The 114,529-nt window shown below is 62.3% G+C and carries 106 protein-coding genes, 1 tRNA gene and 1 other RNA gene (2 of these 108 cut by a window edge); 50 read left to right on the top strand and 58 right to left on the bottom strand.

Annotated elements, in window-relative coordinates:
• The 6 genes from F6V25_RS10185 to F6V25_RS10160 form a co-directional block, all read right to left on the bottom strand.
• Positions 1–143, bottom strand: the start of a protein-coding gene (locus F6V25_RS10185; protein WP_151128468.1) for a YtxH domain-containing protein. Its footprint begins 172 nt before the window's first position; the window shows 143 of its 315 coding nt (coding positions 1–143); the start codon lies at positions 141–143; the stop codon falls past the left edge of the window.
• A gap of 2 nt (positions 144–145) precedes the next feature.
• Positions 146–541: a DUF948 domain-containing protein gene (locus tag F6V25_RS10180; protein ID WP_151128467.1), complete on the bottom strand. Its 396-nt coding sequence runs from the start codon at positions 539–541 to the stop codon at positions 146–148.
• Between the two features lie 78 nt (positions 542–619).
• The gene (locus tag F6V25_RS10175) at positions 620–1,579 is read right to left on the bottom strand and encodes a GSU2086 family protein (protein WP_151128466.1); all 960 of its coding nucleotides are present in this window, start codon (positions 1,577–1,579) and stop codon (positions 620–622) included.
• A gap of 233 nt (positions 1,580–1,812) precedes the next feature.
• Positions 1,813–2,382: a D-sedoheptulose 7-phosphate isomerase gene (gmhA, locus tag F6V25_RS10170; protein WP_151128465.1), complete on the bottom strand. Its 570-nt coding sequence runs from the start codon at positions 2,380–2,382 to the stop codon at positions 1,813–1,815.
• Positions 2,383–2,438: 56 nt separating this feature from the next.
• Positions 2,439–3,473 carry a glycosyltransferase family 2 protein gene (locus tag F6V25_RS10165; RefSeq protein ID WP_151128464.1) on the bottom strand — a complete coding sequence of 345 codons (1,035 nt, stop codon included), beginning with the start codon at positions 3,471–3,473 and terminating at the stop codon, positions 2,439–2,441.
• A 127-nt stretch (positions 3,474–3,600) separates the two neighbouring features.
• The gene (locus tag F6V25_RS10160; protein WP_151128463.1) at positions 3,601–4,644 is read right to left on the bottom strand and encodes a rod shape-determining protein; all 1,044 of its coding nucleotides are present in this window, start codon (positions 4,642–4,644) and stop codon (positions 3,601–3,603) included.
• A gap of 336 nt (positions 4,645–4,980) precedes the next feature.
• Between F6V25_RS10160 and ileS the strand changes: the two genes are divergently transcribed.
• The 3 genes from ileS (at position 4,981) to F6V25_RS10145 (ending at position 9,264) form a co-directional block, all read left to right on the top strand.
• Positions 4,981–7,755, top strand: a complete 2,775-nt coding sequence (gene ileS, locus F6V25_RS10155; RefSeq protein ID WP_151128462.1) for an isoleucine--tRNA ligase — start codon at positions 4,981–4,983, stop codon at positions 7,753–7,755.
• A 2-nt stretch (positions 7,756–7,757) separates the two neighbouring features.
• A complete protein-coding gene (gene lspA / locus F6V25_RS10150; protein ID WP_151128461.1) occupies positions 7,758–8,246 on the top strand; it encodes a signal peptidase II in 489 nt (162 codons plus the stop codon).
• Between the two features lie 220 nt (positions 8,247–8,466).
• Positions 8,467–9,264: a sulfite exporter TauE/SafE family protein gene (locus F6V25_RS10145; RefSeq protein ID WP_151128460.1), complete on the top strand. Its 798-nt coding sequence runs from the start codon at positions 8,467–8,469 to the stop codon at positions 9,262–9,264.
• Between the two features lie 139 nt (positions 9,265–9,403).
• Here F6V25_RS10145 and F6V25_RS10140 read toward each other — a convergent pair whose 3' ends face one another.
• The 9 genes from F6V25_RS10140 to F6V25_RS10100 all read right to left on the bottom strand — a co-directional run bounded on the left by F6V25_RS10140 (position 9,404) and on the right by F6V25_RS10100 (position 18,954).
• Positions 9,404–9,808, bottom strand: coding sequence for a hypothetical protein (locus F6V25_RS10140; RefSeq protein WP_151128459.1), 405 nt, complete (start codon positions 9,806–9,808; stop codon positions 9,404–9,406).
• A 167-nt stretch (positions 9,809–9,975) separates the two neighbouring features.
• Positions 9,976–11,154, bottom strand: coding sequence for a vWA domain-containing protein (locus F6V25_RS10135; protein ID WP_151128458.1), 1,179 nt, complete (start codon positions 11,152–11,154; stop codon positions 9,976–9,978).
• 70 nt (positions 11,155–11,224) lie between these two features.
• Positions 11,225–12,484, bottom strand: coding sequence for an amidohydrolase family protein (locus F6V25_RS10130; protein WP_151128457.1), 1,260 nt, complete (start codon positions 12,482–12,484; stop codon positions 11,225–11,227).
• Between the two features lie 321 nt (positions 12,485–12,805).
• Positions 12,806–13,201 (bottom strand): aspartate 1-decarboxylase, encoded by a 396-nt coding sequence (gene panD / locus F6V25_RS10125; RefSeq protein WP_149307116.1) that lies wholly within the window; start codon positions 13,199–13,201, stop codon positions 12,806–12,808.
• A gap of 2 nt (positions 13,202–13,203) precedes the next feature.
• Positions 13,204–14,055 carry a pantoate--beta-alanine ligase gene (gene panC / locus F6V25_RS10120; RefSeq protein ID WP_151128456.1) on the bottom strand — a complete coding sequence of 284 codons (852 nt, stop codon included), beginning with the start codon at positions 14,053–14,055 and terminating at the stop codon, positions 13,204–13,206.
• A 50-nt stretch (positions 14,056–14,105) separates the two neighbouring features.
• Positions 14,106–14,906, bottom strand: a complete 801-nt coding sequence (gene panB / locus F6V25_RS10115; protein ID WP_151128455.1) for a 3-methyl-2-oxobutanoate hydroxymethyltransferase — start codon at positions 14,904–14,906, stop codon at positions 14,106–14,108.
• Positions 14,907–15,202: 296 nt separating this feature from the next.
• The gene (locus tag F6V25_RS10110; RefSeq protein ID WP_246167018.1) at positions 15,203–17,191 is read right to left on the bottom strand and encodes a methyl-accepting chemotaxis protein; all 1,989 of its coding nucleotides are present in this window, start codon (positions 17,189–17,191) and stop codon (positions 15,203–15,205) included.
• A 12-nt stretch (positions 17,192–17,203) separates the two neighbouring features.
• On the bottom strand, positions 17,204–17,581 hold the full coding sequence (locus F6V25_RS10105) for a PilZ domain-containing protein (RefSeq protein ID WP_149307120.1): 378 nt from the start codon (positions 17,579–17,581) through the stop codon (positions 17,204–17,206).
• A gap of 92 nt (positions 17,582–17,673) precedes the next feature.
• Positions 17,674–18,954 carry a class II fructose-bisphosphate aldolase gene (locus tag F6V25_RS10100; RefSeq protein WP_151128454.1) on the bottom strand — a complete coding sequence of 427 codons (1,281 nt, stop codon included), beginning with the start codon at positions 18,952–18,954 and terminating at the stop codon, positions 17,674–17,676.
• 202 nt (positions 18,955–19,156) lie between these two features.
• Between F6V25_RS10100 and mnmH the strand changes: the two genes are divergently transcribed.
• Positions 19,157–20,188, top strand: coding sequence for a tRNA 2-selenouridine(34) synthase MnmH (mnmH, locus tag F6V25_RS10095; RefSeq protein WP_151128453.1), 1,032 nt, complete (start codon positions 19,157–19,159; stop codon positions 20,186–20,188).
• A 175-nt stretch (positions 20,189–20,363) separates the two neighbouring features.
• On the opposite strand, the gene gluQRS is transcribed toward mnmH, so the two are convergent.
• On the bottom strand, positions 20,364–21,305 hold the full coding sequence (gene gluQRS / locus F6V25_RS10090; RefSeq protein WP_151128452.1) for a tRNA glutamyl-Q(34) synthetase GluQRS: 942 nt from the start codon (positions 21,303–21,305) through the stop codon (positions 20,364–20,366).
• Between the two features lie 300 nt (positions 21,306–21,605).
• Between gluQRS and F6V25_RS10085 the strand changes: the two genes are divergently transcribed.
• Positions 21,606–22,616, top strand: coding sequence for a GlxA family transcriptional regulator (locus tag F6V25_RS10085; protein WP_151128451.1), 1,011 nt, complete (start codon positions 21,606–21,608; stop codon positions 22,614–22,616).
• An 18-nt stretch (positions 22,617–22,634) separates the two neighbouring features.
• Positions 22,635–23,435, top strand: a complete 801-nt coding sequence (locus F6V25_RS10080; RefSeq protein ID WP_191966156.1) for a DJ-1/PfpI family protein — start codon at positions 22,635–22,637, stop codon at positions 23,433–23,435.
• A 127-nt stretch (positions 23,436–23,562) separates the two neighbouring features.
• On the opposite strand, the gene F6V25_RS10075 is transcribed toward F6V25_RS10080, so the two are convergent.
• The 14 genes from F6V25_RS10075 to F6V25_RS10005 all read right to left on the bottom strand — a co-directional run bounded on the left by F6V25_RS10075 (position 23,563) and on the right by F6V25_RS10005 (position 37,519).
• Entirely contained in the window at positions 23,563–24,321 is a 759-nt protein-coding gene (locus F6V25_RS10075) for a substrate-binding domain-containing protein (RefSeq protein ID WP_191966155.1), read from the bottom strand.
• Positions 24,322–24,368: 47 nt separating this feature from the next.
• A complete protein-coding gene (locus F6V25_RS10070; RefSeq protein WP_151128448.1) occupies positions 24,369–24,668 on the bottom strand; it encodes a c(7)-type cytochrome triheme domain-containing protein in 300 nt (99 codons plus the stop codon).
• Between the two features lie 88 nt (positions 24,669–24,756).
• A complete protein-coding gene (locus F6V25_RS10065; protein ID WP_151128447.1) occupies positions 24,757–25,977 on the bottom strand; it encodes an alpha-hydroxy-acid oxidizing protein in 1,221 nt (406 codons plus the stop codon).
• 221 nt (positions 25,978–26,198) lie between these two features.
• The gene (locus tag F6V25_RS10060) at positions 26,199–26,969 is read right to left on the bottom strand and encodes a LytR/AlgR family response regulator transcription factor (RefSeq protein ID WP_151128446.1); all 771 of its coding nucleotides are present in this window, start codon (positions 26,967–26,969) and stop codon (positions 26,199–26,201) included.
• Positions 26,966–28,681 carry a sensor histidine kinase gene (locus F6V25_RS10055; protein WP_246167017.1) on the bottom strand — a complete coding sequence of 572 codons (1,716 nt, stop codon included), beginning with the start codon at positions 28,679–28,681 and terminating at the stop codon, positions 26,966–26,968. The genes F6V25_RS10060 and F6V25_RS10055 overlap by 4 nt, the downstream gene beginning before the upstream one ends.
• A gap of 228 nt (positions 28,682–28,909) precedes the next feature.
• A complete protein-coding gene (mobA, locus tag F6V25_RS10050; protein WP_151128445.1) occupies positions 28,910–29,539 on the bottom strand; it encodes a molybdenum cofactor guanylyltransferase in 630 nt (209 codons plus the stop codon).
• Between the two features lie 499 nt (positions 29,540–30,038).
• Positions 30,039–30,536 carry a MogA/MoaB family molybdenum cofactor biosynthesis protein gene (locus tag F6V25_RS10040; protein WP_151128444.1) on the bottom strand — a complete coding sequence of 166 codons (498 nt, stop codon included), beginning with the start codon at positions 30,534–30,536 and terminating at the stop codon, positions 30,039–30,041.
• A complete protein-coding gene (gene moaC, locus F6V25_RS10035; RefSeq protein WP_151128443.1) occupies positions 30,533–31,015 on the bottom strand; it encodes a cyclic pyranopterin monophosphate synthase MoaC in 483 nt (160 codons plus the stop codon). Before moaC ends, F6V25_RS10040 begins: the two co-directional genes overlap by 4 nt.
• Before the next feature lie 31 nt (positions 31,016–31,046).
• Positions 31,047–31,676, bottom strand: a complete 630-nt coding sequence (locus tag F6V25_RS10030; protein ID WP_151128442.1) for a LysE family translocator — start codon at positions 31,674–31,676, stop codon at positions 31,047–31,049.
• A gap of 183 nt (positions 31,677–31,859) precedes the next feature.
• Positions 31,860–33,116 (bottom strand): uracil-xanthine permease family protein, encoded by a 1,257-nt coding sequence (locus tag F6V25_RS10025; protein ID WP_151128441.1) that lies wholly within the window; start codon positions 33,114–33,116, stop codon positions 31,860–31,862.
• Between the two features lie 47 nt (positions 33,117–33,163).
• The gene (gene upp / locus F6V25_RS10020) at positions 33,164–33,793 is read right to left on the bottom strand and encodes a uracil phosphoribosyltransferase (RefSeq protein WP_151128440.1); all 630 of its coding nucleotides are present in this window, start codon (positions 33,791–33,793) and stop codon (positions 33,164–33,166) included.
• Positions 33,794–33,846: 53 nt separating this feature from the next.
• Positions 33,847–34,161, bottom strand: coding sequence for a pyrimidine/purine nucleoside phosphorylase (gene ppnP, locus F6V25_RS10015; RefSeq protein ID WP_151128439.1), 315 nt, complete (start codon positions 34,159–34,161; stop codon positions 33,847–33,849).
• Between the two features lie 134 nt (positions 34,162–34,295).
• Positions 34,296–34,685: a hypothetical protein gene (locus tag F6V25_RS10010; RefSeq protein ID WP_151128438.1), complete on the bottom strand. Its 390-nt coding sequence runs from the start codon at positions 34,683–34,685 to the stop codon at positions 34,296–34,298.
• 161 nt (positions 34,686–34,846) lie between these two features.
• On the bottom strand, positions 34,847–37,519 hold the full coding sequence (locus F6V25_RS10005; RefSeq protein ID WP_151128437.1) for a CBS domain-containing protein: 2,673 nt from the start codon (positions 37,517–37,519) through the stop codon (positions 34,847–34,849).
• Positions 37,520–37,786: 267 nt separating this feature from the next.
• Here F6V25_RS10005 and queF point away from each other — a divergent pair, with 267 nt between their 5' ends.
• Together queF and F6V25_RS09995 are read left to right on the top strand one after the other, a co-directional pair.
• Entirely contained in the window at positions 37,787–38,215 is a 429-nt protein-coding gene (gene queF / locus F6V25_RS10000; RefSeq protein ID WP_149307141.1) for a preQ(1) synthase, read from the top strand.
• A gap of 192 nt (positions 38,216–38,407) precedes the next feature.
• Complete coding sequence (locus tag F6V25_RS09995) at positions 38,408–38,971, top strand: elongation factor P (protein ID WP_151128436.1); 564 nt, start codon at positions 38,408–38,410, stop codon at positions 38,969–38,971.
• 21 nt (positions 38,972–38,992) lie between these two features.
• Here the strand turns inward: F6V25_RS09995 and F6V25_RS09990 are convergent, their stop codons facing one another.
• Positions 38,993–39,889 (bottom strand): triphosphoribosyl-dephospho-CoA synthase, encoded by an 897-nt coding sequence (locus F6V25_RS09990; protein ID WP_151128435.1) that lies wholly within the window; start codon positions 39,887–39,889, stop codon positions 38,993–38,995.
• 62 nt (positions 39,890–39,951) lie between these two features.
• Between F6V25_RS09990 and F6V25_RS09985 the strand changes: the two genes are divergently transcribed.
• The 24 genes from F6V25_RS09985 (at position 39,952) to F6V25_RS09875 (ending at position 62,802) form a co-directional block, all read left to right on the top strand.
• A complete protein-coding gene (locus F6V25_RS09985; RefSeq protein WP_151128434.1) occupies positions 39,952–40,200 on the top strand; it encodes a hypothetical protein in 249 nt (82 codons plus the stop codon).
• Positions 40,201–40,274: 74 nt separating this feature from the next.
• Positions 40,275–40,351 (top strand) — tRNA-Ile (locus F6V25_RS09980).
• A gap of 115 nt (positions 40,352–40,466) precedes the next feature.
• Entirely contained in the window at positions 40,467–41,585 is a 1,119-nt protein-coding gene (locus F6V25_RS09975) for a Nif3-like dinuclear metal center hexameric protein (protein WP_151128433.1), read from the top strand.
• A 42-nt stretch (positions 41,586–41,627) separates the two neighbouring features.
• Positions 41,628–42,347: a zinc ribbon domain-containing protein gene (locus F6V25_RS09970; RefSeq protein WP_151128432.1), complete on the top strand. Its 720-nt coding sequence runs from the start codon at positions 41,628–41,630 to the stop codon at positions 42,345–42,347.
• Between the two features lie 76 nt (positions 42,348–42,423).
• Positions 42,424–42,788, top strand: an RNA gene (rnpB, locus tag F6V25_RS09965) — RNase P RNA component class A.
• Between the two features lie 22 nt (positions 42,789–42,810).
• Complete coding sequence (locus F6V25_RS09960) at positions 42,811–43,356, top strand: hypothetical protein (RefSeq protein ID WP_151128431.1); 546 nt, start codon at positions 42,811–42,813, stop codon at positions 43,354–43,356.
• A gap of 27 nt (positions 43,357–43,383) precedes the next feature.
• Positions 43,384–43,728, top strand: a complete 345-nt coding sequence (locus tag F6V25_RS09955; protein WP_151128430.1) for a hypothetical protein — start codon at positions 43,384–43,386, stop codon at positions 43,726–43,728.
• A gap of 174 nt (positions 43,729–43,902) precedes the next feature.
• The gene (gene mraZ, locus F6V25_RS09950) at positions 43,903–44,382 is read left to right on the top strand and encodes a division/cell wall cluster transcriptional repressor MraZ (RefSeq protein ID WP_420849973.1); all 480 of its coding nucleotides are present in this window, start codon (positions 43,903–43,905) and stop codon (positions 44,380–44,382) included.
• Between the two features lies 1 nt (position 44,383).
• Positions 44,384–45,337: a 16S rRNA (cytosine(1402)-N(4))-methyltransferase RsmH gene (gene rsmH, locus F6V25_RS09945; RefSeq protein ID WP_151128428.1), complete on the top strand. Its 954-nt coding sequence runs from the start codon at positions 44,384–44,386 to the stop codon at positions 45,335–45,337.
• Between the two features lie 96 nt (positions 45,338–45,433).
• Positions 45,434–45,775 (top strand): cell division protein FtsL, encoded by a 342-nt coding sequence (ftsL, locus tag F6V25_RS09940; RefSeq protein WP_149307150.1) that lies wholly within the window; start codon positions 45,434–45,436, stop codon positions 45,773–45,775.
• Positions 45,772–47,745: a penicillin-binding protein gene (locus F6V25_RS09935; protein ID WP_151128427.1), complete on the top strand. Its 1,974-nt coding sequence runs from the start codon at positions 45,772–45,774 to the stop codon at positions 47,743–47,745. The genes ftsL and F6V25_RS09935 overlap by 4 nt, the downstream gene beginning before the upstream one ends.
• A gap of 52 nt (positions 47,746–47,797) precedes the next feature.
• Positions 47,798–49,327 (top strand): UDP-N-acetylmuramoyl-L-alanyl-D-glutamate--2,6-diaminopimelate ligase, encoded by a 1,530-nt coding sequence (locus F6V25_RS09930; protein ID WP_151128426.1) that lies wholly within the window; start codon positions 47,798–47,800, stop codon positions 49,325–49,327.
• Complete coding sequence (locus F6V25_RS09925) at positions 49,328–50,722, top strand: UDP-N-acetylmuramoyl-tripeptide--D-alanyl-D-alanine ligase (RefSeq protein WP_151128425.1); 1,395 nt, start codon at positions 49,328–49,330, stop codon at positions 50,720–50,722.
• Between the two features lie 3 nt (positions 50,723–50,725).
• Positions 50,726–51,802 carry a phospho-N-acetylmuramoyl-pentapeptide-transferase gene (gene mraY, locus F6V25_RS09920; RefSeq protein ID WP_149307154.1) on the top strand — a complete coding sequence of 359 codons (1,077 nt, stop codon included), beginning with the start codon at positions 50,726–50,728 and terminating at the stop codon, positions 51,800–51,802.
• A gap of 76 nt (positions 51,803–51,878) precedes the next feature.
• Positions 51,879–53,219 carry a UDP-N-acetylmuramoyl-L-alanine--D-glutamate ligase gene (gene murD, locus F6V25_RS09915; RefSeq protein WP_151128424.1) on the top strand — a complete coding sequence of 447 codons (1,341 nt, stop codon included), beginning with the start codon at positions 51,879–51,881 and terminating at the stop codon, positions 53,217–53,219.
• 3 nt (positions 53,220–53,222) lie between these two features.
• A complete protein-coding gene (gene ftsW, locus F6V25_RS09910; RefSeq protein WP_151128423.1) occupies positions 53,223–54,347 on the top strand; it encodes a putative lipid II flippase FtsW in 1,125 nt (374 codons plus the stop codon).
• Positions 54,344–55,459 carry an undecaprenyldiphospho-muramoylpentapeptide beta-N-acetylglucosaminyltransferase gene (gene murG / locus F6V25_RS09905; protein ID WP_151128422.1) on the top strand — a complete coding sequence of 372 codons (1,116 nt, stop codon included), beginning with the start codon at positions 54,344–54,346 and terminating at the stop codon, positions 55,457–55,459. Before ftsW ends, murG begins: the two co-directional genes overlap by 4 nt.
• A 114-nt stretch (positions 55,460–55,573) precedes the next feature.
• Entirely contained in the window at positions 55,574–56,950 is a 1,377-nt protein-coding gene (gene murC / locus F6V25_RS09900; RefSeq protein WP_151128421.1) for a UDP-N-acetylmuramate--L-alanine ligase, read from the top strand.
• Position 56,951: 1 nt separating this feature from the next.
• Complete coding sequence (gene murB / locus F6V25_RS09895) at positions 56,952–57,842, top strand: UDP-N-acetylmuramate dehydrogenase (protein WP_151128420.1); 891 nt, start codon at positions 56,952–56,954, stop codon at positions 57,840–57,842.
• Positions 57,839–58,762, top strand: coding sequence for a D-alanine--D-alanine ligase (locus F6V25_RS17005; RefSeq protein WP_191966154.1), 924 nt, complete (start codon positions 57,839–57,841; stop codon positions 58,760–58,762). The genes murB and F6V25_RS17005 overlap by 4 nt, the downstream gene beginning before the upstream one ends.
• 2 nt (positions 58,763–58,764) lie before the next feature.
• Positions 58,765–59,589 (top strand): cell division protein FtsQ/DivIB, encoded by an 825-nt coding sequence (locus F6V25_RS17000; RefSeq protein ID WP_191966153.1) that lies wholly within the window; start codon positions 58,765–58,767, stop codon positions 59,587–59,589.
• Positions 59,590–59,622: 33 nt separating this feature from the next.
• Complete coding sequence (gene ftsA, locus F6V25_RS09885) at positions 59,623–60,861, top strand: cell division protein FtsA (RefSeq protein ID WP_149307162.1); 1,239 nt, start codon at positions 59,623–59,625, stop codon at positions 60,859–60,861.
• Between the two features lie 309 nt (positions 60,862–61,170).
• Complete coding sequence (gene ftsZ, locus F6V25_RS09880; RefSeq protein ID WP_149307163.1) at positions 61,171–62,340, top strand: cell division protein FtsZ; 1,170 nt, start codon at positions 61,171–61,173, stop codon at positions 62,338–62,340.
• A gap of 132 nt (positions 62,341–62,472) precedes the next feature.
• On the top strand, positions 62,473–62,802 hold the full coding sequence (locus tag F6V25_RS09875; RefSeq protein WP_420849972.1) for a cytochrome c3 family protein: 330 nt from the start codon (positions 62,473–62,475) through the stop codon (positions 62,800–62,802).
• A gap of 6 nt (positions 62,803–62,808) precedes the next feature.
• Here F6V25_RS09875 and F6V25_RS09870 read toward each other — a convergent pair whose 3' ends face one another.
• The 4 genes from F6V25_RS09870 to F6V25_RS09855 all read right to left on the bottom strand — a co-directional run bounded on the left by F6V25_RS09870 (position 62,809) and on the right by F6V25_RS09855 (position 69,711).
• On the bottom strand, positions 62,809–62,988 hold the full coding sequence (locus F6V25_RS09870; RefSeq protein ID WP_151128419.1) for a hypothetical protein: 180 nt from the start codon (positions 62,986–62,988) through the stop codon (positions 62,809–62,811).
• Complete coding sequence (locus F6V25_RS09865; protein WP_151128418.1) at positions 62,985–64,679, bottom strand: radical SAM protein; 1,695 nt, start codon at positions 64,677–64,679, stop codon at positions 62,985–62,987. Before F6V25_RS09865 ends, F6V25_RS09870 begins: the two co-directional genes overlap by 4 nt.
• Before the next feature lie 233 nt (positions 64,680–64,912).
• Entirely contained in the window at positions 64,913–67,510 is a 2,598-nt protein-coding gene (locus tag F6V25_RS09860; protein WP_151128417.1) for a molybdopterin-dependent oxidoreductase, read from the bottom strand.
• A gap of 179 nt (positions 67,511–67,689) precedes the next feature.
• Complete coding sequence (locus F6V25_RS09855) at positions 67,690–69,711, bottom strand: FAD-dependent oxidoreductase (protein ID WP_151128416.1); 2,022 nt, start codon at positions 69,709–69,711, stop codon at positions 67,690–67,692.
• Between the two features lie 231 nt (positions 69,712–69,942).
• Here F6V25_RS09855 and F6V25_RS09850 point away from each other — a divergent pair, with 231 nt between their 5' ends.
• The 3 genes from F6V25_RS09850 (at position 69,943) to F6V25_RS09840 (ending at position 72,804) form a co-directional block, all read left to right on the top strand.
• On the top strand, positions 69,943–71,073 hold the full coding sequence (locus F6V25_RS09850) for an aminopeptidase (protein ID WP_151128415.1): 1,131 nt from the start codon (positions 69,943–69,945) through the stop codon (positions 71,071–71,073).
• 145 nt (positions 71,074–71,218) lie between these two features.
• Entirely contained in the window at positions 71,219–72,052 is an 834-nt protein-coding gene (locus tag F6V25_RS09845) for a menaquinone biosynthesis family protein (RefSeq protein ID WP_151128414.1), read from the top strand.
• Positions 72,053–72,270: 218 nt separating this feature from the next.
• On the top strand, positions 72,271–72,804 hold the full coding sequence (locus tag F6V25_RS09840; protein WP_151128413.1) for a DUF4337 domain-containing protein: 534 nt from the start codon (positions 72,271–72,273) through the stop codon (positions 72,802–72,804).
• Positions 72,805–72,875: 71 nt separating this feature from the next.
• Here F6V25_RS09840 and F6V25_RS09835 read toward each other — a convergent pair whose 3' ends face one another.
• From F6V25_RS09835 to nuoH, 8 genes are all read right to left on the bottom strand, one after another.
• Positions 72,876–74,273, bottom strand: a complete 1,398-nt coding sequence (locus F6V25_RS09835) for an NADH-quinone oxidoreductase subunit N (RefSeq protein ID WP_151128412.1) — start codon at positions 74,271–74,273, stop codon at positions 72,876–72,878.
• Positions 74,270–75,760, bottom strand: a complete 1,491-nt coding sequence (locus tag F6V25_RS09830) for a complex I subunit 4 family protein (RefSeq protein ID WP_151128487.1) — start codon at positions 75,758–75,760, stop codon at positions 74,270–74,272. The genes F6V25_RS09835 and F6V25_RS09830 overlap by 4 nt, the downstream gene beginning before the upstream one ends.
• On the bottom strand, positions 75,760–77,646 hold the full coding sequence (gene nuoL / locus F6V25_RS09825) for an NADH-quinone oxidoreductase subunit L (protein ID WP_151128411.1): 1,887 nt from the start codon (positions 77,644–77,646) through the stop codon (positions 75,760–75,762). Before nuoL ends, F6V25_RS09830 begins: the two co-directional genes overlap by 1 nt.
• Positions 77,647–77,680: 34 nt before the next feature.
• Positions 77,681–77,989: an NADH-quinone oxidoreductase subunit NuoK gene (nuoK, locus tag F6V25_RS09820; protein ID WP_151128410.1), complete on the bottom strand. Its 309-nt coding sequence runs from the start codon at positions 77,987–77,989 to the stop codon at positions 77,681–77,683.
• Positions 77,986–78,510 (bottom strand): NADH-quinone oxidoreductase subunit J family protein, encoded by a 525-nt coding sequence (locus F6V25_RS09815; RefSeq protein ID WP_151128409.1) that lies wholly within the window; start codon positions 78,508–78,510, stop codon positions 77,986–77,988. Before F6V25_RS09815 ends, nuoK begins: the two co-directional genes overlap by 4 nt.
• Before the next feature lie 138 nt (positions 78,511–78,648).
• The gene (gene nuoI, locus F6V25_RS09810; protein WP_151128408.1) at positions 78,649–79,179 is read right to left on the bottom strand and encodes an NADH-quinone oxidoreductase subunit NuoI; all 531 of its coding nucleotides are present in this window, start codon (positions 79,177–79,179) and stop codon (positions 78,649–78,651) included.
• 213 nt (positions 79,180–79,392) lie between these two features.
• Complete coding sequence (locus tag F6V25_RS09805) at positions 79,393–79,815, bottom strand: ankyrin repeat domain-containing protein (protein WP_151128407.1); 423 nt, start codon at positions 79,813–79,815, stop codon at positions 79,393–79,395.
• A 52-nt stretch (positions 79,816–79,867) separates the two neighbouring features.
• Entirely contained in the window at positions 79,868–80,881 is a 1,014-nt protein-coding gene (gene nuoH, locus F6V25_RS09800) for an NADH-quinone oxidoreductase subunit NuoH (protein ID WP_151128406.1), read from the bottom strand.
• 303 nt (positions 80,882–81,184) lie between these two features.
• Between nuoH and yihA the strand changes: the two genes are divergently transcribed.
• Entirely contained in the window at positions 81,185–81,784 is a 600-nt protein-coding gene (yihA, locus tag F6V25_RS09795; RefSeq protein ID WP_151128405.1) for a ribosome biogenesis GTP-binding protein YihA/YsxC, read from the top strand.
• On the opposite strand, the gene F6V25_RS09790 is transcribed toward yihA, so the two are convergent.
• A complete protein-coding gene (locus F6V25_RS09790; protein WP_151128404.1) occupies positions 81,774–82,049 on the bottom strand; it encodes an acylphosphatase in 276 nt (91 codons plus the stop codon). The two genes, yihA and F6V25_RS09790, sit on opposite strands and share 11 nt — an antisense overlap.
• A gap of 96 nt (positions 82,050–82,145) precedes the next feature.
• Between F6V25_RS09790 and folE2 the strand changes: the two genes are divergently transcribed.
• The 4 genes from folE2 to mqnB all read left to right on the top strand — a co-directional run bounded on the left by folE2 (position 82,146) and on the right by mqnB (position 87,061).
• The gene (gene folE2, locus F6V25_RS09785) at positions 82,146–82,919 is read left to right on the top strand and encodes a GTP cyclohydrolase FolE2 (RefSeq protein ID WP_149307267.1); all 774 of its coding nucleotides are present in this window, start codon (positions 82,146–82,148) and stop codon (positions 82,917–82,919) included.
• Positions 82,916–83,584 carry a TIGR04282 family arsenosugar biosynthesis glycosyltransferase gene (locus F6V25_RS09780; protein ID WP_151128403.1) on the top strand — a complete coding sequence of 223 codons (669 nt, stop codon included), beginning with the start codon at positions 82,916–82,918 and terminating at the stop codon, positions 83,582–83,584. Before folE2 ends, F6V25_RS09780 begins: the two co-directional genes overlap by 4 nt.
• A complete protein-coding gene (locus tag F6V25_RS09775) occupies positions 83,584–86,250 on the top strand; it encodes a PAS domain-containing hybrid sensor histidine kinase/response regulator (RefSeq protein WP_151128402.1) in 2,667 nt (888 codons plus the stop codon). Before F6V25_RS09780 ends, F6V25_RS09775 begins: the two co-directional genes overlap by 1 nt.
• A gap of 64 nt (positions 86,251–86,314) precedes the next feature.
• The gene (gene mqnB / locus F6V25_RS09770; protein ID WP_338045593.1) at positions 86,315–87,061 is read left to right on the top strand and encodes a futalosine hydrolase; all 747 of its coding nucleotides are present in this window, start codon (positions 86,315–86,317) and stop codon (positions 87,059–87,061) included.
• 86 nt (positions 87,062–87,147) lie between these two features.
• Here the strand turns inward: mqnB and F6V25_RS09765 are convergent, their stop codons facing one another.
• The 7 genes from F6V25_RS09765 to F6V25_RS09735 form a co-directional block, all read right to left on the bottom strand.
• Positions 87,148–88,023: a M48 family metalloprotease gene (locus F6V25_RS09765; RefSeq protein WP_151128400.1), complete on the bottom strand. Its 876-nt coding sequence runs from the start codon at positions 88,021–88,023 to the stop codon at positions 87,148–87,150.
• Positions 88,020–88,481 (bottom strand): SH3 domain-containing protein, encoded by a 462-nt coding sequence (locus F6V25_RS09760; RefSeq protein WP_151128399.1) that lies wholly within the window; start codon positions 88,479–88,481, stop codon positions 88,020–88,022. The genes F6V25_RS09765 and F6V25_RS09760 overlap by 4 nt, the downstream gene beginning before the upstream one ends.
• Positions 88,478–90,577 (bottom strand): adenylate/guanylate cyclase domain-containing protein, encoded by a 2,100-nt coding sequence (locus F6V25_RS09755; protein ID WP_151128398.1) that lies wholly within the window; start codon positions 90,575–90,577, stop codon positions 88,478–88,480. Before F6V25_RS09755 ends, F6V25_RS09760 begins: the two co-directional genes overlap by 4 nt.
• On the bottom strand, positions 90,577–91,260 hold the full coding sequence (locus F6V25_RS09750; RefSeq protein ID WP_151128397.1) for a YggS family pyridoxal phosphate-dependent enzyme: 684 nt from the start codon (positions 91,258–91,260) through the stop codon (positions 90,577–90,579). The genes F6V25_RS09755 and F6V25_RS09750 overlap by 1 nt, the downstream gene beginning before the upstream one ends.
• 205 nt (positions 91,261–91,465) lie before the next feature.
• Positions 91,466–92,044 carry a Maf family nucleotide pyrophosphatase gene (locus F6V25_RS09745; protein WP_151128396.1) on the bottom strand — a complete coding sequence of 193 codons (579 nt, stop codon included), beginning with the start codon at positions 92,042–92,044 and terminating at the stop codon, positions 91,466–91,468.
• A gap of 5 nt (positions 92,045–92,049) precedes the next feature.
• A complete protein-coding gene (locus tag F6V25_RS09740) occupies positions 92,050–92,334 on the bottom strand; it encodes a hypothetical protein (RefSeq protein ID WP_151128395.1) in 285 nt (94 codons plus the stop codon).
• Entirely contained in the window at positions 92,321–93,724 is a 1,404-nt protein-coding gene (locus F6V25_RS09735; RefSeq protein ID WP_151128394.1) for an FAD-binding oxidoreductase, read from the bottom strand. The genes F6V25_RS09740 and F6V25_RS09735 overlap by 14 nt, the downstream gene beginning before the upstream one ends.
• 161 nt (positions 93,725–93,885) lie before the next feature.
• Here F6V25_RS09735 and F6V25_RS16995 point away from each other — a divergent pair, with 161 nt between their 5' ends.
• Positions 93,886–95,337, top strand: a complete 1,452-nt coding sequence (locus F6V25_RS16995; RefSeq protein ID WP_191966151.1) for a hypothetical protein — start codon at positions 93,886–93,888, stop codon at positions 95,335–95,337.
• A gap of 96 nt (positions 95,338–95,433) precedes the next feature.
• Here F6V25_RS16995 and F6V25_RS09715 read toward each other — a convergent pair whose 3' ends face one another.
• From F6V25_RS09715 to F6V25_RS09705, 3 genes are all read right to left on the bottom strand, one after another.
• The gene (locus F6V25_RS09715) at positions 95,434–96,255 is read right to left on the bottom strand and encodes a LysM peptidoglycan-binding domain-containing protein (protein WP_191966150.1); all 822 of its coding nucleotides are present in this window, start codon (positions 96,253–96,255) and stop codon (positions 95,434–95,436) included.
• Position 96,256: 1 nt separating this feature from the next.
• Complete coding sequence (locus F6V25_RS09710; protein ID WP_246167015.1) at positions 96,257–99,226, bottom strand: tetratricopeptide repeat protein; 2,970 nt, start codon at positions 99,224–99,226, stop codon at positions 96,257–96,259.
• 223 nt (positions 99,227–99,449) lie between these two features.
• The gene (locus tag F6V25_RS09705) at positions 99,450–100,670 is read right to left on the bottom strand and encodes an ammonium transporter (RefSeq protein ID WP_149307193.1); all 1,221 of its coding nucleotides are present in this window, start codon (positions 100,668–100,670) and stop codon (positions 99,450–99,452) included.
• Positions 100,671–100,905: 235 nt separating this feature from the next.
• Between F6V25_RS09705 and uvrC the strand changes: the two genes are divergently transcribed.
• Together uvrC and miaA are read left to right on the top strand one after the other, a co-directional pair.
• Entirely contained in the window at positions 100,906–102,756 is a 1,851-nt protein-coding gene (gene uvrC / locus F6V25_RS09700) for an excinuclease ABC subunit UvrC (protein ID WP_151128388.1), read from the top strand.
• Positions 102,757–102,889: 133 nt separating this feature from the next.
• Entirely contained in the window at positions 102,890–103,816 is a 927-nt protein-coding gene (miaA, locus tag F6V25_RS09695; protein WP_151128387.1) for a tRNA (adenosine(37)-N6)-dimethylallyltransferase MiaA, read from the top strand.
• A 110-nt stretch (positions 103,817–103,926) separates the two neighbouring features.
• On the opposite strand, the gene ndk is transcribed toward miaA, so the two are convergent.
• Complete coding sequence (gene ndk, locus F6V25_RS09690; protein ID WP_149307196.1) at positions 103,927–104,340, bottom strand: nucleoside-diphosphate kinase; 414 nt, start codon at positions 104,338–104,340, stop codon at positions 103,927–103,929.
• Positions 104,341–104,522: 182 nt separating this feature from the next.
• On the opposite strand from ndk, the gene htpX reads away from it, so the two are divergent.
• The 7 genes from htpX to F6V25_RS09655 all read left to right on the top strand — a co-directional run bounded on the left by htpX (position 104,523) and on the right by F6V25_RS09655 (position 111,359).
• Entirely contained in the window at positions 104,523–105,377 is an 855-nt protein-coding gene (htpX, locus tag F6V25_RS09685; protein WP_151128386.1) for a zinc metalloprotease HtpX, read from the top strand.
• A complete protein-coding gene (gene rsmB / locus F6V25_RS09680; protein WP_338045592.1) occupies positions 105,374–106,732 on the top strand; it encodes a 16S rRNA (cytosine(967)-C(5))-methyltransferase RsmB in 1,359 nt (452 codons plus the stop codon). The genes htpX and rsmB overlap by 4 nt, the downstream gene beginning before the upstream one ends.
• Positions 106,733–106,941: 209 nt before the next feature.
• Positions 106,942–107,607, top strand: a complete 666-nt coding sequence (gene rpe, locus F6V25_RS09675) for a ribulose-phosphate 3-epimerase (RefSeq protein WP_151128385.1) — start codon at positions 106,942–106,944, stop codon at positions 107,605–107,607.
• Positions 107,608–107,812: 205 nt separating this feature from the next.
• A complete protein-coding gene (locus F6V25_RS09670) occupies positions 107,813–108,421 on the top strand; it encodes an NUDIX hydrolase (RefSeq protein WP_246167014.1) in 609 nt (202 codons plus the stop codon).
• Between the two features lie 10 nt (positions 108,422–108,431).
• Positions 108,432–109,358: a diguanylate cyclase gene (locus F6V25_RS09665; RefSeq protein WP_149307200.1), complete on the top strand. Its 927-nt coding sequence runs from the start codon at positions 108,432–108,434 to the stop codon at positions 109,356–109,358.
• Positions 109,359–109,462: 104 nt separating this feature from the next.
• A complete protein-coding gene (locus tag F6V25_RS09660) occupies positions 109,463–109,675 on the top strand; it encodes a hypothetical protein (protein WP_151128384.1) in 213 nt (70 codons plus the stop codon).
• A 235-nt stretch (positions 109,676–109,910) separates the two neighbouring features.
• Positions 109,911–111,359, top strand: a complete 1,449-nt coding sequence (locus F6V25_RS09655; protein ID WP_151128383.1) for a transglutaminase-like domain-containing protein — start codon at positions 109,911–109,913, stop codon at positions 111,357–111,359.
• Between the two features lie 140 nt (positions 111,360–111,499).
• Here F6V25_RS09655 and F6V25_RS09650 read toward each other — a convergent pair whose 3' ends face one another.
• The 3 genes in view from F6V25_RS09650 to F6V25_RS09640 are tightly spaced (at most 11 nt apart) and all read right to left on the bottom strand, a layout consistent with a single transcriptional unit that may run on beyond the window.
• Positions 111,500–113,005 (bottom strand): hydrogenase large subunit, encoded by a 1,506-nt coding sequence (locus F6V25_RS09650; protein WP_151128484.1) that lies wholly within the window; start codon positions 113,003–113,005, stop codon positions 111,500–111,502.
• Positions 113,006–113,016: 11 nt separating this feature from the next.
• On the bottom strand, positions 113,017–114,450 hold the full coding sequence (locus tag F6V25_RS09645; protein WP_151128483.1) for a proton-conducting transporter transmembrane domain-containing protein: 1,434 nt from the start codon (positions 114,448–114,450) through the stop codon (positions 113,017–113,019).
• A 5-nt stretch (positions 114,451–114,455) separates the two neighbouring features.
• A protein-coding gene (locus tag F6V25_RS09640; protein ID WP_151128382.1) for a hydrogenase crosses the window boundary here: on the bottom strand, positions 114,456–114,529 show its end. 571 nt of this gene lie beyond the right edge of the window; 74 of the gene's 645 nt are visible here — the last part of the coding sequence; the start codon falls outside the window, past its right edge; the stop codon is at positions 114,456–114,458.

Here is a 114,529-nt window from a genome sequence, read left to right as displayed (position 1 = left end):
TCGGTCAGATCGGCGATGGTCTCACGCATCTCCTTACCGCTCTTGGGCGCGTACAGCAACGCCAGTCCGGCGCCGAGAGCCGCTCCGGCCAGAAATGACACCATCACCGTTCCTGCGGAAATTCCTTTTTCGTCGTCAGACATGGTCATTTTCCTCCCCGTTTTTTGAGATAGCGTTCAAGCAGATATTTCCCCGCCACCTTGGCGCCGATCGCCCAGGTCGAGGTGGCGCTGAGCACCCCGGCAACCATTCCCACCGACCGGTTTATGGTGTTAAGGTTATCGCCGGTCTCGCCCAGCGCCGTCATGAATCGCTTGACATCGTCCGCATGCTCGGCCACGTCGCCGCCAACGGCCCTCAACTCGGTCAAAGCCGCGGTCAGTTCCTGGAGGGCCGGTTTCAACTCCGTATGCACCATTTCCGACAGCGCCCCCAGCGAGATCGCCGCCCGCTTCACGGCCAGCAGCGTCGGAATAAAAGCGAGCACCATGATGCAGAGCGCCGCCGAGATGATGATCAGCACAATTCCGGTCAGGGTCATTTTTTTCTCCGGCTAACGTTTTCAAGCCTTCTAAGCTACATCACAGTATAAAACAAAATCGGAATAATTCAATCTGTTTCAGTCCCGGCGTGAGGCGATTTTATCCAGAATCCCCGCCGCCAGGAGCGGAATCATGATTTCGTGGTGGCCGGTAATCGCCAGACCGCGGCTGTCACCGGCGGTCGGCCGCTTGACCACGTTCTGCAACGGGCGGTAATGTTGCTGCATATCGAAGTTGGCGGTGGTGAAATGGTCCACGTGAAAGCCCATGTTCTGCGCGATGGAGAGCGCCTTGAGAAACACCTCCGGCATGATCACGGCGCTGCCGATGTTGATGAAGACCCCGCCGTCCCCCAGGGTCGCCACCACGGAGGCGAAGAGCCGGAAATCGGTGAACGTCGCCTGCCCCAGCACGGCGCCGTCGGCCTCCGGGTGTTGGTGGATGATGTCGGTGCCCATGGCCACATGCACCGTGGCAGGAATACCCTTGGCATGGCAGGCCGCCAGCAGACTGGCCCCGGCATGGGGGTTGCGGTTTTCGACAATGAACCGCCCGAGGGCCTCGCCGTAACCCAATCCCGCGGCTACCCCGGCTTTGAGCGCCCGGTTGATGTCGCGCCCGGTCTCCTCGGCCATACCGAAGGTGCCGCAGTGCAGCACAGCGCCTACATCCTCGCTGGTCTCGCCGATCAGGGAGATCTCGTAATCGTGGATCGAGGCGGAACCATTCATGGCCACCGCCGTCACGACATCGGCGTCGATGAGCGCCTTCAACACCGGTTGCAGACCGCATTTGATCACGTGGCCGCCGATGGCGATCACCACCGGTTTCCCCTTGCGGCGGGCCGTAACGACTGCATTGATGGCCGCATTGAGGTTCTCGGCGCCCAACTGATTGGGCATGGCCGCCAAAAGGTCGGCAACGGTCATTCCGGGGGTCACGGCAGCGGCAAAATCACGTTCGAGCGAGACTTTGTTCCTGCGCTCGGCGATGGGGTAGGTCTTGACGGCGGCGAGATCGATGGGCTGGAGCTTCATGGCGTAACCTTTCTTACTGAAAACAATCTGCCGCGGAGCCTCAGAGGCACGGAGAAAACCTTATTTACGGGATAAAAGGGATGAACAGAGATAAAGGCTTTAAGATTTTGCTGGTAACAGAATTTCAGGTGTTATCCCCTTCATCATATTCATCCTTGTAAAAATGGTTCTGCTTTTGACGTTCTCCGTGTCTCCGTGTCTCTGTGGCGGAATGTTTTTGAATATTTCCCGAGTTACCCGAACAGCGACCGTTCCACCAGGTCGCAGACGATGTGGATGATGGTGATGTGCCCCTCCTGGATGCGGGGGGTGTCGTCGGAGGGAACCACCAGTGCCACGTCGGAGGCGGCCTTGATGCTCCCGCCGTCGCGCCCCAAGAGGCCGACGGTGCGGCAGCCGCGTTCCCGCGCCACCTGAAAGGCCTTGAGCACATTAGGGGAGTTGCCGCTGGTGGAGATACCGACCACCACGTCGTCCGCCGCCGCAAGGGCCTCGACCTGGCGGCTGAAGATCGCTTCGAAACCGTAGTCGTTGCCGACGGCGGTCAGGATGGAGGTGTCGGTGGAGAGCGCCACGGCAGGCAGAGCGCGACGCTCCAGCTTGAAGCGCCCGACGATCTCGGCCGCGAAATGCTGGGCATCGGCGGCTGATCCTCCGTTGCCCATCACCAGCAGCTTTCCTCCGCTCTTGAGGGTATGGGCAAGCAGGGCCGCCGTCTCGGCGATCAACGGGGCCATATCCCGCTCCATTGCTTCAAACAAAGCGCGATGGGCCTGCAACTGAGCCTTCACATCTCCTACCATGAGTCACCTCCGCACCGTGCCCAGCGGCCCGGCACTGCGCCTTTCTCGTTATTTCGTCATGCGTTCCTGAGTGCGGCGGCCACCTCGGCGAATGGAATGGCCATTTCCATGCCGGCGGCAGACGCATCGTCATTCCAGCGTACCATGATCATCTCAGGGGCGCTCTCCCGGAGCGCTCCGATCTTGCGCACCAGGTCCCGGTGCGGCATGAGCATGGACAACCGAATCTGGTCTATGCCGGTATGCAGGCAATTCCAGCCGCAACGGCGAAACTCCCGGGCCTGGCGGCGGTGCAGCAACAGGGTGAAACGATGACCCCGGCGGGAACCCTCCCGAATAGTTTCCATGGCGTCGGCAAGGGCGGCCACATCCGTATCGGCACCGAAATAAACGCCGTAATGGCGGCTGATGCCCCACTGTTCCCGATAGTGTTCCCAGCTGACACGAGCCTGGCTCTTCCGCCGCGCGTCCGAGCCGAAAACCGGCTCCTGGCCGCAAACCAGGCGAGAGCGCGATGTAACACCGGTACGATACCCCTTGCTCCAGGCGCGGCGAATATAATCGATCAGGCACCATTCGCCGCTATCCAGCCCCTCGTCGAAGCAACCGGTCTGCATACGCATCTCGCTCTTCAGCAACAGGGCCGAAAACGACACCGAGAAGGTCTCGATGAACGGGCAATCGTACCTGCTGTTGATGGCAAGGCGTTGCGAGGCCCCGCTGCCGCTGAAAACCGGCGAGACAATACCGACCGAGGCGTCCTGGGCGGCCGTCCTGAGGGCGTCGAGCCACCCAGGGGTGACAAGGACGTGCGGCCGGACGATGACGGCAAGATCGCCATCGGAACGCGCCAGTCCCCTATTGATGGCCGGCACCAGCCCGATGTTGCGCTCGGACTTCATGAACAGGCCCTGCTCCCCCAGCGGCTCGGAGAACTCCTCCAGCATCAGCTCGGTTTCCCGGCTGCTGCCGTTGTCGACGATGATCATGCGCGCCCCCGGGGAGTGTCTGAGGATCGCGGCCAGACAGGCACGGGTTTCGAAGGGACTGTTCCAGACCGGAACGATTATGTCGATGGAGGGATTTGTCATGTCAGCACAGTAAGACGAAAACAGGGATAAACAGGATGAACAGGAACGACGATTCGCGGCGCATCCTGACTGTCCTGTTCATCCCCGCTCATGGAGAGTTTCTTCACGCCCCTTGGGACCGGCACGGTTACGATGTGACTGCGACCCGGCGGAGAAGGTTCAATTCATCAAGGACCTTGCCGGAGCCAAGCACGACGCAGTCCAGAGGATTCTCGGCAATGAGCACCGGGACCTTGGTAACCTCGCGCAGCAACATGTCCAGATTGCGCAACTGGGCACCGCCGCCGGCGAGAAAGATACCCTTGTCAACGATGTCGGCCGCCAGTTCGGGGGGTGTTTTTTCCAGACAGATGCGCACCGTGTCCACAATGGCGTTGACCGCTTCCTTGAGGGCTTCGCGGATCTCGTCCGAATTCACCTCGATAGTCTTGGGGATGCCGGACACCAGGTCGCGCCCCTTGACGTTCATGGACAGGACATCGGGACCGGGATAGGCTTCGCCGATCTCGATCTTGATGCTCTCGGCCATGCGCTCGCCGATCTGCAAGTTGTACTTCTTACGGATGTACTGGACGATGGCTTCATCCATCTTGTCGCCCCCCATGCGGGTGGACTGGGCATAGACGATGCCGGCCAGGGAGATGACCGCCACCTCGGTGGTGCCGCCGCCGATATCGACGATCATGTTGCCCGAGGCCTCGGTGATGGGCAGGCCGGCTCCGATGGAAGCGGCCATCGGCTCCTCGATCAGGTAGACTTCGCGGGCACCGGCCGATTCGGCCGATTCTTTGACGGCGCGCTTCTCGACCTGGGTGATGCCGGAAGGAACGCAGATCACGATACGGGGGCGCACGAGGGTCTTGCGGTTATGCACCTTGTGGATGAAGTAGCGCAGCATCTCCTCGGTGATGTCGAAGTCGGCGATGACCCCGTCCTTCATGGGGCGGATGGCGGTGATGGAGCCGGGGGTGCGCCCCAGCATCTGCTTTGCCTCCATACCGACCTTGAGCACCCTCTGCTGGCCATTAGGCATCTTCTGGACCGCAACCACCGAAGGTTCGCGAACCACGATACCCTTGCCCTTCAGGTAGACCAGGGTATTGGCGGTCCCCAGGTCAATGGCTAAATCATTGGAAAACATACCAAACAGGTAATCGAATATTTTCAACATTATTCTTTCAATCCTTTCGTACATAGGGTCCAGTTTTAGTTCAGGAAAAGGCTAAATATGCTAGCAGAGGGCGGTGGCAAATGCAAGGGGGAATCTGGTTCCTCAGACTTCAACCTTGAATTCGGCGCCCCCCTCCACATTGCGGGCCAGAAGGCCACCGCCCAAGTTTTGCTCGATGATGAGCTTGGATTTTAACACCGATATCTTCACTGACAATCGACGCACGGTATTTGCCATCTGTCCGGCAACCACAGGGCATTCCTTGACATTTCTCTGCTATCACGATACTTTTGTAAAATTTGCACAACCAGCAGAAGTCTGTGAGGAGACAGCACCATGGATTATAAAGACACACTCAATCTGCCCCAAACCGACTTTCCCATGAAGGCCAACCTGAACCAGCGGGAGCCGGAAATCCTTAACAAGTGGGAAACCGAGGGATTGTATGCCCGCATGGAGGAAGACGGCAAGGACAAGCCGCTCTACATCCTGCACGACGGCCCTCCCTATGCCAACGGCCATATTCATATCGGCCACGCCCTGAACAAGATTCTCAAGGACGTGATCCTGAAAAGCAAACGCATGGAGGGCTTCCGCGCCCCGTACGTTCCGGGCTGGGACTGCCACGGCCTGCCGATCGAACTACAGGTGGAAAAGAACCTGGGTTCGAAAAAGCACGAGATCTCCAAGCTGGAGATGCGCCGCGAGTGCCGGAAATACGCTGAGAAATTCATCGCCATCCAGCGGGACGAGTTCAAGCGCCTCGGCGTGTTGGGTGACTGGGACACCCCCTACCTGACCATGAACTACGCATACGAAGGGCAGACCGCGCGGGAGTTGGCCAAGTTCGCCAAGAGCGGCGGGCTGTATCGCGGCAAGAAACCGGTCCACTGGTGTTCCTCCTGCGTCACGGCCCTGGCCGAAGCGGAGGTGGAGTATGCCGACCACACCTCGCCGTCGATCTACGTCCGCTTCGCCCTGCAAGACGATGTTTCCGCCGCCATCCCGGCCCTGGCCGGCAAGCAGGCCTACGTGGTGATCTGGACCACGACCCCCTGGACCATCCCGGCCAACTTGGCCGTGGCTCTGCACCCCGAATTCGACTACGTGGCCCTGGAGACGGAAAAAGGGGTTCTGATCGTGGCGGAAGGGCTCAAAGACAGCTTCCTGAAAGCCGTCGGCCTGACGGGGGAGGTCATCGCCACCTTCAAGGCGGCCGTCCTGGAGCGCAAGCGCTGCAAGCACCCCTTCTATGATCGGGATTCCATCGTCCTTTTGGGCGAGCATGTGACCCTGGAGGCCGGCACCGGCTGCGTCCACACCGCCCCCGGCCACGGCCAGGAGGACTACGAACTGGGCCTGAAGGAAGGGCTTGATATCTACAACCCGGTGGACAACCACGGCAAGTATATCCAGAACGTGGAGTTCTTCGGCGGCCAGTTCGTCTTTGCCGCCAACCCGGCCGTGATCGAAAAGCTGACCGAGGTCGGGGCGCTGCTCGGGCAGGCCGACATCGTCCATTCCTATCCCCACTGCTGGCGCTGCAAAAAGCCGATCATCTTCCGGGCCACCGAGCAGTGGTTCATCTCCATGGAGACCAACGACCTGCGCAAGAAGTCACTGGAGGCCGTCGATCAGGTGCAGTGGATTCCCAAATGGGGCAAGGAGCGCATCCACGGCATGATCGAAAACCGCCCGGACTGGTGCATCTCCCGCCAGCGCACTTGGGGCGTGCCGATCACCGCCTTTTCCTGCAAGGCCTGCGGCGAATACCTGGCCGACGGCGCGGTCATGGACCATGTGGCCGATCATTTCACACAGCACAGCGCCGATATCTGGTTCGACTGGGAGGCCGCCCAACTCCTCCCCGAAGGGACGAAATGCCCCAAATGCGGGGCAACGGAATTCGAGAAGGAGATGGACATCCTGGACGTGTGGTTCGATTCGGGCGTCTCCCATGCCGCTGTACTGGAACCCAACCCCAGGCTGGCCTCGCCGGCCGACATGTACCTGGAGGGGAGCGACCAGCACCGCGGCTGGTTCCACTCCTCGCTGCTGGAGAGCGTCGGCACCCGCGGCCGCGCCCCCTATAAAAACGTCCTGACCCACGGTTTCGTGGTGGACGGTTCCGGCCGCAAGATGAGCAAGTCGGTGGGCAACGTGGTGGCCCCGGAAGAGATCATCAAGAAGTACGGCGCCGAAATCCTGCGCCTGTGGGTGGCTGCCCAGGACTACCGCGACGACATCCGCATCTCCCAGGAGATCCTGAGCCGCCTGTCAGAGTCCTACCGCCGTATCCGCAACACCAGTAAGTACATCCTGGGGAACATCAACGACTTCGACCCGGCCCGGGACAGCGTGGCATACGCGAACATGCCGGAGATCGACCGTTGGGCCCTGCACCAGTTGGAACTGCTCAAGGAAAAGGTGCTGACCGCCTACGACGAGTATGAGTTTCACGTCCTCTACCATGCCGTGAACGGCTTCTGCACCGTGGAGATGAGTTCGTTCTACCTGGATATCCTCAAGGACCGGGTCTACACCAGCAAGAAGGATTCTCTGGAACGGCGCAGCGCCCAGACCGTCATGTACCGGATTTTGGACACCCTGCTGCGCCTGATCGCGCCGGTGCTTTCCTTCACCGCCGACGAGGCTTGGCAGTACCTGCCGGGCGAGCGCGAGGCCAGCGTCCATTTGGCCGCATTCCCCACACTCCAGCCCGAGGTGAAGGACGACAAGCTGGTGGAACGCTGGGAGCGGATCATGAAGGTGCGGGCCGAGGTATCCAAGGCTCTGGAGCAGGCCCGAGTGGCCAAGACCATCGGCCACTCCCTGGATGCCGGGGTGACCATCAACGCCGATCCGGAACTGTTGGCCTTCCTCCGGGAATACGCCACAGAGTTGGCCGCGATCTTCATCGTTTCCAAGGTCACCCTGGTTGACGCCATGGCAGGCGACAGCTATGCGGCTGAAACCCTCCCGGGCCTGCGGGTGCAGGTATCGGCCGCGCCTGGCGAGAAGTGCGATCGCTGCTGGTGTTACAGCGAGGAGCTGGGACTAGATACGTCACATCCCACCATATGCCCAAAATGCACAACGGCGGTGGCCTAACCATGCGGCGCTGGGCTATCTTCGGCAGTATCGCTATCGTCGGCCTGATCGTCGATCAGATCACCAAGCAGTATATCGACCGGAGCATGCAGATGTTCCAGTCGATCCCGGTGATCGACGGGCTGTTCAACATCACCTATGTGCGCAACAAAGGGGCCGCCTTCAGCTTCCTCTCCCACGCCTCCTGGAGGCTCCCCTTCTTCATCGCCATCTCGGCCATCGCCGCGGTGGTGATCGTGATCGCCTTCAACCGTCTGCGCAAGGACCAGCTATTGGCCCAGGTATCCCTGGCCCTGATCTTCTCGGGCGCCGTGGGCAACCTCATCGACCGGGTCCGCCTGGGCGAGGTGATCGACTTCCTCGATGTGTACTGGAAAGCGCACCACTGGCCGGCCTTCAACGTCGCCGACTCGCTGATCTGCGTCGGCGTGGCCCTGCTGGCGCTGGACATGCTGCGGGAGGAACAACGGCAGAAACAGGCAAAGAACTAGTCCTGAATCCGTAATGCCGGAATACCGCAGTGTCAGGAAGAGCCGGGGCCAGCCCGCCGCCCGGCCGCATCACACAACTCACTTCGTCGGTCCTCCGTCGCCCTGGTGTTTCTCTCCTCAAAGGCAAGGGCAGTGGCCTTTCGGATCAACGAAGGCATGGAGGCGTTACGGATTCAGGTTACTGTTATGGGACGTGGCGTCCCCGGTGGCGGGAGAAACAATGATAACATTTTGGCTTTCGTACGTGGCGCTGGGCGGCTTTGCCGGTATCCTGGCGGGGCTCCTGGGCGTGGGGGGCGGTCTGGTCATCGTACCGATGCTCACCTTCCTGTTCACGGCCCAGCAGTTGCCGGCCGCCTATATCCTGCACCTGGCGCTGGGCACGTCGCTGGCCACCATCATGTTCACCTCGGTCTCCAGCATGCGGGCCCACCACGGCCGCAAAGCGGTTGACTGGGGGGTCGTCCGGCGCATAACCCCCGGTATCCTGGCCGGGACCTTCCTCGGTTCCTGGCTGGCGTCACACCTCTCCACCGGCTTTCTCAAAGGTTTCTTCGTGGCGTTCCTGTACTACGTGGCGCTCCAAATGCTGTTGGACATCAAACCCAAGGCCCAGCGGCAACTCCCCGGCGTGGTCGGCACCTCCGGCGTCGGCAGCCTGATCGGCGGCGTTTCCAGCCTGGTCGGCATCGGCGGCGGCACCATGACCGTGCCGTTTTTGTTATGGTGCAACGTCCCCATGCGCAACGCCATCGGGACCTCCGCCGCAGTCGGTTTTCCCATCGCCTTGGCCGGGGCGGTCGGCTATGCGGTCAACGGCCTATCGGCCGCAGCACTGCCGAGCTACAGCATCGGCTTTGTCTACCTCCCGGCGCTGGCCGCGGTGGCATGCGCCAGCTTTGCCACGGCGCCCCTGGGCGCCAAGCTGGCCCACAGCCTGCCGATCCCAAAATTGAAGAAATTCTTCGCCCTGCTGCTGGTCGCCATGGCCACCAAGATGCTATGGAGCCTGTTATAGCAGATTGTCGAAAAGCTCAGGTTGTTCAAAAATAGCCGGATCGTCGCACCCGCAGAATGCCCCGAGGAGGCGTAGCAGCGCTACGCCGCACGAAAGGGCTTTCGAGGATGGCGGCCTGATGGCTGTTTTTCAACAACCTTCAGAGGTCCCCGGTCATCTCCTGCAACACGTAAAGTTTGGGGTTCAGGCCGCTGACGCAGGCGATCACCTCTTTCAGCCGTTCCTCATCCAACCCGCACTCCTCATCGATCCCCTGGAAATAGTCGAAGCCTTTCGGCAGACTGGTATAGCTGCCGGCGCGGAGCAGCGACACATCAACCATGTCGTTGATCCTCCCCTGGGCCTCCCAAGGGTCGCGGTAGTTAAACTGGCGCGCCACCACATGCAGCCCCATGCCGTTGGGAAACGTGGCCTTGACCTCGAAGGAAAACTCCCGCGGGGCACCGTAGCTCTCGCTTCTCCCGGAGCGCACCAGCACCTCGGCCCCCGCCTCTTCCAGCAGGCTCCCGACCGATTCCGCGGTCATCGGTTTGAATTCGTCCATATGCAACCTTTCTAAAATAAACATCTGCCACAGAGACACAGAGACACGGAGAAAACCAGGAATAATACTCAATACAACCTAATGATTGCGATTCTGGTTTACCTCAAAAGGTTTTGCTTTTCTCTGTGAACCTCTGTGTCTCCGTGTCTCTGTGGCAGATTTGTTAATTATACATCCAACCGCAATTCTACCCCCCACGGTACCGGCCGTTCCCCTTCGCGGGTCAGCACCCACAGGGTGGGGAACGGCATCGTTTCCGGGGCCGGGCCGATGCCGTCGGTCAGGTAGATGATCGCAGCCGGCAACGGATGCATCCCCCTGGCATACTCGAAGACCGGCCGCAGGTCGGTGAAGCCGCCGCCGTCGTACCGCTGGGCCACGAACGACGAGCCGTTGAACGCCTCTACGCGCTGGATGCGGCTGTTGGCGTACAACACGGTGATGTGGGCGTCCCGGCCCCGGGCGATGTGCACCAACTCGCGGGCAAAGGCCTCGCGCAGCGCCACAATATTGGTGGAGTCGCTGACATCGATGCCCACCAGCAGGTTGAGCCGCCGCCGCTTGCGAATACCGGGGTTCCCCGTGCCGAAACGGCGATGCTCCCGCATCCAGGTGCTCTTCCGCCCCACCCGCCCGGCCGTGGCGACAAACTGCCGTAACAGTTGGCGCCAGGGGATGGGCGATGGCCGCAACAGCCCCTCCACCACAGCCCGGATATCTCCCGGCGCCTCGCCGTCGCTCCCCCGCAGGCTATCCCGCGTGATGCTCCGCACCATCTCCTCGCCCAGGGGCAGGGGGGTGCTGTCGGCGTCGCTCCAGATCTCGTGGTCGTCCAGGGTTGCCCCGTCCTGCACAGCGGCCCGCCCCTGCCCGGCCGCCCCCCGGTCATCCTGCTCACCATCGCCGTAGCCGCTGCCGTCCAGGTTCCCGGTGTCGAAGGGGGGGACCAGCAGGGCATAATACTCCTCTGCCGCCAACCCCGCTTCCAGGCCGTACTGCTCCGGCACGAGCGCATCGTCCGGCAGCCCCTCGATGCCGGGGTTGATGGCCAGGTCGCAGGCCATATCCCAGTCATGGTTGTTGCGCTGTTTGCGCCGCAGGGGATGGAGATGAAGGAGGTGCTTGACCAGATGTTCCAGCAGGGCCTGCTGTCCCTCTCGGGACAGGGCGGCAAACAGCGGGGGATTCAGGGAGAGGGTCGGCACCCCGTCCCGGATGGTCACGCCGGCGGCGTGGTTGGACGTTGGCTGTTCCGCACGGCGCAGGTTGAGGAGGAAATGGCCGTAGAACGGTTTATCCCGCAGCAGGCGGACGATGGCGGTTTCAAGGGTGTTCATGGTTGGCATGATCGGTAGTGTGCCACAGGGGCTTGGAAAATTCAAAGTATTGCCTCAAAGACAGCGGCAAGAGGCACCCTCAGCCGGCAGAGCCCGCATACCGTTCCCCGCCCGCATAGACCTCCTGAACCGCACCCTCGCCCACAAGCCGTTCCAGCACTTTCTCCGCCTCTGCCCCACCGTTCCCCACCACCTGAAAATCGGCGCGCTTTCCCGGTTCCAGCGAACCGCAGGATGAGGCCATACCGAGGGCAGTAGCCCCCCCGACCGTAACCATGCGGAAGGCTTCGGCCGGGGACAGGTCGTGGCGGAACAGATCAAGGGCGAAGCGCATCTCCTCCCACAGGGAGAGAGAGTCGTTGCTGGCCAGGGAATCGGTGCCCAGGGCCAGCGGAATGCCGAGTTTTTTGAACAGATGCAGCGGAGCCTTTCCCACATCGAGGCGTTCGTTGCTGCGTGGGCAGAGCACGACGGCGCAGCCGCGCTCTTTAAGGGTTTCCCCGTCCGATGGGGTGACGTGGACGCAGTGGATGGCCAGGGTGGTGGGGGTCAGCAGGCCAAAGCGGTCCAGGAGTTCGGTGGAGCTGCAATGGCGGGGCGCCATCAGCAGTCCCTCCCACCCCACGAAGGGATAGAACTGCTCCGCCAGGGGGCCGGCGGTATCGAAGATAAAATCGGCCTCCTCCCGGGATTCGGAGATGTGGATCGCCAGGGGGAGGGATCGGGATGTGGCAGCCTCGTGGATCTGCGCCAGGTTCTCTTCGCCGATGGTGTAGGGGCTGTGGGGCGACAGGCCGGCAGTGAGCCGGTCGTTGCTCTCTGCACAGGCGGCAAGCGCCTTGTCCAGCATGCCGCGGAACCGGTCCGGGTCGTGGCCGAGCAGCTCGAAGAAGAGACGCCCCCCAAGGGGCGCAGTCTGGTAGCGCGGCGCCAGGGCGGGGTTGGTGACGATCTCCCCCACGGCCGTGGTGCCGGACTCCAGGCACATGCGCACCCCCTCCCGCAGCGAGGCGAGGATATCCTCGTCCTTGAGGCCGCGCCTGATCTTGATCAACTGGATGATCCAGTCCACGAAGCGGCGCGGGTTGTACTCCACGTGGGTACGCAGCCGCCAGGAGGCGAAATGGGTCAACTCCAGGTGGGTGTGGGCATTGACGAAACCGGGGATGATGGCGCTGCCGGGGAATTCCACCACCGGGGCGGCATGGGCGCTCCGCAACTCGGCCAGCGTGCCGACGGCGGCCACCGTACCATGGCGCACCAGGAGCGCCCCGCCGGCAACGGGGGGGGCGTCGGGATTGATCAGCCATGAGGCGGCGTAGATGGTGGATTCGGACATGTTCAACCCCCAGCGCGGTGTCCGCCGTGAAAACACATGATGCTTTCGGGCGGGAATCCGTCATGAAACGGGACGGCGGTGGTTAATTATACCCACTACCTTTTAAAAAAGAAACAGGCAGAAAACCGAAGTTTCCTGCCTGAATCCCGCTAATCCTATCCGATTACGTTTAACAGGCTATTGAAAAACTCAGGTTGTTCAAAAATAGCCAGATCGTCGCACCCGCTAGACAAGCCCTGAGGAGGCGTAGCAGCGCTACGCCGCACGAAAGGGCTTTTGAGGACGAAGGCCTGATGGCTGTTTTTCAACAACCTCTTAACGTTAGTGCACGCACTTCAGTTTGGACTGCCCCGCATCTTCCTTACGGGTCGGCAGCATGCGGTTCTGCTCGTCCACGAAAACCAGTTTCGGCTCGTGGGTGATGGCCGCCTCGTTGTCCATGTTGACGAAGCTGGCGATGATGACCAGATCCTTGGGGGCCACCAGACGTGCGGCGGCGCCGTTGAGGCAGATAACGCCGGAGCCGCGTTCACCCTCGATGGCATAGGTCTCCAGGCGGCTGCCGTTGGTCACGTCCCACACCGCGACCTTTTCATAGGAAACGATATCGGCTGCATCCATCAGGTCGCGGTCAATGGTGACGCTCCCCTCGTAATGGAGGTCGGCTCCGGTGACAGTGGCACGGTGGATCTTGCTCTTCAACATGATTCTCTGCATGGTTACAGCTCCTCTCCCACTATGGTGTTATCGATCAATCGCGTCTGCCCCAGTTTGACCGCCAACGCCACCAGCGTGCCGCTGTCCACGGTCTGCGACGGTTCCAGCGTGGCGCCGTCGCGCACTTCCAGATAGTCTATTGCGGCCAAGGGCTCTTGGGCGATAACCGCCAGGGCCTCGTTTTTCAGGGTCGCCGCGGAGCGTTCCCCGGCGGCGTACCGATCCCGGACCCGCACCAGAGCGCGGGAGAGGCAGAGGGCCGCCTGCCGCTCCACAGGCGACAGGTAGCTGTTCCGCGAGCTCAGGGCCAGTCCGTCCGCCTCCCTGACGATCGGCATGCCGATCACTTGCACCGGCAGGTTCAAGTCGGCCGCCATGCGCCGGATAATGGTCAGTTGCTGGTAATCCTTGCGCCCGAACAGGGCCACGTCAGGCTGGACGATGTTGAACAGCTTGGTCACCACCGTGGCCACGCCGTCGAAATGTCCCGGACGGCTGGCACCGCACAGGGGTTGGGAAAGTTCCCGCACCGCCACCCCGGTCTGAAACCCGGACGGGTACATGCCGGCGCTGTCGGGGGTGAAGACGATGTCCACGCCGCATCCCTCCGCGGTGCGAAAGTCCCGCTCCCGGTCCTGGGGATAGCTGTCCAGGTCCTCGTTTTGGCCGAACTGGATCGGGTTGACGAAGATGGAGAGCACCAGGATATCGCCCCGTGTGCGCCCCTCTCTGAGCAGCGAGGCATGCCCCTCGTGCAGGTATCCCATGGTGGGGACGAAGGCGATGGTCTTGCCCTGGCGCTTGAGCCCCAGGGCGGTCTGCTGCATTTCCTCTATGGCAGAAATGATCTTCATGGATTTCCTGATTTCCTCGATTTTACTTCCCCTTTTTAAAGGGGATAGTTTCAATTGAACGAATGCTCGGCTGTCGGGAACTCCCCGGCCCGGACCTCATCCACGTAGGTCTTAACCGCCTCGGTGATGATCGGCGTCAGTTCGGCGTAGTGCTTGACGAATTTGGGCGAATACTTTTCGCACAGCCCCAGGATGTCGTGGATCACCAGCACCTGGCCGTCGCAATCCGGTCCCGCGCCGATGCCGATGGTCGGGATGGAGAGTTCGGCCGTGATGCGGGCCGCCAACTGTGCCGGTATCCCTTCCAGGACCACTGAGAAGGCGCCGGCCTCCTGAACCGCCCGGGCATCATCCATGATCCGCTCGGCCTGGTCCTTGCGCCCCTGCACCTTGTAGCCCCCCATGCGGTGGATCGACTGGGGGGTCAGCCCGATGTGGGCCATGACCGGGATATCGATGGCGGACACCGCACGGATGACGGAGGCCATATTCACGCCCCCCTCGATCTTTACCGCCTCGGCGCCACCCTCCTTGATCATCCGGCCGCAGTTGCGGCAGGCATCCTCGATGCCGGCCTGATACGACATGAACGGCATATCGGCCACCAACAGTGCCTTGGGGTCGGCACGCCGGACCGACTTCGTATGGTACAGCATCTCATCCATGGTAACCGGGAGGGTCGTGTCGTGACCGGCCACCACGACGCCGGCCGAATCCCCCACCAGGATCATATCCACGCCTCCCTGGTCCACGAGGCGGGCAAAGGGAAAATCGTAGGCGGTCAACATGGTGATGCGCCGCCCTTCCTGCTTCATCTGGAAGATGTCCGGTATGGTCGTTTTCTTTTGCATAGCATCTCTCCGTCCCCCAGAAACAAAAAACGCGCCGGAAAGGCGCGATATCGTTCAGTGCACAAGCCATGCTCTGCACTGTCGGGTATTCCCTTCCGTCCCGGTTCGTTGCCGAATCCTGGCGGTATATGATCCTGCTCTCCGGTCCCGTGGCTGATCGACCCCCTGCTTGGGTAGCCGTCATAAGAACCGAACATCTATTTATACCAAAAGGCCTATAAAAGGGCTACAAAAAAATACCCTGTTTGTCTGGTGCCGCTGGAAATCCCCAAGGGAGACCGCATCTCACCAGGCTTTCAGGCGTTCTGGCTCCTCAGGGACTCCAACTCCTTGATCACCTCCGCGCTCTGGTCGCGGCGGGTTTCCATGTTGTCGAACATCTCCTTCACCATGCCGCCGACCGCCTCGACGATCCGACTGATGCGGAGGCCGTCTTCCACCTGATGGGAGGTGGAATCCACCATCTCGTGGGCCATCTCCTTGATGGTTTCGATGGAGCGGGCGATACTCCTGGTGGCCTTGGACTGGTCGGTGGAAGCGGCAAAGATCTGGGTGGTCATGGCACTGATGTCTTCCATGGACTTTGCCACCAGATGAACGCTCATGGCCTGCTCTTCCGTGGCCTGCTTGATCTGCTGGGTCATGTCCATGGAGCAGACCGAGCGATCGAAAATGGCCTTGAGGGTTTCACCGGTGGAATTGCCCAGTTCGACGCCGCGCTGCACCAAGCCCTTGGTGGCGGTGATATTGCTGGCGGCGGTCTTGGACTCGGTCATGATCTGTTCGATGATGGAAGTGATCTCGCTGGTGGAATGGCCGGTCTGGAGCGAAAGGGTGCGAATCTCCTCGGCCACCACACCGAAGCTCTTGCCGTATTCGCCCGCCTGGGCGGCAATGATCGAGGCGTTCAGGGCCAGCAGGTTGGTGCGCTTGGTGATATCGTTAATCACATTAACGATATTCTCGATCCGGTTGCTATTCTCGGACAGCCGGGTGATGGCCTCGTAGGAGAGCACGACCGAGGTCTGAATCTCGGCCAGGGAATCGATCGTCTCGGCAACCACGGCGCGGCTCTCGTCCGCATTGGACTTTACCTGGCTGGAGACCTCGTGGGAGATGGCGGCGCTTTGCTCCACGCTGCTGATGGTGTTGCTGATCTGTTCCATGGCCGATGCGGATTGCAGCACGATTCCGGTCAGGTGATCCAGGTTGCGGGTAACCTGTTCGATGGTTACGGAGATTTCGCTGACGGCGGTGCTGGTTTCATCCACCGAGGCCATGACCCCTTCGGCGGCCGAGGCGATGACGGCAGATCCGTCGGCAACCGACTCGACGCTTTCCTCCAGGTTTTTGACGTTTTTGAAATGCTGCTCCCGGCTGCTCAGCAGAAAGGCAAAGGAGTTGTCCATCTCCGATGTCAGGGTGTCGATGGAAGCCAGGAGGTTGATACGGGTGATGGCCGACGCCACCTGATCGGCGAAGAGCATGATCGTATCCACGTCGGAATCGTTCAAGGAACGGCGGCTGGATTTGTTGTCGATGCCGAAGACGCCGACGGCCTCGCCCTTGACCACGATGGGGCAGAGGATGAAGCTCCGGGAGCGGAGCGGCTCCAGGCTGTTGTAAGGGGCTTGCAGGTGGTACTCTTCGGGATAGCGGGAGATGTCGTCCACCAGAAAGACCTTTCTCTCGGCCAGACACTTGTGGACCACGCCGATCCTCCCGTCGAGGGGCAGCGTCACGCCGGCGGCGTCGAAATCATCCGTGCCGGCGGTCGTGACGAAACGGAGCTCAGTACCATTCTGGACCATGAGGATGTTGACCCGCTCATAGCCCAGCACCTCGTGAAGCCCCGCGGCGCACAGCCGCAGGATTTCATCCAAGTCGAGGGACATCTGCAGCTTGCTGCTGATCTGGTGGAAGTTTTTGATGTTGTTGTCGAGAACCTTGTAACGGTTCTCGAATATCTCCTTCTGGGAGGCGACCTCCCTGTGGAGGGCATCCAACTCCGTGGCCCGCTCGCGCAGTTCGTCGTCGTTCTGGCCGATCAGATAGCCCAGGCCGGCCAGGACGATGGCGGTCCCGAGTCCCATGTAGTTGTACATGACAAGGTGTTCGGGCGAAGCGAAGATATCGGCGGAAATCTGCCCCAACAGCGGCTTTCCGCTATCGTAAAAGAAGAGCATGCGGATGATGATCCAGCCGATAGGGGCGCTGCTGCCGAGCAGGAAACCGGACAGCGCCAATCCCTTGGAGCGTTTTTTCGCGATGAGTTCTTTACGCACGATGGTTGTCTCTCACTTTTCCGTGGCAAACTTTTCGTCGATGGAGTGGTAAATCTCCTCCATTGCCTTTTCGGCATCGTCGCTGTTATAGGCAATGATATTCTTCAGGTGTGTATAGGAATCCAGATCTATCTTCTCGAAGGAGAATGCGATGCCGTTCTCCGCCTCCCGGCTTACCTTGCCGCTGAAGCCGACAAATAGTTCGGGGGACGTTCCCGTCAGGACGATGGTGATCTCCACCGGCTCGCCTTCCGGCAAACGTTCCTCGGTGATGAGCAGCATGCCGCTCATGCTGAGGTTCTCCACATTGCCGTAAAACTGACGATCCGCCGTCTTGACGGTTGCATTAACCCGGAAGGGGACGCGGGAAAACTTTCTCGTACTACTCATGGGAGTGTCTCCTGAATTCGTGCCGGCGCGGCCGGTGCATCCACAGCCGCCGACCGCACCCGACATGTCCTTGCGCCGAACAATTCTTTCGATCAGTCCTCGAAGTTGCCTTCGGGGCCCTTGTCGCCGGCAATGGATTTCGCCCGTTCCACGATCTGCTCCCTGGTCCAGTGGGCCGGGTCCTCGATCTGGCTCCCCTTGGGGCCCAGGTCATACGAACCGGCCTTGAGGATCGCCTCCACGGCCAGTGGCGCCGTATCCCGACTATTGAACACCTCGGTCATCATCTTGTAGGCAAAATCCTCGACCCGTTTGGCCATGCGCTCCCTGATTGCCTTGGGCTGTGCCAGGAACTTGTTCTCAAAGGTAAGGTTCAGGTTCTTGTAGTCACCCTTCTTCCACCCTTTGGAGTCGGCATAGGCAACCATCTCGGCCCACAACTCCTCGGTCATCCCCTCGCCCGGCACCTTGATGAAGTTGCCGTTCCCGTCCAGTTGGGCGTTGCCGTAGTCGTTCACCTCCAACCCCCAGGAGATCATCTGCAGGGCGGTGGCCACATTGGCCTTGGTGGTGGCGGTCTTCTGGGCGATCTCCCGCAGACGCTCGGAGCTGTTGCCCGAGGTGCCGTGCTGGGCGCCACTGAGCTTGTAGGGGACCAGGGCGTGGTGGATATCGGCGGTCAGGCCGACCTGGATGCCGGCGTCGCTCGCCTCCAGGCCGTGGGTGGTCCCGTTGTTCAGGGCGATCCAGTCGGGGAAGATCTCATGGGCGTTCAGCCCCTGGATCAGGAACTTGGCCTCGGGGACGGTGGAGAGCCCTTCTTTCCCCTTGATCTCGCCCACCTCGGTCTCAAGCCCTGCCCACTTTGGGATGAAGGGGTTGATCTCCAGGTTGGCCAGCAGATTTTGATCGTCGGGGAGGTGGGAGGCGTCGATGGCGATGGAGGTGATCCCCGCCTCGAACATGGTCGGCACCTCCACCTTGGCTGCCGCCAGGTCCTTGTCGTTCTTGATCCCGTAGTGGTCGGCGTGGATGGCGACCGGCACCGTGATCCCCAGTTCGTTGCAGAGGGCATCGACGATACGGGCTATGTTCCAGTAATTGACGGCGCAGTAGGCTTTCTGCCCCCCCTCGGACTTGGCGATCTCGATGATAAGCGGTGCATTGGCGCGCTGGGCGGCGGCAAGTGCTCCGCGGATGACGAAGTAGTTGCGGCCGTTGGCGGCCAGCGCCACCGCCTTGCCCTTGGCGAGCATGGCCCGGTCAATGACCTTGCCGCTGACGATCAGTGCCTTGGAGTTGGGAAAGAGACCACAGATAGTGGGGGGACGCCCCACCTGAAGTGCTTTTTCGAAATCTGCCGCGTAAGCCATACCACCCTCCTTCTATCGATAGTGTCAGTACCTCTGCATTGCATGCCAGTGCTGTATTAATTTGAAATAACGGTGTTTTTCAGCCAGTATACAGCGCTTTATAAATATCATGTAACCGCCCCGGAATCAAGGAGTAAACAGTGCACTTCCCTGTTGCCAGACCGGGATACATCACCTATAATCGGCCATTCGGAGTAAAACCATGCCCCACGTCATATCGTTCACCCCTTCGTTGTTGGACACGCACTGCATCATCGACGTCCGCACCCCCTTGGAATTCGCCGAGGACCATCTGCCCGGCGCCGTCAACGTCCCGATCCTGACCAATGAGGAGCGTGTGGAGATCGGTACGCTCCACAAGCAGGCAGGCCCCCGAAAGGCACGCATGCGCGGCCTGGAGCTGACCTGCGGCCGCTTTGCCGCCATGGTGCATGAGGTGGTTGACTACGCGGCAGGCAGACAGGTCCTGGTCTACTGCTGGCGCGGCGGCCTGCGCAGCCTTTCCATGGCCATACTGCTGGAGATGAGCGGCTACCCGGTGGTACAGCTCAAGGGGGGGTACCGGGCTTTCCGTAATCAGGTCGTTTCCTTCTTTGAGGATTTCACCCCTCCGGGACCGTTGGTCGTCATCCACGGCATGACCGGCACCGGCAAAACCACGTTCATCAACGGCCTGGACCGGGAAGCGTGGACCCTGATCGATCTGGAAGGGTTGGCCTGCCATCGCGGCTCCGCCTTCGGCGAGGTCGGGCTCGTCCAGGCGATCAGCCAGAAGCGCTTCGACACCCTCCTGTGGGACGCTTTCCGCACAGCCCCCGACGGCCGCCCGGTTATTGTGGAGGGTGAAAGCCAGCGCATCGGCAAGATATCGCTCCCCGGAAGGGTCTATGAGGCCATGGGCGACGGGTGCAAGGTCTGGTGCCACGCCTCCCTGGAAACCAGGGTACACCGGTTGTCCGCGGAGTATGCGTGCGAGGAGTACCGGGAAGCCATGGCTGTGGCCTTGGAGCGGATCAAAAAGAAACTGGGGGGCGTGCGCTACACCGAGATCAAAACGCTCCTGGAATGTTGGGACGTGGAAGGGGTCGCCCGTGGGCTGATAGAACACTACTACGACCGGCTCTACTACAAAAACCGCCCCTGGACCCCGGACGTGGAGATCGACCTGGAGGATTTCGGCCGGGCCGGACAACGCTTGGCCGAGTTCTGGAACGAGCGGCAGGGCCGCCTGTAGCAGGTTGTTGAAAAACAGCCATCAGGCCTTCGTCCTCGAAAGCCCTCTTGTGCGGCGTAGCGTTGCTACGCCTCCGCGGGGCTTGCCTCGCGGGTGCGACGATCTGACTATTTTTGAACAACCTGAGTTTTTCAATAACCTCCGCGTCTCTGCGGCTCCGTAGCTATTTCCGGGTTCAACTTCCCGGTGAAACAACCAACTCCCCTCCGGCGTCCGGCAGGCGGGTGAGGTCAAAACAGCCGACAGCCCAACGGAGGATCTCGTCACAGGGTGCGCCGACCAGGTCATGGGGCGGGTCCTGCCCCAGAAAACGCAGCACAGCCAGCAGCAACCCCCACTCCTTGCCCCGCCAACTCCCCAGATGATGGGAAACCAGATTATCGCGTTTGCTGAGCTTTGCTCCGCCCGATCCGGTCACCAGGGGGATGTGGCAGTAGGCGGGCCGCGCAAAACCGAGCAGCCCCAGGATGTAGACCTGCCGCGGTGTCGAGGGAAGCAGATCCTCACCCCGCACCACCTGGGTCACCCCCGTAAGATGGTCGTCCACCACCACCGCCAACTGGTAGGCGATCTCCCCATCCCCGCGCCGTACGGCAAAATCCCCGCACCGCTCACCCAGATGCTGACAGATCATTCCCTTGTGCAGATCGTGGAAACAGACCTGCTCCGGCGGCACCCGCAGACGCCAGGAACGCACCGCCGCCCCCTCCCGCATCCCGTCCCGGCAAGTGCCGGGGTACGGGAGACAATCGTCGTCGGGATGGGGCGCCGAGGCGGCCTGGGCTATCTCCCGGCGTGAACAGCCGCAGGGGTAGACCAGGCCGGTGGCGAGCAGTTCGTCGAAACAGTGCCGGTATGCCTCCCGGTTGCAACTCTGGCGGGTGACCTCGCCATCCCACCACAGGCCGAAGAGTTCCAGAGTCCGCATGATGTCGTCGGCCATGCCCGGCACCTGGCGCGGGGCGTCCAGGTCGTCGATGCGCAGCAGCCAGCGTCCTCCCGCACTCCGGGCCATGAGCCAACTGGCCACGGCCGTGGCCAGGGAACCGGTATGCAGAGCGCCGGTGGGTGACGGGGCGAACCGGCCCACGGGCGGTTTGGGGGTTTCATCAGGCATGGGGGTATTCCGTTTTTGAGGTTGTGCCGGTCAGAGCAGGGAAGCGCCCGTTGCCACCCACCCCTGCCGGTCAGGCACTATCTTTGTATCATATTTCCCCGTACATGGCGAGATTCGCTGGCTCACCACGACCTTTGTTTTCCCGATCAGCACCGATCCCGCCCCGATGAAGAATGTACTGCCGGAAAGCGGCCTTATGGCGTTTCGGTCACTACGGGCACAAGAAACGTTTCCCCATATGGCCGAAATTCCTTGTTTATTGTCATTGTGCCAGACAGGTTCCTGGGCTAAGGTAGGGGCATGAAACATCAGCCCCGCACATCCACCGACAGGGACACGCCGTTGCTCGTGACGATGGCCGCTTACGACGGTGCCGAGATCCTGGACATAACCGGCCCCCTGGATGTTTTTGCCCTTGCCAACGCCGTACACCGGGAAAATGGCGGCAAGGGACCACTCTATCGGGTCGAAATTGCCGCCGGGGCAAAAGACGCCGTGGTGGCGACCTCGTCCGGAATCAGGCTGTTGGCCGACACGGCCTGGTCAGACTGTTCAGGAACGGATACGCTGCTGGTGGCCGGCGGTCCCGCAGCAGAACAGGCGCCGGAAGAGCTGGTGAACTGCCTGCGCCGGACGGCGCCCCTGGCGCGGCGGCTCGGGTCGATATGCACCGGCAGCTTCATTCTTGCGCGGGCAGGGCTGCTGGAAGGGCGACGGGCGGCCACCCATTGGGCCAGCGTCGAACGGCTTCGTCGCCTCTATCCGCACGTCGATGTTCATGAGGATGCCATCCATATCAAAGACGGCTCCGTCTACACCTCGGCCGGGGTAACGGCGGGAATCGATCTGGCGCTGGCGCTGCTGGAGGAGGATTTCGGCCGCGCGCTGGCGCTGGATGTCGCCCGGTTGATGGTGTTGTATTTCAAACGCCCCGGGGGGCAGTCCCAATTCAGCACCGGCCTTTTGGCCCAATTTCACGAAGAAGGCTCCCTTGCTCCGACCATTCAGTGGATACGCGACAATTATCGGAGCCACCTGAGCAATGAAACGCTGGCCGACCACGCGTCCATGAGCCTGCGCAATTTCGCCCGCATCTTCAAGCGGGAGACCGGCACCACGCCGGCCCATTTTATCGAACGGGTTCGCCTTGAAGCAGCGGTCAAGAGCCTTGAAGAAACGAGCCAGGCACTGGAAACCATCGCCCGGGAGTGCGGTTTTCAGTCTGGTGAACACTTCAGGGTGGCTTTTGTGCGCTTCTTCAGGATCACCCCCGGCCAGTACCGGGAACGGTTCCGGTCAGGAACCGAATAATCAGCAATGGAGGATACGATGAAACAGATGCGCCTTCGGGGTATCGTTATACGCTTATTGATCATGTCGGCGTTCATTGCCACGGCTTTGCCCGCCGCGGCCCGGACAGACAAACCGCCGACAGCGCAGGAGACGCTGTATGAACGGCAACCTGAACCCGCCGCCCGGCAGATAACCGTCGGGGTACTCATTTTCCCCGGCTTCGAGATGCTGGATGCCTATGGCCCCATGGAAATGTGGGGTACCTTGAAGCATGCGCCGGCCAAGGTATGGGGCGGCGAGGAGAAAAGGGTCGGTGTGCGGTTGGTCACCATCGCCGCCAAACGGGGCGAAATTCCCTCGAACCAAGGGCCGAAAACCATGGCCGATTTCAGCTACGACAATGCCCCGCCGCTGGATTTCCTGGTGGTGCCGGGCGGTTTGGGGGTATTACCCCTGCTGAAGGACCCGGCAACCATGAACTGGCTGCGGGCGCAGGCGGGGAAGGCCGGAATCGTCATGTCGGTCTGCAACGGCGCCTCTCTGCTGGCTGCTGCCGGCATTCTCGATGACCGGCCGGCAACGACCAACAAGATGGCCTTTCACCCTTCGACCGCGCCGGGACCCAAGGTAAAATGGGTCAAAAAAGCACGCTGGGTGGACGACGGCACGGTGGTCACTTCTTCCGGTGTCTCGGCAGGGATGGATATGAGCCTGGCGGTCATCTCGCGTCTGTACGGCAAGGATATTGGCGCTTGGCTTGAACGCGTCACCGAGTACGATGCCCACCGCGACCCGTCGTGGGACCCTTTTGCGGCAAAGGCCGGCCTGGTGGAGTAGCCGCCTGCCACGATACGGCTGCGGGGCCTGCCCACCCATACGGCGGCGGCAGACCAGTGGCCCAGAAACAACGAGGCCGTTCCCGGAAGGAACGGCCTCGCTTGCTGCCGTCGATGAATGATACGCCCTAGTTGCCGCTTGCCGCCTTGAAGGCGGCCATAACCTTCTGCATCGGGGCGGACGGCGCGCCGACGGTGATGAAGCCCAGCGGCCGTTCGATCTTCTTGGTGGCGACGATGGTCACCTGGGCCGGATCGACGAACCCCAGACCGAGGCCGCCGATGCCGCTGGCATCCACAGCCACCTTGTCGTTCACCTCTTTCACGAAACCTACCGCCTTGGCGCTGGCCGCATATTCGCCGTTAGCCATGACGACCTGCTTGATCAGCCCGCGGGTGGCGCTGGCCTTGGCATCGGTATAAACGGTAATCGGCAGGTCCTTGCCCCCCACGTCCTTCCAGTTGACGATCTTGCCGGTGTGGATGTCCTTGATCTGCTCCCAGGTGAGGCTCTTCACCGGATTGGAGGGATGCACGACAAAGACCACCTCGGATTTTGCGATGACATGCATCTTCAGGTCCGGCACCGCCTTGGTGAGGCCGGCCGACTTGGCAGCCTTCACGGTGGCGTCCAGGGAGGCCGAGGCCATGGCGGCGTCGCATTTCCCGTCGATGAGATCGATCAGCCCCTTGCCGGCATTGCTCTTGTCCACAACCAACGTGTAGCCGGTGGCCTTTTCCACGGCGGCCCGGTGCGGTGCGACCAGGTCGGTGACAACGCTGGCGGCCCCATTCAGTTTGATATCCTGGGCCAGGGCCGCCTGAGCCAGGCAAAAGGTCATGGCCGCGGCCAGGATGATGCTCTGCAACCGGAAAATATATTTCATGGATAGTTCTCCTTTTTGAGTTGGATAGCAGTGCGCGGGGCCCGGCATCAGAATTTCCGGTGGCACTTCTCGCAATCGTTGAACACCTTCGTGCCGTCATGGCAGGTAAAACATGCCACGGACTTGAAATGGTCATCCATGGTCATCAGGGCCTTCTTTTTCGTATCGAAGATCGCGCTGTGGCAATCCTTGCACACCAGCCCCTTGGAGGCATGGAGCCTCCCATCGAATATAACCCTCCCCTGTCCCGCTCCCCCGTACAGCAGCGCCTTGTCGCTGGTGGCGAACACGACGCTGCCCAGGGTGCAGAGGGTCAGGGCGATTACACCTACTAACACGTTTCGCATGGTTGTCTCCGGACAACGGGCCTGGCGGGGGGCAGCCACAGGGTGCCTCCCGATGTCCCCCCGCCACGTCCATCTGTGTAATGAGTGATTATGCCAGAATATTCCTGCTCACCTTTTTCACGTCCGCGGTGCCGGTGAGGGTCATGGCCACAACCAACTCATCCTGCAGCTTCTTGAGCATGAGCGACACCCCTTCGGCGCCGCCTCCCACCGAGCCGCGGACCAGAGGCCGGCCGACCAGCACCGCATTGGCGCCCAGGGCCAGCATCTTCAAGACATCGGCGCCGTAACGCACCCCGCCGTCGGCCAGAATGACCATCCGCCCCTTGACCTTGTCCGCAATGGCGGGCAGCACCTGGGCGGTTCCCGGCGTGTGGTCCAGGACCCGGCCGCCGTGGTTCGACACCACGATGCCGGCGGCCCCGGCCTCAAGGGCCATGAGCGCTTCCTCGGGGGTCATGACCCCCTTGATCAGAAACGGCAGCTTGGTGGATTTGGCGATCTCCCGGAGCTGTTTCAGGGTCTTGGGCTCCACGGTCTTGCCCGGCAGGGCGCGCCCCGCACGGCCGGCGGAATCGATATCGATGGCAAAGAACGGCGCGCCGGTCTGTTCGATCAGGCGGATGCGCTCGATGATCTCGGCCTGGGTGCGCGGCTTGATCTGGGCCACGGCCTTCCCCCGGTACTTGGCGACGGTCTTCAGCCTGGTCTCGTAGACGGAGAGCGGGTCGCCGATGCCGTCCGCCGCAAAGCCCAGAGTGCCGGCCAGAACGCAACCGCCGATGATCCCTTCGGCGTACTCCTCTTCGCCGACCTTGCCCCCCAGCCCCATGTTGTAGGTCACACCGCCGGTTACGCCGGAGAGGATCGGCATGGACAGCTTGGCGCCGAACAGGGTCAAGGTGGTGTCCGGCTTTTTCACATCGTGGAAGGTGCGCATCTTCAGATCGTATTTGGCAAGGGCCTGGAGATTGTTCCTGAAAGCCTTGCCCGAATCGATGCCGCCCATGCCCGGCACCTCACCGGAACAGGCAACCCCGTCGCACTCGGGACAGACCCGGCAGCGGGGGTACATCTTCTCGCGGGCGACCTTGAGCACGTCGGAAAATTTCTTGGCGCCACCGCCGGCAGCGGCTGCCGAGGCCGCCTTGGCTTCTTTCTTTGCATCTTCGGCCGCGTGGGCCTCCGTGCGGCCGACTGCCTGCACCGCCAGCACGCTGGCCCCGACCACTGCCGCTGTTTTGATGAAATTGCGGCGGCTCACCCCTGCGCCTTCCTGTTCTGCGGATTCGATCAACTCTTCAGACATACCAGCCTCCTTCAATGTGTGGTGACGGAGTACCGGCCGGCGGCCGTTCCTCCAACAAAACCCCTCGTTGCTTGAGACAATAGCCGACTGTAGCGCTGCGGATAAGGTAATTGTAGCGAATGGCACAAATTGATGGCTGAATGGCAAAAATTAAGGTTGAATGGTTCTCCCCCCAGAATGAAGGAGTAGGCATCACGTGAGCGTCCGAAGAGGATGAGGTGCTATTTGCTTAAAATAAGCCGTTGTTTCAGGTCCTTGGCGTTGTATCGACTGACCAGCACCTCGCTGCCGCCATTATCGTTCATTACCAGTTTACAGCTACCGTTGAACCAGGGGATGATCTCGATGATGCAGTTCAGATTGACCAGGGAGTTGCGGTGGACCCTGACGAAGGAGTACGGTTCCAAGACGTTTTCCAGGGTATTGAGGGTACTCTTCGAGGTAAAGACGCCGTCCGTCGTATGGACCAGGGCCTCCCCCTCCGTGGCCCGTATGAAGACGATGCTCTCGGGCGGCACGGGAATCATCTTGCCCCCCTTATGCACGATGATCCGCTTGATATCGGGTTTCTCGGGACTGTGGGCTATCTCCTGGGGAGCGAGGGGTTTCCGTGCCTTCACCTGGGTGTCGAGGGCCTTGCCGGCCTTGTGGATGGACTTGGCCACCCGCTCCAGGGTGAACGGCTTGAGGATATAATCGAAGGCATCCACGTTAAAGGCTTGAACGGCAAACTGCTCGAAGGCGGTGGCGAAGACGACCAGCGGCTTGTCGGGCAACTCCCTGATGACCTGGGCCAATTCGATCCCGCTCAGGCCGGGCAGTTGAATGTCCAGGAATACCAGTTGGGGCTTGGTCTCCCGAATCCCCTGCAACCCCTGGGAAGGGTTGGACGCCTCACCGAGCACGTCCACATCGCCCACCTGCTCGAGCAGGTAGCGCAACTCCCTGCGGGCCGGCGCCTCATCGTCGATGATAAAGACAGTAATCGTCATGCGTTCACCGGCACCCGGAAGTAAACCGTGGTACCCTCACCCGGCTCGCTCTCGATCTTCAAACCATTCTCCTTGCCGTACAGGGTTGCCAGGCGGCTGTTGACGTTTCTGAGCGCCAGCCCCAGCCCGCCGCCCTCATGGGGCACAACCGCCTCCGACAGCAGGCTGCGGATACGCTCCCGGGACATGCCCACGCCGTTGTCCCTGATAGAGATGAGCAGACCGCCCGTCCCCCTTCTGGCTCCGATATGGATCACGCCGCCTCCCTCCTTCGGCAGGATGCCGTGGCGCACGCCGTTTTCCACCAAGGGCTGCAGGATCAGCGAGGGGACGTTGCACGACAGGGCCTCGTCGTCGATCTCGTAGACGATGGAGAGCCGCTCCTCGAACCGAGCCTTTTCGATGGCGATATAGGCCTCGCAATGTTCCAGCTCGACCGACAGCGGCACCTTGTTGGCCGTGGGGCTGATATTTTTGCGGAAAAACTCGGCCAGCTTCACCAGCAGGCAGGAGGCGGTCTGGGGATCGGTCCGGGTATAACTGATGATCGTGGAGATGGCGTTGAACAGGAAGTGGGGATTGATCTGGGCTTGCAGGGCCTTGATCTCGGCCTCGGCCACCAGCTTGCGCTGGAGTTCGATCTCGCCCAGTTCGAGCTGGTTGGAGAACAGGTGGGCAAGGCCGTTGGCCAACTCAACGTCCAGCCGGCTGATGGCGTGCTCCTTCTGGCGGTACAACTCCATGACCCCCACGGTCTTGTCCCATTTTTTGAGCGGCACCACGATGGCCGAACCGAGCCGGCCTACCAGACTGGCGCAGCCGATGGCGTCTTTCGTGGGCGCGATCACGACCGTGCCCGTTTCAAAGGCGCGGCGCGCGGCAGGCGGCAGGGAATGCCCGCCCGGCGTGTGCTGGTCGCCATCCATCCCTTCATGGGCCAGTATTTCATTCTCGCTGGAGATGGATACCGCATCCAGGCCGGTCATCTCCCGGATAATGTGCGACGCCTCCATGGCCGAGTCGCGGTTCAGCCCGTGGCGCAGATGGGGCAGGGTCCTGAAGGCGATATTGAGCGTGGTCTGCGCCTGTTGCGCCATGGCCCGCTCCTGCTCGCGGGCGACGGATGCGAGCACCTCCACGAGCACCGCGATGCCGAAGGCGTTGGAGAGTATGCTGGGGAGGCCTATGGCATGCACCACGCTCAGGGCAGCCTCCTGGGGATGGGCCAGGAGCAGGATCAGCCCCATCTTGATCGACTCGGCCACGATACCGATAAAAAAGGCCATCAACGAGTCGAAGGCCCTCCGGTGCAGCCTGCGGTAGAGAAGACCGGCCACAACCCCCGCCAAGGGCGTCGCAACGGCGCAGGATACGGAGGTCACCCCGCCGATGTCGTAGAAGTAGCGGTGCGCTCCTGCTATAATGCCGGCGGACAGACCTACCAGGGGCCCCCCCAGGATGCCGCCGATGGCGACCGGAACCGTGCGCAGATTGGCGATCGCCCCATGCACCGGAAAGCCGTAGTAGGTTGCAAAAATACCGGCTGCCCCGAAATAAACGGCATGGAATAGTTTCTCGCGGCTGCCCGCCGTGGCGACCTTGCCGGTCAAGAGCCGTCGGAACAGTTCGAACCTCATCATGAGGAAGAAGAGAACCGCTAGAATCCCCAATCGTTCGAAGAGATCAAGGGACAGGCCGACCATTTCATCCATAGAACCACCGAAGAGCCCAATGCTGGTATTCCGTACAAAACCGATTGACTTATAGCACAAATCCTGGTGCCGCAGCGAGTAAAAAGCCTGCCGGGGCAGACCGGCTGCCCCCCTGACACCCCGCGCATCCTGCGTTTCGCGCCTCCGGGGTACCACCATGGGGGCTCCAGGTTCGCGTACCAGCCTTGTCCGACAATTGACCAGGGAACCGTCAACATAGCCGATGGTTCAGGGCCTTCGCATGCCCACCATTGCGGCATACTCGTCCGGCGTATTCACGTTACAAAACGAGAGTTCTGCGCCGGGGATGGAGGCGAGTTCCTCTGGTGTGACATATCGCGTCTTTACACGATCCAGCAGGATCAGGAGCTGCCGGTCGCCCTGGCGGATGACCTGCTCAACCTCCGCCAGGCAGCGCCGCCCGTACAGGGCGTGCAATGGCTCCTTGCCCCCCTCGCTGATCGGCACCACCGCATCATACCCTGCGGAAACGGCGGACAACAGGCGTATCACATCCGGGTTGATGAAGGGTGCGTCGCAAGCCGTGACGAAAATCCATTCCTCGGAACTGGCCGCAAGGCCGGCATGCAGGCCGGCAATGGAGCCAAAGCCGGGATAAATATCCGCCACCGTGCGGCACGGCAGAAAGGCATACGCCTCCGGCGTATTGGTAACCAGCACCACATCCCGGAAGAGCTGGGTCATGGTGCGATGAATCTTCTCGATCAGCGGCATGCCGTCCACCATCAGCAGGGCCTTGTTTCTGCCCATGCGGCTGGATGCTCCGCCAGCAAGGATCACACCGGTTATGCCGTCGAGCGGCCCTCGGGTTTCCTGCATGGGGGGGGATCTATCCATTATGTCTCCTGACGGCCCGGGCACCACAACCGAGGGTTTGGCGCGGCACGGGAAATCTGCCTATTTGTTCACCCAAGCCGGTGCATAATAGCCTATTTGGTTCTTCGTTTCTCTCTAAAAATAGGGTGCGTGATCAACGTCGTTTCGGAAAACAAGGATGTGCCTTTTAAAACGAAAGAACCCGGCAAACTGAGCCGGGTTCTTTCGTGCAATGTATATCTGCCGTCAAGGCAGTTTGTAGATGTGCAGTGCCGCCCTACGGCCTTCACCTCCGATTTTGCGTACATCCTGACGCGGGAAAGCAGGCTGAAGCCGCTATTGACCGGGATCACGATCTCCCCATTTTCATTCACCACGATACGGGCCGGGATGTAGGCAGGGAGGCTCTCCCCACCACTCTGGACCTCCTCGGTCACCTCCAGGTAGGATTCGCTTCCCCCATCTTATCCACGCGGCTTCCGTTCGCCACCCTATCCCGGCCAGAGTTGCAAAACCGGCATCAATGCGAAAATTTCCCGCCGCAATCACTCTCGTCACCGCGGATCTTTTCCACGGCGTGGCCGACAACCGGCCAGACCGCCTCCAGATTTTCCCGAGCTCCCTTGGGGCTGCCCGGCAGATTGATGATCAGCGTCTGGCCGCGGATTCCTGCCATCGCCCGGGACAGCGATGCCATAGGCGTCTTCTCCAGGCTCCTCAGGCGCATCAATTCGCCGATGCCCGGAATCTGGCGTTCAACGACCTTCATGGTGGCTTCCGGGGTTACATCCCGCGGCGAGACCCCGGTGCCTCCCGTGGTCAGGATCAGATCGGCCGTGTCGGCATCGGCCCATGCACTCAGCACGGCCACGATCCGGTCAAAATCGTCGGGGATGACCTCGGTCTGCACCGTCGCTACCCCCCGCTCCTCCAGCCACGCGGCCAGCGCCGGGCCGCTCTCGTCAATGCGCTCGCCCCGCGATCCCTTGTCGCTCAAGGTCAGAATGGCCGCTCTCATTGTCCTGCCTCCCGGCGGTACACGCCACTCTTGCCGCCTTCCTTGTACAGGAGCCGGATGTCGCCGATGCTGATGGATTTGTCGCTTCCCTTGCACATATCGTAGATGGTCAAGGCGGCCACGGCCGCGCCGGTCATGGCCTCCATCTCGACGCCGGTGCGCTCGAAGGCGCGGACGGTGCACTGCACCACGATCTTGCCTGCAGCACTGTCCTGCTCAAATTCCACCGCCACGGAATGGAGGGAGAGCGGGTGGGAAAGCGGGATCAGGTCCGGTGTCCGCTTTGCCGCCATAATTCCGGCCAGCCGTGCAACGCCCAGCACATCGCCCTTGGCTATCGCACTGTTTTGGATGGCGGCCAGCACCTTGCCGGACATATGCACCTCCGCCGCGGCCGTGGCCGTTCGCAACGTTTCCTGCTTGCCGCTCACATCCACCATGATGGCATTGCCGCGATCATCGAAATGGTTGAAATTCATGGTCCTCACCTGTGTGCTTGAATTTTAGACATCAAAAACGTCGAGCCGTGGCCAGCTTGATTGCAAGGCCCGCAAAGATGGTGCCTGCAACGCGGTTTAGAAGCAGTTGCGCCCGGGCGGACTGTCTGAGTTTGTCTCCCAGCGCCCCGGCCAGGAGGCTGACCGCCCCGAACACCAGAATGGTGGCAACGATGAACAAGCAGCCCAGCAGCAGGAACTGCATAGTCAGAGGTCCCCTGCGCGGGTCGACGAACTGGGGGAGAAACGCCAGAAAGAAGATGGATACCTTGGGGTTGGTGACATTCATGATGATGCCGCGCCGGAAGAGCTTGCCCGGGCTCAACCGATCCACCCGGTTTGCCGGCCCGGCCAGGGCGTTGGCCCGGAACGACTGCCAGGCCAGGAAGAGCAGGTATCCGGCGCCGGCAAATTTCAGAAGAGTGAAGGCGGTGGCGGATGCCGCAAAAACCGCCGCCAGTCCGAAGGTGACCGCGGTGGTATGAACCACCAGCCCGCCGCAGAGCCCGAGCGTAACCAGAAACCCGGCCTTTGCCCCTTGCTGTGCCGCCTGCGCCAGGACAAACAGGTTATCCGGTCCGGGCGACAGTGACAGGAGAAGCGATGTTGTGAAAAAGAGCAACAGCATATTTGCTTCAATCATGGGACACTCTCTCTTGCCGGCCCTTGTACTAGAGGCCGATGATGCTGTCGGACTTTCCAGTTTTTTTTGAAAAATGACTTCCAAGTTTATATTCAGTCCGACAGACTCCTCGTTGAGGTTGCAGGCGAAATGCGCACCCAAAACGAGTAAAAACGCAAGCGTAAAACTTGCTGTTCTTCATGATCAAGAGGCATGCTGCTGGTCAAGGTTATGCTCCTTGTCGCGGGGCAGGATGAGGTTCAGCAGGATCGCGGCGATACCGCACAGGCTGACCCCGTGCAGGCTGAGACCGCCAAACTGGAGCGTCAGGCCGCCGATGCCGAATACCAGCACCAGCGAAACGATGATGAGGTTGCGCGGGTGGTGCATATCGACCCGGGCATGGATCAGCGTATTGAGGCCCACGGAGGCGATGCTCCCGAACAGCAGCATCATGATGCCGCCCATGACCGGAGCGGGAATGGATTGCAGGATGGCGTTGAACTTGCCGAAAAAGGCCATCAGGATGGCGAAGCAGGCGGCCCAGGTCATGATGGCCGGGTTGTAGTTGCGGGTGATCATTACCGCCCCGGTCACCTCGGCATAGGTAGTCACCGGCGGCCCACCGATCATGGCGGCGCAGCAGACCGCCAGGCCGTCGCCCAGCATGGTGCGGTGCAGGCCGGGTCGCTCCGTGTAGTCGTGTCCCGTAACGGCCCCGATGGCGACGATGTCCCCCACGTGCTCAATGGCGGGGGCCAGGGCGACCGGGATCATGAACAACACTGCGGACCAGTTCCATTGGGGGGCCACCAGATGGGGAAGGGCGATCCAGGGGGCGGCGGCGATCTTGCCGAAATCCACCAGCCCCAGGGAGACGGAAATGCCATACCCCACCGCCACGCCGGAGAGGATCGGCAGGAGGCGGAAGATGCCCTTGGCCTTGGTCGCCACCAGTGCGGTGGTGGCCAGGGAGGCACCCGCGATCAGGAGGGCGGTGGTGTACTCCACCAGCACCGCCTTGCCGTCGCCGGTCTTGCCCATGGCCATGTTCACCGCCACGCTGGCCAACCCCAGGCCGATGATCATGATGATCGGCCCCACCACCACCGGGGGCATGATCTTATGGATGAAACCGACCCCCTTGAGGTAGATGACGGCACTCAAGGCCAGATACAGCCAGCCGGCGGCAAAGAGCCCGCAGAGCGTCGCGGGGAAGCCCCAGGTCTGGGTGCTGTAGATGATTGGGGCGATGAAGGCAAAGGACGAGCCGAGATAGATGGGGACCGTGCGCTTGGTGCAGGCCTGGAAGATCAGCGTGCCGATGCCGGAGCCCAGCAGGGCCATGCTGGGGCTCATCCCGGTAAGGATCGGCACCAGCACCAGGGCGCCGAAGGCGACGAAGAGGATTTGGGCGCCGGCCAGCGCCTGGCGCCAGACCGGCTCGGGGGAATGGGACATACGGCATACTCCTTGTGGCGGGATAGAGAGAATGAACGAGGTGGCTGTTACTTCGTGCCGAAGATCTTGTCGCCGGCGTCCCCCAGCCCGGGCAGGATATAACCGTTCTGGTTGAGCCGCTCGTCGATGGCCGCCACATAGACATCCACTTCGGGGTGAGCCGCCGAGATACGGGCGAGCCCTTCCGGCGCCGCCACCAGCGAGAGCACGCGGATCTGCCGGCAGCCATTGTTCTTCAGCATGATGATGGTGGCGTCCAGGGAGCCGCCGGTGGCCAGCATGGGATCGATGATCAGGGCCAAACGCTCATCCAGCCGACCGACGAACTTTTCATAATAGGTATGGGCCTCAAGGGTTTCCTCATTGCGGGCAAGCCCCACCACGCTGACCTTGGCGTTGGGGATCATGTCCAGCACCCCGTTGAGCATGCCGATTCCGGCCCGCAGGATAGGCACCACGGTGACCTTTTTCCCCTTGATCTGCTGGATCTGCACCGGGTTGCCATCCCACCCTTCGATGGTCCTGCCCTCCAGAGGGAAGTCGCGACAGGCCTCGTAGGAGAGAAGAGAGGCTATTTCCGCCGTCAGCTCGCGAAACTTTTTGGTGCTGATGCCGGCCTCGCGCATCAGGCCGATCTTGTGTTTCACCATGGGGTGATTGACTTCGTGGACGCTCATAGATAGGTGTTCCTCTGAGATGGAGTTCCCCTAAGGGGTGCCGCGATGATCGGTTACGGCAAATAAGAACAGCAATAATCCACAACCGTTTCCATCCTCATCAGAAACGTGGAGTGGGCGGGCACGTTGAATGCCTGGCCGGCCGAAGCCTTTTTCCACTCCTTTTCACCCTTCACCCGCCATTCCAGGTCGCCGGCCAGGATGTCCATCTCCTCGGCCGCTCCGGTGGAGAATTCGTATTCCCCCGGCTGCATGATCCCCAAGGTTTTTTTGCTGCCGTCGGGGAACAGCACCGTCCTACTGACCACCTTGCCGTTGAAATAGATATTGGCCTTTTTGACTACCGAGACGTTCGAGAACTGCGACATGTACACCCCCTTGATTTTTTCGTGGTATTTACTCACAACCTGCCGAGGGACGCAAAGAAAAAAAACGCCCGTTGCAATTTTGCAACAGGCGTTGGTTTTCGATTGCCATGAATCATGGCATCAGCGGGCCATTATCAGAAGGTTCCCCGCAACAACTCGGCCCGCCAGGTGATGGTTGTCTGGCGCGAGGCCGGCGACTCACTGAGATCGGGGAGGACGGTCGGCAGGGCGAACTTTATGCTGCCGTTGTCGATCTGTGCCAGGGAACGGGTCGATTTCACCAAACCATAGGCGGAACCGACCAGAACGCCGGAAGCGGCCCCATAGGCCATGTAATCCAGATGATCGGCCGGTTTCTTGGCAAAGGCCAGCAGGGCGGCGCCCACCAATGCCCCCGCCGCGCCGCCGTAAAAGGCATCCTCGAACACCTCCCGGAAGGCGTTATCACCGGCAAGGGCCGAGGTCGCCGTCGCCAGAACGGTACAGCAGGTGATCAGGGAGATGAGACGCGCCATTGGTTTCATGCATTACCCTCGCTGGGATGGATTTGTCGCCTTGACAAGATGCAAGGATAACGCCAAAGAGTGCCCCCCCTTCCCAGACATCATAAATAGATCGCATTTACGGAATGTTATGCATGTAACAGCGGCATGCAGCAGCAGAGGACCTGGGCAGCACCAACAGCTTAGTGATGCATTTTTGCAACACCGGCTCCGCTATCTGACGCGATAAGCAGCAGCGCCAGGGCCCGTTCCTGCTCATCATTAACGATCTCGCCATCGAGGCGCGCCACCAGCAACCGATCCATGATCGTGCGAAACCGGGGGCCCGGCGCCAATCCCAGGGCCGCCAGCCCGTCCCCATCCAGGGAGCAGCGGACCTGACGCAAATGAGAAACGTACTGGGAGACAAAACGTCTGACCTCTTCGCGGTTGGCGCGCGCGGCCAGGTAGAGGAGCATCTCCAGCGGCAGTCCGTGGAACCAGTCGTAAATCTCGCTGTTACGAACCTCGGGATTGCGGCGCAGGCGGCGTTGGATGGCATCCAGGGTTCCCAGCGCCTGCCGGCGGTGGCTGAATACCTTGGCCGAGATCCGCCCCGGCACCGCCAATCGGCGGCAGGCGTCATGGAACTCGTCGTTGGTGAGCCGATCACCCAGGGCCAGGAAGTAGACCTGCCACTGTTCACAGGCATCCGGCAGATACAACAGGCGGAACCAGGCCAGGACCCGCCCGGTTTCCTCCACGACCCGCCTGATCTCGGGGAGCAACTTGAGGGCGGGATGGACAAACGGCAGCAGGCCGAAGCCGGCCATGCGGACAATGGCCCCCACCGGCTCCTTTTCCCGCAGGATCTGGATCAATTCGTTCAATAGACGCAGGCCACCGACCCTATTGAGGACGTTCATCCGCACCGCGCTGCGGATCAGGTTCTCGGTGTGGGGAGCGATATGAAAACCGAGGCGCTGTTCGAAACGGATCGCCCGGAAAACCCGGGTCGGGTCCTCCACGAAGGAGAGGTTGTGCAGCACCCTGACCAGCCGTTCCTGAAGGTCCTGCTGGCCGCCGTAGTAATCGGTCAGACGACCGAACGACGCCCCGTTGAGGCACACCGCCAGGGTGTTGATGGTGAAATCCCGCCGGTACAGGTCGTGGCGCAATGAGGAGCGTTCCACGGTGGGCAGCACACCGGGGGACTCGTAGTATTCCAGGCGCGTGCTGGCCACGTCGATCTTGGCCCCGTCCGGGAAGATCACCACCGCCGTGTTGAAGGTCCGATGGCTGCGGACCCGGCAACCGTGGCGGGCCGCAAACTGTTCCGCGAAAAAGATGCCGTCCCCCTCCACCGTGACGTCAATATCCAGGTTTGCCACCCCCAGCAGCAGGTCGCGCACGAACCCGCCGATGGCATACACCGCCAGCCCCAATTCGTCACCGACGGTCCCCAGGTCGTGCAGGAGCTTGCCGGCGGCAATGGGAAGCCGCTTGCCCAGCAGGCCGGCTATGGAGCGATTCTTGGGGGAGAAGCCGAGGGCCCCCACATCGTAGAGCGCCCCCGGTTCGCCCCGGCGGCCGCCGTACATATGGCGCAACAGATCGGTGCGCGTCACCGCACCCGCAAGCTCCTCCCCTTTGAAGACCGGCACGAAACGGCGGTTACCCTCCACCATGTATTCCTGGATGTCGGCGATGGGGGTGGTGGGAGCGGCCCGCATGAATTCGGTGTGCATGAAGTCGATGGCCGGGGCGTCTCCCAGATCGTGGTAGAGCGCCTTCTCCACGATCTTGCGGGAGATGATCCCGATCATCCGGCCGGCGGCAATGACCGGCATGGCGTTGCAGTTATAGCGGGTCAGCAGGTCCCGGGCCTCGGCGATGCTGACGCTGTCCGGCATGGTCTTGACCGGCGCGGACATGATATCACCGGCGCAGAACCGGGGACTGACCTCGACCCGCAACTGCTCCTCCAGGCGTTGCAGCACCTGATGCAACGTCTGGTCACGCACCACGGCCGATGCGGCGGTGGCGTGGCCGCCCCCGTGGAAACGGCGCAGGATCTCCCCCACGTTCACCTCCAGGATACGGCTGCGCGCCACCAGGTAAATGCGCCCCTCCATGGCAACCACGACGAAGAGGGTATCCAGATTCTCCATGTCCCGCATCAGGTGCGCCAGGGCGGCGATGTCGCCCACGTACTGATCGCTCGTGGCGTGGGCGATGGAGATATTGACGCCGTTGATGGTTGTAGTCTTGAGCGTGGTCAGTAGCCGTTTCAGGAGCCCCATCTGCTGACTGCTCAACTCCTGGGAGAGGGCCTCGGCCACCACGCTCACCTGCGCGCCCCGCTCCATGAGCCAAGCCGCCACGCGATAGTCGTCCCGCGTGGTCGAGACAAACAGCAGCCGGCCGGTATCCTCGTGGATGCCGAGCATGATCAGGGTGGCCTCTTCCGGCGTGAGTTCAACTGCCTGTTCCATCAAAAGCCCGCCCAAGATGGTGGATGACGAGCCGCAGGGGCGGATCAGGCCGCCGGTCGGCCGGATGCTCTGTTCCGTGATCGGGTGGTGGTCATAGATATGAATCTCAAGGCCGGGACGTTCCAGGAGGCCGCTAAAACGGCCGATGCGCTCACTTTGCTGGCAATCGACGACAATCAGGCGGGTGATGGCGTCCAGGTCGATATCTTTGGCGCGAACCACGCCGGGCAGATACTCGGGCCGGACGGCCAGGAAGTCGCGCACCGCCTTTTCCTGGGAACCGGGAAAGGCGATCAGGGCGCCGGGATAGAGCCGGGCCGCGGCGACCATGGCGCCCAGGCAGTCGAAATCGGCATTGGTGTGGGTGGTTATGACATCCATCAACGCTCCATCTCCCGAAGACGTCGTGCCGTTTCGGGGGTCGTCGTATCATCGTAAGTATACACGCTGTTTATCCAGTTAGACATACTGTTTTGCATGTGCGGCCAATCCGCGGCAAATTCGGTGTGGGCATGCGCAAGACCCGGGAACCGTACGAGTTGAACGCCACCGAGGGACCCGGCGAAGGCGCTGCAAACAGGTTGCTTGAAACGCGGTGTAATGGTATTGTATCGCTCGTTTCGGACCGATCGCAAGGGAGATAGAGTTATGGCGCTTCACGAGAATCTGAAATCATTGGGGGCCGGGGCAACGGCCTACCGCTACGACCGGCCCGACGCCGGGCTTCTGGAATCATTCCCCAGCCCCTTTGCCCAACCGGACATGAACCCGGCCAAGGCCGTGGGCACGCTGCACATCGAATGTCCGGAATTCACCTGCCTCTGCCCCATGACCGGGCAGCCGGACTTCGCCAAGATCGTCATCGACTACCAGCCGGACCGTCTCTGCGTCGAAAGCAAGAGCCTCAAGCTCTACCTGGGCTCCTTCCGCATGCACGGAGAGTTCCACGAGGCCAGCGTCAACCGCATCTGCAACGACCTGGTGGCGCTGCTCGAACCGGTCTGGCTGACGGTGCGGGGCGAGTTCACCCCCCGGGGCGGCATCCCCTTCTGGCCCACGGCCGAGTACCGTAGGTAATAGTGTTAAAACCTGCCACGGAGACGCGGAGTCACAGAGAAAACCTGGAGTAAGGCAAACAAAGAGCAACAATCCTGATCTTAGTTACCCCCATGATGTTATGCTTTTCTCTGTGAACCTCTGTGCCTCCGTGTCTCTGTGGCAGATGTTGATTTTGAAAGACTATTTACAGCAATTAACAAGGAGAATACCATGTTCACCACATCCGATTTCAAAAAAGGGCTCGTCATCCAGCTGGACGGGGCGCCCTGCCTGATCCTCGACGTCACCTTCCAGTCCCCGTCGGCCCGGGGCGCCAACACCATGGTCAAGACCCGCTACCGCAACCTGATCACCTCCCAGGTGCTGGACAAGACCTTCCGTTCCGGCGATAAGGTGGACGAGGCCGACTACGGCCGCAACAAAGGACAATTCCTCTATGCCGACGGCGCAAAAGGGGTCTTCATGGATCTGGGGACCTATGAGCAGTTCGAGGTGGACGAGGAAGCGTTCGAGGCGCTGGCCCCCTTTCTGCTGGAGGGGACCGAGGTGGTGCTGGGGCTCTTCGAGGGGCGGCTGGTCAATGTGGAACTGCCCATGACCGTGGAACTGATTGTCACGGAAACCGCGCCGGTGCTCAAGAACGCCACCGCCACGGCCCAGACCAAAGAGGCGATCCTGGAGACCGGCCTCAAGCTCCAGGTCCCGCCATATCTGGCAACCGGAGAGAAGATCAAGGTGGATACCCGGGACGGCAGATTCATATCACGGGCTTAGCATCGGAAAGATAGCGCCCTGTCAAGCGGCCCCGGAAAATCCCTCAGAGGGATTCCCGTGGCCGTTTTTGCGTTCAAAAGGGGGGTGCCGTTCCGGAAAGCCCAAGAGGCATCCGCAGGCGAGCAGGTAGCAGTAGGAGAGCCCCAGCATGTCGGCCACCCCCCCCATGGTAAGATTCATCCTGATATACTCCCTGTTAAGACGGTGGAGAAACGGCTCGCAATCCTCCCCCATGGCGATGAGCCGTTCGATCTGCCGGCCATCCCTCCTGATGCGGGAGAGCCCCATGCTGCCGCACCGGTGGAGCGTGGTGGTGTCGTCGACGGTCTGCATCAGGCGGGCCAGCATGGCAAACGAGGCAATTTTGGGATGCCCGTGGATTTCCAGGGCCGCAAGGTAGGCCGGGACCGCCTCATCGAAGAGCGCCGGCAGGCCGTTCATGACCTCCCGCACGATCCCTCCCGCACCGTGCAGAGCCCTCTGCTGTTGCCCATGGGTGACCTGTTCCCCCCGGGCGGCAAAGAATTCCCCGGCCAGGGCGGCGATCCGTTCCCGAAAGCTCTGTTCGTCGGCCGATGGGGCATGCCAGGCTGCAACAAGCAGCAGACCGCTCAGAAAGAGATACCCCTTGTGGGTATTGGTGCCCAGGTCTGCCAGCATGGCCTGTTCGGCCCTCCTGCCGATGGCGGCCTGACGGGCAAACTCCTCGCCGGCAGCCAGGGAGCGGCAGAGCTGGTCGAGATAGTCGGCAATGATATGGATCGAACGTTCCATGGTGGCCAGGGACAGGTCGTGGTGGGAGCCGCAGTCATTCAGGTCCACCAGCCCCGGCTTGGGGGTCAGATACAGTTCCATGGCGACCCCCTTGACCAGAAACATGGCCAACAGTTCAATATCTGAAGTGTGCGAGGAGTTCATCAGTCCTTTCCATTAATCTCGTGGATGGTATGCAGCCCGAGCGCCGACGGCAACGAGTTCGCATGTTCTCGAACATGCCGGCCACGTCGTCGCCCCTCCTCGAAGGCAAGGCCGCTCTGCTCGATAAAATGCTGGCCGCCCTGATATCCGCGGTGCAGTTCAGTGCCACAACCATACGGTCGCATCATACCTGGGCGATATTCGTGAGAATAGCAGAATTCCCCAGCCTGTCCAGCTTGGTTGCGGTATACATGGGCATAGTAGGGTATACAAGGAGTGAAGTGATCTCCAACCCGGGCTTTGGAAAATAATGCCCTCATGGATGGAAACCACGATTCAAAAGTTCTTGACACTCCTGGCACACTTCCGTAGTATTAATTCTTCCGGGCCTATAGCTCAGTTGGCTAGAGCCACCGGCTCATAACCGGTTGGTCCCAGGTTCGAGTCCTGGTGGGCCCACCATTTCATTTACAAGGAAAACGCGCCGGATGCCGGCAATACTACGAACGGGACGCCCCGTACCATCAATTTCGCAAGAGTGCACACCGAAGGGTTGCACTCTTTTTGTTTGTACCCGATGAAGACGCCAAAACTCTCCGACATAGTTGGAATCATTAACAAAATAGCTCCTCCCGGTTTGGCGGAATCATGGGATAACTCGGGATTGCAGGTCGGGAACCCGGATGCCGGGATAGAGCGCATCATGATCGCCCTGGACGCCACCCCGGCCGTCATGGAAGCCGCCCGCAACAGTTCCTGCCACCTGCTCGTCACCCACCACCCCCTGCTGTTCAAACCGCTTAAAACCATTTCAACCGCCACCCCCCAGGGAAAACTCGTACACGACGCCATCAGGTCCGATCTGGCGGTCGTCAGCATCCACACCAGCTACGACGTGGCCGAGGGTGGGCTGAACGACCTGTTGGCCGAACGCCTGGGGGTCTCCGCTTGTCGGCCGCTCCAGGCAACTGCCGGGCAGGAGCTGGCCAAGCTGGCGGTCTTCGTGCCGGGCGACCATCTTGAACGGGTCCGCGGGGCGCTCCTTCCCTGGGCCGAAGCCCTGGGCAACTACCGGGACTGTTCCTTCAGCACCCCCGGCGAAGGAACCTTCACCCCCCTGGCCGGCGCTACGCCCTTCATCGGTGCGGTGGGAAGCCGGGAACAGGTTCCCGAACAGCGCCTGGAATTGCTCCTGGACCGACGCAATCTGCCGCGAGTCGTCAAGGCGCTCCTGGCGGCGCACCCATACGAAGAGCCGGCCTTCGACATCTACCCCCTGCTCAACGAGGGCAAACAACTCGGACTGGGCCGGGTAGGCTCCCTGGCGGAGCAGACGACCCTGGCGGACTATGCGGCGCGGATCAGGGAAATGCTGCATGCCCCCGGTCTGCGCTACGTGGGCGACCCAGCGACTGTGATCAAAAAAGTGGCTCTGTGCAGCGGCAGCGGGGCATCGCTCTTGCGCGATGCGGTCCGTTGCGGAGCCGACGTCCTGGTGACGGGCGATGTGAAATACCACGATGCCCGGGATGCGCAGGACCTGGGCATCACCCTGATCGATGCCGGGCATTTCCCCAGCGAGATCATCATGGTAGACGATGTGGCCGAACGCCTGGGCCGCATGCTGTCCGAGGCGGGTTACGAAAACTGCCGGATACTACCCTGCCGTATCGAATCCGACCCATTGAGAGTCTAATTACCATACAACACAAATTTTTGTACCGGGAGGAAACTGATTTTGAAAAAGAGACTTGAGATGTTGGAACAACTTCAGGAGATCGATTACCTGATCGACAACCTGAAAACCACCCAGAGCGGGCTGACGGAAGAGATGAGCGGGATCGAACAGGCCCTGATCGACGCCCGCCAGGAGCTTTCCGGGCTGGAAGGCCGCGTGGTGCTGCTTGAGCAGGAAAAGGAAGAGCTGGAAAGCAGCCAGACCGTCGAACAGGAAAATATCCGGCGCTCCGAAACCAACATGAAAGAGATCAAGACCAACAAGGAATACCAGGCCGTTGGCCGGGAGATCGCCGCCGCCCGCAAGCAGGCCGCCGAGATCGATGAGCAGACATTGCAGAAGGTGAGCCAGATCGAGGAGTTGAACACCGAGATCGCCACACGCAAGGAGACCCTTGCCGAACTGGAGCAGAACACCTCGCAACGCCGCGACGAAAAGCAGGCCGAGATCAGCAAAATCCAGCAGGATATCGATGCCGACGTCGCCCGGCGCGAAGCCATCACCAAGGAGTTGCCGCCCAACCTGGTCAAGCGCTACAACGCCCTGCGCAAGCAGCGTCGCGGACAGGCGGTCGCCGGCGCCCGGGATGGCTATTGCCTGGGCTGCAATATGAATCTTCCTCCCCAACTCTACAATAGCCTCTATAAGGGCGACGAACTTATCAGTTGCCCGCACTGCCAGCGGGTGTTGATCCTGAAGCTGCAACCGGCGGCCCAGTAACCAAGGCGGCGATGTAGCATCAATAAGGGCTTCGTCCACCGCTCACGCGGACTATGGGCGAGGCTGCAGTTTGGTTGAAGCAGGACAGATGGCCGCTCTTTTTCGAAAGGGAGGAAAGTCCGGGCTCCATAGGGCATGACGCTGGATAACGTCCAGCGGGGGCGACCCCAGGGCAGAGTGCCACAGAGAGAAGTCCGCCTGCTCAGGCAGGTAAGGGTGAAAGGGTGAGGTAAGAGCTCACCGGGTCCGACGGCGACGCCGGATGCCAGGTAAACCCCGTCAGGAGCAAGGCCAAATAGGGAGGCGCTAAGGGCTGCCCGCCCATGCCTCCGGGTTGGCTGCTTGAGGCTGCCGGTAACGGCAGTCCCAGATGAATGACCATCGCCCGGTGAGGGGTAACCCGCTCCGGGAACAGAACCCGGCTTATGGACTGCTTCAACCAAAATTTTCACGAGAACCGCCAATGAACGACCAAGAGGCATGGGACCGGGGGGTGCGGCTCATGGAGAAAATCCATGACCGGCTTCCCCACGACCCGCGGCAGCAACTCGAAGCGGTGCTCACAGGCTACCGGCGGCGCAAGGAAGAGATGCTGGCGCTGACCGTTGCCGGCGGCAGCACTGGGATCTGCCGTGCATGCGGCGGACAGTGCTGCCTGAACGGGAAATACCGCTTCAGCGGACTTGACCTGCTGGCCGTGCTTGCGCAGAAGACGCCGTTGCCGGCGCCCGATTTCACCCAGAAACCGCTCTGCCCCTATGGCGATGCCGGCGGGTGCCGCATGCCGGCGCCGGTCCGGCCGCTCGATTGCGTACTGTTCATCTGCGAGGCCATAGCAGATCGCCTGGAAGAGCCGACAACCCACACTCTGGCCCGCCTGGAACAGGAGTTGCGCCAGAGCGTGAAACGGGCGGAGACCCTGCTGGGGCGGCGACTCGGCCAACCGCTCCTGCTGCTGGCCGAACACCCCGACGGCACGGACGTGGCGCGCCGGGACGTTACCAATTAACAAAACAAAGAATCGCGAGGATGCACCATGGTCACCACCCACGATATCGTCCTGATCAACGTTGACAACAAACCGGGCTTCTATGCCCGCATCGAGGAGCTCACCCCCGACGTAAAGCCGGGATGGTGGCAGGTGCGCCTGATGGTGTTCACCTTTCCGCTCCAGATATTTACCTGGATCCTGGACGAATTCCAACTCGACGGCGCCGACTTCACCATGGGGGGCACCCCCATCCGCATGGAACAGGTCGTCCCGCCGGTTGAGCAGGAGCAACTCCAAGAGGAACAGGGCAAAAAGGAACAACAGGAGCGTGCTACGCATAATTCCGGCAACCCCAAGGTCATCTCCCTTTCGGACCGTCGGAAGAAATAACGGTTCCGACATGCCTGAGACTCTCGACCTCCCCCGGAAACGGGGGAGGTCTTTTGTTGAAGAAACCCACTGCAACCTCACGTTTTATCTTGACATACCCCTTGACCGCCGCTATAAATTTCCCATAAGGTGGAAAAAAGTGGAAATTGGTGGTAAATGACCGAGGCAATCGACATATTCGGGGGGGAAACCCCGAGCACCATCGACGGCAAAGGACGGACCTGTATCCCGGTCAAATTCAGGGATGCGCTCGTCGGCCTGTCGGAAGATGCGCGCTTCATCATCACCAAGGCCGCCCCCGTTGACCTGGGTGACGGCACCTTTGGCCGCGGCCTTTCCGTGTATCCCCTGGACGCGTGGTCCGGGATAAAGAAAAAGATCCTTGCCAACGAGGGGGGGTTCACGTCGACGCAGTTGAACAGCATCAAGCGCCAGATCATCAACCCGGCGGAGGAGTGCTGCGCCGACAAGCTCGGACGGGTGCTGATTCCCTCTGCACTGCGGCTGCACGCCGAATTGGAACGGGACATCTGGTTCGTCGGCATGGGACAACGCTTCGATATCTGGAGCAAGGGGACGTATAGCCGCATCAACGCGCAGGACGAGAAAAACTTCCCGCTGGATTCGGAAGCGCTCGCCGCACTAGGCATTTAAGATGACCTCCTTCCATCACCTGTCGGTCATGCCGGACGAGGTCATCGCCCTGCTACAGCCCCGGCCGGGAGGGATCTACCTGGACGGAACCTTGGGGGGCGGCGGGCACACGGCGCTGATCGCCGAACTGTGCGGCCCCGGTAACGGGATGGTGATCGGGATCGACCAGGATCAAGAGGCGCTGGAGGCGGCCGGCCGCAGGCTGGCTGAATTCGGCCCCGCGGTCCGCCTGGTTCACGGCAACTTCGCCGAGCTCGACCGGCATCTGGACGCAATGGGCATTGCCGCCCTGGACGGGTTCATCCTCGATCTGGGGGTTTCCTCCCACCAGTTGGACAGCGGGGCGCGCGGCTTCAGTTTCCAGCAGGACGCTCCGTTGGACATGCGCATGGATGCCGGCGGAGCGGAAACCGCCGCCGACTTGGTGAACGAGTTGCCGGAGCAGGAGTTGGAACGGATCATCCGGGACTATGGCGAGGAGCGCTGGGCCAAGAGGATCGCCGCCTTCATCGTCAAGGCCCGTGGCGAGCAGGCGATACTGACCACGCTGCAGTTGACGGATATCATCAAGGGGGCCATCCCCAAGGCCAAGTGGGAGGAGCGCATCCACCCCGCCACCCGCACCTTTCAGGCCCTGCGGATCGCCGTCAACCGGGAGTTGGAAAGTCTGGAACAGGGGCTGCGCGCCGCCCTCGACCGTTTAAAGCCGGGTGGACGAGCGGCGGTCATCTCGTTCCACTCCCTGGAAGACCGGATCGTCAAACATATCTTCCGGGAGTACGCCACCGGCTGCACCTGCCCGCGCCAGTTCCCGGTCTGCGTCTGCGGACAAAAACCGCGGGTAAGGGTGCTGACCAGCCGTCCGGTCACGGCATCGGAGGCCGAAATCACCCGGAACCCGCGGGCGCGCAGCGCCAAGTTGCGGGGCGCCGAGAAACTGGATTTAAGCGCGTAGTCAGCCCCTTCTTCTGACGGGGCCGTCGCTTCGAACAGACGCGGATTCAAAGTTCACGATTCACGTCTCACGATTCACGATGTAGGGAGGTACCGCATGGCACAGGCAAGAACCGAATACGGCAAGGTCGTCGCTCCGCGCCCCTTGAGCGGAACCGAACTGGTCACCCAGCGGGTGGACATGTTCAAGTTCCTGATGATCTGCATGGTCCTTTTCACGATCGTTTCGGTTTTCCATGTCTGGTCGCGTTTCAAGCTGATCGACCTGAATCTGCGCATATCCGAGACCAACCGTCAACTGAAGGATGCGGAACAGGAGCAGAAACGGCTCAAGCTCGAAGCGGCGTCCCTCAAGACACCTGAACGTATCGAGACCATCGCCAAGGGCGACTTGGCCATGGGCCTGCCCACCGAGCAACAGGTGATCGTCGTCAAATGAATACTGACCGGGAAAAATGGGCCAGGGTCCGGATCGTCATGATCGGGACCATATTCGGCCTGTTGTTCCTGAGCGTCACCGGCAGGGCGTTCTATCTCCAGATACTCCAGCACGAGGAGTTGGTGAAGAAGGCCGAGCGGCAGCACCAGCATATCGTCCAGCTCACCCCGGGTCGCGGCGTCATCATGGACCGTAACGGCACGCCGCTGGCCGTGTCCGTGGACATGGATTCATGCTATGCCGAACCGCGCCGCATCAAGGACATGGACGGCACGGCCGGGGTGCTGGCGCCGTTTCTCGGGACATCAAAGCAGGAACTACTCAAAAAGCTTTCCTGCGACAAGGGTTTTGTCTGGATCGAGCGGCGCCTGACCCCCGAGGTAGCGGCCCGCATCAAGAACCTCAAGCTGACCGGCATCGGCTTTGTCTCCGAGTCGAAACGCTTTTACCCCAATAGCGAGGTCGCTTCCCACGTGGTCGGATTTACCGGCGTGGACCCGGTCGGGCTGGAAGGGGTGGAGCGCAAATACGATTCCGTCATCCTGGGCAACACCGGCTATATGGTGACCGAGCGCGATGCCTTGGGGCGCGATATAGCCCTCAAGGATACGGTCATCAAAAATTCTTCGCCGGGCAAGAACATCGTTCTCACCCTGGACAAGAACATCGAATACATCGCAGAAAAGGAACTGGCCAAGGCGGTTACGGAGAGCGGCGCCAAAAACGGCATGGCCCTGGTCATGGAATCGGATACCGGCAGGGTTCTCGCCATGGCCAACTATCCCACCTTCAACCCCAACGCCTATGCCCATTACTCCCAGGCCGTACTGCGCAACCGGGTCGTCGCCGACAGTTTCGAGCCCGGTTCGACCTTCAAGATCTTCCTGGTCTCCGCGGCACTGGAGGAGAGGATACTCAGGCCCACCGACCTTATCAACTGCGAGAACGGCCGCTATACCGTCGCCGACCGGACCATCCACGATACCCACAGCTTCGCCCGGCTGTCCGTGAGCGACATCCTCAAGTATTCGAGCAATATCGGCGCGGCCAAGATCGGCTTCAAGCTCGGCGATGAACGGCTCTTCCGCTATCTGAGAAATTTCGGGTTCGGCGAACGCACCGGCGTGGACCTCCCGGGGGAGTCCCCGGGCAACCTGCGGGACAAGCACCGCTGGTACGGGGTTGATCTGGCCACCATCTCCTTCGGCCAGGGGGTCTCGGTCTCGGCCATCCAACTGGTGAGCGCGGTTTCCGCCGTTGCCAACGGCGGCACGCTCATGAAGCCTTACATTGTGGAGCGCATCCTGGACGACAGCGGCCGCGAGGTGCAGAAATTCGAACCCCAGGTGGTGCGCCGCGTGATCTCCACGGATACGGCCAAAAAGGTCACCAGGATGATGGAGAGCGTCACCAGCGAAGGTGGTACCGGCCTCAACGCCGCCATAGACGGGTTTCTGGTGGCCGGCAAGACCGGCACGGCTCAAAAGGCGGACCCGGTGACCCACGGCTACTCCGCCACCCGGAGGACCGGCTCGTTTATCGGTTTCGTCCCGGCCGACAAGCCCAAACTGACGATCCTGGTGGTGATCGACGAACCGAAGACCAGCCCCTACGGCGGCGTGGTGGCGGCCCCGGCCTTCCGCTCCATTGCCGTGAATGCGCTGGCCTATCTGAAAATCATGCCCAAGGGCGAGACCCAAAAGACGCCCAAGGTCGTTGCCGCCCAGACCCCGCCCCCCCCGAAGGCGGATGCAGCGTCGGAGGGAGACGCCCTGGATGCGACTACCGGGGTTGCCGTTATGCCGGATTTCCGAGGCATGAGCATGCGGCGGGTCATGCAGGTGATGGAAAAGCGCGGTATCAATATCAAGCTGATGGGGAGCGGACGGGCCGTGGAACAGAACCCCCCCCCCGGTCAGACGATCCGAGGGGTAGACGAGGTTTGGATAAAATTCACACCTTCCGCATGAACCATCACAACCTGCACCCGTCGGCAGGTTGTGTCATTTTTCGGAGAATAGCATGAAACTTGCCCACATCCTTGCCCCGATACCGGACGCCGAACGCCACGGCAGCGAAGCCATCGAGATCACGGCCCTGAGTTGTGACTCGCGCCAGATCAAGCCGGGCACGCTCTTCTTCGCTCTGCGCGGCACGGCGGCCGACGGCCACCGTTTCATCCGCCAGGCAGTGCAGAACGGTGCAGCCGCCGTGGTGCTGGAAGATGCCGCCTGTGCCCCCGCCGACTGCACTTGGATCAGAGTGACTGACGGCCGTGCGGCCATGGCCCGCATGGCGGCGGCGTTCTACGGCAATCCGACCGCAGACCGGCCGCTGATCGGCATTACCGGCACCAACGGCAAGACCACCACCACCTACCTGATCGAGGCGATCCTGGCGGCGGCAGGCCTGCCCGCGGCGGTGCTCGGCACCATCAGCTACCGCTTCGGCGCAACCACCATCGAGGCCTCCCGTACCACGCCCGAATCCACCGAATTGCAGGCAGCGTTCCGCCAGTTGGCCGATGCCGGCGCCCAGGCGTTCGTGATGGAGGTGTCGTCCCATGCCCTGGAGCAGAAACGGGCCGACGGTTGCCACTTCGATGTGGGCATCTTCAGCAACCTGACCAGGGATCACCTCGACTATCACGGCACCATGGAGGAATACCTGCACGCCAAGCAGCGCCTCTTTGCCGAATTGCTACAGCCCACCGCCGCCAAACCGCGCCGCCGGGCCGCCATCAACATGGACGACAGCTACGGCGCCCGGGTGGCGGACACGGCCGCCTGTCCGGTGATCGGTTACGGCATCGATTACCCCGGCGACGTCCGCCCGGTGGAGGTGGCCATCACCGTTAACGGCATCAGCGGGACCATCAGGACGCCCGCCGGAGAGCTCCCCTTTGCCTCCAAACTATTGGGACGCTTCAACCTCTCCAACATCCTGGCGGCCGTTGCGGCCGGCGTCGCCCTGGACCTGCCGCTCACGGCCATCAAGGCCGGCATCGAAGGGCACGCCACGGTTCCGGGCCGCCTGGAGCGGGTGGGCAATACCTTTGGCATCACCTGCCTGGTGGACTACGCCCACACCGGCGACGCCTTGTACAACGTACTCGCGACCCTGAAGGAGATAGCAACGGGCCGGATCATCACCGTCTTCGGCTGCGGCGGCGACCGCGATCCGGGCAAACGCCCGATCATGGGGAAGATCGCCGCGGAGATGAGCGACCTGGCCATCGCCACCTCGGACAACCCCCGAACCGAGGACCCGCTCGCCATACTGGCCCAGGTCAAGGAAGGCATCACGCCCCTCGGCATACGGGAATACACGCCCGAAGAGTTGACGGCACGGCCCGCATTGGACGAAAAAGGCTTCGTCATGTTGGAAAACCGCCGTGCAGCCATCCGCTTGGCAGCACGCCTGGCCCGGCCGGGCGACATCCTGCTCCTGGCCGGCAAGGGGCATGAGGATTACCAGATCATCGGCACGACCAAACACCACTTTGACGACCGCGAGGAGGCCGCCGCGGCATTCGGGGAGAAAACAGCCTAGATGTTTACCGCACCAGAGATAGCCGCCGCCACCGGCGGCCGCATCATAGGCAGCGCCGGGACCGGCGTATCGGCCGTATCCACTGACTCGCGCACTGTTGCGCCCGGAGAGTTGTTCGTGCCGCTCAGGGGCGACCGCTTCGACGGGCACGATTTCATCGCCGAGGTGACCGCTAAGGGCATCACCATGGTACTGGCCGAAGAGAAATGGCTCGTCCATCACGTGCTCCCGGCCGGGTGTTCGGGCATTGCGGTCAAGGACACGTTGCGGGCGCTGGGCGACCTGGCCGCGGCCTACCGGCAACGCTTCGACATCCCGGTCATCGCCGTGACCGGAAGCAACGGCAAGACCACCACCAAGGAGATGCTGGCCACCATCCTGGAACAGCTCGGACCGGGTCTGAAAACCGAGGGGAACCTGAACAACCTCATCGGCATGCCCCAGATGCTGTTCCGCCTGCGGCCGGAACATCACTGGGCCGTTCTGGAAATGGGCATGAGCGAGCCGGGCGAGATCGACCGTTTGGCGGAGATTGCCCGGCCCCGGGTCGGCATCGTGCTGAACGCCCTGCCGGCCCACCTCCAGAGCATGGGCACGGTCGAGGCCGTAGCCAGCGCCAAGGGAGAGTTGCTCCACCGGATCAGCGATGGCGGTCTGGCGGTCGTAAACGGCGACGATTCCCGGGTCAGCAGCCTGGGGCAGAATGCTTCGGCGCGGCGCATCAGCTTCGGCATCAGCCGCGGCGAGGTCAGAGCCAAGAACATCGAGCATCTGGGGCTGGAGGGGGAATCGTTTCTGGTCGTCACCCCCCGTGGGGAGTTCCAACTTCACCTCAGCGCCTTCGGCATGCACAACGTATCCAACGCCTTGGCGGCCACTGCGGCCTTGCTTGACAAGGTGCCGCTTGCCACCATAGCCGAGGGTCTTGCCGCATTCAGACCGTATAAAGGGCGTTTCCAGTTGGAACGGCTCGGGGAAATCACCCTGGTGGACGACAGCTACAACGCCAACCCGGCCTCCATGAAGGCGGCGCTGGAGACCTTGGCCCAGATCGCTCCCGAGGGGCACCGGGTCGCCCTGCTGGGGGACATGCTGGAATTGGGCGGGCACGAGGCCGAGGCCCACGAAGGGGTCGGCACGGTCGCAGGGAGAAACGTGGACCGGCTCTTCCTGCTGGGCAATCTGATGAATCGCCATGCCGCCCAGGCGGCCATCCAGGCCGGTTTGCCTGCCAAGTCGGTTCACTGCTGCCAGAGTCACGACGAACTTGCCGAAGGGGTGAAGCGGTCGCTTCTACCGGGAGACGTGATCCTGGTCAAGGGCTCCCGGGGCATGACCATGGAGCGGTCGGCGGCGATCCTGAGGCAGTCCATGTCACACAACGAAAAGGGATAAACCATGCTTTACCACATTTTCTACCCGCTGGCGGCGAATGTAAAACTGTTCAACATATTCAAATACCTGACCTTCAGAACCATCTATGCCATGATTACGGCGCTCTTGGTCTGCTTCGTGCTCGGCCCCTGGATCATCCGCAAACTGGAGAGCCTCCAGGCCCGCCAGGTGATCCGCACCGACGGCCCGGAATCGCACCTGCAGAAACAGGGCACCCCCACCATGGGCGGGGTGATGATCCTGGCCGCCATCGTGATCCCCACGCTCCTGTGGGCCGATCTCTCCAATCAGTATGTCTGGACGGCGCTCTTCATCACCATCGGCTATGGCGTGATCGGGTTCGTGGACGATTACAAGAAGGTGACGGAAAAGAACACCAAGGGGCTTTCCGCACGCCAGAAGATGTTCTGGCAGGTGCTTCTGGCCGTGGCCGTAGCGGTGTTCCTGTTCCTCAAGCCCGGCTTCAGCGAGGAACTCTACTTCCCCTTCTTCAAACGCTTCCACCCCGACCTGTGGATATATTTCATCCCGTTCGTGGCCCTTGTGATCGTGGGCGCCAGCAATGCCGTCAACCTGACCGACGGCCTGGATGGGCTGGCCATCGGCCCGGTGGCCATCAATGCCGCCACCTATATGCTCTTTGCCTATATTGCCGGTCACGCCACCCTGTCGGCCTACCTGCAGGTCCCCCGGGTGCAGGGGGCGGGAGAGTTGGCCGTCATGTGCGGCTCTATGGTGGGTGCCGGTCTGGGGTTTCTCTGGTATAACTCCTACCCGGCCGAGGTTTTCATGGGTGACGTCGGCTCCCTTTCCCTGGGCGGCACCCTGGGCGTCATCGCGGTCCTGACCAAGCAGGAGATCCTGCTGGTGATCGTGGGGGGGGTATTCGTGGTCGAGGCGTTGTCGGTCATCTTCCAGGTGGGCTCCTACAAGTACCGGGGCAAGCGCATCTTCCGCATGGCGCCGATCCACCACCACTTCGAGCTGAAGGGGGTGGCGGAGCCCAAGATCATCGTGCGCTTCTGGATCATCACGATCATCCTGGCCCTGGTGGCGATCTCGACGTTGAAGATGAGGTAGATAAAAACAACTCCTCCCCCGCTGAGGGAGGGACCCTGTGGCAGATGTAAAGGTTTTGAGGTGTAAAGGCTTTCCTATGGAACTGAACAATAAAAACATCCTCGTCGTGGGCCTGGCCAAAACCGGCGTGGCCTGCGCCCGCTTCCTGGCCGCGCGGGGCGCCCGCGTCACCGTGACCGACATGCGCGATGAAGCGGCCCTGGCCTCCCAACTTGCGGAGCTGGCGGCTTGTGACATCCGGAAGGTATTGGGCAGCCACGATGAGCGGGACTTCACCGGTGCCGACCTGATCGTGGTCTCTCCCGGCGTGCCCCAGGACCACCCCCTGCTGGTGAGGGCAGCGGCAGCGGGCCGGGAGATCGTCAGCGAGATTGAGCTGGCCGCACGCTTCATCGACGTGCCGTTGGCGGCCATCACCGGCACCAACGGCAAAACCACCACCACGACCCTGGCCGGCGAAATATTCAGGGCCAATGGCTATCGCACCTTCGTGGGGGGGAACATCGGCAATCCGTTGATCGAACTGGTGGAGTCGGGCGAACCGGTGGACCGGGTGGTTGCGGAGATCAGCTCGTTCCAGTTGGAATGGATCAGCACCTTTCGTCCCCAGGTGGCGGCCCTGTTGAACCTGAGCGAGGACCACCTGGACCGCTATGCCAGCTATCAGGAGTACATCGACGCCAAGCTGCGCATCTTCGAGAACCAGGAGGCCACGGATTTTGCCGTGGTCAACCGGGATGACGCGCTGGTGTGGCGCTACGCCCAGGGGTTGAAGGCGCACCTCTTCCCCTTCAGCCGCAAGCAGGAGTTGGCCGAGGGGATCTTCCACCGGGACGGCGTGATCGTCTACCGCCACAACGGCCGGGAGGAGCGTTTTCCCACCAAGGGCATCCGCCTCCAGGGGGTGCACAACCTGGAGAACATCATGGCCGCCCTGGCCTGCGCACTGCTCCTGGGCTGCCGGCCGGACGCCAGCTTCGAGGCCGCCCAAGGGTTTGGAGCGCTGCACCACCGCATGGAGTTCGTGGCCGAGAAGAACGGCGTCCGCTATTACGAGGACAGCAAGGCCACCAATGTGGGGAGCGTGGAAAAGGCGCTGGAAAGCTTCGACGCCATCACCCTGATCGCCGGAGGCAAGGACAAGGGCGGTTCCTACGCCCCCCTGGCGCCCCTGGTGCGGGAACGGGTACGGCACTTGGTCCTGATCGGCGAGGCGGCCGGCCGCATGCAGGCCGAACTGGGGGCCTTGACCGACACCCGCCTGGCAGCGACCCTGGAGGAGGCGGTCGCCCTGGCAGCACAAATCACGGAGCCGGGGGGGACCGTCCTCATGTCACCGGCCTGCTCCAGCTTCGACATGTTCAGCGGCTATGAAGAGCGGGCTAAGCGGTATATTGCAGCGGTAAAGGCTCTCTAACCCATGTTCAAAAAACTCGACGAATACGATCTGGTGATCATGCTGATGGCCATTGCCCTGACCTGCTTCGGGGTGGTTATGGTCTATTCGGCGTCGTCGGTCATGGCCGCCAAACGCTTTCACGACGGTTTTTTCTTCCTCAAGCGCCAGGGGCTGTTCGCCCTTTTGGGCTTTGGCATCATGCTGCTGGTGATGCGGGTCGATTACCATACCTGGAAACGGGTTGCCGTACCGGGGCTACTGCTCTGCCTGGTGCTGCTCGCGCTAGTGCTGATACCGGGCATCGGCGGCAAGGCGGGCGGCTCGTCCCGCTGGATCAAACTGCCCGGTTTCAACCTACAGCCGTCGGAGATGGCCAAGCTGGCCCTGATCATGTACATGGCCTATTCCCTGGACAAGAAACAGGACAAGGTCAAATCCCTGACCGCCGGCTTCATCCCCTACATGATCGTACTCATGTTCCTCATCGGCTTCCTGGTCCTCCAACCGGACCTGGGGGGGGCGCTGACCCTGGCGTTCGTGGCCATGGTCATGCTCTTCGCGGCGGGGACGCGGCTGGTGTATATCTTCTCCATGCTGCTCCTGGCCCTCCCCTTCCTGGTGTACAAATTGAGCCGCGGCTACCACAGGGGACGCATGGAAGCGTTCCTCAACCCCTGGAGCGACCCTGAGGGGAAAGGTTTCCAGATCATCCAGTCCTGGCTGGCCCTGGGGACCGGGGGTGTTTTCGGCCAAGGCCTGGGCGAAGGGAAACAGAAACTCTTCTACCTGCCCGAGGCCCACACCGACTTCATCCTCTCCGTGGTAGGCGAAGAGCTGGGGTTTCTGGGGGTGGTGATCATCATCGGCATGTTCTTCCTGCTGGTGCAGCGCGCCATGCGCATCGCCGTGGCCGCGCCCGACACCTTCGGACGCTTTCTGGCCCTGGGGATCGCCGTACTGTTCGGCATCGAGGCCACGGTCAACATGGGGGTCGTGACCGGCCTGCTCCCCACCAAGGGGCTGGCGCTCCCCTTTATCAGCTATGGCGGCAGTTCGCTCTTGATCAGCCTCTTCGCCGTGGGTATCCTGCTCAACATCTCTTCGGGGCTGAAGATCGCACCCATCAGCCTGAAGGAGGAAAAATGAGACTGCTGATTGCCGGCGGCGGCACCGGCGGCCATCTCTTTCCCGGCATTGCCGTGGCCGAGGAGTTCCTTTCCCGCGACCCGGCCAACGAGGTGTTGTTCGTCGGCACCGAACGGGGCATCGAAGCCCGCGCCGTCCCGGCGGCAGGCTACCGGCTCGAACTGATCTCGGCGGCCGGCATCCGCGGCAAGGGGGGGCTGAGCCAGATCAGGGGGGCGGCCATGATGTTCTACGGGTACGCCCAATCCCGCAAGATCCTGAAAGAATGGCGCCCCGACATGGTGATGGGCGTGGGAGGCTACGCCTCGCTCCCCATGGTACTGGCGGCCCGCGGCATGCGGCTCCCCTGTTTCATCCACGAGCAGAACGCCATCCCGGGCCTCACCAACCGCCTGCTGGCGAAATTCGTCGACCGGGTGTTCATCACCCTGGACGAGTCAGCCCACTTTTTCCCCAAGGGGAAAACACTCTTGACCGGCAACCCGTTGCGGCGACAAATCCTGGAGATGGTGGCGGGACAGACTCCCCCCTCCATTGCGGAGATTCACCAACAGCAGTACGGAAACGGGGGGGGCGGCCCCTTTCGCCTCTTCATCTTCGGTGGCAGCCAGGGAGCCCACGCCATCAACATGGCCATGTTGGCGGCGCTGCCCCATCTGGAACGCTACGCCGCCAGGCTGGAGATCACCCACCAGACCGGTGAGAAAGACGCGGCCCTTGTGGCCGAAGCCTACCGCAACCACGGCTTCAACGCCAGCGTCATGCCGTTCATCCAGGACATGGCCGCGGTCTACCAGCGGTCCGATTTGGTGATCTGCCGCGCCGGGGCCACCACCATCGCCGAGGTGACGGCCTGCGGCAAGGCGTGCCTGTTCATCCCCTTCCCTTTTGCGGTGGATGACCACCAGCGCAGAAATGCCGAGGCGTTCCTCAAGAAAGGGGCTGGTTTCATGCTGTTGGAACGGGAGTTGTCAGGGGAGCGGCTGGCCGGGATCATCCACGAACTAGCCGAAAGCCCGGAGACGGTGCAACGCACCGGGGCACTGGCCTTCGGACTGGCCCGGCTGGACGCGGCCCGGATCATCGTGGGCGAGATGATGAAGAAGCTGTAAAAAAACATTAAATCTGCCACAGAGACACGGAGACACCGGGGAAAGCATTACGGCAAAAAGCGTTGTTTGGATGGCTGCTATTCTCCAAGTTTCAATGGCAAAAAGGTGTTAACCATGTACGGTAAAATAGAAAGAATCCATTTCGTCGGTATCGGCGGCATCGGCATGAGCGGCATCGCCGAGGTGCTCATCAACCTCGGCTACAAGGTGTCCGGCTCCGACCTGCGCAACTCCGACACCACGGACCGCCTCGCCTCCCTGGGGGCCGAGATCGGTATCGGCCACAAGGCTGAAAACCTGAAGAGCTGCGACGTGGTGGTGATCTCCTCTGCCGTGCACGACGACAACCCCGAAGTGGTGGAGGCCAAACGGCTGCACGTGCCGGTCATCCCCCGGGCCGAGATGCTGGCGGAACTGATGCGCATGAAATACGGCATCGCCATCGCCGGCACCCACGGCAAGACCACGACCACCTCCATGGCCGCCTCCATCCTGGGCCATGCCGGCATCGACCCGACCATCGTCATCGGCGGCAAGCTGAACGCCATCGGCACCAACGCCCGGCTCGGGCAGGGGCAGTTCCTGGTGGCCGAGGCGGACGAATCGGACGGTTCCTTCCTGGTGCTCTCCCCCACCATCGCCGTGGTGACCAATATCGACGCCGACCACCTGGACCACTATTCCGGCGGCATCGAGGAAATCAAGGACACCTTTGTGGAGTTCATCAACAAGGTGCCGTTTTACGGCCTGGCCGTGCTCTGCCTGGACGACAAGAACATCCGCGAGATCCTGCCCCGGGTGAAAAAGCGCTATATGACCTATGGCCTCTCCTCCCAGGCCGACATCCGTGCCACCCATGTCAGGCACGACGGTTTCAGCACCTCCTTCGTGGCCCATTACAAGGGGTATCGGCTGGGGGAGATTACCTTTCCCATGCCCGGCTCCCACAACGTGCTCAACGCCATGGCCTGCATCGCGGTGGCCCTGGAACTGGACATCCCCTTTGCAGCCATCCAGGAGGGCTTTGCCGCCTTCGGGGGGGTGGGAAGGCGCTTCACGGTCAAGGGGGAACCCCGTGGGATCATGGTGGTTGACGATTACGGCCACCATCCTGCCGAGATCAAGGCAACACTGGCAGCGGCGCGCCAGGGATGGCCGGAGCGGCGCATCATCGCGGCCTTCCAGCCCCATCGCTACAGCCGCACGCATGAACTGTTCAACGAGTTCGTCACCGCCTTCTACGACGCCGACGTGCTGATCGTGACCGATGTGTATGCCGCCGGCGAACAGCCGATCGAAGGGGTGAGCGCCGAACGGCTCTCCCAGGAGATTCGGCGCCACGGCCAGAAGGACGTGACCTACCTCGCCGACCGGGAGTTGATCCCCGAACACCTGGCCGGGATCGTCAGGGAAGGCGATATCGTCATCACCCTCGGGGCCGGGAGCATCTGGCAGCAGGGCGAGGCGCTGCTCAAACGGCTGGAGGCATGATCTGAATCTGGAGAACATCAGCATACGGGGCCAACTGCTGTACGACGAGCCCATGAGCAGGCATACCTCCCTCAAGGTGGGAGGGGCGGCCGACCTGTACGCCGAGCCGGAGGACGCGGACGACCTGCTGACTCTGGTGCGCGCCCTGAAGGAGCGTCAGGCCTCCTGGCTGGCCATCGGCCGTGGCTACAACCTGTTGGTGCGGGACGGCGGCATCCGGGGAGCGGTGATCTCCCTGGCGCGCTTCAACCGCATCAGCGAGGCGGGCGAGCGGTTGATCCGGGCCGAGGCCGGGGTGGAAAACTTGGCGCTGGTACGCTTCGCCCAGGAGCGGGGCCTGGGTGGCATCGGCTACATCTCCGGCATCCCTGGCACGGTGGGTGGAGCGGTCAAGATGAATGCCGGAGCCTATGGCTCGGGGGTCCTGGAACGGTTGGAATCCCTGACACTCCTCTCGGGAGACACGGTGGCCGAGTACCGCAGGGAGGAGTTGGACTACGGCTATCGCCGCCTGACGCTGCCGGTGGGGGCAATCGTGCTGGCCGCCCTGTTCAGACTCGTGGAATACGACCCGCAGCAGACCGAGGAAGAGATTCGCAAGGATACGGAGTTACGGCGCTCGAAGCACAACGTGGGCTTTCCCAGTGCCGGGTCGTTTTTCAAGAACCCTTCGGGCCAGGCCGCCTGGCGCCTGATCGACCAGGCCAACCTGCGCGGTGTCACGGTGGGCGGGGCCCAGGTGTCGGAGGTACACAGCAATTTTCTGATCAACCGCGGCGGGGCAACGGCGACCGACTTCCTGGGACTGGCCACAAGGGTCAAGGAAGCGGTATTCGCGGCAACCGGCGTGCAGCTTGAGGAAGAGGTCAGGATCGTAGGAGAGGAACCATGAAAGACAAAAGAATCGGCGTACTGATGGGGGGGCTCTCGGCGGAGCGGGAGGTGTCGCTAAACAGCGGCGCCGCCGTGCACAAGGCCCTGGTTGCCCAAGGGTACGATGCCATAGCCATCGACGTGGGCCGCGACCTGGCGGCGGTGCTGGAACGGGAGGGGGTCCAGGCGGCCTTCATCGCCCTGCACGGCCGCTACGGCGAGGACGGCTGCATCCAAGGGCTTTTGGAGTTGCTGCAGATCCCCTATACCGGCTCCGGGGTTCTGGCCAGCGCCCTGGCCATGCACAAGCTCTTCAGCAAGCAGACCTTCACGGCAAGCGGTATCCTGACGGCCCCCTTCCGCCATTTCCGCCGGGGCGAGGTGGTACGGCTCCCAGAACTCCCCTTCGGCCTGCCCCTGGTGGTCAAACCGGTGCAGGAGGGGTCTTCGGTGGGGATCTCCATCGTCAGGGAGGAAAAACAGCTGGCGCCGGCCCTTGAATTGGCCTTCCGTCACGACAACGAGATTCTGGTGGAACAGTACATCAAGGGGCAGGAGGTGCAGGTCGGCATCCTGGAAGACCGCCCCGTCGGCGCCATCGAGATCGTGCCCAAGGGCGAATTCTACGATTACGAAGCCAAGTATACCGACGGCATGGCCGAGCATATCTTTCCGGCTCGCCTGTCAGTGCCTCTGTACGAAAAGGCGTTGCAAACCGGTCTGGCGGCCCACCGTTCCCTGGGGTGCAGCGGTTACAGCCGGGTGGACCTGCTCGTCACCGCAGACGGGGAATGTTACGTCCTGGAGGTCAACACCCTGCCCGGCATGACCGCCCTGTCGCTGTTGCCGGAGATCGCCGCCAAGGGCGCCGGGCTTTCCTTTGAGGCGCTGGTGTCACGCATCATCGACGCGGCAACACTCTCAATCAAGGCAGACTGAAGATGCGCGATTTCGCAGCCTCGCCATACCACCGTAAAAAGGTGGCCGCCAACAAGGTCAAGATCCAGCGCCAACCGCTGGACCTGAAGAAATACCTGCGCCCGTTGGGCAAGGTTACCCTTGGCCTGAGCGGCGCGATGTTGCTCTGCGCACTGTTCTTCGGCATCTACCGGGCCTTTTCCTCCGCAACCTTCTTCCGCCTCAAGAATGTGGAGGTTTCCAATTCCAAGCGCCTGACCCGGGAGGAGATCCTGGCCATCGCCGGCGCCGAACCGGGCGGGGACCTGCTGCGCATGAATCTTAAGCTCATGGGCGACCACCTCATGCGGAACCCCTGGATCGAGTCGGTCCGTATCAGGCGCTACCTCCCGGACGGCCTTTCCATCGCCGTCACCGAGCGTGAGCCGCTTGCCGTGGTCAACATGGGCTTCATCTACTACCTGGACACCAAGGGCACTATCTTCAAGGTGCTCAACCAGGGGGACCGCCTGGATTACCCGGTCATCACCGGCTTCAGCGAAGAGGACCTGAACACCGACCCGGCCGGGACCAGGGAAGCCCTCAAAGCAACCTGTGACCTGCTCACGATTTTGCGCGAAAAAGGCGCATTTATCCTTGCAGATGTATCGGAGATTCATTACGATAAGGGCTACGGATTCACGATGTTTACCTCTTCCGGCGCACTGCCGGTGAAGATCGGCTCCGGCGATTTCGCCGCCAAGGTGGATCGGTTTGCCCGCATCTACCGGGAACTCATGGCCCAGCGAGCCACGCTGCACTACATCGACCTCGATTACAATGACAAGATCGTGGTCAAAAAAGGTTAATAACTACAATTTTCATATCAGGCAGGGGGGCGCATGTCAGCAACCAAAAGAGATAATCTGATTGTCGGTCTCGATATCGGCACCACCAAAATCTGTGCCATTGTTGGCAATGTCACGGAGGACGGCATCGACATCGTCGGCATCGGCACCAGCCCGTCAAGCGGCTTGCGCAAGGGGGTGGTGATCAACATCGAGAGCACGGTTGCCTCCATCCGCAAGGCCATCGACGAGGCCGAACTGATGGCCGGCTGCGAGATCAAGTCGGTGTATGCCGGCATCGCCGGCGGTCACATCAAGGGGATCAACTCCCAGGGGGTGATCGCCATCAAGAATCGCGAGGTGGCCCAGGAAGACGTACGCCGGGTGATCGACGCCGCCAAGGCCATCGCCATCCCCATGGACCGCGAAGTGATCCACATCCTGCCGCAGGAATTCATTATCGACGAACAGGACGGCATCCGTGAACCGCTCGGCATGAGCGGCGTACGCCTGGAGGCCAAGGTACACATCGTCACCGGCGCCGTGGCCAGCGCCCAGAACATCGTCAAATCCTGCAACCGGGCCGGCCTGGACGTGGCCGACATCGTGCTGGAGCAGTTGGCCTCCTCCGAAGCCGTTTTGTCGGCCGATGAGAAGGAACTGGGAGTCTGCCTCGTGGATATCGGCGGCGGCACCACCGACATCGCCATCTTTGCCGAAGGGGCCATCAAATACACGTCGGTGCTCTCCTTGGGCGGCAACCACCTGACCAACGACATCGCCGTCGGCCTGCGCACCCCCATGGCCGAGGCGGAAAAGATCAAGCAAAAGTACGGCTGTTGCCTTTCTGCGTTGGTGGGCAAGGACGACAAGATCGAGGTGCCCAGCGTCGGCGGCCGCAAGCCGCGGGAACTCTCCCGCAACGTGTTGTGCGAGATCCTTGGTCCCCGCGTGGAGGAGATGTTTACCCTGGTGAACCGCGAGATCATCAAGTCCGGTCTGGAGGACTCCATAGCCTCGGGCGTGGTCATCACCGGCGGTTCCAGCATCCTGGAGGGAATGCCCGAACTGGCCGAGCAGATTTTCAACCTGCCGGTGCGCCGCGGCCTGCCCCAGCGGATCGGCGGCTTGGTGGACGTGGTCAACTCGCCGGTCTATGCAACCGGTGTCGGTCTCATCGTCTACGGCAGCCGCAACTTCGGCGCCAGGGAATTCCCCACCAGCAAGTCGGAGGACAGCATCTTCAGCAATGCCGTGCGTCGGATGAAAACATGGTTCAGGGAGTTTTTCTAAGGCTCTGCCGTTAACGCGGCAAACCAGAATCGTCTTGTTGACCGAGGGGTTACGATGGCCGTTCGTCAACCACTACAGACCGTAGCTTCCGAGTGCCTCCACTCTCGTCTCCGTCCGATCCCGCGATGTCCTCCGAGATCTGCCCGGCGTGGGCAGCCATCCCTTTCAAAATCCGACAAACCGAATTTGATGCCGGTTCATTTTTACGAAGATTTTAATGATTTTTCCTTTGATTCTTGCGGCAATTGCGGTTACATTTCAGTGTCAACGGGATAAGGAGTATCTGCCATTTATTAAGGGGGAATCACAATGTTCGAATTTGATGAAACGATTGAACAAAGTGCCATTATCAAAGTGATTGGCGTGGGCGGCGGCGGTGGCAATGCCGTCAACACGATGATTGCCAATAACATACATAAAGTCGATTTTATCGTTGCCAATACCGACGCCCAGGCGTTGCGCCACTCCAAGGCACCGGTCAAGGTTCAGTTGGGGGGGCAGTTGACCAAGGGACTCGGGGCCGGCGCCAATCCCAACATCGGTCGCGATGCGGCCCTTGAAGACCGGGAAAATATGACCGAGATGCTCAAGGGCGCCGACATGATCTTCATCGCCGCCGGCATGGGGGGCGGCACCGGCACCGGCGCAGCACCGGTCATTGCCGAGGCGGCCAAGGAAGCCGGGGCGCTGACCGTCGGCATCGTCACCAAGCCGTTCTCCCGTGAAGGCAAACAGCGCATGGCAAAGGCCGAAGAGGGCATCCGCGAGCTGAAAAAGCATGTGGACTCCCTGATCATCATCCCCAATGATCGCCTGCTCAATATCGCACCCCGCTCCCTCGGCATCCTGGATGCCTTCAAACCGTCCGACGACGTCCTGCGCCAGGCCGTGCAGGGGATTTCCGACCTGATTACCACCTCCGGCTTCATCAACGTTGACTTCGCCGACGTCAAGTCCATCATGAGCGAACGCGGCATGGCCATGATGGGCATCGGTATCGCCAAAGGCGAAAATCGCGCCGTGGAAGCTGCCAAATGCGCCATCTCGAGCCCGCTTCTGGAAGATATCGACGTTTCCGGCGCCAAGGGCGTACTGGTCAACATCACCGGCTCGTCTGCCATGACCATGGACGACTTCGACGCGGTCAACAAGACCGTCCACGAAAAGGTCCACGAAGATGCCAATATCATCATCGGCGTCGTCATCGACGAGAGCCTTGAGGATGAGATCAAGGTCACCGCCATCGTCACCGGTTTCGGCGACCGCTTCGACATGGAACGGGGCCGCGAACTGCGCCAAAATGTCACTCCGCTGGGCGAGAAAAGCACGGTCAACAAGAAGTGGCTGGACATTCCCACCCATATCCGCGACCGTCAGCAGACGGAGAACACCACCCGCATCAGACCGGCCGTCTCCTTTATCGAGGACGACGAGGACCAGTACGACATCCCGACCTTCCTGCGGAAATCGGTGGACTAGACAGCGCACCAACAACGAGGGGAGGCAGCGATGCCTCCCCTCCTTTTCTACCCGGCTTCTTCGTGTTCCTCCTGAAGAACCGGGTTTTTTTTATACATCGCAAAGCCGCGCACGGCACGAAGGTTGAGGTATATGAACTGGAGCGGAACCGTACAAGACCGGAAGATGATCTACGTTGCCATCGGCAGTGTTGCCGTGGCGCTGCTGGCGGGCACGGCCTGTGCCGCTCCCGAAATCATCCCCATGAAAAACGGGGTCACGTTCCGGCACAAGGCCCACATGCTCGCCACCCACACCTGTAGACCCTGTCACGAAGCAGGGCCGGGCAAGATCGAGGGTTTCGGCAAGGAGTGGGCGCACAAGAACTGCAAGGGGTGCCACGGGGAACAGAATGCGGGGCCCTACCACTGTGCCGGCTGCCATGTGAAGGTGTATGATCAGGAAGGGCCGAAAGGGAGATAAACGGTTTTAACTATTGTACTCCGGGCAGTACATCATCACCAACCTGGCCCGGTTTTCCAGACAGAGCGGACACAGTTCTCCCGCATCCTGCCACACTTCCCCCGCCAGCCATTCCCCGGCCTCGGCGTATTCCGAACGCTCGGCGGTCTCATCAAACTCCTTCGTGCAGATGGTGCATCGCTTCATGACTTCCTCTCCACTCCCACCATGGCTCGTTCGTACTCTTTCCTCAGGTGCTCCCGGTCCGCCGTGCCGATAACGCTCCAGGGCAGAATCGCATCCTCGGGGATCTCACGGCACACATACCCGTCCGTATCGATCCCGCACTGCTTGGCCGCCTTCTTGAGGGAACTCCCCCCTGCCATGGCGGCCACCAGACCCGAGAGCTGCCGGTCCCCCCGGGAGAGCAGGGCCTGGAGGTAGGACTCCCGCAGACTCTCCACCTTGAGGCGCACGTTGGGCATGGCGCGCACGGCCGTCTCCAAAAGTTTCACCTTGCGCTCCAGGGAAGGGAGCGGCTCCATGCCGCACCACTGGAAGGGGGTGAACGGTTTGGGGATGAAGGGGTTGACCGACAGGATGATCTCGCCGATCCGCTTGTTGGCCCGCGCCCGCTCCAACACCCGCTCGCGGATGGCCGCCACGAGCCGGAGCAGTTCATCCAGATCAGCCTCCGTCTCCGTCGGCAGGCCGATGATGAAGTACAGTTTCAGGTTCAGGATGTCCCGGGAGATCAGCATGTCGCAGGCGTCCAGGATCTGCCGTTCGTTCAGGTTCTTGCGGATCAGGTCCCGCAGCCGCTGGGAGCCCCCCTCCGGCGCCAGGGAGATGGTCTTGTGGCCGCTCAGCGTCAGGGCATCCAGCATGGCGCTGTCCAACCGGTCAATGCGCAGGGACGAGACCGAAACCTTGGCCCCCTTTTCCACTATGTAGCTACAGAGGCGGCCGATATCCCGGTAGTCCGACACCGCCGCCCCCACCAGCCCGACCTTGGAGCGGTGCCTGAGCCCCTCGTCCACCGCGGCCGCGAGGTGCTCGAAGGGCTGCTGGCGAAACGGGCCGTAGATGAAGCCCGCACTACAGAAGCGGCAACCGCGCGGACACCCCCGGCTCACCTCCACCAGGAACATGTCGCCGAATTCCGTGTTGTCGGTCAGGATGAGGGAGGCAGCCGGCCGGTGTTGTTCCAGTACGGGGCAGGCGCGCACCACCGGCAGCGGGGCGCCCGGAGCGCCGTCAAAACCGGTCAGACGGCCATCGGTATCGTACCGCGGCTGGTAGAGGCTCGGGATGTAGAACCCGGGCCGGGCGGCCAAGGCGGACAACAACCCTCCCCTCCCCCCCTGTTGGGGCGACATGAGGCACGACACCAGGGCCGGGATGAGTTCCTCCCCCTCGCCGATGCAGACCACGTCCAGGAAGTCGGCCACCGGCTCGGGATTGATGAAAAACGCCGCGCCCCCCGCAATGACCAAGGGATCGGCGCCGGTGCGCTCTGCGGCCGAAACCGGGATACGCGCCAGTTCCAGCATGAGGGGGATATGCAGGTAGTCCGGCTCGAAGGAGGTGGAAAAGGCGATTGCGTCGAAATCAGCCAGAGGGCGCTGGCTCTCCAGGGAGAGGAGCGGCGTGCCGCTGCGCCGGTATTCTTCCAGATCCTCCCGGTCGGGCAGAAAGGCCCGTTCGCACAGGATGTCGGCAGATTCCGCCAGGAGCCCGAAGACCGTCTGGAACCCCAGGCTGCTCATGGCGGTCTGGTAGGAGTTAGGGTAGACGAGGCAGACGGCGAGCTGCCCGCCCCGGCTCCGCATATCGGGGCGCAGGCTGGTTTCCGCCTCCAGCAGGGCGCGCAATTTTTGTCGGATCTTCCAGGTCATGCGGTGAGTATACAGGCGCGGCGCGGGATCAGGCAAACAAAAAGCACCGTTTCCTACGGTGCTTTTTGTTTGCCTGTGAAGGTCTTAACAGTCTGTTGGAAAACGCAGGTTGTTCAAAAATAGTCAGATCGTCGCACCTGCAGAATGCCCTGAGGAGGCGTAGCAGCGCTACGCCGCACGAAGAGGCATCCGAGGACGGCGGCGAGATGGCTGTTTTTCAACAACCTCTTAGATCAGGCCTTTTCCAGCTTGGCCCCCACCGTGGCGCCCGCCCCCTGGGTCAGCAGGTTCACCTGGGCCTCCCGAAAATGGACAGGGACGAACAGCGTGCCCTCCGGGGCCGTATCAAGCACCCTGGCGGTGAGGATGATGCTCCCCCGGGAGGAGGAAATCTTGACCGCGCTTCCGGTGGTGATGCCCGCCTTGCGGGCATCCGCTGGTGCTATCTCCACATACGCCTCGCCGGCAACGGCCATATTGTTGTCCGACCAGGTGGAGAAGGTGCCGTTGTGGTGCAGCACCGGCCCGACGATGAGGCTCAGGGGGTAGGCCCCATCCCGCCGGGCAGGGGGTGTGGGCGTTACCGGCGCAAACGTCGCCGGCTTGTCGCTGAGGGCCGGCCGGTTCTTGGCCCGCCCCATGCGGCACCCCTCGTGGTCGCACTGCTCGCTGTAGAGCCCGGTCAGCCGGGCAATCTCATGGTGCAGATCTTCCGCCGACGCCGCCGTGATATTCGCTACGGGTGACACGAGATCATGAAGCTTTGCCAGGATCTCGCCGTCGGTGCGGGCATCGCCGGCCGGGGCCACAGCACGGGGGAAACACTGCACCCGGTTGTCCACGGAGGTGAAGGAGCCGGACTTCTCGGCCCCGCTGGCGGCGGGCAGCACGATGTGGGCCAGACGGGCGGTGTCGGTCAGGAACAGGTCCTGCACCACCAGCAGGTCCAGCTTCTGAAGGGCCTTCAGGATACGGTTACGATCCGGCATGAAATGCAGCGGGTCGCTTCCCATGACGTACAGTGCCCGGATTTCTCCCTTTTCGATCCCTTCGACGATCTGAAAGAGGTCCTTGCCGGGTACTGCGGGAACAGCGGCCTTCCAATCCGCGGCAAAACGGGCGGCGGCATGATCATAGCCGTGATAGCCGGGCAGATACTCAGGGCAGACCCCCATGTCCAGCATCCCCTGGGTGTTGTTCTTCTCGTCCAGCGGATAGATGCCGGCGCCGCCCGTGCCGGCCGCCCCGGTCAGGAGGGACAGATTGACCACGCCGGTGACGGCATTGGCCGCATCAACGGAGCGCATGATCTCGGCGCCGTAGATGACCGCCACGCGGCCGTTAGCGCCTATGAGGCGGGCCGCTTCGCGCAACTCGGCCTCGCCGACGCCGCTCGCCTCGACGATCTGCTCGTAGCTGATCCCGCCGAGGGCCGTGGTGAACGCGGCGAACTCCTTGGTATCGGCGTCAATGAAAGCCTTGTTTTCAAGCCCTTCAGCCAGGATAGCCTTGTTGAGGCCGGCCACCAGCCAGGCCTCGCTGCCGGAACGGTACTGGAGAAACGCGTTGGCGAACGGCGTGATCCAACTGGCGCGGGCACCGGCCACGACCAGTTTGGCGTCGTTCCGGGTAACGGCCCGGATCACCCGATAGGCAAAGCCGGCCGATTCGGCCTTGAGGTCGCTCCCCAGGACCACGACCGCCGTGGCCTGCTCAATGGCGTCCATGGCAGCGGTTCCGCCGCTGTAGCCCAGCATCCGCCACTGGATGAGCTGGGCCGGGAAATAGCCGAGACGCGCCTCGGAGTCGATGTTGTTGGTGCCCACGGCGCAACGCAGGAACTTCTGGAAGAGATAACTCTCCTCGTTGGTCACCCGGGGCGAACCGATACCGGCCACACTGGCCCCGCCGCTTGCGGAAACGATATCCTTCAAACGGGCCGCAACCGTGCTCAGGGCCTGATCCCAGCCGACCTCCTGCTGTTTGCCGGCGACGTCCTTGAGGAGCGGTTCGGTCAGTCTGCCGGAAGAGTTGAAGGCGGCATAGCCGAAACGGCCGTTGATACACAGGTTGCCGCGGTTGAAGCCGTCATCGGAACTGGTGACCCGCTCCACGCGGCCGTCGCGGGAGTGGTAGTCGATCTGACAACCGGACGAGCAGAAAGCGCAGACGCTTCTGGTCACGTCGAAGGTCCAGGGGCGGCCACGGAACTTGAACGGTTTGCTGATCAGGGTGCCGGTGGGGCAGGCGTTGATGCAGTTGCCGCAGAAATCGCAATTGAGCGGCTTGCCGTCCACGGTGCCGATCAGGGAGCGGTCACCGCAGTTCTTGACCTCGATGGCATCGGCCCCCACGATCTCGTGGCAGACCTTGACGCACTTCTCGCACAGGATACAGCGGGTAGAGCAGTTCTCGATCAGGGGCCAGTCGTAGATGATGGGCAGAGGCTCCCGCTCGGCGGCATACTCGTTTCGGTCCACCTTGAGGGCAAAGCAGGTATCCTGCAGGTCGCATTCGCCCCCGGCGTCGCACACCGGGCAATCCAGCGGGTGGTTGACCAGCATCAACTCCAGCGTCTTTTTGCGGGCCTTTTCCAACTGCGGCGACGTGGTGGTGACAACGATGCCGTCCTTGACCGGAGTGTTGCAGGCGGTCATGAACCGGTCAACCCCCTCGATCTCCACCACACAAATACGACAGGCCCCGGTGGTGGAAACCTTTTTCAGCCAGCAGAGCGTCGGGATCTTGATCCCCAGCCCGGCGGCCGCGTCCAGGATGGTCGTCCCTGCGGGGACCTGTATCTGTCTGCCGTCAATCGTCAGCGTAACCATGTGCAACTCCAGACTTTAAGTGCTATTTTTCTCTTAGCAGGCTATTCAAAAATTCATAGGTTGTTCAAAAATAGCCAGATCGTCGCCCCCGGAGAGAGCCCTGAGGAGGCGTAGCAGCGCTACGCCGCACGAAAGGGCTTTCGAGGAGGCGGCGAGATGGCTGTTTTTCAACAACCTCCCTACACAACCGCCATGGCCATGCGATAGCAGCGCAGGCACCGGTCGGCCTCGGCCTGGGCCGTGCTGTCGCTGAAGCCCAGTTCGACCTCATTGTAGTTCTTGAGGCTGGCCCGCTCTCTGCCATGGACCTCTTTCTGGTTGGCGCGCCCAGCGGCATCGAGCCAGGGCACTTTCTCACCCTTGTCGTATACCCCCAGGTAGGTCAGGAGGTCATCGAAGATATCGTCCTCGGTGAGATAGGCCTTGCCCTCCTCCAACCAGCGCTGGATTACCCGGGCGGCACGGTGAGCATTGCCGACGCAGGCCACCACGGTCAGGGGGCCGATTTCGGCGTCGCCGCCGGCAAAGACCCCGTCGCAGTCGGTCATGAGGAAGCGGGAGAGCGGGTTGCCCATGCCGTCCTTGAGATCCTTTCCCGCCGCATCCTTGAGGGGCAGGTGCTTGGTGACCACCGTGTTCCACTTGCTGATGTCGATGCCCATGTCGGGGGGGATGAACCCCAGGTCAGCGTCCTGGCCGATGGCCGGGATGACCGTGTCGCACTCGATGATGAACTCGCTGCCCGCCATCGGTTCGGGACGGCGGCGGCCGGAGGCGTCGGGCTCTCCCAGCTCCATGCGGACGCATTCCACGCCGACCACCTCGTGCTGGTCGTTGGCGATGATCCGGGTGGGGAGCACCTGGAATTCGAACTGGACCCCCTCCTCGTCGGCGCCGTCCACCTCCCACACATCGGCCGGCATCTCCTTGCGGGAGCGGCGGTAGACCAGGTAGGAGTCCTGGGCACCTTCGCGCAGGGCGACCCGGACGCAGTCGATGGCGGTATTGCCCCCGCCGACCACCACGACCTTCTTGCCCATGCCGGTCGGTTTGCCCATGTAGGCCTCACGCAGGAAGTCGATCCCCCCTTTGAGGAAGCCCTTGTACCCCTTATCCTCCCCTTCCACACCCATGGGTTTGGAGCGGTGGGCGCCGGGGGCGATGAACACCGAGTCGTGCTTTTTCTTCAGGTCGGCCAGGGAGATGTCCGTGCCGACACGGCAGTTATAGACGATCTCGACCCCCAGGGACTGGATGATGTCGATATCGCGTTGCAGGATCGCACGCGGCATGCGGTAGGCCGGGATGCCGACCGCGATCATGCCGCCGCCGTACCCTTCCGGCAGCACCTCGTAGATGGTGCAGGGGTACCCTTCCAGGGCCAGGTAATAGGCGGCGGCCAGACCGGCAGGACCGGCGCCCACGATGCCGACGGTCTTGCTTTTCCGCGGCTTGGGCTGCATCGGAGGGGCAAGTTTGTGCACTCGCTCGTAATCCGAGGCGGATCGTTTGAGTACCATGATGTTGATGGAATCATCCACGTTCTTGCGGCGGCAGGCGCTCTCGCAGGGATGCGGACAGACCCGCCCGCAGACGGCCGGGAGCGGCATGTTCTCGCGGATGGTGGCCAGGGAATCGGAAAAACGGAGGTTTTTGATATCCTCGATGTAGCGGGGGATGTCGATATGGGACGGGCATCTGTCCATGCAGGGGGCGGTGATCTTGTGGAGGTATCCGTCGGCGCTGTTGACCGCCCGCCGTTCATGCAGGCGGGTGACGAATTCGGCGCGGTAGTGTTGTACCGCATCGAAGACCGGCACCGTGGCGCTCTGGCAGAGGGTGCACTTGCAATTCCTGAGCAGTTCCGCCAGATCCCCGACCTTGTCCAGGTCGGCCTCTTTGGCCGTACCGTCCAACACCCCCTTGAGCAGGTCCATCAACACCTTGGTGCCCTTCTTGCCCGGCGTGCACTTGCCGCAGCAGTACAGGGTCTGGACGCGCTTCATGTACTCGGCCGTCATGGCCGGCACATCAACCGTCTTGTCGAACAGAATGATGCCATCCCACCCCATGAACGCGCGCAACGGACGTTCGCCGTCAAAGGCCGCCGGCAGCTTGAAGGCGACCGCCTGCGGTTCACCGGAAATATTTCTGTTGTCAACGACGTTTCTGCCCCATGTGGAAAAGAGTACTGAAGACACACGAACCTCCGAAAACCGGCCCCCGGGAACCAAGGGGTTAAGCTCTTGCAATTATTATTAAATTTTACATAAGTAAAGTGTATACAGTATGCATGAGTAGCACAATAATGTTCCAGAAATCAAGGGAAAAAAAATCTTTGCATACCGTTGCCTTTCAAGCGGTTTCACCTTTGCGCCATTCTGTGTTATAGAAAGGTGACAGGAGCACCCCAGCAACGGAAGGATACGGCCATGAACCCTCTCGACGAAGCATTTCGTTCACTCTTTGAAACCAACATGGGCATCCGGGCCAATGAACGGGTCCTGGTGTTCAGCGACACGATCCGCGCCGACGAAACGGTCTCCGCAAGCGACCGGGACCGGCGCGTACGCCTGAACGCCACCGCCCGCATGGCGGCGGCATTCGCCGCGAGGACATATGGCAGCGGCGGCTTCGTGGAATTCCCCGCCACCCCTGCCTCGGGAGCCGAGCCGCCCCGGGAGCTCTGGCTGGCGACCTTCGGTGCCGAAGCCATCGGCGAACTGGAACAGACGGGGCTCTTGGCAAAGCTCCTGGCGAAGCAGGCCGCAGCCGACGAGATCGCCGCCGCCCGGGAGATCGTCCTGGCCCACCGGCACGCCGTGGCCGACGTCATCATCGCCCTGTCCAACAACTCCACCAGCCATACCCGCTACCGCGCCCTGGCCTGCGCCACCGGCACCCGCTTCGCCAGCCTGCCCCACTTCGACCCGGACATGTTCCACAGCTCCATGACCGTGGACTGGCAGGCCCTGGCAGACCGCACCGCCCGGCTGGTGGCGGCGGTCAACCGGGCGGAGTGGGTACGGGTCACCTGCCCCAACGGCACCGACATGATGATCTGCAAACAGGGGCGCCACGCAGGAGGAGACGACGGCCTGCTGACCGCACCCGGCTGCTTCGGCAACCTCCCGGCCGGCGAGGGGTATCTTGCGCCGCTGGAGGGCAAAAGTCACGGCATCATGGTGATCGAGTGGGCGCCGACCCGCAAGCTGGACGAGCCGCTGCGTCTCTTCGTGGAGAACGGCACCGTGGCGCGGATCGAGGGAACGGACCCGCATCGCGCCAAGCTTGAGGCAAAATTCGCCGAGGACGCCAACTGCCGGAACATCGCCGAACTGGGCATCGGCACCAACGACAAGGCCAGCCGGCCGGACAATGTGCTGGAGGCCGAGAAGATCCTCGGCACCATCCACATCGCCCTAGGCGACAACTCCGGCTTCGGCGGCCTGGTCAGCGCCCCGTTCCATGAGGATTACGTCTTCTACCACCCGACCGTGACGGCCATCATGGCCGACGGGAGCGAGCGGGTGCTTATCGATGACGGGAAGATGCTGGTTTAGCCGCCGGAGAATGCGATCCGGGCAAACGGAGGGAGTCCGTGTGCCCCCGCACTAACCAAATGACGTCGTAGAAGGTTCGGATGCCGGGCGCACAGGGCGCAACGAAGCGGACGGACCCGATCCCGAGTTATAGAACGGAGTTGCCATGAGTAATCCACTCACCCTAGGTTTTTCCCCCTGTCCCAACGATACCTTCATGTTCTACCCCCTTATCCACGGCCTGGTGGACACCCGCGGCATCTCCTACCGGGAGCGGCTGGAGGATGTGGAGACCCTCAACCAGTTGGCCCTGAAGGGTGAGCTGGACGTCACCAAGGTTTCCTACCACGCCCTGGGGCATATCCGCGACGAGTACGCTCTGCTCCGCTCCGGCAGCGCCTTGGGCCGGGGTTGCGGGCCGCTCTTGGTGGCAAAGGACCCCATCGATCCCAACGATCTGCGCGGCAAGACCATCGCCGTTCCAGGACATTTTACCACGGCGCTGCTCTTGTTGCGCATGTTCGATCCCACCCTGAAAAACTTCCTGGTTATGCCCTTCAACGAGATCATGGATGCCGTCCTGAGCGGCAACGTGGATGCCGGCGTGATCATCCACGAATCCCGCTTTACCTACCAGGGCTTCGGCCTGCACAAGATGCTCGATCTGGGGGAATGGTGGGAGCGGGAGAGCGGCCTGCCGATCCCTCTGGGGGGTATCGTCGCCAAGCGTTCCCTGGGGGCCGATACCATCGCCGCCATCGAGGGCGCCCTGCGGGACGGGGTGGCCTACTCCCACGCCAATCCCGCCTCTGCGGCCCATTACATCCATGAGCACGCCCAGGAGATGAACGCAGAGGTCTGCTCGGCCCACATCGGCCTGTATGTCAACGACTTCTCCAACGATCTGGGGGACGAGGGGGTCAGGGCCATTCACTGCCTGCTGGAACGGGCCGAGAAGGCGGGCATCATACCGGCCTCCACGGCGCCGCTCTTTATCTAGGAGGTTGCTGAAAAACAGCCATCTCGCCGCCGTCCTCGAAAGCCCTTTCGTGCGGCGTAGCGCTGCTACGCCTCCTCGGGGTCTTCTGCGGGTGCGACGATCTGACTATTTTTGAACAACCTGTTTTTTTCAACAGCCTGCTAGATACGCCTCTTTACAAACAGCTTGGACATGATTATCTTGCATCCGTAAATTTTCATTGTGCAGGAGGAGGGTGTATGGCGGATGAACAGAAGGAAAAATGGCAGGGATGGCTGGCGCTCTCCATGGCCATCGTGGCGGTCCTGGCCGCCCTGACCACCCTCTATATGGGGAAGTTCTCGTCCCGCGCCATCATGGCCCAGGGGCAGGAGAGCGATCAGTGGGCCTTTTATCAAGCCAAGAGCATCAAGCAGCATAATTTTGAGATGAACAAGAAGGCGCTGGAGTTGCAGTACCATGCCCAGAAGGGGCTGCCGCCCGAAGTGGCCGCCGACTATGAGAAGACCCTCGCCAAATACGGCGAGGAGATCAAGCGCTACGATGGGGATAAAAAAGAGATCAAGAACAAGGCGGAAGGGATCGCCAAGACAAAGCTCAAGGCCCAGGAGATGGGAGGGGACTTCGCCTACGCTCTCATCTTCCTCCAGATAGCCATCATGCTCTCGTCCCTGGCCAGCCTGACCAAGCGCCACTACCTCTGGTACATCGCCATGGCGTGCAACCTGGGGTGGCTGTTCTTCTTTCTGGATGCCTGGATGCTCTTTTACTAAATAAGCTCACACAGCCCGGAACAAAAAGGCCGCCCGATCTTCGGGTGGCCTTTTTCATGTATTGCCGTTTTTCATCTCGAAATCCGGATCAACAGATCGAGCAGCGGGGAAGGATAGAGTCCAAGGAAGAGGATGGCGGCGGTGGGGATGGCCAGGGCGACGCCCTCGGAGATGGAGAGAGGGCGCACCGCTGCTTCCATCCCGTCGGCAGGCCGCATGTAAAGCGCCACCACCACCCGTAGATAGAAGAAGACCGCCACCAGGGCAGAAAGAACGCCGACCACGGCCAGGGCGGTTTCGCCGGCCCGCAGCGCGGCGCTGAAGACCGCGAACTTGGCCATGAAACCGGCCGCCGGGGGGATCCCGGCCAGGGAGAACAACGCCACCGCCAGGGCCGCTCCGGCCAGGGGATTGCGGTAGCCCAGGCCGCGGTACTGTTCGATGGCGTCCCGGTCCGTGCCATCCGCAAGGACCGCTACCGCCCCGAAGGAGGCCAGCCCGGCCGCAGCATAGGCCACGATGTAGAAGAGCGCGGCCCGTGCCCCACCGGCCGGCAGGGCCACAAAGGCCAGGGCCACATACCCCATCTGGGCCACGGATGACCAGGCCAAAAGCCGCTTGATGCTGCTCTGCACCAGGGCCGCCATGTTGCCGCAGACCAGGGTGGCGAGCGCCAGGCCCCAGAGGATGTCGTGACCGCCGCGCCATACGGCCGCCAGAGGCAGCACGAGAAGTAGGGCAGCCACCGAGGCCCCCTTGGAGGCGGTGGAGAGGAGCGCCGTCACCGGCGCCGGCGCCCCCTGGTACACGTCCGGGGTCCAGAGATGGGCCGGAACCCAGGAAAGTTTGAAGGCCAGTCCCACGAGGACCAGGCAGACCCCAGCCAGGAACAACGGCTCGGGCGGGGCCGCTTGCAGGGCCAGTTCGGCCAGCTTGAGCGTACCACGGCTGCAATAGACCAGCGCGATCCCCATGGCCAGGATGGCCGCAGACAGGGTGCCGTTGAGCAGGTATTTCAGCCCCGCCTCGCCTCCCCGGACCGAATCCCGTTCAACGGCCACCAGGATGTAAAAGGCAAAGGTAAAGGCTTCCAGGCCGAGGAAGAGCATCAGCAAATCGCTGGCGGCACAGGCCGCCCCCATGCCGGCCAGTGCGAAGAGCAGGGTAGCCGGGTACTCCTCCCCCACGATGCCGCGCCGTTTATTGTAGCCGGAGGCCAACAGCAGGGCAACCAGACCGGTGCCGTCGAGGAAGACGGCGAAGAATCGGGAGAAGGGGGTGACGGCAAGGCCCGGCATGGCTGCTGTTGCCGGGAGGGCAATCGTCCACACCAGGGCGGCGGCGACAAAAGCGAGCGCCAACTCATACAGCCATCCCCCCGGTCGTACCGCCCCCGCCAGTAAGACCACGACGCTGCCGCCGGCCAGGATAATCAAAGGCATGAATGCCATCAGGTCGGCCTTTGTCATGGCGCCCCCCCAACCAGAATCTTCACCGGTCCGTGGATCAGATCCAGAAGCGGCGCGGGGTGCACGCCCATCAAGATCACCAGCAGGGCCAGCAGGGCCAGCAGGCAGATCTCCCGGCGATCCAGGTCCGCCAGCGGCAAGGGCTTGCGTTCCGTCTGAAAGACCACTTCCTGCACCAGCCGCACCGTGTACACCAGGGTCAGGACGATGCCGGTGAAGGCCAGACCCGCCGCCAGGGGGGACTTGGTGAAGGTGCCGGACAATACCAGAAACTCGCCCACGAAGTTGTTCAGCCCCGGCAGGCCGACCGAGGCCATGGAGAAGAGCAGGAAGAAGAACGACCAGAGCGGAATCTTGCCCCACAGCCCGCCGAAAGCGCCGATTTCCCGGGTGTGCGCCCGCTCGTCCAGCATGCCCACCATGGCGAACAGGGCGCCGGTGGTCACGCCGTGGTTGGCCATCTGGATGATGGAGCCGGACAGGGCCACCGGTTGCCAGGCGGCGATGCCGATGGCCACGTATCCCATGTGGCCGATGCTGGAATAGGCGATCAGGCGCTTCATGTCCTCCTGGGCAAAGGCCACCAGCGAGGCGTAGATGATGCCGGCGATGGCCAGGGTGTAGAATAACGGCGTCAGGGTCTGGGCCGCCTGGGGAAAGAGCGGGTAGCCGAAACGGAGCAGGCCGTAGCTGCCGGTCTTGAGCAGGAGCCCGGCCAGGATCACGCTCCCCGCGGTGGGGGCGTCGGTATGGGCGTCCGGCAGCCAGGTGTGCAGGGGAAAGAGCGGGAACTTGATGGCGAATGCCAGGAAAAAGGCGCCGAACAGCCAGAGTTGAGTACCGGCCGGCAAACGGGTTGCGATCAGTTGGTGCAGCCCGAAGGTGGCCACGCCGCTCTGTTGCGCATGGAGCAGGTGCAGGGCGATGATCGCCAGGAGCATCAGGAGCGAGCCGAACATGGTGAAGAGGAAGAACTTGACCGTGGAGTAGATGTGCCGGCCATGCCCCCAGATGCCGATCAGGAAGAACATGGGGATCAGCATCACCTCCCAGAACAGGTAGAACAGGGCCAGGTCCAAGGCCAGGAAAACCCCCATGATGCCGGTTTCCATGGCCAGGAGCAGTGCCAGGAAGAGGCCGACCTTTTCGCCGATGGCGCGCCACGACACCGCCAGGGCCACACAGAAACTGAAGGCGGTCAGCATGACCATGAGGAGCGATATGCCGTCCAACCCCAAGGTGTAGCGGATGCCGAAGGCCCCGATCCACGGCGCGTCCTCCACCAGCAGGTAACCGGGCAGGATCGGTTTCAGCGCCGCCAGCCCCTGCCACGAGGCGTACAGCCAGAGCGCCAGCAGCAACTCTCCGGTCATCACCCCCAGGGCCAGCGGCCGCGCGGCCGCAGGACGCTTCCAAACCGGCAGCACCAGCAGGCAGCCCGCCAGGGGGAAGAAGACCAGGATGGTCAGTAGATGCGGATCGGCCATCATGACAGCGTCACCCAAACGAGGTAAACCAGTATAATGGCCACTCCCGATGCCAGGCCGAACAGGGAGGTGGCCACCCGGCCGGTGCTCCAGGCGGCGGGCAAGCCGCCCAGGCGGGCGGTGAGGCGGGCCAGGCCGTCCAGGGTGCCGTCGATGCCCGCTTCGTCCCACCGTTTCCAGAGAAAACGCGCCAGGTGGTTGAACGGGTTGATGACCAGCGCCCAGTAGAGGTTGTCCAAATACCAGCCGTTCAGGAGGAATCCGGCACCAGACGGACCGGTAGCCTCGCGGGCCAGGGCGTCGGCCCGGCGGCTGCCGGTGTAGCGGGACCAGGCCAGGCCCAGCCCAGCCAGGCTGAGGGTGGCGGCGACGATCTGCAGGGCGATCTCGTCGGCGTGGGATGCCTGCTCAACGCCCCCGAAACCGGGGATCGAGCCGAGGAAGCCGTCCAGAACCCCCTCATACCCCAGATAGGCGGGCAGATTGAGCAGGCCGCCGCATAAGCCCAACAGGGCCAGGGGGACGAGGGTAAGGGTCATGATCTGCGGCAGTGGGCCAGGGGAGAGGGAGTGTTCCTGTTCCCCATGAAAGACCACGAAGACCATGCGGAAAGTGTAGAAGGAGGTCAGAAGCGCTGTAAAGAGGCCGAGGAGCAACAGGCCGCCGTACAGGGCGCCCCCCTGGGCGGCCACCCCGCCCAGGATGGCGTCCTTGCTGAAAAAGCCGCCGGTCAGGGGGAACCCGGCCAGGCAGAGCGCCCCGGCCAGAAACGGCCAGTAGACCGCGGCCAGCTTCGTCCTGAGCCCCCCCATGCGGAAGATGTCCTGCTGGTGGTGCAGGGCGGTGATGACGCACCCCGCCCCCAGGAACAGGAGTGCCTTGAAGAAGGCGTGGGTCAGCAGGTGGAAGGTCGCGCCGGGCAGGGCCCCGACCCCAACGCCGAGCACCATGTAGCCGATCTGACTGATGGTGGAGTAAGCCAGGATGCGCTTCAGGTCGCGCTGGCAGCAGGCGCAGGTAGCGGCGTAGAAGGCGGTGATGCCGCCGGTCAGGGCGATGGCGGCCCGCACCGTCTCCGAGGAGCCGATCAGGGGGAACATGCGCGCCAGCAGGTAGACCCCGGCCGTGACCATGGTGGCGGCGTGGATCTGGGCCGACACCGGCGTGGGGCCGGCCATGGCGTCCGGCAGCCAGACCGACAGCGGCAATTGTGCCGATTTCCCGGCGGCGCCGGCCAACAGCAGCAGGCCGAGGGTTGTCACGACGGCGGCGGGGATGAGCGCGCCCATGGAGTTCAGATGGGTGATGGAGACGGAGCCGGAGAGCTGGTACATCCAAACGATGGCGATGCCGAAGGCGGTATCCCCGATGCGGGTGGTGATGAAGGCCTTGCGTCCGGCGGTGGCGTTCTTCTCCTCCGTGTACCAGAAGCCGATCAGGGCGTAGGAGCAGAAGCCGACCCCCTCCCACCCCAGGTAGAGGAGCGGCAGGTTCTCGGCCAGCACCAGGGTCAGCATGGCGAAGACGAAGATGTTCAGCAGGGCAAAGTAGCGTGCCCAGGCCGGGTCGTCCTGCATGTACCCCACGGAATAGAGGTGGATCAGGCCGCAGACGAAGGTGATCATCAACGTCAGGCCAAGGGAGAGCTGGTCCAGGTACAGGGCGATGGGGGCTTGGAAGCTGAAGGCGGCCAGCCATGAGCCCAACTCCACCCGCACCGGTCCGGTGAAGCCGACAAAGGCCAGCACGGCGCAGGCAAACGCCCCCCAGATCACCCCGCAGGCGACAATCACACCCACGCGGCGCGGCAACAGCCGTCCCAGCAGGGCATTACAGAGGCCGCCCAGGAGCGGCAGCAGGAGTATGAGGGCGAGGTAGATGTTCATCGGTTCTTTCGTTTAAAGTCCGTTCACCACGGGATTACCCTTTCATCTCGCTGAACCGGTCCGTATCAATCGTCTTGCGTCGGCGGTGCAGGTAGACCACCATGGCCAGGGCCAGGGAGACCTCGGCCGAGGTGAGGGCCATGATGAAGATGGCGAACAGTTGGCCGTCCGCAGTGCCCCAACGGGCCGAGCCCCCCACAAAGACCAGCATGACGGCGTTCAGCATGACCTCGATGCAGACCAGCATCATGATCAGGTTGGCCCGCCAGGCCAGCATCCCCCCCATGCCCAGGAAGAAGAGCAGACCGGCCAGGATGAGGATATGTTCCAGCGGGACGATCATTTTGTTTCTCCGCCTTTGGACTGTTTCCCCAAATACAAGGCCCCCACTAAAGCAAACAGAAGCTGCAACGAAACCAGTTCCACCGCCAAGCCGTGATCCTGAAACAGATGCCGCGCCACCTCGCGGATCGGCAGGGCCGGGGCCGGGGCCGGGGCCGGGGCTGCGGCTGCGGCTGCGGATGCATGACGGGAAACGATGACGGCCGCCAGGGAGGCGATGCTCACCCCGGCCAGGGCCAGGGCCGGCAGCCACTGGCGCCACTGGGGCGCTATCCCCTTTTCCGGGTGTCCCAGGTCGAGCATCATGATCACGAACAGGAACAGCACCATGATGGCCCCGGCGTAGAGGATCACCTCAAAGGCCGCCACCAGGGGCGCCGTCAGCAGGTAAAAGATCACCGCGATGGAGAACAGGGAGGTGACCAGGTACAGGATGGCGTGCACCGGGTGTTTCTCGGTAATGGCCAGGATCGTGCCGATAACGGCCACGCCTGCCAGTATGTAGAAGATGATCTGTTCCATAGTTCAATTCATTTTGCCACAGGGACGTTCAACAGCAAAAAAATAACTATACTCGGGAAAAGGCTTTCTGCCTGCTCTGCCTTCGATTCTTGTTTCCTCTGTGTCTCTGTGTCTCCGTGGCAGATTTGATTTCCGCCGTTACGGCATCAAGGACCTGGCATCCACCGGCGGCTTTTCCTCCACCCCCTCGCCCCGGGGCTGGGTCACGGCGATGCCTGCGTGGCGGTAGAAGTTGTAGGAATCGTCCTTGCCGCAGCCGTCGATCAGCAGGTCCTCCTTTTCATAGACCAGATCCATGATATCCCGCTTGCAAATCTCGTAATCGGGCGTCATCTGGATGGCCAGGGTCGGGCAGGCCTCGGCGCACAGGCCGCAGAAGATGCAACGGGAGAAATTGATCCGGAACCATGCGGCGTAGCGGCGGCCGTCTTTCCGCTCGGCCGCCTGCATGGAGATGCAGTCCACCGGGCAGGCGGCGGAGCAGAGGTAGCAGGCCACGCAGCGCTCGCCGCCGTCCGGGTCGCGGGTCAGCACGATCCGCGCCCGGTAACGAGGGTACGGGGTGCGTTTTTCCTCGGGATACTGGATGGTTACCGGCCGGCGCAGCATGTGCGCCAGGGTGATGCGGAAACCGCCCAGGATGGCCTTTATGTCGGAGAGTATCGGCACGGTTTTATCCAGATTCCTTGACAGGCTGTTGAACAACTCAGGTTGTTCAAAAATAGTCAGATCGTCGCACCCGCAGAAAGCCTTGCGGAGGCGTAGCAGCGCTACGCCGCACAAAAGGGCTTTCGAGGACGGCGGCGAGATGGCTGTTTTTCAACAACCTCTTAAACGGGAGACGCCCCGGCGGGGCGTCTCTGCTCGGGAGTTGCGGGATGGTTATGCGTTACCGTGTTTGGCCCGTTCGGCCTTTTTGAGCAATGCCGAGGCCAGGGGGTGGCTGTTGTTGTCCGCATAGAGGCTGGCGGTGTTGCCGGTGGACGTCTTGAGTCCGGCATCGGCACCGCCGTCCAGCAGGGCTTGCACCGTCAGGTTGCAACCGTAGATGGCGGCCAGCATCAGGGGAGTATGCCCCTCATGGTCGCGCACGTCAACGTCGGCGCCCTTGTCGACCAGCATCTTGACGATTTCGGTGTGGCCGTTGGCGGCGGCGTAGTGGAGGGCCGTTTTGCCTTTGTCGCTGCTGGCGGTCAAGTCGGCGCCCCGGTGCAGCAGGTCTTGAACAAAGTCCTTCTGCCCCTCTTTCGCGGCATTGATCAGAGGGGTGTGGCCGTGACGGTCTTTGGCGTTCACACTTTCCATGTTCGACTCCTCCCGTGGTTGATTTATATGCCGGACGGCGATGTCCGTAGTCTCATCGTGATAAAGGCATCATATCCCCCCGCAACGCCAGCCACCAGCCGGTGACCAGGATATTGGCCAGGGCCAGGGGCGTCAGCACCTTCCACCCCAGGTGCATGAGCTGATCGTAGCGCAGACGGGGCAGGGTCCCGCGCATCCAGATGAAGAAGAAGGCAAAGGCCAGGGTCTTGAGGGAAAACCAGATCACCGGCGCCAGAAAGGGGCCGTGCCATCCTCCCAGGAAGAAGGTCGTCGCCAGTCCGCCCAGCACGATGATATTGATGTATTCCCCCACAAAGAACAGGCCGAAGCGCATGCCGGAGTATTCGGTGTGGAAGCCGGCCACCAACTCCCCCTCGGCCTCGGGGATGTCAAAGGGGATGCGTTTGCACTCCGCCGTGATGCTGATGAGAAAGATGAGAAAGGCCAAGGGCTGGTAGACGACGAACGGGATGGTGGCTTGGGCGGCGACGATGTCCGCCAGGCTGAAGGAACGCGCCAGCATGACCACCGGCACCAGGGACAGTCCCATGGACAGTTCGTAGGAGATCAACTGGGCCAGGCCGCGGATGCCCCCCAGCAGGGAGTACTTGGAGTTGGAGGCCCAGCCGCCGATGGCAACGCCGTACACGGCGATGGAGGAGAGCGCCAGGAAAAACAGCAGCCCGACGTTCAGATCGGCCACCAGCATCGGCACCCGGCGGCCGGCAATGGTCACCGGCGCGCCGAACGGGATGACGGCAAAGGTCAGGATAGCCGGGATGGCGGCCATGGCCGGGGCAAGATAGAACAGCCATTTGTCCGCGGCTATTGGGCAAAAATCTTCTTTGGTGAGGAGCTTGATCAGGTCTGCGAGGGGTTGGAGAAGTCCGAGGGGGCCGACGCGATTTGGTCCCTTGCGATCCTGGATCCAGGCCAGGACCTTCCGTTCGGCGAATACCAAGTAGGCGGCCAAGGTAAGGATCACGAAGAAGATCATCCCCAGCTTTGCCGCAAACAGCGCTATGTCCACAGTGGATGCCGTCATCGGTACCTGGTTAGGAGCATGTAAGAGGACACCAACGGAATGGTATTCATATATCACAAAAACGTGTCGAACGCCACCGACTAATTCCAGGGTGCGAATGGCATCGCGGGAGGGACGCCACAGGAAGAACTGCGGCCGAACGCCGGCGTTTCAAGGGGTTGCGCCTGCCCCCCCGGCGCGGATATTCCGTAAAAGGGCGGGCGCTGGTGCGAATAAATTCCAAATTGTCGGCGCCAGAGAAATAAGCGCTTGAACAGCCATGACGCGGCGCACTATAATACGGTGGCCAAGGAGAGTGTTGACATGGATGTACATCAGGCGGAATTCATCAAGAGTGCGGTAAAACCGAAGGACTACCCGGAGACGGCCCTGCCCGAGGTGGCCTTTGTGGGCCGCTCCAACGTGGGCAAGTCGTCGTTGATCAATGTGCTGGTCAACCGCAAAAGCCTGGTTCGGACCAGCTCCACTCCCGGCAGAACCCAGTTGATCAATTTTTTCGACGTTAACGGCCGTTTGGTCCTGGTGGACCTGCCCGGCTACGGTTACGCCAAGGCACCGCCCGAGGTGCGCAAACAGTGGCAACCGATGATCGAGACCTACCTGGCCAAGCGCGAGAACCTGCGGGCGGTGGTCCTGATCCTGGATATCCGCCGCATCCCCGCGGACGGGGATCTGGAGATGCTGCGCTGGCTGGAGACCTATGGTATCCCGCCGATCATCGTGTTGACGAAATGCGACAAACTCTCGAAGAATGAGCAGGCCCGCCAGGCGGGAGTGATCGCTGCGGCCATCGGCCGCAACCGGGAGGATCTGCTCCCCTTCTCGGCCCTGTCGAAGGCCGGGCGCGAGGGGGTCTGGCGGGTGATCACGGAACTGGCCGGGCTGGAGAGCGTCACGACCTGATGGAGAACCCCGTGAATTCGCCGGTGCAGGTCTCACGGCGCAGGTCGAGCCGTTCCACCCAGGCGGTGGGCGGCCCCTGACGGCACCAGTCGACCAGGGCATTCACCCCGTTCTCATCGCCCTCGAACACGCCGGCGACCGAGCCGTCCGGCAGATTCCCAACCCAGCCGTTGACGCCCAACTCCGCGGCGCGGCGGCTGGTGTAGTGACGAAACGCTACCCCCTGGACACGGCCGAAAACCGTGACGGAAACTCTGATATTCATACGGTATCCCCCTTGGATGCTGAACAGATCCCAACCGATCCACAGGACAATCCCATGGTGCAACAACCAACGAAAACGGCCGCGGACAAGACGGCCATGCCGGACATGCAGAAACGTCCCGACCACCGCAGGATACCCATCGCCAAGGTCGGCGTCAAGGACATCTCCTACCCCATCGTGGTGATGGACAAGAACCATTCGCTCCAGCACACGGTGGCGCGGATCAACATGTACGTGGACCTGCCCCACCACTTCAAGGGGACCCACATGAGCCGCTTCGTGGAGATTCTCAACCGCCACCGTGAGCATATCGGCCTGGACAAGCTCGAACCGATCCTGGACGAGGTGAAGGCCCGGCTCGGCTCCGCCAGTGCCCACGTGGAGATTCAGTTTCCCTATTTCATCGAAAAAAAGGCGCCGGTCTCGGGCGCCAAGAGCCTGATGGAGTACAGCTGCGAGTTCAAGGCGTCCATGACCGATATTCTGGATTTCGTGCTGGTGGTCAAGGTGCCGCTCACCTCGCTCTGCCCGTGCAGCAAGGAGCTTTCCCGCGCCGGCGCCCACAACCAGCGCAGCGTCATGACCGTGCGGGTGCGCTACCGGGAGTTCATCTGGATCGAGGATCTGGTGGAGTTGATCGAGCAATGCGGCAGCAGCCCGCTCTACTCCCTGCTCAAGCGAGAGGACGAGAAGTACGTCACCGAGCAGGCCTACGACAATCCGCGTTTTGTGGAGGACATGGTCCGGGAGGCCTATTCCCGGCTCGCAGCCGTGGAAAACATCACCTGGTTCTCGGTGGAGGCGGAAAACTTCGAGTCGATCCACAACCATTCGGCCTATGCTGCCGTGGAGCTCGACCGCCGGGCATGACCAGAGGACTGATCATCTTTGCCCGGGAACCGCTCGTCGGCACGGTAAAAACCCGGCTGGCCCAGGATCTGGGCAGCCATCGGAGCGCAACGGACCTGTATGCGGCCATGCTGGCCGATGTGCTTGCCGCCGCCGTCACCCTGGACGATACCCGCCTGCTGATCTTCTGGGCGTTGGAAAACGGATCCGTTCCCTCTGTTCCGGCCCTGCCCCGGACGGCGATGTTCGAACAGCAAGGGGGAGACCTGGGCGAACGCATGGCCAACGCCTTTGAAACAGCCCTGGCAAGCGGTTGCGAAACATGCTGCATCATCGGCAGCGATGCGCCCGACCTCCCCCCGGAGTACATCCGCCGGGCGTTTGACCTCCTGGAGCAGGGGGAAGCCGAGGCGGTTTTCGGCCCGGCCGAGGACGGGGGCTATTACCTGCTCGGCCTGCGGCGCTTCCAGAAGCGGCTGTTCGAGGAGATCGCCTGGAGCAGCTCGGGGGTTCTGCAAACCAGCCTGGAACGGGCCCGGCTCTGCGGGCTCGGGACCGCCCTCCTGCCGCCGTGGCGGGATATCGACACAGGTGAGGACCTGGAGGCATTTCTGGAACGGCCGGCGCGGGATACTGCGCCCCGGACCCTGGCCGTGGCGCGGCGTCTGAAAGGAAGTGCGACCTAATGTCCGACTATCTGATGGCAATACTGGTCGAGTTTACCGGCGGGGACTTTGCACCCGATCATTTCGTCCGCCTCGGCACGGCGGCCCTGTTCTGGGCCCTGCTCATCGGGGCGGCCATGCGCCAGCGCCGCCACGACCCGCAGCGCAACAGGCTGCTGCTGATCGGCTTCACCCTCGGTCTGGTGCGGGAACTCTTCATGTTCGCCGTTCTGTTCCTCTCCTTCAGCAAGACGATTCCAAACGCGCTCATGCAGCCGTTCACCAAACCGGTGGAACAGCTTTTGACCGGTGTTTCCCTGGTATGGATCGCCTCCGCCTATCTGGACAACCTGCTCGATACCCGCCTGGCCCGGCGCTACCTCAAAGGAGGAGTGACTTGTCTGCTTGCCGCCTATCTGGCAACCTTCCGGGGCTGGGCCTCCTTCAGCAGCAGCCTTCCGGAGGCGAACTTCCATGCCAGCGGATATGGCGTAACCTTCCACCTCGCCGGGGCCCTGGTGCTGGCTGCCGCCCTCGTCTTCCTGTGGCGTGTTTCGGGATGGCGCCGAACGGCGCTCCTGATCGCCTTCGGCTGTTTTTTTCTGGATGACGCCCTGGGCTTGGCATACGGCATCTCATCCGAAAACGCCATCACCGTTCTCGGACCGATCCGCCACGGCCTGCACATATTCGCCATCCCGGTCTTCGGCTATATCTACGGCCGAGAATTGTGGGAACATCACCTGACAGCGGAACGGGAGGCGCTCCGCTCCCGGGAACGCTACCAGAAACTGGTGGATACGATCGAGGGGATCGTCTGGGAGGCGGCTGCGGGTACGCTTCGTTTCACGTTCGTCAGCGCCCAGGCCGAACGGCTGCTGGGCTACCCGGTGTCGGACTGGCTGTCCGATCCGGACTTCTGCCATGACCACATCCACCCGGAGGATCGCGATTGGGTGCTGGATATCTGCCGCGGAATGGGGCACGACGGCGCATCACGACAGTTCGAATTCCGGATGATCGATGCCGGCGGCAGCACCCTGTGGCTGCGCAATGCCGTCTCGGTGATTGCCGAGGAGGGCCAGCAGCCGATCCTGCGCGGGCAGATGTTCGATATCACCGAACGGCGAAAAATGATCGACTCCTTGCGGGAAAGCGAGGCCAAGTTCCGTTCGTATATCGAGTTTGCGCCCATCGGCGCATTCGTTGTCGACCATTTGGGACGGTACGTCGAGACAAACCGCACCGGAGCCGCGATGCTGGGGTATGCCGAAGCCGAACTCACCGGCATGTCCATCACGGATGTGTTGCCCCCCGAATACCGGGAAACGGGACTGCAAAATTTCGAGCGGCTGAAGGAAGAGGGCTCCACCAGCCGGGAGTCGCTTCTGGTGCAGAAAGACGGGGGCTTGCTCTGGGTGTCCATTCAGGCCGTCAAGCTCGACCATGATCGCTACATCGGTTTTTTTCAGGACATTACCGAACGGAAGCAGACGGAACAGGCCCTGATCTCGGCCAGGGACGCGGCCGATGCAGCCAATGCCGCCAAGAGTCAGTTCCTGGCCAACATGAGCCACGAGCTCCGCACGCCCTTGAACGGCATCATCGGCATGAGCGGGCTTCTGATGGATACGGATCTGACCTCCGAACAGCTCGAATACGCCGGGATCGCCCTCAAAAGCAGCAAGGATCTGCTGGACCTCATCGACGAGCTTCTCGACTTCGCCCGCATCGAGGCAGGAAAACTTCTGTTTGAGAAACGCGACTTCAATCTCCAGACCGTCCTCAAGGACACCATACTGATACTGTCACTGCAGGCCGAGGAAAAAAGGCTGCAGCTGGACTGGGAGGTGGAACCGGATGTGCCGCTGCACCTCAAGGGCGATCCGGGCCGCTTGGCCCAGATCATCAGGAACATCGTGGGCAACGGCATCAAATTCACCCGGCAGGGTGGTGTGGCGGTCCACGTATCCCGCGAGGCGGAGGAGGGGGGACAGGTGACGCTCCGGTTTGCCATAACCGATACCGGCATCGGCATCCCCCAGGAGTATCTGGGCCGCATCTTCACCCCCTTCGTCCAGGTCGACGGCTCAAGCACGCGCAAATACAGCGGCACGGGATTGGGGCTGGCCATCAGCAACCAACTGGCCGAACTCATGGGCGGCTCCATCAATGTGGTAAGCGCGGTGGGCACGGGCTCAACCTTCCGCATCGTCCTGCCGTTCGAGAAACAGGAGCAGAAGCCGATGAAGAATCAGGAAGGCGAAAACCGGACCATCTTCTTCAACCGTGACGCCGACGCCCCCCAACGCGCCCGCATCCTGCTGGCCGAGGACCATACGACCAACCGGCGGGTGATCAGGATGATGCTCAACAAGCTGGGCTACGAGGCCGAGGCCGTGGCCAACGGTCGCGACGCGATCAAGGCCCTGGAAAGCACCTCCTACGACTTGGTTTTGATGGACTGCCAGATGCCGGAAATGAACGGCTACGACGCCACCGCCGTCATCCGCGACCCCGCATCCCACGTCCTCAATCATGCAACTCCGGTGATCGCCCTGACGGCCAACGCCATGGCCGGCGAACGGGATAAGTGCATCGAAGCGGGCATGAACGATTACCTCTCAAAACCGGTGCTGGTCCAGGACCTGGAAACGGTCCTGAACAAATGGCTTGAGAAGCGATAGACCCGTAAACAAAGAAAAGAAACAAAGAAAGGCTACTCCCATAGTTATGCAACCGATTCTCATCATGACGGCAGTGCCACAGGAAATGACCCTGTTGGAACACGCCCTGACCAACGCAGTCCGACAGACAGCAACCGCTTTCGAGTATGCCGAGGGGACCATCGGTACGCTCCCCGTACTACTCTGCGCGGGTGGCGTCGGCAAGATCAACGCCGCTGCCGCCACGGCTACCCTGATCGAACGCTGCCGGCCTCACCTGGTTATCAATACCGGCTGCGCGGGCGCCTATCCCGGCAGCGGGCTTTCCATCGGCCACCTCGCCGTTGCCAGCAACGAAATTCTGGGGGATGAGGGGGTCCTGACGACCGGCGGGTGGAGGGATCTGCGCTTCATGGAGTTACCATCCTTCATGCAGGGCAAGCGGGCCTATCACAATGAAATTCCCCTGTCCAAACACGCCGCCGAAAAGGCCATGCAGCTTGCCGATTATTACGGAGTGCTCCTGATGCGGGGGCGGTTCGTGACCGTTTCCACCTGTAGCGGGACGCGTCAGCGCGGCGAGACCTTGGCGCGACACTTCAACGCCATTGCCGAAAGCATGGAAGGGGCGGCCGTAGCCCAGATATGCCTGCGGTCGGGCGTGGACTGCCTGGAGATCCGCGGCATCAGCAATCTGGTGGTCGATCGGGATATGAGCGCCTGGGATATCCCGCGGGCTGCGGAATCGGCACAACGTTTCGTACTCAAATACCTGGAAGACCTGGACCGGCCGGAGTTGAGCGCTTTTGTGCAGGTGGCGCCCGAACGGTAAGACAAAAGCCGGCTCACGTACACAACAAAGGCCCTGGAGGGATACTCCCAAGGGCCTTTGTTTGTTGTGGTGTGTTTATGTGGCCGTCAGGGGACCATTTCCGCAAAACGTTTGCTGCGCCGGGGAAACCCGGAACGGTCCGCGGAAGGGACGCCCGCCTCGCGCACATTTTCGAGGCGCTCGTCGGTTCCGGGATGGGTGGCCAGGATGCCCCCCTTCGACCCTCTGCCCGCCTCCTGAAGCCGATCCAGATACCCCACCAGCCCCTGGGGGTCGTAGCCGGCCGCGGCAAGATACCCGAGAGCGGCCCGGTCGGCCTTTTTCTCCTGATCCCGGCCGTAGCCGTTCACCACGAGGGTTTTGACCACATCGTCGATGGAGCCCTGGAACAGGGAGACCAGTTGCGCGGTATCCTTGGAACTGAACTCCCGGGCAGCCTGGCTGCCGATGATCAGCAGCGCCTGGCTCCAGCGGGAGGACTGGATGGCCGCAATGCCGTCGCGATGGATGACATGGCCCAATTCGTGGGCCAGTACGGCGGCCAGTTCATCCTCGTTTTTCACCGAGGCGACCATCCCCCGGGTGATCAGAACGGTGCCGCCGGGACAGGCGAAGGCATTGATCTCCGGGGTGTCCAGAACGGCAAAATGGTAGCCGCCGAAGGTTGTCGGTTGTTCGGTGTGGAGCGCCAGCGTCTGCCCCACCAGATTCAGGTACTCGGTCAGGCGCTTGTTGCGGTAGAGGGGATAGGTGGCGGTGAGCTGGGCCGCCACGGCCCGGCCGATGTAGTACTCCTCTTCGTCGGCAACGGGACGCGCCGCCTTGCCGATGGTCTGCACCGACGAGGCGATCATGCCGATCTGCTGGGGGGTGATATCCTCCAGCCGGCAGCCTGCCAGGGAGAGGCCGGCCAGCAACAGAAAGGCCATACGGCGGGCAATTGATGGCAGCGGGAGCGTCATGGCTGGATCAGACCTCCCTGCTGGATGAACGTCTCCAGACTCTTCTCGCCCACGGCGAGACGCTCAATCTCGTCCACCGTTCCGTAGTTCAGGTTCTTGTTGGCGTTGCGATACCCCGCCTCGACCTGGGGATTGAACCCCTTGCCGGCCAGGGATACCTCGTCGGCCGATACCCCGCCCGCGGAGCGCCCTCGCCCGGATACCGAGTAGGAACGGGACTCCACGGCGCTCTTGTGGACCCAGCCGCTCACCCCCTTGGCGCTCACCTGGTACCAGTCACCTTTGCGGCCGATGACGGTCAAACGGTCGCCAAAGCGCACCTTGGCCCTGACCGGGGCGAAGAAACGGCTCTCGGAGCGGATGGCGTTGTCCCGGGTGACGACGCTCACCGTCTCGGCGGCGGCATCCACGGCCAAAAACAGGCAGAGGAGCAGTATGTAACGGGCGAATGATTTCATTTCTCTTTCATATGTATCACATTCCAGTCATCAGTCAATGGGGGAGTTTCAAGGCAGCGTCGGCACCAGTCCAGGTAAAAGAGGGCCGGCCCGTCCTGGGGCCGTTGTGAGAGAGCCTCCTCGAACAGCGCTGCGGCGGCCTGCCACTCCCGGTGGTGAAAGGCGTCAACCGCCCGGCCGTACAATGCGACCCATGCCGCCAGTTCTACCGGTGCGCCGTCCCGTTCCGCCAGCAGTTCATGGATGCGCACCGGCAACTCCTTCCCCTTGACGGCGATCAGCCCCAGTTCCCGTGCCAGGAAGCCATCCCCGGCCTCCCGCAGAGTGGCTTCGCTGAGCATGATGCGCGTGGCAAAGAACTTGTTGGCCGATTCCAGCCGGGAAGCCAGGTTAACCGTATCCCCCACCACGGTGTAGTCGAAGAGCCGGTCGCTCCCCAGGTTGCCCACGATGGCGTCGCCCGTATGGAGCCCGATGCGCAGGGAGATCGTCCCCAACCCGCGGTTTTTGAATGAGGCGTTGACCCGTTCCAGGGCGGTCTGGGCGGCCAGGGCCGCGCGGCAGGCGTTACGTTCCGCATCCGGCCGGGCCAGGGGCGCCCCCCAGAAGGCCATCACGCAGTCGCCGATATACTTGTCGATCACCCCCTCGTGGCCGATGACCTCTTCGCTCACCGCGTTCAGCACATCGTGCAGCATGAGGGCCGTCTCCTCCGGCGGAAACTGTTCGGCAATGGTGGTAAAACCGGCGATATCGGCAAAGAAGACCGTCACCCGCCGGCGCTGCCCCCCCGGCTTGATCAGGTCGGGATGCTTCAGCAGGTGGGCCACGACGGTCTCGTCCATGTACTGGGAGAAGGCGCGCCGCACGAAGCGGCGCTCCCGCCCCTCGGTGGCATAGCTGTAGGTGGAGGCCGCGGCGAAGGCGACCGCCAGGGCGACCAGGGGAGGGAGGAGCGGCAGGTAGACCCCCTGGCTGAACAGGAGCGCCGGCACCCCCAGGGAGGCCAGCAGCAGGCCGGCCAAGAGCGCCAGGTTCGCGGCGATGGAGGTGTGGGTCAGGATGAAGGCGCAGGTCGCCGCCGCGATGGCCGCCATGAAGACGATGGAGAGGGCGTCCGGCACCCGCTGGAGAAACGCGCCGTGCAGCAGTGCGTCCAGGGTGGCGGCGTGGACCTGCACGCCTGAGGTCACCGCCGATACGGCCGTGGGCTTCAAGTCATAGAGGCCGGCGGCGGTCAACCCCAGAAAGACCTTTTTCCCCTTGAACCATGAGGCCGGATAGGCACTCCGGCCATCGTCCCGGATCAGCTCCTGGATCGACACGGCCCGGTACGGTTGCGTACCGCGGGGGAAACGGGGCAGCAGGGCGCCCCCATCCAGGGGGAGCGGTGCGGCGCCGCGTACCAGCCGACCCTCGCGCACGGAGACCACCCGGCGTTCCAGAAGATGCCCCAGCACGAAGTGCGGCAGGGTGCGGCCGGCGGCCTGGAACAGGAGCGGCAGGCGGCGGTAGACGCCGTCCCGGTCCGGCTTGATCATGACGTTGCCGCCGCCGTGGGCGCCACGGGCCAGGGGTGCGATGGGGGTGATGGCCGATGGCAGGGCCGGGGCCGGGGCGGGCACCCCGTTGACGGTCATGCGATCAAGGAATGCCTGTCCCGCAGCATCGTTTTCCCGCCGGTTGGCGGTGGCGAAGACCGGGAGGATGACGTTGCCGGCCCTGGCCACGGCGGCAGCCAGGAGTTGGTCGTCCTCCTCGCCGTAGGAGGAGGGCTCGGTGAACAGGATATCCACGAAGACCGCATCGGCCTGGGCGAGCCGTTCGAAGACCGGGGCGTAGACCTGGCGCGGCCAGGGCCAGGTGACCCCCTCGGCGGCCAGGGCGTCCAGGCTTGGCTGGTCCACCTGGACGATGACGATATCGGCGCCTCCCCGCTCAGGGTTGAGCAGGCGCGACAACAGGTCGTAGGATTTCAGTTCAAAGGAGGAAAAAAGCGGGGTAAGGGTAAGGCTGGCGAGGAGGAGCGACGCCAACGACAGAAGGACGATCCGCAGGGATTTCGCCGAAACGGTTCGGGGCGCCGGGGCGGGCATCAGCGTTTACCGAAGATGGCGGTGCCGACCCGCACTAGGGTCGCCCCTTCCTGGATGGCGGCCTCGAAGTCGCCGGACATGCCCATGGAAAGCTCCGCCATCTCCACCCCCGGAATGGCTGCGGCGGCGATCAGTTCCGACAACCGCTTCAGCTCCGCGAAATAGGGGCGGGCCCCCTCGGGGTCGTCGAAGAGGGGGGGCATGGTCATCAAGCCCCGCACCCTGACGTTGGGCAGTTGGGCTATGGCACGCACCAGGTGGAGCGCCCCGGCCTCGGTCGTTCCCGACTTCGTGGCCTCGCCGGCGATGTTCACCTGCACCAGCACATCGCAGCACCGCCCCAACCGGCCCCACTGGCGGCTGATCTCCTCGGCCAGGGAGAGGCGGTCGACCGAGTGGACCAGCGTCACCAGCCCGGCCAGGTATTTGACCTTGTTGCTCTGGAGATGGCCAATAAAGTGCCATTCCAGCGGTTCCGTTATCGCGGCCGTCTTGGCGGTCAGTTCCTGGACGTAGTTCTCGCCGAAGACGACCTGCCCGGCACGGTAAGCGGCCAGAAGGTCCTCCGGGGGGCGGGTCTTGGAGACCGCCACCAGGCGCACCGTCTGCGGGTCACGGCCGGCCTTGACGGCCGCATCCGTGATCCGCGACCGTATCTGATTGAGGCGCTCTGCAATGGACATGGGATTCTTCCTGTTCCGGGCGGATTGCCACCACCGGAATCAAAGATAGTAAGAACTTGTTCGTAAATAATTTTGTTCAGGTATCGCGCCCGGCTTTGGGGGAGATTTTCCTGGCCTGATTGAGTAAAACCGCAGGCGTAGCCCGGCTACGTCGAGGATTTTACGATTGAGGGACAGGGAAAGATGCCCCGAAGACGGGATGCGATCAGGGGAGCGCCTCGACCGTCTGCAGCACCTCGTACAACTCCGCCATGGGCAGGCCGACCACATTGGTGTACGACCCGTTGATGGAGCGGACGAAATGCACGGCCCCCCCCTGGATGGCGTAGGCCCCGGCCTTGTCCCTGGGGCAGCCGCTGGCGATGTAGTCCCGGATCTCTTTTTCGCTGATGGTGCGGAAGGTCACGTCGGTATGCACGCTCCGGCTGAGATGGATGCCGCTCACCGCGTCGAAGACCGTAAAGCCGGTAATCACCTCGTGGTTCCTGCCGGACAGGGCGGTCAGCATGCGGAAAGCATCCGCATCGTCGGCGGGTTTCCCCATGATGGTGCCGTCCAGGACCACCACGGTGTCGGCGCCGATGAAAAACCGTCCGGCAGTCTTGTGCGCCACGGCGTCGGCCTTCTCCCGCGACAGGCGGATGACATGATCGGACGGTTTCTCGCCGGGCAGCGCATCCTCGCAGATATCCGCCGCAACCACCGTGAATTCGATGCCTGCCAGGGCCATCAGCTCGGTGCGGCGCGGCGAGGCAGAGGCCAGAACGATTGCTCCATGTTTCATATCAATCACTTCTCCCGAGGCGGGTCTGAAGGGGGATTTTTCCGCCCGTCGTGGGCCTTCTGCTCCGCCTCCAGATCCTGCCAATGTTTTTGCCAATCCTTCTTGCGGACCTTCATCAGGATGAAAACGCCGGGGATGATGACGACCCCCCAGAGGATGCTGGTCTCCACGCCGTTGACGATGCCGTAGACGAGCGATGCCACCCCCATGAGGAGCAGCATGGTCTCCAGCGACAGGATCCGCCCGACGAGCGAGACCTCCTGGCGTCCCTTACCGCTATCCTGCTGCATGCGTCCCCTCCCCCCCGGGAAACATCTTGCCCGGATTCAGGATGTTGTTCGGATCGAGGGCGTGCTTGACGGCCTTCATGGCCCCGATCTGGTCCGGTGACAGCTCCAGCTCGATATAGGGTGCCTTGGAAAGCCCCACGCCGTGCTCACCCGACATGGTCCCCCCCAGATCCAGGGCGGCCTGGAAGATCTCCTTCACCGCCCCCTCGGCCCGCTCCGGCATGCCGGGAATCTGCTTGTCGATCATGACGTTGACGTGGATGTTGCCGTCCCCGGCATGGCCGAAATTGACGATGGGCACGTCGTACTTTTGCTGGATGGCCTCGATCCGCCTGATCACATCCGGGACCTTGCTGCGGGGCACGACGATGTCCTCGTTGGTCTTGTCGGGATTGATGTCCCGCAGGGACGGCGACACCAGGCGGCGCACCTTCCAGAGCTGCTCCGACTCGACGGCGTTCTCGGCGGCGCGGAACTGGACCAACCCCAGCGGCTTGATGATCGCGTGGATCTGCCCGGCCTGTTTCTCGATCAGATCGCGGTCCCCGTCCACTTCGATCAGCAGTACGGCGCGCCCTTCGGGGGGGATGCCCAGGTTGAAACGGCGCTCGACGCATTGCAGGGTGGCGTAATCCATGAACTCCAGGGTGGTGGGGATGATCTTGCCGCCGATGATGGCCGAGACCGCCTTGGCCGCCCCATCGATAGAGTCGAAGATGGTCAGCATCGTTTTTTTGGCGTCGGGATAGGGGAGCAGCTTGAAGATGATGCGGGTGATGATCCCCAGGGTGCCTTCGCTGCCGCACAGGAGCTTGGTCAGATCATACCCGACCACCCCCTTGTAGGTCTCGCCGCCGGTGCGGATGATGGCGCCGCTCGGCAGGACCACCTCCAGCCCCATGACGAAATCCTTGGTGCAGCCGTACTTCACGGCCCGGGGTCCGCCGGCGTTCTCGGCCACGTTCCCCCCCAGGGTGGAGAACTTGAGGGAGGCCGGGTCGGGCGGGTAGAACAGACCCAGCTTTTCCACCTCCTGCTGGAACAGTTCCGTGACGACCCCCGGCTCCACCTCGGCTATCAGGTTCTCCGTATCGATGCGCAGGATGCGGTTCATGCGGGTGGTGACCAGCACGATGCCGCCCGCCTTGGGAAGCGCGCCGCCCGAGAACCCGCTGCCGGCGCCGCGGGGGAACACCGGGAAGCCTTCGCGGTTGGCCAGTTTGAGCACGGCGGACACCTCCTGGGCATTCGCCGGGTGAACAACGGCAGAAGGAAGGAACTCCATCTGGGTGGCATCGTAGGAGTAGCAGAGCATATCCTGTTTTTCGGTCAGGACGTTGTCAGCCCCGACTATGGCGGCGAGTTCGCCGAGAATCCGTGAATCGAGCATCGGCATACCTTTCGAGTTAGTTTCCATCCGGGCTCTACGATACATGATTACCCCGGTCCGGCGCAAGGCACATTTGCGGCGCTACGGCCAACAATCATGTTGATTACGCATAGTTCATGCCGTAGAATGGATTCTATTTACCGTTATTGGAGGAAACCTACGTGACCGACCTGCTGCTGATAACCGATGTACCGCGCCTCAGGAAGATCTTCAACCGGCTCGCGGACGACAAGGGCATCACGCTGCGTACAGCATCCAGCCTTGAAAAAGGGGGCGAGGAGCTGATCGCCAGGAAACCGGCCATGGTCTTTGTCCAGACCCATCTCTCCGGGCTTTCCGCCGACATCCTGCTGATGCACCTCAAAAAACAGCTCGGCAGGAAGCGCAGCCGCTTCGTGCTGCTCTGCACCCCCACCCAGGTCAGCCCCGAAACCATCAAGCTCTACCAGGGGCATATTGATACCTCGCTGGACGAAAAGGCGCTGTTGGACGCTATCCGAAGCATGATCGCCGCCCCCGCCCGGAAAGGCCAAAGCGGCCTGGAAGCAGCCCTGACGGTGGAGGACATCGTTTCAACCACTGCCGCAGCACAACCGCCCCCCCCCCCGGAACCGGCAGCCGCCGAACCGGAACCGGAACCGGAACCGGAACCGGAACCGGCCGTTGCGCCGGTCACTCGGGACATCCTGGCCATCGCCGCACCACTGACCGCCCCACCAGAACCGTCCCTGGAGGATCAGGGCATCACCTATGCCCCCCGCTCACGGGTCACGGTCTACTCGGAGTTTACCAGCTCCTTCGACAGCGCCGTGGAGAGCATGCAGGAGCAGGAGCCGCCTGTGGAACCGATACGGCAACAGTTCTCCGGGTGGGACGTGGAACAGCTGGAGACCATCGAACCGGAAAAGAAGCTCTCCAAGCGCTCCTCCTTCCTGCTCTGGCTGGCGCCGGTTCTGATCGCCGCCGTGGTCGTTACGGTGATCCAGAACCGCAAGCCGGAGGAGCAGAAGCCGGTCGCGATCATCACCGAACCGCCGGTGCAGCAAGCGAAGCCGGCCCCCCAATCGCCCCCCCCGGCACGACCACCGGTCGTTGTCGCACAGAAACCGGCCGCCGCTCCCGCCCCCCCGGTTGCCGCCGCGCCTCCCGCGGCGGGTGGCGAGGCCACGCCCCAATTGAGCGACAAGGCTATCCTGTCCGACATCGCCGGGAACCGCAGCCCCAAGGAGCAGCCCACCCCGTCCCGGGCAGGCGCGCGCCCCAGCAAGTTGCCGGACTTCATCCCCCGCTACGGCGCGGACAAGACCTACAGTGCCGCCAATCCGGGCTGGGAACGCTACAAGGGACAGGTTACCGAGTTCAAGGTGTTCCGGGAAAAGGAGACCATCAAGGCCATTCAGGTGATCGACCGGGGCGGGCAGGGGGTCCCCGAATCTTTCATGAAGGGGGTACTCCACCAGGTGGTTAAGAAACCGGCCTTTGTCCTTGAAGCGACCGAGAAAAAGGATGGCTACGAGATCCAGCGCGGCCGCATAGCCGACAATCTCAAGGTGGTCTATTACCGGGATGAGCGGGGGGGCCGCTTGCGCGCCTTTGTCATGACGTGGCAGTAGTATAAAGTCTGGATTAGTACATTGGGCTGGGATCAAAAAAACCGCCGCCGGCAAGGGAGCCGGCGGCGGTTTTGTATTGTTCCATGAGTGACGCTGCTACTGGCTGGAGAGCTTCAGATAACACTCCGCCTTGTAGAGGCTGGCATCGGCCGCCAGGGGTGAGTCGGGGTTCTTTGCCAGGAAGCGGTCGAACAGTTCCAGGGCTCCGCGAAAGTCGTCCTGGCGGTAGGCCTTGACCGCCTGGGCGAACAGTTTCTGACCGGCGTCCTCGCCCGTTGCCGCCGGGACAGATGCCGCCGGGGTGCTTGTGGTCACCCGATCCTCGCCAACCGGCTGTTTGGCTTTGGCCTTCTGCCGCCCTTCCACACCACGCTTGCGCGCCTCGGCCTTCTTCTCCCGACCGCTGTCCAACCGTTTCAGGTCGCTGGGGGAAAGCTCCATGGAGTGGTCGCCAGGGGCCTTGCCGGTTGCCGACTGTTGCTTGCGCTTGGCAGGCACTGCGGCGGACGGGGGCTGAACAGCGCGCGGCGCCTTTTTCCCGGCATGCCGGACGCTCTTTTTCCGGGCCGCGGGGGCCGGCTGTGCCCCGGAAGGCTCTGCAGCTGCCGCCTGTCCGGCGCTCACCGGGACCCTGAGGGTCGAACCGGCGTAGATGAGGTTCGGGTTTTTCACATCGTTGAAGAGCAGTATCTGGGGATAGTAGGAACCATGGCCGCTGAACCTGCGGGAAATACCGGAGAGCGTATCCCCCTTCTCCACCGGCACTTCGCGGACCAGGATGCCGTCCTTTCCCTGCCCCTGTTCCTCCGGGCCAACCGGCTTGGGCGTATAGAGGTACTGCTGTTCACCCCACGCCGGTACGACGGCAAGTGAAAAAATCAGCGCTGCTGCGGCAGTTCTCCAGGGGCGTCGCGCCATATCAGTACCTGTTCCCAAGTTGATCTTCATAGGTCATGATGTTCTTGACCTGAATATTCGTGCCGACCCCGATACCGTGCTTGACCCTGAACGAAACCTTGATGGCCTTCTTCTCTCCGGCGCCCAGTTCCTTGAACTTCCAGAGGATATTCCCGTTGGCGGCGGAACTGTTGGCGGGGTCGGCGCCGACCAGTTCAAGCTGCTCGGGCCAGCTGCTCTGGAGTTCCACGATCCGGGCCAGATTGGAGCCGCTATTGGTGATGACTAGGTCGAAGGACGCCACCTCTCCCGGCTTGAGCCGGCCGTCCCGGGCAGAGATAGCAAGTTTCAGCACCGGACGCGAGTAGAACAGGCGGGCTGAGGCCACGGCCGGCCGGGCCGCATCCCCTTCGGGGGTGAAGGTGAGCTGCACGCTGTCTTCCGTCCCGTCGCTGACGCTCCGCGGGGTCTTGACCTCCACAATGATGGCGGCCTCTTCCTTGGGCGCCAGCGGGCCGATCTCGGTGATGGCCGGCTCGTTCGCCTGGCGGATGCCGTCGCGGTTGATGTCGTGGTAGACGACCATGTCCGGGGCCGACTTCAGATTCGAGGTAATCCGGTATTTCTCGCTCACGTTGCCGGTATTGGCCACCACGAACGGAATCGTCGTGGTCTGGCCCGGGATGACCACCAGCCGTTCGGAAGCGGTGTGGACCTTGATGCCGTGCTGCGGATCGACGGAGGCCAGATTGGAGACGAACACCGCCGTGGTCTGGAGCGGGTTGTTCACCAGCTCGGCACGGGTGATCAATTCCTGACCGGCTAGGGAATCGTCCTTCAAACGGAAGGCGACGCTGAACTCCCTGCTTTCCCCTGACTTGATCTGCAGTCCGTCGGTGACCATCACGGACTTCATCCCCTGTTTGAATCCGGTGGCAGAATAATCGAGCGGCTCAAGCTGCGGGGGGTAATTCAGATTGAGGGCAACATCCTTGGCGGCCATGGTCCCGATGTTGAGGACGACGATACGGTAGACGACCTGTCCGCCCGGCAGGAGGTGCGTCTTGTCGGCCTTCAGCACGGCCCGCAGAAGCGGGGCCGATGCGGTCATGGCGACCTCCCGCGACTGGCTTGCCTCGGCCATGAGGGTAGAGGCTGCCTTGACGGGATACGTGATCTTCAAGCCATCGATACTGGCCGGAGGGATCTCGAAACTCACCACACCCCGGAACACCTCGCCCGGAGCCAGTTTCGGCGTTTCCCTGAGACCCTTTTCGGGGGCGCCGGCTGTGGCGAACTCGGCCTTGAATTCAGCCGGGAAGGCCGATTCCAGCACAAAGGAATCGCTGCCGTTGCCCCGATTGATGACCTCGAACGGTATACTGGCCCGGTGAGCTACCTCGTATGCCTTGGGTTGGGCCAACAGGTTGAATTCGAAACCGACGTACTGCCCCACTTCAAATTTCAGGACCTGCGCGTTTTCCTGGCGCTCAACCGCAGCAGCCTGGGGCGGCAGGGCGACCGCGACCCCCAATCCCTTCAGCTTGGCGGCGGCCGTGACGGCCGCGCTGCTGCCGGGATAGGTCTCGATGATTGATTTGTACTGGGCTATGGCCTTTTCACGCAGCAGCGCCTTTTCGGCACGTGCCTTTTCCTCTGCCTGGCGAGTCTGGGTTTGGCGCTGCTCTTCAGCTCTGGCGGCCGCCTGCTTTTGAGCCGCACCCGCCTCGGCAGCGGCCCGCTCTTCCCCAGCCTTCTTCACCGCCAACCGTTCACGCTCGGCCTGTACCGCCGCCTGACGCTGCTGGGCAGCCTGTGCGGCGGTTTTGCTCTCTTCCTCGGCCTTGAGAATCGCCTGGCGTTTCTGCTCGGCCTTTTCACGGGCAAGGCGCATGATTTCAGCCTGTTCGGCTACCTGTTTTTCCTGGACAGCCTGTGCCTGAACATTCTTTTCCTGCGCCAGTTTTTCCTCTTCGGCCTTTTCGATCGCCATGCGTTCCTGGTCGGCCTTCTGCTTCGCAAGACGTTCCATCCCGGCCTGCTGTTTGGCAAGCTGCTCCTTGGCAGCCTGTTCCTTGGCCAAACGTTCCTGCTCGGCCTTCTCGGCTACCAGGCGTTCCTGTTCGACCTTCAGCTTGGCGAGACGTTCCTGTTCAGCCTGCTGCTTGGCAAGCTCGGCCTTGGCAGCCTGTTCCTTCGCCAGCCGTTCCTGCTCCGTCTTCTCGGCGGTCAGGCGCTCCTGCTCGGCCTTCAGCTTGGCGAGACGTTGCTGTTCTGCCTGCTGCTTGGCAAGCTCGGCCTTGGCAGCCTGCTCTTTTGCCAGCCGTTCCTGCTCCGTCTTCTCGGCGGCCTGGCGTTCCTGATCCGCCTGCTGTTTGGCGAGACGTTCCTTTTCAACCTGCTGTTTGGCAAGCTCGGCCTTGGCGGCCTGCTCTTGTGCCAGCCGTTCCTGCTCCGCCTTCTCGGCGGCCTGGCGTTCCTGATCCGCCTGCTGTTTGGCGATGCGTTCCTTTTCAGTCTGCTGCTTGGCAAGCTCGGCCTTGGCGGCCTGCTCTTGCGCCGGTTGTTCCTGCTCGGCCTGCTGTCGGACCGGCGGGGCAACTACCGGCTTCACCTGCGGTGCCTGGGCCTGTTTTGCAGGCGCCTCGCCGGCCGCTATCGTTTCACCCTTGTCATAGCGGGCCGTCAAGGCCAGGAGCTCATCCTCCACGGTCGCCCTCAGGGGATTGTCGGGATATTCCTTGGCGAACCGGGACATGTTGCGGGCGGCGTCCTGAAGATTGCCGTTCTTGTAGTAGGAGCGGGAGAGCCAGAATATGGCCATGTCACGCAGGGGAGAGTCGGGGTACTTTTGCAGCACCTCGTTCATCCTCTTGATGGCGGCAGGGTAGTTTTTCTGCTGGTAGGCGTTGAAGCCCGACATGAAGATCTGGGAGTCTTCAGTTTCCTGACAGAATCCGGGAGGGACAATGAGCGTTGAAATTATTGCCACTACGAGGAAAAACCGAAACAGAATATTGCGGCAAAATTTCATTGAAATCACGGCAAGTAACCTCTTCTTGGCCAGGACGCGGCGCTAAGGCGCACGGAGAGCTGCGAAATGTCAGGTAAAATGCTTTTTAGATAGCATCTCTCCGTGGCCTTGTCAACGAAAGAAAAGGTTATTTCCATGTGTTAGACGGCCCCGAGCGGGAAAGCCGAGCGCGTTCCGGCGATCACCGGACATGGTCCTCCGGGTAGGCGCCGATACTATGGATGGACAGGTCGGCCCCGGCATACTCCTGCTCCTGACTGAGGCGGATACCCACGGTCTTGCCGAGGATGCCGTAGACCACAAAGCCGCTGACCAGGGCGAAGACGATGGCCGAAAGGCTGCCGGCAAGCTGGGAGACAAAGGTCACCCCACCCATGCCGCCCAAGGCCTTTTGCCCGAAGATGCCGGCGGCGATGCCGCCCCACGAGCCGATCACGCCGTGCAGCGGCCAGACCCCCAGGACGTCGTCGATCTTCAGCACCTCCTGCTCGTAGTGAAAACCGTAAACAAAGATGACCGAAGCGACACATCCCACCACGAAGGCAGCCAGGGGGTGCATGATGTCGCTGCCGGCACAGACGGCGATCAGGCCGGCCAGGGCGCCGTTGTGCACGAAGCCGGGGTCGTTTTTGCCCGCCACCAGGGCCGCCAGCACGCCGCCCACCATGGCCATCAGGGAATTGACCGCCACCAGGCCGGAGATCTTCTCCAGGTTGCCGGCGCTCATGACGTTGAAGCCGAACCACCCCACCGCCAGTATCCAGGAGCCCAGTGCCAAAAAGGGAATATTGCTGATCGGCAGCGGATGGGACTTGCCCTGAATGTACCGCCCCATGCGCGGTCCGAGAACGAGCACGGCAGGCAGGGCGATCCAGCCCCCGATGGAGTGCACCACCACCGATCCGGCGTAATCATGGAACTCGGCACCGCCGATGCCCTTAAAAATCCCTTGCAGCAGGGAACTGTTTTTGCCCCAGATGAGCGATTCGAACAGCGGGTAGGAAAGCCCGGCGAAGACCGCACCGGCAAAGACCTGGGGCCAGAACTTGGCCCGTTCGGCAATGCCACCGGAGATGATGGCCGGGATGCAGGCGGCGAAACAGAGCAAAAAGAAGTAATGCACCAGGTCGTACCCCTGGGTCTTGCCCAGCAACTCTTCGGCCGGTTTCAGAAAGGAGATGCCGTAGGCGATCGGAAAACCGATCACGAAATAGACGATCGTGGAAACCGACCAGTCGGTGAGAATCTTGACAAAGGCGTTGACCTGGTTCTTTTTGCGCACCGAGCCCACCTCAAGGAAGGCAAACCCGGCATGCATGGCAAAGACCATCACCGCCCCCAACATCAGAAAAAGTACATCGCCGCTACTCTTCAAGCCAGTCACCGTTGACATGGTCTCCATGCTCGACTACCCCCATTGGTATTCGTGAAATATGCCCGCCGTTGGGCAAACTGTGTGGCGCATGCAAAATAGCGACCATGCCGTTTCACATCGTAACATGCTGTAATAATTATACTCGCCCACACACGCCCCCTCACCAAATGCCTATTTAATAGGCTGTATGCATAATATTTATGCATACAGTTCGTTAAACGAGGGGCTTTTCATTCCGGGCATAAGCCGGTACTATTGCGGCATGAGCCTTGAGGACAAAATACGGCAGCTGCCCACCTCGCCCGGCGTGTACCTGATGCGCGACGGGAAGGGTGTGATCATCTATATCGGCAAGGCCCGCAACCTGCGCCAGCGTGTGCGCACCTATTTCGGCGCAACCGGCGACGGTCGCTACCACGTCAGGTTTCTGGTGGCCAAGGTAGCCGACATCGAGGTGATGCTCACCGACACCGAGAAAGAGGCGCTGCTCCTGGAGAACACCCTCATCAAGCAGCACCACCCCCGCTACAACCTGGACCTGAAGGACGACAAGACCTACTTCTCCCTGCGCCTCGACCCGCGGGAGGAATTCCCCCGCTTCAGTATCGTGCGCAAGGTGCCCCGCGACGGCGCCCGCTATTTCGGCCCCTATGCATCGGCCTCGTCGGCGCGGGAGGTGCTGCGCCAGATCACCCGCATGTTTCCGCTACGCCATTACCCGCTCAAGACCTGCATGGCCCGCAAGCGCCCCTGCCTCTATCATCAGATCGGCCAGTGCAGTGCCCCCTGCCACGGCCTGATCTCCGTGGCCGACTATGCCGCCCTCGTGGAGGGGGCCGCCTTGTTCCTGGAGGGGAAGGGCAAACAACTGGTGGCGGAATTCAAGCGGCGCATGGTCGAGGCGGCCGAGGCGCTGCGTTACGAGGAGGCAGCCCGCTGGCGCAACCTGTTGCGCTCCATCGAGGTCACCGTGGAAAAGCAGAAGGTGGTCGTACGGGGGGGCGGGGACAGCGACGTGGTGGGGTATTTCCGCGACGGGACCCGGCTGGAGGTGGCGCTCCTGTTCATCCGGGGCGGGCTGCTGAGCGGCAGCCGCCTCTTCAACCTGACCTGGGAGTTGGACGATGCCGAGGGGCTATCCTCGTTCCTGCACCAGTTCTATGGCGGCGAAACGTTCATCCCCGAAGAGATTCTGCTGCCGCTGGCGATCGAGGAGGCCGGGACGCTGGCCGAACTGTTGGGTGAGACCAAGGGGAAAAAGGTCGCCATCGCCTATCCCCAGCGGGGCCTCAAACGGGAGTTGGTGGAACTGGCCGGCAAGAATGCCGCGGCCGCCCTGCGCGAACGGGACGAGGCCGCCGCGTCGGCCGAGGCGGTGCTGGAGGAGTTGCGGCAACGCCTGCACCTGGCGCGCCTCCCCCACCGGATCGAGTGTTACGACATATCCACCATCCAAGGACGCCACTCCGTGGGGAGCGGCGTCGCCTTCACCGACGCCAGGCCGGACAAGGCCCATTACCGCCGCTACCGCATCCGCGACGTGCAGGGGCAGGACGATTTCGCCATGCTGGCCGAGGTCTTTTCCCGCCGGTTCCGCGAGGAGAAGGTGGCGGAGGCGGGGCTCCCGGACCTGGTCGTGGTGGACGGCGGCATCGGCCAGTTGAACGCGGCCCAGGAGATCGTCGCCGGCCTGGGGCTGACCGGGCGCTTCGACCTGGTATCCCTGGCCAAGAGCCGCACCGCCCGAGACGCGGAATCGGCCACCATCAGCAAGAGCGACGAGCGGGTCTTCCTGCCGGGACGCAAAAACCCGGTGGTGCTGCGCCAGAACTCGGCCCCGCTGCTGCTCCTGGCGGCCATCCGCGACGAGGCCCATCGCTTTGCCATCGGCTACCACCGTACCCTGCGCGGCAAGGAGGGGCTCGCCTCGGGCGTCGAGCAGATTCCCGGCATCGGCGCCAAGCGGCGCACCGCCCTGCTCAAGCACTTCGGCAGCATGCAGCGGCTCAAGGAGGCGAGCGTCGCGGAGATCGCCGGGGTGGCAGGGATGAATCCCGCCGTCGCCGCAACGGTTTTCGCGGGGCTGCACGGGGAGGACCCACCCAATGACTGACGCCCCTTTTCCCGGCAACCTTTCGAAAAGCCCATGTTGTTCAAAAATAGCCGGATCGTCGCACCCGCAGAATGCCCCGAGGAGGCGTAGCAGCGCTACGCCGCACGAAAGAGCGTTCGAGGATGAAGGCCTGATGGCTGTTTTTCAACAACCTCCCTTCAACCTCCTCACCATCCTCGGCCCCACCGCCTCTGGCAAGACCCGCCTGGCCGTGGCCCTGGCGGGGGAAATGAACGGCGAGATCATCTCGGCCGATTCGCGCCAGGTATTCCGCGGCATGGATATCGGCTCCGGCAAGGACCTGCACGAGTACGGCGCGATCCCCTGCCACCTGGTCGACATCCTGGACGCCGGTGAGGAGTTCAGCGTCTTCGCCTTCCAGCGCCTCTTTATCGAGGCGTTCGAGTCGATCACGGCCCGCGGCCGCCTGCCGCTGTTGTGCGGCGGCACCGGCATGTACCTGGACGCGGCCCTGCGCGGCTACCGGTTGGTGGAGGTGCCCGAGGACCCGGCCCTGCGAACGGAGCTGGGCGCCAGAAGCGATGCCGAACTGGCGGCCATGCTGCGGGAACTGCGGCCGGAGCAGCACAACAGCACCGACCTGGCGGACCGGCAGCGCACCATCCGCGCCATCGAGATCGCCCGCCACGAGCAGAACCGGCCGACCGAAACGGAGCCGTTTCCCCCTGTCCGCCCCCTGGTGATCGGCATCCGCTGGGAGCGGGCCGAATTGCGGCGAAGGATTACGGAACGCCTGAGGCAGAGGCTGGACAACGGCATGATCGAGGAGGTGCAAGGACTCCACAACCAGGGGATCGCCTGGGAGCGGCTCAGCTACTACGGGTTGGAATACCGCTTCGTGGGCGCCTTTCTGCGGGGAGAACTGACGCGGAACGACCTGTTCCAGAAACTGAACAGCGCCATCCACGACTTTGCCAAGCGCCAGGAAACCTGGTTCCGCAGGATGGAGAAGAACGGGGTGGTCATCCACTGGGTGGACGGGGCGGGCGACCCGCTGGCCGAGGCGCGGCGGATCGTCGGGGAGAGGCGTGAATGGTGAATGGTGAATGGTGAATAGTGAAGGCCTGTGTTTTTATTCACCATTCACGATTCACAAAAAAAGGCCCTCCAAACGAAGGGCCTTTTCCGGTCGATCTCAGAAAAAAGGTATTACACCAGCTCGAATGCGTTGAAAAAGTAGGGGATCTCGAAGGCGGCCGTTTCGGGGGCATCGGAACCGTGGGCCGAGTTTTCCTCGATGTTGATGGCGAAATCCTTGCGGATGGTGCCCGCCTCGGCGTTGGCCGGGTTGGTGGCGCCCATCAGGGTGCGCCAATCGGCGATGGCGTTGTCCTTCTCCAGGCAGAGCACGATCACCGGGCTGCGGGACATGAAGGCGCACAGGTCGTTGAAGAAGGGGCGTTCCTTGTGCACGTAGTAGAAACCTTCGGCCTGCTCCCTGGTCATCTTGATCTTCTTCATGCCGCGAATGGCGAAGCCGTTGGCCTCGATCCTGTCCAGAATCTTTCCGGCCAGCTTGCGCTCGACGGCGTCCGGCTTGATGATGGCGAATGTACGTTCCATTGTTTCCTCCAATAGTCTCAAAATGTGATCGAGTTAAATAGCATCGCCACGGCCCACTTGTCAAGTTTATTTAGCCGGTTAGGCCCTCAACGCCCGCCCTCCCCTTGCGCTTTTCGGCGGCAATGTTTATGATGATGGGGACAGATTTGTTCTGCTTATTTTGAACGTTGCGAGGTACTCTGATGAATATGCTGAAGACAACACTGCTCATGGGACTCCTGACCGTCCTCCTGGTGACCATCGGGGCCGCCATTGGTGGCAGGGGGGGCATGACTATGGCCTTTCTGCTAGCCGCCGGCATGAACTTCTTTTCCTACTGGTTCTCGGACAAGGTGGTCCTTTCCATGTACGGCGCCCGCCAGATCGAGGAGGCGGGTGACCCGCGCTTTTACGGGATCGTGCGCCGCCTGGCCCAGCGGGCCAACCTGCCCATGCCCAAGGTGTACCTGATCGATTCCGAAACCCCCAACGCCTTTGCCACCGGCCGCAACCCGGAGCACGCCGCCGTGGCGGCAACCACCGGCATCATGCGCATCCTGGGGGACGATGAACTGGCCGGCGTCATGGCCCATGAGCTGGCCCACGTCAAAAACAGGGATATCCTCATCTCCACCATTGCCGCCACCTTTGCCGGGGCGATCACCTACCTGGCCCACATGGCCCAATGGGCCGCCATCTTCGGCGGCGGCCGGCGCGACGACGACGAGGGGGGCGGCGTCTTCGGCATGATCCTCATGGCCATCCTGGCCCCCATCGCCGCCATGCTGGTGCAGATGGCCATCTCCCGGTCGCGGGAATTCGGCGCCGACGCCGGCGGGGCCAGCATCTCCGGCAATCCGCTCTCCCTGGCCAACGCCTTGCAAAAACTGGAGATGGCCAACCAGCGCATCCCCATGGAGGCCAATACGGCCACGGCCCACATGTTCATCGTCAACCCCCTGACCGGCGGCGGCCTGACGACCCTCTTCTCCACCCATCCCCCCATCCCTGAGCGGGTGGCGCGCCTGCAGGACATGTCGCGGACGCACAGCTATTGAGCGCCCTGGCCCCCAGCACCGCCAACCCCCGCCAAGCCGCCTGCCAGGTACTGCTCCGCATTGCCAAGGAGGGCGGATTCGCCGACCGGCTCATCGACCACGAACTGGAGAAGGGGCACCTGACCGGCCCGGACCGGGGACTGTTCCCGGAACTGGTCTTCGGCGTGCTCCGCCGCCGGGGCAGCCTCGACCACATCCTGGCGCAACTCGTGGACAAACCGCTTGATACGCTCCAGCCCCAGGCCCTGACGATCCTGCGCCTGGGGCTGTACCAACTGACCTGTCTGGACCGGATTCCCGAATCCGCCGCCGTCAACGAGTCGGTCAACCTGGCCAAGGAGACGGTGCCCCGCGCCGGCGGCCTGATCAACGCCGTGCTGCGCAACTATCTGCGCCGCAAGGACGGCCTCACCTTTCCCGATCCCGCCGCCAACCCGGCCGCCTCCATCGCCGCCCGCCACTCCCAGCCGGAATGGCTCGTAGCCCAGTGGCTCGGCCAGCTCGATTTCCCCGAAGCAGAGGCCCTGGCCGAGGCATCGTCCCGGCAACCGCCCCTGACCCTGCGCGCCAACACCCTGCGGACGACACGGGACGAGTTGCTGCGCCTTTTCACCGAGAACGGCGTGTCCGCGATTCCCTGCGCCCACTCCCCCCACGGCATCCAGGTGGAGGGGCGGCACCAGATCCCCACCCTGCCCGGCTACCGGGAGGGCCTGTTCTGCGTGCAGGACGAGGCATCCCAGATGGTCGCCCTCTTCCTGGCCCCGCAGCCGGGGGAACGGGTGCTGGACTGCTGCGCCGCGCCGGGCGGCAAGGCGACCCACCTGGCGCAGTTGCTGGCAAACCGCGGGGAACTGCTGGCCACGGACATCTCCCGCACCAAGCTTCCGGTGATCCGGGAGGCGGCCCAGCGGCTCGGCATCGACTGCCTCGCCGTCGCCACCGTTGACCTGCACCGCCCCGAGACCTTTCCCACCGGGGGCTTCGACCGGGTTCTCCTGGACGCCCCCTGTTCCGGCCTGGGGGTCATCCGCCGCAATCCCGAGGCAAAGTGGCGGCTCACGCCGGACGATATTCAGCGCCTGGCCGCCGCCCAGAAGGCCATGTGCGCCAATGCCGCGACCATGGTGAAAAACGGCGGTATTCTCGTCTATTCCACCTGTTCCACCTCCCGGGAGGAGAACGAACAGGTGGTGCAGGATTTCCTTTCGCGCCACCCCGATTATGTGCTAGAAGACCTGAACGGACTTTTCCCGGACCACCGGGAGCTGTTCACGGCCGAAGGGCTGTTCCGCGCCTGGCCCCACCGCCACAACATGGACGGTTTCTTCGCGGCACGGCTGAGAAGACTGTAAGCACACCTGCCACAGAGACACGGAGACACAGAGGAAACCCAGGAGAAAGACAAACACAAAACGGCAATTCCGGATGAAGATGGCCTTTCTGCTTTTCAGCCGTTCTCCGTGTACCTCCGTGTACCTCCGTGTCTCTGTGTCTCTGTGGCGGATTTTGACTTTTTTGATTTCTCGTGGTTCTGTGGCAAAAACGAATCTGGAGTTTTCCCATGAAAAAAATCGCCCCTTCGATCCTCTCGGCCGACTTTTCCCGTCTCGGTGATGAAATCCGCGCCCTGGAGGCCGCCGGCGCCGATTACATCCATATCGACGTCATGGACGGCCACTTTGTCCCCAACATCACCATCGGCCCGTTGATCGTGGAGGCGGCCCGCCGGGTGACCAGCCTGCCGCTGGACGTGCACCTGATGATCGAAAACCCCGACCGCTACATCCCGGACTTTGCCGCCGCCGGTGCCGACATCATCGTGGTGCACGCCGAGGCGGTCCACCACCTGCACCGCACCGTGCAGTTGATCCGGTCCCTGGGCAAGAGGGCCGGCGTATCCCTCAACCCGGCTACGCCCCTCAACGCCCTGGAGTACGTACTTGGCGACCTGGACCTGGTGTTGTTGATGACCGTTAACCCCGGCTTCGGCGGCCAAAGCTTCATCGAGGCGTGCCTGCCCAAGATTCAGGCTCTGCGCGCCATGCTCGACCGGCGCGGCGGCGAGGCGGAGCTGGAGGTGGACGGCGGCGTCAAGACCTCCAATATCGCCCGCATCGCCCATGCCGGCGCGGATGTCTTCGTGGCCGGCAGCGCCGTGTTCGGCAGCCCGGACTACGCCGCCACCATCGCCGAGATGAAGCGCCTGGCCAGGGAGACGATGCTCTAAGAGGTTGTTGAAAAACAGCCATCTCGCCGCCATCCTCGAAGTCCCTTTTGTGACTGAGGCCTTTGGCCTCACCCTTCGGGCGCCTTCGCGGTCCAATTCCACGAGTGAAATTGTGCGGCGTAGCGCTGCTACGCCTCCGCAGGGTCTTCTGCGGGTGCGACGATCTGACTATTTTTGAACAACCTGGGATTTCAACAGACTGCTAATGTCAATTGGCCATAAAAACTTGATTTCAAAGCCGAATATTACGGATCTGCCGGAGCGCGTCCGCGCAGCCCTGGCGGCTCGCAGCCGCAGGACCATGGAGGCGGGGCCGGTACCCGCCGCGGTGCTGCTGCCGCTCTTCCTGCGCAACAACGATTACCACCTGCTCTTCACCAAACGGACCGGTCATCTGTTGCACCACGGCGGGGAGATCTCCTTTCCCGGCGGCGCCCTCAACCCGGAGGAGGAGCCAGAGCAGGGCGCCCTGCGCGAGACCTGGGAGGAGGTCGGCATCCATCCCTCCCACGTGGAGATCTTGGGGGCATTGGACGATTTCTACTCCATCCACCACTATTTGGTTACCCCTCTCGTGGGGGTCATCCCGGGAGACTACCCCTACGCCGTCAATCCGGACGAGATCGACCGCCTCATCGAAGCGCCGGTCGCCCATTTCCTCGACCCTACGGTCCTGCGCATGGAGCCGCGCCAGTGGCAGGGGGAGTCCCTCATGCTGCGCCACTACGACTTTCGCGGGGACGACATCTGGGGCTTGACCGCGGCCATTCTGGCCCAGTTTTTAGAAATTGTGTTTGATGGTAAATTGGAGTAAATATACCCGCATGTCCAACAGCGTTTTGATCATAGACGATTCTGATACCGTTCGCGAACGGATCATCCACACGCTGGAGTCGTATGAGCTGTTCTCCCGCTACCACGAGGCGGACGATGGCTTGGAGGGCTTCAAAAAGCTGCTCTCGTCCCCAGTGGATGTCATTCTCTGCGACCTGGAGATGCCCCGCATCGACGGTTTCAAATTCCTGAATATGATCAAGGCGCGCCCCGACCTGCAGGATGTGCCGGTCATCATCCTGACCGGGATGAACGATCGGGAATTGAAGCTCAAGGGGCTCGAACAGGGGGCCAGCGACTACATCACCAAGCCCTTCGACCCCGAGGAGCTGGTGGCGCGGGTCAAGGTCCATCTCAAGATCAAACACCTGCAGGACGACCTCAAACGGACCAACGAGCTCCTGCTGGAACTGTCCAACACCGACCACCTGACCGGTCTCTTCAACCGGCGCTACCTGATGGAGGCCCTTGAGAAGGAGTTCCAGCGCAGCCTCCGCAAGGGTGGCAATCTCTCCCTGATCATCCTCGACATCGACCACTTCAAAAAGGTCAACGACACCTACGGCCACCTGCAGGGCGATATCGTACTAAACAAGGTGGCGCTTCAACTCCAGAAAGAACTCCGCAGCTACGACATCGCCGCCCGCTACGGCGGCGAGGAGTTCGTCGCCCTCCTGCCGGACGCCATGCTCAAGGAGGCCCTGTTCGTTGCCGAGCGGGTTCGCCAGGCGGTCCAGGGGACCAAGTTCAACGGGGCGCTCTCTTCCCTGGCGATCACCGTCAGCATGGGGATCGCCACGCTGCCGACCCCCGAAGGCGCAACGGTCGACAACTTCATCAAGATGGCCGACGACGCCCTCTACCGGGCCAAGGCCAACGGCAGAAACCGGGTGGAGTACCTCACCAACACCCTCTGAACAGGCTTTATTCGTGCCCAGTGTGCTCAGGTCACCGGCGGGGCACGCCACCACTGCGGCCACCCGGGCAGCAAACCCTACACGATCAAGAAGGAGAGCGGGACATGGATCTGACCATCGACGAACAACGGCTGATTGCCGAATACCGCAGATTGACCGCCACGGGCAGGGACGACCTGCTGGCCTATGCATCGTCGTTGGTGCGCCAGGCCGGGACCGAAAAGAGCAGTGATAACGACACCGCGACGAATCAGTGCCGGCTGAAGAGTGCCGAGCCACATCCGGAAGCGGAGAAAACGCCTTTTTTTACCGAATAGCATCCGGGCGGCCGGACATACGCCAGCCACGGGGCACAAAGCCGGAATGCAGAAAAACGTATCCACTTTTTTTGAACAACCCGCCGATCTGCTGTAACCGAATGCCAACTTCTTCCGTCTTTCCTGCATTCCCTGCGGCGAAGGTGTCTACCGCATGCAGCCATCACCCGTGGCGCAGCATCGGCAGCCCCAACAGCACCATCTGCCCCACCCCTTCTCGAAAAAAGGAGCATTCATGAAAATAGCCCTCCGTGTACTCATTGCCCTGGCCTTCACCCTGGCCGCCGTATTCCCTGCCGCGGCCGACCAGTTCAAGAAACTGGACAAACCGCCGCTTTCGGAACGCTGGTTCGGGATCTACGTGGACAACGAACGGGTCGGTTTCTATCGTCAAGTGATCTCCGAGGCCCCCGATGGCTACCGGATCGAGGGTGACGGCAGTGTACGCATGAAGGTCATGGGCTTTTCCAAGGAATCGTCGATGCGCGAGACCTATCTGGTGGGCAAAGGCCTCGCCCTGCGCTCCTTCGAGGTCGAGCAGGCCGTCAACGGCAGCGCCTCGCGCATCTCCGGCAAGGTTGCGAGCAACATCATGCGCATCACCAGCGTGGCCAATGGCAAGAAAACGGAAAAACTGCTCAAATACAAAGGCGAGGTCTATCCCGGACCGGTGCTCAATCTCTATCCCCTGATGCGCGACCCCTCTCCCGGCAAATCCTTCACCACTCTGACCTTTGACCCCGAGGAGGTCAAGGTTAAGGAGGTCAAGATCAGCGTCCTGGGGCAGGAGAAGACGCCCGACTCCCAACCGGCCCTCAAGTTGCGCAACAACCTGTACCCCTTCGTCAACAACGACGTCTGGGTGGACGACCAGGGGAACACCCTTTTGGAATCGGTGCGGGACGGCCTGGTGATCACCAGGGCCGAGGAGCCCAAGCAGCTCGGCTCGTTTGTGGGAGGGCTGGCCCTGGCCAAGAAGGATCTGATCTATGATTTCAGCCTGGTGCGTGCCGAACCGCCCGTCAAGGATTCCAAGAAGCTGACCGGCCTCAGTGTGGAAATCAGCGGCTGGAACGACAATCTGCCGCTCCGGCAGGATGGCGGCCAGACGGTTGAGAAGAGCGGCGAGGGCAGGATCGTCATCAAAACCGGGCGGGCCGTTCCGGAAACGGCGGCCCAGGGCAAACCGGCGACTCCACAGGAGAGCTACCTGAAACCGGCCGAGAAGATCGAATCCGATGCGCCGGAGATCGCGGCCAAGGCCAAGGAGCTTGCAACCGGCAAGAAGGAACCGCTGGAGATCGCCAGGACCCTGGCCTCATGGACCTCCGACTGGCTGCATGACACGGTGGAAGACGGGGGGGGCGCACTTGCCAGCTTCAAATCCCGCAACGGCAACTGCCAGACCCATGCCCGCCTCTACACGGCCCTGGCCCGGGCGGCCGGCATCCCGACCCGTTTCGTGTCGGGGCTGATCTACCTGGACGGCAAGGGCTTCCTCTACCACAGTTGGGCCGAAAGCCTGCTGAACGGACGCTGGGTGGCCATCGATCCGACCTATGATCAGGTGCCGGCCGACCCGACCCACCTGAAGCTCTTGGAAGGTCACCTGCCGGAGGATATGGCGCCCATCATCACCATCATCGGCAGGATTCATATCAAGGTGCTGGAAGCCAAGTATTAAGAGGTTGTTGATAAACCCAGGTTGTTCAAAAATAGTCAGATCGTCGCACCCGTAGAAAGCCCCGCGGAGGCGTAGCAGCGCTACGCCGCACAAGGCGGCTTTCGAGGATGGCGGCGAGGTGGCTGTTTTTCAACAACCTGCTAGAGGTCAAACCCGCAGTAGGAGAGATTGAAGCTCTTGTTGCAGACGGGGAAATCGGATATCTGCCCGCCACGCAGCGCCATGGCCAAGCCGCTCCAGTTGTGGAACGAGGGGTCCGTGACCTTGTAGCGCAGGAATTTTCCCGCTCCATCGGTGATGGCCACGTGACAAACCTCGCCACGCCATCCCTCGACCAGCGCCACGGCCAGACGCCCCTTCCCCATCTTTCCGCAGGCCGACATGCTGTCACCCCCCGGCAGCGAACCGAGCCGGTCAAGGCTGAACTCCATCGAGACCTGGGACTCCTTCCAGCGCACCAGGGCCCGGGCCAGGACATCCCCCCCCGGTTCTACGCACACGGGCGGATGAAACGACCGGTAGAGGCCGAATGGGTGGTCGTGGCGCACGTCCCGCACGATGCCGCAGGCCCGTGCCGCCGGGCCGACCAGCCCGAGGGCCAGGGCGTCGTCGCTGCCGACCCGGCCGGTCTTTTCAAACCGCGCCATGACCGAGGGTGAGTCCCACAGCAGCTCCACCGCCCCGCCGTAGTCCCGTCTCGCCTCCTCCAGTCGTCGCGCCAGCTCGGCCGCCTGGCCCGGCTCGCAACCGAAGTACGTACCGCCCGGCCGCACCAGCCCCCGCCCGAAGCGACTGCCGCACAACAGGGCGGTCATGTTGAGAAAATCCCCCCTGATCCTGCCGCAGAAGGACATGGTCGGCAGAAAGCCCACATCCCCGGCCAGCGCCCCCATGTCGCCGCAATGGTTGGCAAGCCGCTCCAGTTCCAGGGCAACGGCCCGGATGGTCTCGGCCTGGGGGGACGGCGTCATACCGGCCAATCCTTCCCGGATCATGGCATAGGCCGTGGCATTGCCGACGGTGGTGTCGCCGGCAATGGTCTCCATCTGGGCCATGGAAGTGGCCTGGGGGCCGTTGATCAACGCCCGTTCGATGCCCCGATGCTGATATCCCAGGGCGATCTCCAGGTGGAATACCGTCTCGCCGTGGCACTGGAAACGGAAATGCCCCGGTTCGATGATGCCGGCATGCACCGGCCCCACGGCAACCTCGTGGACCTCCTCCCCGCCGACGCGGTAGAAGTCCCCCACGCCGGGCAGGATCGGCTCGTCATTTCCCCGCCCCCAGGCATCCCGGGCCCGGTCGAGCGACCGCTGGTAACGCACCGGCTTGAACCAGGGGTGGTCGTCCACCGGGATGCCGCACTGTTCGGCGATTTCCCGTTCGAACAGATGCGCTTCGGGGCAGACCGGGGTAATGCTGGGCAGGCGTCCCTCCACCCACGAGCGGAACACCCCCAGGCGCCCCAGGCTCCCCGCCAGGATGCACCACAGGTCAACCCCCTCCCGTTCAGGTACGCCGAAGTAGGAGGCGATGCGCCATCCCATGCCGGTCAAGTCCACGATCCCCTGGAGAAAGACCTCCAGCGCCGTCTCCGGCACATCCCTCACCGGAATGCTCTCACCGTTTGCCAGGGTATTCAGCATGCTGTCGTTGCTCACCGTGCCACCTCCAGGAGCGCCGCGGCGGCGTTCACCAGCCGGTACAGCGGCTGGGGCAGCCAGACCCCCACCACGCCCAGGATCGTCAGCAGCGCCAGGGGCGGGCCTACCAGCAGGGCCGTATCATGGTATTTGGTCCGCTCCCGGTTCTTGGGAGGTTCGCCGAAGACCACCGGCAGCACGGTCATGGCCATCCCCAGGAAGGCCACCATCAGCAGCACCGCCAGCAGGCCCCCCACCAGCGGGTGCCCTTGCGTGAATGCGGCGACAAAGAAGGAGTATTCGCTGGAGAAGATAAGAAAGGGGGGCGAACCGGTCATGGCGAGAAAGCCGGCCAGGAACAGGGCGCCGCTCCACGGGGCGCGTCTGAGGGCTCCGCGGGCGCTGTCCCGGCTCTTGGAGGCAAAGGCCCGGTGGATATTGCCGGCCGCCAGAAAGAGGACCCCCTTGGCCAGGCCGTTGCCGATCAGGTGCAGCATGGCGCCGTAGAGCGCTTTGCCCCCCAGGCCCAACGCCACGGCGAACAGCCCCATGTGTTCGACGCTGGAATAGGCCAGCATGCGCTTGAAGTCGGTCTGGTGCACCAGAAAGGCGGCCGCCGTGAAGAGCGACAGGAGCCCGATCCCCAGGAGGGCGGCGCGGCAGAACGGTGCATTGCCCGAGGCCATGCAGATCTGGTAGATGCGGATCAGCCCGATAAAACCGCAGTTGGCCAGGCCTCCGGCCAGCATGGCCCCCACCAGCCCCGGCGCCTCGCCGTAGGCATCCGGTTTCCAGGTGTGCAGCGGCGCCAGCCCCATCTTGGTCCCGTACCCCACCAGCAGGAAGACAAAAGCCGCATGGAGCCATCCGGCCGGCAGGCGGGGCGCATACCCCTGGAGCGGTTCCAGCAGGAGCGACGGCGGGAGTCCGGCCACCACCGTGGAATAGGCCAGGAAAAAGATGCCCAGAAGCGCCAGGGCGATGCCGACCGAGCAGATCAGCATGTACTTCCAGGTCGCCTCGATGGAGCGGGCGTTGCGGTTGAAGTAGACCAGAGGGGCCATGGAGAGGGTGGTGGTCTCGATGGCCAGCCACAAAAGCCCCATGTGGTGGACCCCCGCCGCCAGGGACATGGCGGCGAGGCAGACCTGCATCCCCATGCAGAGCACCCGGTTGTTCCGTTCCCGGCGGTAGTGCAGGTAACTGACCGAATAGAAGGCGCAGGCCGCGAACAGGGCCGACACCTCAAGCAGGAACAGCTTGCCTATGGCATCCAGATCGATCCATTCGTTGCGGGATTGGAGCGGCGGGGCGACGACGATGGCCACGACGAGGGCCAGGTGCAGGCAGGCCGTCACCGGCATCACCCAAGGGCGCTTCACGTTGGAGGGGATCAGCCAGGCGATCAGGGCTCCCGCCACCGGGATGAGGACCAGGAGGGTAAACAGCACCATTACTCTTCCTCCCGCAGGGCGGTCATGCGGCTGGTGTCGATGGATGAGAATTCACGGCCGATCTGGTTGATGA

Origin of the sequence: Oryzomonas japonica (assembly GCF_008802365.1) — a bacterium.
GTDB classification, from domain to species: Bacteria; Desulfobacterota; Desulfuromonadia; order Geobacterales; family Pseudopelobacteraceae; genus Oryzomonas; species Oryzomonas japonica.
The sequence above is the reverse complement of the archived record's forward strand: the minus strand, read 5'-3'. Positions and strand labels throughout refer to the sequence as shown.

Excerpts from the sequence above, each read along its gene's own strand:
- F6V25_RS10180 (WP_151128467.1), bottom strand. The coding sequence starts at position 541 with ATGACCCTGACCGGAATTGTGCTGATCATCATCTCGGCGGCGCTCTGC.
- F6V25_RS10175 (WP_151128466.1), bottom strand. The coding sequence starts at position 1,579 with ATGAAGCTCCAGCCCATCGATCTCGCCGCCGTCAAGACCTACCCCATC.
- gmhA (WP_151128465.1), bottom strand. The coding sequence starts at position 2,382 with ATGGTAGGAGATGTGAAGGCTCAGTTGCAGGCCCATCGCGCTTTGTTT.
- F6V25_RS10165 (WP_151128464.1), bottom strand. The coding sequence starts at position 3,473 with ATGACAAATCCCTCCATCGACATAATCGTTCCGGTCTGGAACAGTCCC.
- F6V25_RS10160 (WP_151128463.1), bottom strand. The coding sequence starts at position 4,644 with ATGTTGAAAATATTCGATTACCTGTTTGGTATGTTTTCCAATGATTTA.
- ileS (WP_151128462.1), top strand. The coding sequence starts at position 4,981 with ATGGATTATAAAGACACACTCAATCTGCCCCAAACCGACTTTCCCATG.
- lspA (WP_151128461.1), top strand. The coding sequence starts at position 7,758 with ATGCGGCGCTGGGCTATCTTCGGCAGTATCGCTATCGTCGGCCTGATC.
- F6V25_RS10145 (WP_151128460.1), top strand. The coding sequence starts at position 8,467 with ATGATAACATTTTGGCTTTCGTACGTGGCGCTGGGCGGCTTTGCCGGT.
- F6V25_RS10140 (WP_151128459.1), bottom strand. The coding sequence starts at position 9,808 with ATGGACGAATTCAAACCGATGACCGCGGAATCGGTCGGGAGCCTGCTG.
- F6V25_RS10135 (WP_151128458.1), bottom strand. The coding sequence starts at position 11,154 with ATGCCAACCATGAACACCCTTGAAACCGCCATCGTCCGCCTGCTGCGG.
- F6V25_RS10130 (WP_151128457.1), bottom strand. The coding sequence starts at position 12,484 with ATGTCCGAATCCACCATCTACGCCGCCTCATGGCTGATCAATCCCGAC.
- panD (WP_149307116.1), bottom strand. The coding sequence starts at position 13,201 with ATGCAGAGAATCATGTTGAAGAGCAAGATCCACCGTGCCACTGTCACC.
- panC (WP_151128456.1), bottom strand. The coding sequence starts at position 14,055 with ATGAAGATCATTTCTGCCATAGAGGAAATGCAGCAGACCGCCCTGGGG.
- panB (WP_151128455.1), bottom strand. The coding sequence starts at position 14,906 with ATGCAAAAGAAAACGACCATACCGGACATCTTCCAGATGAAGCAGGAA.
- F6V25_RS10105 (WP_149307120.1), bottom strand. The coding sequence starts at position 17,581 with ATGAGTAGTACGAGAAAGTTTTCCCGCGTCCCCTTCCGGGTTAATGCA.
- F6V25_RS10100 (WP_151128454.1), bottom strand. The coding sequence starts at position 18,954 with ATGGCTTACGCGGCAGATTTCGAAAAAGCACTTCAGGTGGGGCGTCCC.
- mnmH (WP_151128453.1), top strand. The coding sequence starts at position 19,157 with ATGCCCCACGTCATATCGTTCACCCCTTCGTTGTTGGACACGCACTGC.
- gluQRS (WP_151128452.1), bottom strand. The coding sequence starts at position 21,305 with ATGCCTGATGAAACCCCCAAACCGCCCGTGGGCCGGTTCGCCCCGTCA.
- F6V25_RS10085 (WP_151128451.1), top strand. The coding sequence starts at position 21,606 with ATGAAACATCAGCCCCGCACATCCACCGACAGGGACACGCCGTTGCTC.
- F6V25_RS10080 (WP_191966156.1), top strand. The coding sequence starts at position 22,635 with ATGAAACAGATGCGCCTTCGGGGTATCGTTATACGCTTATTGATCATG.
- F6V25_RS10075 (WP_191966155.1), bottom strand. The coding sequence starts at position 24,321 with ATGAAATATATTTTCCGGTTGCAGAGCATCATCCTGGCCGCGGCCATG.
- F6V25_RS10070 (WP_151128448.1), bottom strand. The coding sequence starts at position 24,668 with ATGCGAAACGTGTTAGTAGGTGTAATCGCCCTGACCCTCTGCACCCTG.
- F6V25_RS10065 (WP_151128447.1), bottom strand. The coding sequence starts at position 25,977 with ATGTCTGAAGAGTTGATCGAATCCGCAGAACAGGAAGGCGCAGGGGTG.
- F6V25_RS10060 (WP_151128446.1), bottom strand. The coding sequence starts at position 26,969 with ATGACGATTACTGTCTTTATCATCGACGATGAGGCGCCGGCCCGCAGG.
- F6V25_RS10055 (WP_246167017.1), bottom strand. The coding sequence starts at position 28,681 with ATGGATGAAATGGTCGGCCTGTCCCTTGATCTCTTCGAACGATTGGGG.
- mobA (WP_151128445.1), bottom strand. The coding sequence starts at position 29,539 with ATGGATAGATCCCCCCCCATGCAGGAAACCCGAGGGCCGCTCGACGGC.
- F6V25_RS10040 (WP_151128444.1), bottom strand. The coding sequence starts at position 30,536 with ATGAGAGCGGCCATTCTGACCTTGAGCGACAAGGGATCGCGGGGCGAG.
- moaC (WP_151128443.1), bottom strand. The coding sequence starts at position 31,015 with ATGAATTTCAACCATTTCGATGATCGCGGCAATGCCATCATGGTGGAT.
- F6V25_RS10030 (WP_151128442.1), bottom strand. The coding sequence starts at position 31,676 with ATGATTGAAGCAAATATGCTGTTGCTCTTTTTCACAACATCGCTTCTC.
- F6V25_RS10025 (WP_151128441.1), bottom strand. The coding sequence starts at position 33,116 with ATGTCCCATTCCCCCGAGCCGGTCTGGCGCCAGGCGCTGGCCGGCGCC.
- upp (WP_151128440.1), bottom strand. The coding sequence starts at position 33,793 with ATGAGCGTCCACGAAGTCAATCACCCCATGGTGAAACACAAGATCGGC.
- ppnP (WP_151128439.1), bottom strand. The coding sequence starts at position 34,161 with ATGTCGCAGTTCTCGAACGTCTCGGTAGTCAAAAAGGCCAATATCTAT.
- F6V25_RS10010 (WP_151128438.1), bottom strand. The coding sequence starts at position 34,685 with ATGAAACCAATGGCGCGTCTCATCTCCCTGATCACCTGCTGTACCGTT.
- F6V25_RS10005 (WP_151128437.1), bottom strand. The coding sequence starts at position 37,519 with ATGGATGTCATAACCACCCACACCAATGCCGATTTCGACTGCCTGGGC.
- queF (WP_149307141.1), top strand. The coding sequence starts at position 37,787 with ATGGCGCTTCACGAGAATCTGAAATCATTGGGGGCCGGGGCAACGGCC.
- F6V25_RS09995 (WP_151128436.1), top strand. The coding sequence starts at position 38,408 with ATGTTCACCACATCCGATTTCAAAAAAGGGCTCGTCATCCAGCTGGAC.
- F6V25_RS09990 (WP_151128435.1), bottom strand. The coding sequence starts at position 39,889 with ATGAACTCCTCGCACACTTCAGATATTGAACTGTTGGCCATGTTTCTG.
- F6V25_RS09985 (WP_151128434.1), top strand. The coding sequence starts at position 39,952 with ATGTTCTCGAACATGCCGGCCACGTCGTCGCCCCTCCTCGAAGGCAAG.
- F6V25_RS09975 (WP_151128433.1), top strand. The coding sequence starts at position 40,467 with ATGAAGACGCCAAAACTCTCCGACATAGTTGGAATCATTAACAAAATA.
- F6V25_RS09960 (WP_151128431.1), top strand. The coding sequence starts at position 42,811 with ATGAACGACCAAGAGGCATGGGACCGGGGGGTGCGGCTCATGGAGAAA.
- F6V25_RS09955 (WP_151128430.1), top strand. The coding sequence starts at position 43,384 with ATGGTCACCACCCACGATATCGTCCTGATCAACGTTGACAACAAACCG.
- rsmH (WP_151128428.1), top strand. The coding sequence starts at position 44,384 with ATGACCTCCTTCCATCACCTGTCGGTCATGCCGGACGAGGTCATCGCC.
- ftsL (WP_149307150.1), top strand. The coding sequence starts at position 45,434 with ATGGCACAGGCAAGAACCGAATACGGCAAGGTCGTCGCTCCGCGCCCC.
- F6V25_RS09935 (WP_151128427.1), top strand. The coding sequence starts at position 45,772 with ATGAATACTGACCGGGAAAAATGGGCCAGGGTCCGGATCGTCATGATC.
- F6V25_RS09930 (WP_151128426.1), top strand. The coding sequence starts at position 47,798 with ATGAAACTTGCCCACATCCTTGCCCCGATACCGGACGCCGAACGCCAC.
- F6V25_RS09925 (WP_151128425.1), top strand. The coding sequence starts at position 49,328 with ATGTTTACCGCACCAGAGATAGCCGCCGCCACCGGCGGCCGCATCATA.
- mraY (WP_149307154.1), top strand. The coding sequence starts at position 50,726 with ATGCTTTACCACATTTTCTACCCGCTGGCGGCGAATGTAAAACTGTTC.
- murD (WP_151128424.1), top strand. The coding sequence starts at position 51,879 with ATGGAACTGAACAATAAAAACATCCTCGTCGTGGGCCTGGCCAAAACC.
- ftsW (WP_151128423.1), top strand. The coding sequence starts at position 53,223 with ATGTTCAAAAAACTCGACGAATACGATCTGGTGATCATGCTGATGGCC.
- murG (WP_151128422.1), top strand. The coding sequence starts at position 54,344 with ATGAGACTGCTGATTGCCGGCGGCGGCACCGGCGGCCATCTCTTTCCC.
- murC (WP_151128421.1), top strand. The coding sequence starts at position 55,574 with ATGTACGGTAAAATAGAAAGAATCCATTTCGTCGGTATCGGCGGCATC.
- F6V25_RS17005 (WP_191966154.1), top strand. The coding sequence starts at position 57,839 with ATGAAAGACAAAAGAATCGGCGTACTGATGGGGGGGCTCTCGGCGGAG.
- F6V25_RS17000 (WP_191966153.1), top strand. The coding sequence starts at position 58,765 with ATGCGCGATTTCGCAGCCTCGCCATACCACCGTAAAAAGGTGGCCGCC.
- ftsA (WP_149307162.1), top strand. The coding sequence starts at position 59,623 with ATGTCAGCAACCAAAAGAGATAATCTGATTGTCGGTCTCGATATCGGC.
- ftsZ (WP_149307163.1), top strand. The coding sequence starts at position 61,171 with ATGTTCGAATTTGATGAAACGATTGAACAAAGTGCCATTATCAAAGTG.
- F6V25_RS09875 (WP_420849972.1), top strand. The coding sequence starts at position 62,473 with ATGAACTGGAGCGGAACCGTACAAGACCGGAAGATGATCTACGTTGCC.
- F6V25_RS09870 (WP_151128419.1), bottom strand. The coding sequence starts at position 62,988 with ATGAAGCGATGCACCATCTGCACGAAGGAGTTTGATGAGACCGCCGAG.
- F6V25_RS09865 (WP_151128418.1), bottom strand. The coding sequence starts at position 64,679 with ATGACCTGGAAGATCCGACAAAAATTGCGCGCCCTGCTGGAGGCGGAA.
- F6V25_RS09860 (WP_151128417.1), bottom strand. The coding sequence starts at position 67,510 with ATGGTTACGCTGACGATTGACGGCAGACAGATACAGGTCCCCGCAGGG.
- F6V25_RS09850 (WP_151128415.1), top strand. The coding sequence starts at position 69,943 with ATGAACCCTCTCGACGAAGCATTTCGTTCACTCTTTGAAACCAACATG.
- F6V25_RS09845 (WP_151128414.1), top strand. The coding sequence starts at position 71,219 with ATGAGTAATCCACTCACCCTAGGTTTTTCCCCCTGTCCCAACGATACC.
- F6V25_RS09840 (WP_151128413.1), top strand. The coding sequence starts at position 72,271 with ATGGCGGATGAACAGAAGGAAAAATGGCAGGGATGGCTGGCGCTCTCC.
- F6V25_RS09835 (WP_151128412.1), bottom strand. The coding sequence starts at position 74,273 with ATGACAAAGGCCGACCTGATGGCATTCATGCCTTTGATTATCCTGGCC.
- F6V25_RS09830 (WP_151128487.1), bottom strand. The coding sequence starts at position 75,760 with ATGGCCGATCCGCATCTACTGACCATCCTGGTCTTCTTCCCCCTGGCG.
- nuoL (WP_151128411.1), bottom strand. The coding sequence starts at position 77,646 with ATGAACATCTACCTCGCCCTCATACTCCTGCTGCCGCTCCTGGGCGGC.
- nuoK (WP_151128410.1), bottom strand. The coding sequence starts at position 77,989 with ATGATCGTCCCGCTGGAACATATCCTCATCCTGGCCGGTCTGCTCTTC.
- F6V25_RS09815 (WP_151128409.1), bottom strand. The coding sequence starts at position 78,510 with ATGGAACAGATCATCTTCTACATACTGGCAGGCGTGGCCGTTATCGGC.
- F6V25_RS09805 (WP_151128407.1), bottom strand. The coding sequence starts at position 79,815 with ATGGAAAGTGTGAACGCCAAAGACCGTCACGGCCACACCCCTCTGATC.
- nuoH (WP_151128406.1), bottom strand. The coding sequence starts at position 80,881 with ATGACGGCATCCACTGTGGACATAGCGCTGTTTGCGGCAAAGCTGGGG.
- yihA (WP_151128405.1), top strand. The coding sequence starts at position 81,185 with ATGGATGTACATCAGGCGGAATTCATCAAGAGTGCGGTAAAACCGAAG.
- F6V25_RS09790 (WP_151128404.1), bottom strand. The coding sequence starts at position 82,049 with ATGAATATCAGAGTTTCCGTCACGGTTTTCGGCCGTGTCCAGGGGGTA.
- folE2 (WP_149307267.1), top strand. The coding sequence starts at position 82,146 with ATGCCGGACATGCAGAAACGTCCCGACCACCGCAGGATACCCATCGCC.
- F6V25_RS09780 (WP_151128403.1), top strand. The coding sequence starts at position 82,916 with ATGACCAGAGGACTGATCATCTTTGCCCGGGAACCGCTCGTCGGCACG.
- F6V25_RS09775 (WP_151128402.1), top strand. The coding sequence starts at position 83,584 with ATGTCCGACTATCTGATGGCAATACTGGTCGAGTTTACCGGCGGGGAC.
- mqnB (WP_338045593.1), top strand. The coding sequence starts at position 86,315 with ATGACGGCAGTGCCACAGGAAATGACCCTGTTGGAACACGCCCTGACC.
- F6V25_RS09765 (WP_151128400.1), bottom strand. The coding sequence starts at position 88,023 with ATGACGCTCCCGCTGCCATCAATTGCCCGCCGTATGGCCTTTCTGTTG.
- F6V25_RS09760 (WP_151128399.1), bottom strand. The coding sequence starts at position 88,481 with ATGAAATCATTCGCCCGTTACATACTGCTCCTCTGCCTGTTTTTGGCC.
- F6V25_RS09755 (WP_151128398.1), bottom strand. The coding sequence starts at position 90,577 with ATGCCCGCCCCGGCGCCCCGAACCGTTTCGGCGAAATCCCTGCGGATC.
- F6V25_RS09750 (WP_151128397.1), bottom strand. The coding sequence starts at position 91,260 with ATGTCCATTGCAGAGCGCCTCAATCAGATACGGTCGCGGATCACGGAT.
- F6V25_RS09745 (WP_151128396.1), bottom strand. The coding sequence starts at position 92,044 with ATGAAACATGGAGCAATCGTTCTGGCCTCTGCCTCGCCGCGCCGCACC.
- F6V25_RS09740 (WP_151128395.1), bottom strand. The coding sequence starts at position 92,334 with ATGCAGCAGGATAGCGGTAAGGGACGCCAGGAGGTCTCGCTCGTCGGG.
- F6V25_RS09735 (WP_151128394.1), bottom strand. The coding sequence starts at position 93,724 with ATGCTCGATTCACGGATTCTCGGCGAACTCGCCGCCATAGTCGGGGCT.
- F6V25_RS09715 (WP_191966150.1), bottom strand. The coding sequence starts at position 96,255 with ATGGCGCGACGCCCCTGGAGAACTGCCGCAGCAGCGCTGATTTTTTCA.
- F6V25_RS09705 (WP_149307193.1), bottom strand. The coding sequence starts at position 100,670 with ATGGAGACCATGTCAACGGTGACTGGCTTGAAGAGTAGCGGCGATGTA.
- uvrC (WP_151128388.1), top strand. The coding sequence starts at position 100,906 with ATGAGCCTTGAGGACAAAATACGGCAGCTGCCCACCTCGCCCGGCGTG.
- miaA (WP_151128387.1), top strand. The coding sequence starts at position 102,890 with ATGGCTGTTTTTCAACAACCTCCCTTCAACCTCCTCACCATCCTCGGC.
- ndk (WP_149307196.1), bottom strand. The coding sequence starts at position 104,340 with ATGGAACGTACATTCGCCATCATCAAGCCGGACGCCGTCGAGCGCAAG.
- htpX (WP_151128386.1), top strand. The coding sequence starts at position 104,523 with ATGAATATGCTGAAGACAACACTGCTCATGGGACTCCTGACCGTCCTC.
- rpe (WP_151128385.1), top strand. The coding sequence starts at position 106,942 with ATGAAAAAAATCGCCCCTTCGATCCTCTCGGCCGACTTTTCCCGTCTC.
- F6V25_RS09670 (WP_246167014.1), top strand. The coding sequence starts at position 107,813 with ATGTCAATTGGCCATAAAAACTTGATTTCAAAGCCGAATATTACGGAT.
- F6V25_RS09665 (WP_149307200.1), top strand. The coding sequence starts at position 108,432 with ATGTCCAACAGCGTTTTGATCATAGACGATTCTGATACCGTTCGCGAA.
- F6V25_RS09660 (WP_151128384.1), top strand. The coding sequence starts at position 109,463 with ATGGATCTGACCATCGACGAACAACGGCTGATTGCCGAATACCGCAGA.
- F6V25_RS09655 (WP_151128383.1), top strand. The coding sequence starts at position 109,911 with ATGAAAATAGCCCTCCGTGTACTCATTGCCCTGGCCTTCACCCTGGCC.
- F6V25_RS09650 (WP_151128484.1), bottom strand. The coding sequence starts at position 113,005 with ATGCTGAATACCCTGGCAAACGGTGAGAGCATTCCGGTGAGGGATGTG.